Below are 115,343 nucleotides of genomic sequence, written 5' to 3'. Positions count from 1 at the left end.
CTCGATCTGCTGAAAAAATTCTTCGTGCAGCACGGCTACAGCGTCGAGGTCGCCACCGACGGCGCGTCGCTGTGGGCAGCCATCGAGCGCCAGCCGCCGGACCTGATCATTCTTGACGTGATGTTGCCGGGGGACAGCGGATTGATCCTGTGTCAGCAACTGCGGATTCGCTATGCCATGCCGGTGATCATGCTGACCGCCATGGGCGAACTCAGCGACCGGGTCGTCGGCCTCGAACTCGGCGCCGATGATTACCTGACCAAACCCTTCGACGCCCGCGAGCTGCTGGCCCGGGTGCGCGCCGTGCTGCGGCGCGTGGACGAACGCCGCCCGGTCGTGCAGGAGCGCCCACGGCCGCTGATCGACTTCGCCGACTGGCACCTCGACGTCACCCGCCGTGAACTGCGCTCGCCGGACAACGTGATGATCCCGCTTTCGGCTGGCGAATTCGATTTGCTGCTGGTCTTCGTCGAACATCCCCAGCGGATCCTCACCCGCGAACAGTTGCTGGACCTGGCGCGCGGGCATTGCCATGACGCGTTTGATCGCAGCATCGATGTGCAAGTCAGCCGCCTGCGACGCAAACTCGAATCCGACACCAAACGCCCAGCGATGATTCGCACGGTGCGCAATGGCGGTTATCTATTCACCCCCAGCGTGACCCGGCGATGAGCTGGTTGAAGCGGATTCGCCGTGACACGGTGGCGCGCTGGATCGCCTTGACCATCATCCTGGCCATGCTTATTTCACTGGCGCTCAACGGACTGTTTATCCAACTGGCCGGGGTGTGGGCGCGCCCGCCGCTGACGGAAACCGGGCTGCTGGACAAAATGGCCGCCATCACTCGCATCATCCAGGCCGCCCCGGCGCCACTGCGCAGCCAACTGGCGCACGCCGTCAGCGATGAGGGCTTCATCGTCAGTTGGCACCTTGATCGACGTGAGCTCAATCTGCCAACGGTGGAGGACCTGGATTCCGAAATCGGCTCGACCATCCTGCATCCGTTGCTTAAGTTCGCCGGTCGTATTCAGGTCTATGAGCCGGCTGACTGGACGGAAAACTCGGCGGACGCGCATTACGCGCTGCTGATCGAGCTTCCGGACGCCTCTTGGCTGATGTTCGCCGCACACTCGCGCAATTGGGGCCTCGACGACACGCCACGCTACCTGATCGTCATCTTGCTGGTACTCATCTCAACCACCCTCGTCACACTGATCGCCACCCGTCGCCTCGCCACACCCTTGCAACACTTCGCCGAAGGCGCCCGACGCTTCGGCGTGGACTTCCGCGCCCCGCCTATCGAGCCACTAGGCCCTCAAGAAATCCGCCAGGCCATCCTCGCCTTCAACGCCATGCAGGCCCAGCTGCAACACTTCATCCGCGACCGCACGCAAATGCTCGCGGCCATTTCCCACGACCTGCGCGCGCCCCTGACGCGGATGCGTTTGCGCGGGGAATTCATCGAAGACAGCGAGCAACAGCAGCGGCTGTTTCGTGATGTGGATGAAATGCAGGCGATGATCAACTCGGCGCTGGAGTTCTTCCGGGATGATGCGCGGCTTGAACCGGCGACCCAGTTTGATCTGGCTGAACTGCTGCAAACCTTGCTGGATGATTATCGGGATCAGGGGGTTGAGATGGCCTACGTCGGGCCGACGCGGTGGGTGTATTTCGGGCGACCGTTGGGGCTTAAGCGGGTGATGACCAACCTGCTGGATAACGCGATCAAGTACGGCAGTGAGCCAGCGATTGAGCTGATTGCCGATGCTGGGGAAGTGCGGATCAAAGTACTGGACCGTGGGCCGGGTATTCCTGAGGCCAGCCTTGAACAAGTGTTTGTGCCGTTCTTTCGCATGGAAGGATCGCGCAACAAAAGCACCGGCGGTGTGGGGTTGGGATTATCGGCGGCGCGGGCGATAGTGTTGGAGCATGGCGGGGAATTGAAACTGCGTAATCGGTCGAAGGGCGGGCTGGAGGCGTTGGTGGTGTTGCCCGTGCATCCGGCCTAGACGTTCATTTGAAAAACAGGGAATGACAGATGATTGATTTCAACAACAAAGGCTTCTTCAAACTCAAGCAAAACGACGAATACGCCGAACGCGTCACTGCGTTGCTGCTGGAAGGGGAGCAGGTCATCGACGCCTATAAATCCATGCGCGACGGGGTGGTGTTTACCAACAAGCGAATCATCGCGGTCAACGTCCAGGGCCTCACCGGCAGCAAGAAAGACTTCACCTCGTTGCCGTATAAAAACATCGTGGCGTACTCGGTGGAAACGTCCGGGACGTTTGACCTGGATTCCGAGTTGGAGATTTATTTTTCATCGCTGGGAAAGGTGAAGTTTGAATTCACCGGGAAGACATCGATGGTGGAAATTTCGAAACTGATTTCCAAGCATCTACTCTGAACACACACATCCCATGTGGGAGCGAGCCTGCTCGCGATAGCGTCAGTTCAGTCAATATTGATGCTGAATGTACTGGCCTCATCGCGAGCAGGCTCGCTCCCACAGGTTTTTAGCTAGTCTCAAGTTCGTGTGAGCTTAGGCCTCCCAACCTGCGCCACTGACCGCCGCTTGCGCCAGCGGATGCAAGTCCGCCCCATGATGCTCTGTTTGCCAGGCCAGCAATTCCTTGCGCATGCTTGGCGTCCAGTACATCTGCAGATGATTACGCACACCGAGCACGGCCTGTTGCGGGTCGGGGTCGGTGGCGAAGTACAGGGCGATCTGATTGACCATCTTGATCAGGTTCTGCGTACTCATCGGCGCACCTCCGCTTTAGCGCCACGGGCATGCCGGCGTTCCTTGAGCAGACGGTCCTGTTCATCACTGAAGGCCTGATAGCGTTTTTGCCACTCGGAAGGGTGGTAGACGCGGCTGACTTCCACGGCGGTGACCTTGTACTCCGGACAGTTGGTGGCCCAGTCGGAGTTGTCGGTGGTGATCACGTTGGCCCCCGATTCCGGGAAGTGGAAGGTGGTGTACACCACGCCCGGCGCGACCCGTTCAGTGACCCGCGCACGCAGCACGGTCTGGCCGGCGCGGCTGCCGATACCGACCCAGTCGCCTTCGTTGATGCCACGGCTCTCGGCATCGGTCGGGTGGATTTCCAGGCGGTCCTCGTCGTGCCAGGCGACGTTTTCGGTTCGCCGGGTCTGAGCACCGACGTTGTACTGACTGAGGATGCGCCCGGTGGTCAGCAGCAGCGGGTAACGATTGTTGACCTTCTCCTCGGTGGGCACGTACCCGGTGAGCATGAAGCGCCCTTTGCCGCGCACGAATTCCTCGATGTGCATGGTCGGCGTGCCGTCCGGCGCCGCGGCGTTGCACGGCCATTGCAGGCTGCCGTGGCTGTCCAGTGCGGCGTAGCTGACGTTGGTGAAGGTCGGCGTCAGGCTGGCGATTTCGTCCATGATTTCTGACGGATGTTTGTAGTTCATCGGGTAGCCCAAGGCGTTGGCCAAGGCCACCGTGCCTTCCCAGTCAGCCTTGCCGCCCAGCGGCTCCATGACCTTGCGCACCCGTGAGATGCGCCGCTCGGCGTTGGTGAAGGTGCCGTCTTTTTCCAAGAACGAACTGCCCGGCAGGAACACGTGGGCGAACCGGGCGGTTTCGTTGAGGAAAATGTCCTGCACCACCACGCACTCCATGGCCGACAGCGCCGCGGTGACGTGCTGGGTATTCGGGTCGCTCTGGGCGATGTCTTCGCCCTGGCAATACAAACCCTTGAAACTGCCAGCCAGGGCCGACTCGAACATATTCGGGATACGCAGGCCCGGATCAGGTTGCAAGGTGACATTCCAGGCCTGTTCGAACTGCGCCCGTACCACTTCGTTGGAGATGTGCCGGTAGCCGGGCAGCTCGTGGGGGAACGAACCCATGTCGCAGGAGCCCTGGACGTTGTTCTGCCCACGCAGCGGGTTCACGCCCACGCCTTCGCGGCCGATGTTGCCGGTGGCCATGGCGAGGTTGGCGATGCCCATGACCGCGGTGCTGCCCTGGCTGTGCTCGGTGATGCCAAGGCCGTAGTAGATCGCCGCATTGCCGGCGCCCGCGTACAGACGGGAGGCGGCACGGATGTCGGCAGCGTCTACGCCGCAAATGTCGCCGAGCACTTCCGGCGAGTGTTCCGCACGGCTGACGAACTCGCTCCAGCGGGCGAAATCGCTGCCCTCGCAACGGGCGTCGATAAAGGCCTGGTCGAGCAAGCCTTCGGTGACGATAACGTGGGCCAACGCATTGAGCATGGCGACGTTGGTGCCCGGGCGCAGGGCCAGGTGCAGTTCGGCGCGGGCATGCACCGAGTCCACCAGATCAATACGGCGTGGGTCGATGACGATCAGTCGCGCACCTTCACGCAGGCGGCGTTTGAGTTGGGAGGCGAACACCGGGTGGGCGTCGCTGGGGTTGGCGCCCATCACCAGGATCACGTCGGCCTGCATCACCGAGTCGAAACTCTGGGTGCCGGCAGATTCGCCCAGTGTCTGTTTCAGGCCATAACCAGTCGGCGAGTGGCAGACCCGCGCACAGGTGTCGACGTTGTTGTTGCCGAACGCGGCGCGCACCAGTTTTTGGACGAGGTAGGTTTCTTCGTTGGTGCAGCGACTGGAGGTGATGCCACCGATGGAGTCGCGGCCATATTTTTGCTGCAGCCGGCGGAATTCGCTGGCGGCGTAAGTCACCGCTTCATCCCAGCTGACTTCCTGCCACGGGTCGTTGATGTGCTGGCGGATCATCGGTTTGGTGATGCGATCCGGGTGGGTCGCGTAGCCCCAGGCAAAGCGCCCTTTGACGCAGGAGTGGCCGTGGTTGGCCTGGCCGTTCTTGTCGGGAACCATGCGCACCAGTTGGTCGCCTTTCATCTCGGCGCGGAACGAGCAGCCCACACCGCAGTAAGCGCAAGTGGTGATCACGCTGCGCTCAGGCTGACCCAGTTCGACCACGCTTTTTTCCATCAGGGTCGCGGTAGGGCAGGCCTGCACACAGGCACCGCAGGACACGCATTCCGAGTCGAGGAAGTTATCGCCACCGGCCGCCGCGACCCGGGATTCAAACCCGCGCCCGGTGATGGTCAGGGCAAACGTGCCCTGGGTTTCTTCGCAGGCGCGCACGCAGCGGTTGCAGACGATGCACTTGCTCGGGTCGTAGTCGAAGTAGGGGTTGGAGGTGTCCTTCACGTCAGCCAGATGGTTCTCGCCTTCATAGCCGTAACGCACTTCACGCAGGCCGACCTGGCCGGCGACGGTTTGCAGTTCGCAGTTGCCGTTGGCCGAGCAAGTCAGGCAGTCCAGTGGGTGATCGGAGATGTACAACTCCATGACATTGCGCCGCAGCGTCGCGAGTTTTGGCGTCTGGGTGTGCACGCTCATGCCTTCAGTGACTGGCGTGGTGCAAGACGCCGGGTAACCGCGCATGCCGTCGATCTCCACCAGGCACATGCGGCACGAGCCGAAGGCTTCGAGGCTGTCGGTGGCACACAGTTTCGGAATGGTGGTGCCGAGCAGCGCGGCGGCGCGCATCACCGAAGTGCCTTCGGGCACGCTGATGCTGCGGCCGTCGATGTTCAGCGTGACCTGTACGTCGCTGTCCCGGGCCGGCGTTCCAAGATCGATATCGGTGTTCGGGTCGAAGAGAGTGATCATTGGTCGGCCTCCGAAGATTGCAGACCGAAGTCGGCGGGGAAGTACTTGAGGGCGCTGACCACCGGAAAGGGGGCCATGCCGCCCAAGGCGCACAGCGAACCGTATTGCATCGTGTCGCACAGGTCCTTGAGGATGATCAACTGCTCATCGCGACCGCTCTGGTCCGGCGCGGCCAACAGACGGTCAATCACCTCAACGCCCCGGGTCGAGCCGATACGGCAAGGCGTGCATTTGCCACAGGATTCCTCGGCACAGAACTGCAGGGCGAAACGCGCCATTTGCGCCATGTCCAGGCTGTCGTCCGCGACCACCACGCCACCGTGACCCAGCATCGCGCCAATGCCGGCGAAGGCCTCGTAATCCAGCGGCGTGTCAAATTGCGACGGCGGCACCCAAGCGCCGAGCGGACCGCCGACCTGCGCGGCTTTCAGCGGCCGGCCACTGGCGGTGCCACCGCCGTAGTCTTCCACCAGTTCGCGCAGGGTCAGGCCAAAGGCCCGTTCCACCAGACCGCCGTGACGAATATTGCCCGCCAATTGGAAAGGCATCGTGCCGAGGGAACGGCCCATACCGTAATCGCGATAGAACTGCGCACCCTTGGCCAGAATCAGCGGCACCGAGGCCAGAGTCAGCACGTTGTGCACCAGCGTCGGTTGGCCGAACAGCCCCTTCAATGCGGGGATCGGCGGCTTGGCGCGGACGATCCCGCGCTTGCCTTCCAGAGAGTCCAGCAAGGCGGTTTCTTCACCGCAGATGTAAGCGCCGGCTCCGACGCGCACTTCCATGTCGAAGGCCTGACCGCTGCCGCCGACGTTGGCGCCGAGGTAACCGTTGGACCGGGCAATCTCAAGCGCCTCGTTCAGCGTGGCGACGGCCTGTGGATATTCCGAGCGCACATAGATGTAGCCGTAACTGGCGCCGACGGTGATGCCGGCAATGGCCATGCCTTCGATCAGCAGGAAGGGGTCGCCTTCCATCAACATGCGATCGGCGAAGGTGCCGGAGTCGCCTTCATCGGCGTTGCACACAATGTATTTCTGCGCCGCCTGGGTGGCGCGAACCGTGCGCCATTTGATCCCGGCGGGGAACGCCGCGCCGCCACGGCCACGCAGGCCTGAATCGAACACCTCCGTCGCGGTTTGCTCACCGCCAACGGCCACGGCCCTCGTTAAACCCTCGAAACCGCCATGGGCCCGGTAATCGTCCAGCGACAGCGGCCGGGTGATGCCGGCGCGGGCGAACAGCAGGCGTTGTTGGGTCTTCAGATAAGGCAATTCTTCCACCAGGCCCAAGGCCAGTGGGTGCGAGGACGGATCACCATGCAGCGCATCAAGCACGGACGGCACATCGGCAGTGGTCAACGGCCCAAAGCCGATCCGACCTTGCGGGGTGTCCACTTCCAGCAAGGGTTCCAGCCAATACAGGCCACGAGAACTGGTGCGTTGCAGGTCCTGGCTGGCAAGGGCAGACGCCACCGCATCGGCACCCACGGCACGGGCCAGCGAATCACAGGATAGATAGAGGCTCATACGTCCTCCCGGCAAGCGTCGAGCAACGCATCGAGACGTTCGGCACTGAGCCGCGCATGCACCTGACCATCCAGCTCCAGAGCCGGCGAGCAAGCACAAGCCCCGAGGCAATACACCGGACGCAAACTGATGCTGCCGTCGGCACTGCTGCCGTGATCGTCCAATTGCAGGCGATCACGCAATTGCGCGGCCAACTGCTCGGCGCCGCGACTCTTGCACGACTCCGCCCGACACAGACGCAGGATATGCCGGGCCGGCGGCGCGGTGCGGAAGTCATGGTAAAAGCTGATCACCCCGCGAACTTCGGCCTGACTCTGATTGAGCGCGTGGGCAATCTCGGGGATGGCGGCATCGGGGATGTAACCGATGCCCGCCTGAATCTCATGAAGGATGGGCAACAGTGCACCCGCAGAGGCCTTATGGCGCTCCAGCACGCTGTTGACCATGGGCAGGTGCAACATCTCATCAGGCATTCAGCAATCCTCACGGTCACGGACAAACCAGATGGTTGTCGGTCGTCCGAAAGTGTCGGCTGCGGCACTCACACCACGTCACGGTATCGTGGCAATTTCAGGCCGTTGGCCAGGGCACCCTTGGCGGGCATCTTGTTGTGCCCAGTGCGGTCTTTGCCGCACCTCTATAAGGGCATAAAAGTCAGCTTGCCACGCTGCCTTTGATTCATCTGCACAAAAGCGACGTGTTTGGTTCTTTCTACGACTCTATATTGAGTCTAGAAGAGCGCAGCCGAAGGCGTTCGCCAGGTGAATATCTTTCAGAAAATCCTTGAGCGCGATGAGCGGAGCATCGAGTTCGCTTGTGCCAAGCTGATGGGGTGTATATACGCCGTGCATTCAATTGCCGGTCAAGCTAACCCCCAAAGGGGCCAAGACATGAACACCACTCATGCAGCGCACGTTCGTCGAGAGTTCTACAAAGCAGTGCGGTTCTACCTTCACGTTGTCTGGCCGATTTTTTCCATCCTGCTGTTTGTTATCGTGCTGTTCGGCCTGATCATCAGCTATCTGGAAGGCTGGAATCCATTTGACGGTATCTACTTCGCATTCGTGACCGGCCTGACCATCGGTTATGGAGAACTCGTTCCCAAACTGGCCGTCTCGCGGATTCTGGCGATTTTGCTGGGGTTTAACGGGGTGCTGATGACCGCGATATTTGCGGCGATCAGTATTCGAGCGATTGAGATTGCAGTGCGGGCGAGCGATCAGGTGGAGTAGGGGGCGCGGCGGCGCAGTGGGAAATGCGGCAGGAAGCCATGCTCGCGATGTTCATTTAAAAACCAGGGAAAGACAGATGATTGATTTCAACAACAAAGGATTCTTCAAACTCAAGCAAAACGACGAATACGCCGAACGCGTTTCCGACCTTTTGATCGACGGCGAACACGTCATCGACTCTTATAAATCCATGCGCGACGGCGTGGTGTTTACCAACAAACGCATCATCGCGGTCAACGTCCAAGGCATCACCGGCAGCAAAAAAGACTTCACCTCATTGCCCTACAAAAACATCGTGGCGTACTCGGTGGAAACCTCTGGCACGTTCGACCTGGACTCCGAACTGGAGATTTACTTCTCGTCGTTGGGAAAAGTGAAATTCGAATTCACCGGCAGGACGTCGATGGTTGAAATATCAAAGCTGATATCCCAGCACTTGCTGTGACCTAAACACGAAAAAGCCCCGAAAAACTCGGGGCTCCATCTGGCTAAATACACATCCAATGTGGGAGCGGGCTTGCCCGCGAAAGCGCCAGACCAGCCAACATCAATGCCAATGCCCGGCGACCCTCCCAAGCAGCTCACTCCCCCAAGCGTCATACCAAACAACGACAGGCATCAAAACCATCCCGCCATCGTTCAACCGCTACGCTTCAGACTTCTCCGACGTCTGCTGCTTAGCCGTCGATGCAGAAGCCCGATCCCGAGTCAGCACCTTCACTGCGTCATCAACCACCGCCTTACTCATCGCCGTCAAATAATGCGCGGCCCAAGAGTGGCGGTCGGTGTCTGTGGCATAGGCGGCATCTTCGTTCAGCTTCTTGGCGAGGAAGAGAAAGTCAGAAGCCATGGATAGGGCATCGCCGAGGGGGACGCCACGAGTGACGTGGAAGAGTGGTTGGTCGGAGCAGTAGATGGCTGGGGTTAGGCCGATGGTTTTGAGTTCGGATTGATCGGTCATTTGCCACTTCCGGTGAGGGAGAGGCGGTGGGAGAGGGTGGATCGTGGGGCGTCACGCAACCGGGAGTCGCGTTGAGGGAAAAGCCAGATTTTGTACGGATTGATGCTGCGCATTATCAGACTCCTTGATATGTGAAGCTGCCGCATTCGTTTCCACACGAATGGGTGACAGCTGTGCGCAGGGTGGAAAACCGGGAATCAAGGAAACCGGCACGCCCGAAGACGTCCCACGCACAGCCGCCATAACTCACGCCGCAGGCATAAAAAAAGCGCCGGCAGACGTGATGGGGGCGCTGTTGCGCCTTGAATTACACGGGTTTCCACACCCGGTCGCTGAATTGGCAGCGACGGTGGGAGGTTATCGTGTGTACTCTTCAGTTGCAACTTTCAAATGTCTCTCTCCAAACTGACCGACAAGATGCGCTGGTGAGACCACATTCCATTAGTTACCTAACGAGAAAATATAGTTTGTGTCGGTATGGGTCTATTGGTAATGCGGGCAAGCAAGCAGAGGCCTTGACATCGACTGAAGGATGGATAGTTACAAATGGGGCCAATTGAGGCTCTGCAAATTCATGATGAAAAAAACGTGATCTTTTCCCATGTCGTGACTTGGTTGACGTTAAATAGGATTTAACCTTATTCAAGCGTGAATTATTATTGCTATTCATCAATAGAAAAGTTTTTAAACTGAGCGAATCAGCAGAATTGGTGTGGGGTGTCAGTTTGACATTATGGTTCGGTATGTCGTAACGTCACGTACTTGAATGTCCGGAATCCACGCGGAAGTTATAGGGAATGGAAGAAAAAGGAAGTAAGTCTACGCTACACGACGCAACACCTTCGTGGAATGGCTTTAATTATCAAGGAAAAGTTGGTCTATATGTCGCGTTAAATTTGATTTATGAAAAGTTAAGCGAGGGTCTAGATCTCGCTGACTTTGACGATTTTGTGAGTTCGTACTCCCTAGAGTATGAGTGGATAGAAGATTTTTCTATAAAAAATAACGAAAAATATGTTTCGCTTCATCAGGTGAAACATTATAAGGGGTCCCAGTTTAATTCTTATAAGGATGCGATAGACACAATTCTTACAAGGCGGCTAGGTGCAATAGCTAAGTCGGACATCCAAAACTATTTGGGTGTTTTTCAAGTTGAAAATCTTGAAAAAAATACAAGCAAAGCTATCGGTGAATTGAAAGCGTGTGGGTTGCTAACGAATGAACTGTTTTTAACGCCGGATTGGCAGAGTAAAATCATCAAGCTCTCCCTGCCCTTTCAGGCTCCAATCAGTAAATGCCTTAATGAACATGCTCTGCTTCACAAGAATGCATATAAAAGTGCAGTTCCTACCTATCTTCACACATGCGAAAAAATATCACCTCCAACTCTTTCTTTGGAAGATTACGTATGGTCGTCATCCGACGTAAAGGCCGCTCTCACTGATAAAAGTCTAGAAGATCATAATATAATTATAATGCAACGCCCCTCAATGGGTTTTAAGATTGCTTTTAAAGATGAAGAGTTGAATTGTGAAATTAAAGCTCTGATAGAGCATATAAAGAAAATTATTTCGCCTGGCGATTGTGCGCTTTTGTCGAGTGCCAGCTATGATTGTTATAAAAGTGCTTTGCTGTCTGAGGTGGAATTGCATATTCAGCACCGCCATAAACAAATTAATGATGCTGAAGTAATTGATGGGAAATACGCAAAAATAGTTTTACCCCTGTCATTTTGTACACTCGTGGCTGTTTTGAAACGCGATATGCGTATTCAGGATAATACCTACTTTGAGTTGCTTTCTAAGCTGTTTCTTGAAAATGCCCTAGATTTGTACGAGAGTAAGATTTTAGATGCGCTTTCTGATTATATTGAGGAAGAGGAATCGCTCTTGTTCGAAGAGTGGTCTGGTTATTTGACCGCGCTTAGGCACTATCGAGATACAGTTTTATCCAAGCTTTCCAAGGCCGAATTGCATACAAAGCTGCAACAGTGCTTACCTAATTACAAGAGAGTGGCACCCCTTGATATGTACTATCAGAAGGTGTTTTCTCAAACTGACTTTGAAAATGTATTTCTAAAGTTTATATTGAGTGTCAAGTCGCCATTAAAGTATTTCCACCCTGTTTGTAGTAAAAGTCTTCGTTACGCCCCAAGCTTTATAAATATTGAATCACTACCGGGTACACCTGAAAGAATTTACAATCGACTATCACTCGCCATTACGAATGCATGTGCAACTGATGCATTTACTGATTCACTAATTTACGATTACCATTTCATAACTATAAAGTCCAAGGACGACGGCCAAATAAGTCGAGCGATTCAGCCGCCTATGATTGGGGAGGACTTTGTAAAAGATTCGCCATATCCGATATTTACAGAAAAATTAACGACGAAGCTAATTTCGATTGAGAACGCTCTAAAGAAAATAAATGAGTGAAGTATGATCAATTTAATGGGCTGTATTTTCAACGCTTACGGTTATGTACGATCCGATGTATTTGTTAATGATGGCGCAGTACTATATGCGAAAGAGTGCGATACGCCGGATGAATTCTTTGTTGTTATGGACATTACGCGTCGAACAACTGCTGAAATCGACCCGCTTCAAGCTGAACTGCATGCATTATTAAGCTATTTTTTTAGTATCACCGACGGTGCTGAAAAAAATACAAACTTGGTCTTGCTAAAAAATTACGAGTATAAAGTAGATACGAGATCGCAGAGTGTTATAAATCGAAAAATATCCGAAGTGGAAGAGAATCCATATTTTTTTAAGAAAAGTCTTATAATTTTTAACGCGGAAGAATTGTCGACTATAAAACGAGAGCTGGTATCACTCGAGTCTGGGCAAGTCAAGGATGCATTGGCTTTAGTGATGCATGACTATACAAGATTTATGCGTTTTCGTGATCAAGATAATGATGTGTTATTTCGTATAGTATCGAAGTTGTACACAAAACTACCATTTCTAACTTATAGTTTGAGTGCAGAGAAGCAGATTGATCTTTCTTTAGAGATTGAAAAAGAGCTCGAAGCACGTCAGCTTGGGGAGAAATGCGCGGAATTGTTAAGTGTCTTAGATGATAGTCAGGCCTCTGTTGAAGAGTGGATAACTTCCATTGAAGGGGTGGAAGATGTTTAAGTTGGCAAAGTTGCAAATTGATAACTTTAAATCAATAAGTAAAGAGATAATATTAGATTTTCGTAATCTAGATATGGTTGTGTTCGATGGCCCGAATGGGTTTGGAAAAACCACCTTGTTTGACGCCGTTGAAATAAGTTTCACTGGCGGCATTAGTCGTATCGATGCAGCGGGCGGTGCGACTGATTCTAAGGCCAAAAATAACCATCTACTAAAGAATGTCACTGATCGTAAAACAGAAATACTTTTGGAACTAAGTGATACGATCTCAAGTGAGGTCTATACGATACGCTCAGTTATCGAAGCCAATATTAAAGGCACAAAAGCTTCTGTTCGTGATTATAAGTCGAGTATCATTAGGCATTATAAGTGCTCAAATCATGTAGGTGATGAGTGGTTTGATCTGGAACAGGGTTTCATTGAAAACCTCATAGGTCTTAAATCGCTAGCCAGTTTGTTTCATATACAACATTATATACAGCAAGAAGAAACTAGCGGTTTTTTAAAGAAGAATAATGAAGGTAATCGACACAAGCAGTTAAGCCATTTGTTTGGGACGAGTCTTCAGACGAATGATTTGCTGAAGTTGGAAAGGCTAAAAAAAGCTCTTGAGGCGAAGATAAAATCTCACAAAGAGTCTGTTTTTTCAATTGATGCGCAGCTTCAAACGATTAAGCCATCTGAGGTTGATCAAAGGGAAAACAACTTGAGTCCCTCGGGTGTGTTAGTGCTTCCGGAGTCTCTGGCAGCTAATAATCTGACGCCTGAGGGTTATTCTTCCTTAGTAGATAGTATTAATGTTTTGTTGTTTTTTGTTAAAAATCCTTACGTTTATGAGGCTCTAAAATTTAATCATATAGTGGATTTGTTGCTTGATGGAAGAGATCAGCAACTTAATGACCTTCTTTGTTTGGGTATGGCTACCGATTATTCTGATATTGAGCGCCTACATCGAAGTAGAGCAAAGCACCAAAAGCTTCGGACAAGGCTAGATCTGTTACAAGATATATGTGATGCGGCAGAAAACGACAATCAAAGTCTATCTATTGACTTTCTCGATTTGATTTCTAAAGAGTTTCCACCTGGAAGTCTAATAATTGGTCAGTTAGCGGAGCTTCAGAATGAGCGAGCGCATAGTCAAGGGCTTAATGCGATTTTGGTGAGGATGACATCAAGTAGAAAAAGTCTGCTTGAGGCTTATGAGAAATTCCAATCAGAAAACTTGGAGTCACCCGTTAATTGCCCTCTTTGTGGCGCTGTAAAAGAAAGCGGGATTGTCCAATTAATACAAGAAATAGAGCTGCACCAAAAGATCTTGATGGAGCAAGCTTCCACCGGTACGCTGACCATTACCGCGTTAAAAAATAATATTGCTAAGTATTATATCGAGCCTGCGATTGAGCGTTGTAATTTTATTCTGGGTAAATATAAAAAATACTGTAATGAAAGTGTTTTGGCGTTTTTTGATAAGAAAGCTATTGATCCAGATCGCTTTTCTAATTTCAGGAAAGTACAGGTGTGGCTCGATAATGCTCAGGTTAATTACAAATTTCTTGTGGACGATAAAATCACCGATTTTTCATCGAACTATTCAGAGCGATGTGTCATGTTGAGGGCTGCTATCAACCACCTCAAAAAACCAATTGATAGCGACACTCCCTCTCTGAAGTCTGTACGCGAATCATTAAGATATTTTGATCTGGGCGAAGAGGCAATTGGCTCTATTAAAGAAGCTGACTTGTTAACAGATTTGCGGTACGTCTTGGCGATCGAGAGAAATCATACCAACTCTATTTATTCTAATAGTACTCAAAAAAAGCTTTTGCTTTCTCGAAAGATAGATAATCTTACAGCAGAAAAAGAACGTTTAGTGGTGATCTCTGCTGTGTACAAGCAACAGATACAAAAGCACGAGTCTAATATTGCCGCACAAATAGCTATTCCGTTTTATATATATAGCTCTAAGGTGCTTCAGACTCGTCCTGAAGGCACTGGTATATTTTTAAGGACTCCAGATATTAGTCGAAACGAAACTGTGCCATATATTCGGTTTTGTTCTAATAGAGGCGATGAGCATGATGCTTGGTATACTATGAGTTCAGGGCAGCTTTCCGGTTTGGTTATATCGTTCGCTCTTTCCATGAATAAAATTTACCCGTCAAAACTCAAAACTATTCTAATCGATGACCCTGTACAGTCTATGGATGAAGTGAACATGGCCTCGTTGATTCAGTTGCTAAAATACGAATTTCAAGATCATCAGTTGATACTTTCTACTCACGATACTCGTATTTCCAGCTATATAAATTATAAGTTGCATCGTACTGGAAAGACTGTTGAGCGCATGAACATGAAAAACCTATCCAAAGATTTTAACTAGATTGTAGTGGTATGCATGAGCAGGATGATTGTTTTACTACTCTATTGAAAGTTAAGCGGGATGGCCCATTTTCTTATATAGAAACAGGAGAAATTTTTCATTCGTCGATGTAAGTCGGCAAAAGTCGGTGCGCCACTAGGCGTACCCGTATTTTGGGCTGTTGGCTTCTTCATTGGATAATTTTCAAGTAGTCCTTGAGCGCAATGGCCGGTGCTTCAAGCTGCTCCATCGTCCGCGCATTGCCAAAATCAGCTGACAACCGATGCAGCTCACGCCCAAGCGGCGTATCAACACCTCCGATAGCCTCCAGCGCCAAACCGACACAGTGCGCCACTCGAAACTGAATCCCCTCGACATCACCTCTACGCACCAACAACCCAAACACCTCCCGCTCATAATCACTCATGATCGGATCATCCCGAAGAATCGGACTCGAATCCTCAGTCTCATAAGCCAGCTTGAGGGCGAAAAGGGCAACGGTTTCCAGTGGCAATTCCATTGTGTGAATCCTTGATTCGTTGGCAGGGCGGGTTTGGGTCGTGGTGCCTTGAAAGCAAGATCAAAAGATCGCAGCCTTCGGTAGCTCCTACAGGTCGGTGGGGTGACGGTCACTTTTCTGTAGGCGAAAAAAAAGGCCTTGCTAAGCAAGACCTTTCTTAATTTTGGTGCCCCGAGGGAGACTCGAACTCCCACTTCTTGCGAAAACGGATTTTGAATCCGCCGCGTCTACCAATTCCGCCATCAGGGCTCAATGGCGGCGAAGTATAGAGATGAGATTACCGTCGGTCAATCAGGTACATAGAGAATTTTCACTATTTCGGCTAGACTTCCGGCCCCTGCTAGACGAACCCCATCATGCGCGTTGCTGACTTTACTTTCGAACTCCCTGATTCGCTGATCGCTCGCCACCCTTTGGCCGAGCGTCGCAACAGTCGCCTGTTGACCCTGGATGGGGTCAGCGGCGCCCTGGCGCACCGTCAATTCACTGATTTGCTCGAGCATTTGCGCCCGGGCGATTTGATGGTGTTCAACAATACCCGGGTGATTCCGGCGCGGCTGTTTGGCCAGAAGGCTTCCGGCGGCAAGCTGGAGATTCTGGTGGAGCGGGTGCTCGACAGTCATCGCGTGCTGGCCCATGTGCGGTCCAGCAAGTCGCCGAAACCGGGTTCGAAGATCCTGATCGACGGCGGTGGCGAGGCTGAAATGCTGGCGCGTCATGATGCGTTGTTCGAGCTGGGGTTTGCCGAAGAGGTGTTGCCGCTGCTCGACCGCGTCGGGCACATGCCGTTGCCTCCTTATATAGATCGTCCGGATGAAGGCTCGGACCGCGAGCGTTATCAGACGGTGTACGCCGAGCGCCTGGGCGCGGTGGCGGCGCCGACGGCGGGGCTGCATTTCGATCAGCCGCTGATGGAGGCGATTGCCGCCAAGGGCGTCGAGACGGCGTTCGTGACCTTGCACGTGGGGGCGGGTACGTTCCAGCCGGTGCGGGTCGAGAAGATCGAAGATCACCACATGCACAGCGAATGGCTGGAAGTCGGCCAGGACGTGGTCGATGCCGTCGCGGCTTGCCGGGCTCGCGGTGGTCGGGTGATTGCCGTGGGGACCACCAGCGTGCGTTCCCTGGAAAGCGCCGCGCGCGATGGCGTGCTCAAGCCGTTCAGCGGCGATACAGACATCTTTATCTATCCTGGGCGGCCGTTTCATGTGGTCGATGCCCTGGTCACCAACTTTCATTTGCCCGAATCCACGCTGTTGATGCTGGTTTCGGCGTTCGCCGGTTATCCCGAAGCCATGGCCGCTTATAAAGCCGCCGTGGAGCATGAATACCGCTTTTTCAGCTACGGTGATGCGATGTTTATCACCCGTAACCCCGCACCACGTGGCCCTGAGGACAAAGAATGAGTCGCCAAAGTCGTATGTCGTTTGAGTTGCTTGCTACTGACGGCAAGGCTCGTCGCGGTCGTTTGACCTTCCCGCGCGGTACCGTCGAGACCCCGGCGTTCATGCCGGTGGGCACCTACGGCACCGTCAAGGGCATGCTGCCGCGGGATATCGTCGCGATCGGCGCGGAAATCATTCTGGGCAACACCTTCCACTTGTGGCTGCGTCCTGGCACTGAAGTGATCAAGAAACACGGCGACCTGCACGATTTCATGCAGTGGAAAGGCCCGATTCTGACTGACTCCGGCGGTTTTCAAGTGTTCAGCCTCGGCGCGATGCGCAAGATCAAGGAGGAGGGCGTGACCTTCGCTTCTCCGGTCGACGGCGCCAAAGTGTTCATGGGTCCGGAAGAGTCGATGCAGGTCCAGCGTGACCTGGGCTCGGACATCGTGATGATTTTCGACGAATGCACGCCGTACCCGGCCGACGAAGACGTCGCGCGGATTTCCATGGAGCTGTCGTTGCGTTGGGCCAAGCGTTCCAAAGAAGCCCATGGCGACAACACGGCGGCGCTGTTCGGCATCGTTCAGGGCGGCATGCACCAGGATTTGCGCATGCGCTCCCTGGAAGGCCTCGACCAGATCGGCTTCGATGGCCTGGCCATCGGCGGCCTGTCGGTGGGCGAGCCCAAGCACGAAATGATCAAGGTGCTGGATTACCTGCCGGGCCAGATGCCGGCTGACAAACCTCGTTACCTTATGGGCGTTGGCAAACCGGAAGATCTGGTTGAGGGTGTGCGCCGCGGTGTGGACATGTTCGATTGCGTGATGCCAACCCGTAATGCCCGCAATGGGCATCTGTTCATTGATACCGGCGTGCTGAAGATCCGAAACGCGTTCCATCGCCATGATGATTCGCCGCTCGATCCGACCTGCGATTGCTATACCTGCCAGAACTTCTCCCGCGCTTATCTGCATCACCTGGACAAGTGCGGCGAAATGCTGGGGAGCATGCTCAATACCATCCATAACTTGCGTCATTATCAAGTGCTTATGGCTGGTTTGCGCGAGGCTATTCAACAGGGTACATTGGCCGCCTTTGTCGATGCCTTCTACGCCAAACGCGGGTTACCTGTTCCGCCTTTGGACTGAGTTTTCTGACCCCAAGATTCAACATTTGCAACTGGAGTGCTAAATGAGCTTTTTTATCTCTAATGCCATGGCTGACGCTGCTGCACCGGCAGCTGCCGGCCCTATGGGTGGCGGTTTTGAGTGGATTTTCCTGGTCGGTTTCCTGGTCATCTTCTACCTGATGATCTGGCGTCCACAGGCCAAGCGCGCCAAAGAGCAGAAGAACCTGCTGAGCAGCCTGCAGAAAGGCGACGAAGTTGTGACCACCGGCGGCATCGCCGGCAAGATCACTAAAGTGGCTGATGATTTCGTGGTTCTGGAAGTTTCCGACACTGTCGAAATGAAATTCCAGAAAGGCGCCATTGCCGCCACGCTGCCAAAAGGCACGCTGAAAGCGATCTAAGTTTCAACTTCATATTCAATCGACGGGGCGCGCAAGGCGCCCCGCGTCATAAACGGGCGGCGTGATGCTGAACAAATACCCTCTGTGGAAATACATTCTGATCCTGGCGGTGCTGGCGGTCGGTCTGATTTATTCCGCTCCCAATTTATATCCTGATGACCCGGCCATTCAGGTCAGCGGTGCAAGCACTGCGCTGCAAGTCAATCAGGCTGATCTGGACCGTGTGAGCGTTGCGCTCAAGGAATCCGGGATCAACGTCAAGGCAGCCACGCTGGCTGCGAACGGCAAGGGCGGTCTGATTCGTCTGACCAAGGCTGAAGATCAGCTGCCGGCCAAAGACGTCGTGCGCAAGGCGTTGGGTGATGACTACGTCGTTGCACTGAACCTGGCACAAACCACCCCGCAATGGCTGCGCAGCCTGGGCGCGCACCCGATGAAGCTGGGTCTGGACTTGTCCGGTGGTGTGCACTTCCTGCTCGAAGTGGACATGGACAAAGCCCTCGACGCACGCTTGAAAGTGTACGAAGGCGATGTGAAGAGCCTGTTGCGTAAAGAGAAACTGCGTTATCGCAGCCTGCCGCAACTCAACGGCGCCATTCAGCTGGGTTTCAGTGATGAAGCTTCCCGCGAACAGGCCCGTGCACTGATCCGCAAGAACTTCAACGATTTCGACATTGTTCCGGCCGACCTCAATGGTCAGGCGGTGCTTCGTCTGGCGATGACCCCGGCCAAGCTGGCGGAAATCCGTGAATACTCCATCAAGCAGAACTTGACCACGGTACGTAACCGCGTCAACGAGCTGGGTGTTGCCGAGCCGATCGTTCAACGTCAGGGCGCCAACCGCATCGTGGTTGAGCTGCCAGGCGTGCAGGACACCGCAGAAGCCAAGCGTATCCTCGGCAAGACGGCCAACCTTGAGTTCCGTCTGGCTGCTGAGCCGGGCGCTTCGAAAGCCACTTCCGAGACTTTTGAGTTCCGTGAAGGTAATCGTCCATCGGCACAGATCGAGCGTGGCCTGATCATCACCGGTGACCAGGTGACTGACGCCAAGGCTGGCTTCGGCGAGCAAGGTACGCCAGAAGTGAACATCCGTCTGGATGGTCACGGTGGCGAGCTGATGAGTCGTGCGACTCGCAGCAACGTTGGTCGCAGCATGGCGGTGATCTTCATCGAGCAGCGTCCAGTCACCACGTACACCAAGCAAATGGTGAACGGCGTTGAGAAAGACGTAGCGGTTCAAACCTTCAAGGAAGAGAAGAAGATCATCAGCCTGGCGACCATCCAGTCGCCGCTGGGTGCTCAATTCCGCATCACTGGCCTGAACGGTCAGGGTGAGTCGTCCGAACTGGCGCTGCTGTTGCGTGCCGGTGGTCTGGCTGCACCGATGTACTTCGCTGAAGAGCGCACCATTGGCCCGAGCCTGGGTGCCGACAACATCACCAAGGGTGTCGATGCGTCGCTGTGGGGCATGCTGTTTGTCTCGCTGTTCATCATCGCCATCTACCGCTTCTTCGGCATCATCGCCACCGTCGCTCTGACGGTGAACATGGTGTTGCTGCTGGCCCTGATGTCGCTGTTGGGTGCAACGCTGACCCTGCCGGGTATCGCCGGTATCGTATTGACCATGGGTATGGCGGTCGATGCCAACGTACTGATCTTCTCGCGGATTCGTGAAGAGATCGCGGCGGGCATGACCGTACAGCGGGCAATCAGCGAAGGCTTCAGCCGGGCATTTACCGCGATCCTCGACTCCAACCTGACAACGTTGCTGGTCGGCGGGATTCTCTTTGCGATGGGCACCGGCCCGGTCAAAGGTTTCGCAGTGACCATGTCCCTCGGGATCTTTACCTCGATGTTCACGGCCATTATGGTGACCCGCGCGATGGTCAACCTGATCTTCGGCGGTCGTGACTTCAAGAAGTTGTGGATTTAAGGGGCTGCCATGTTACGTACAATCAACTTCATGGGCGTTCGCAACGTTGCGTTCGGCGTCACATTGTTCCTTACCGTACTGGCTTTGTTCAGTGTCGCCACCAAGGGCATGAACTGGGGTCTGGACTTCACCGGTGGTACGCTCATCGAGCTGACCTACGATCGTCCGGCCGATGTCACCAAGGTGCGTGAGCAACTGGTCACCTCGGGTTATAACGAGGCGATCGTGCAGAGCTTCGGTGCGACTACCGATTTGCTGGTACGCATGCCGGGTGAAGACCCGCAGCTGGGCCATCAAGTGGCAGAAGCGCTGCTGAAGGTTGGCGGCGACAACCCGGCGACGGTCAAGCGCGTCGAGTTTGTCGGTCCTCAGGTCGGTGAAGAACTGCGCGACCAGGGCGGCCTCGGCATGCTGATGGCGCTGGGCGGTGTCCTGATCTACCTGGCTTTCCGCTTTCAGTGGAAGTTTGCGGTCGGTGCCATCGTTTCGCTGATCCACGACGTGATCGTGACCGTCGGTATCCTGTCGTTCTTCCAGATTACCTTCGACCTGACGGTGCTGGCGGCGGTATTGGCGATCATTGGTTACTCGCTCAACGACACCATCGTGGTATTCGACAGGGTTCGTGAGAACTTCCGGGTACTGCGCAAGGCCAGCCTCATCGAGAACATCAACATCTCGACCACGCAAACCCTGCTGCGGACCATGGCGACGTCGATCTCCTCCTTGCTGGCGATCGCGGCCCTGTTGTTCTTCGGTGGCGACAACCTGTTCGGCTTCTCCATTGCCCTGTTTATCGGTGTTCTGGCGGGTACTTACTCGTCGATCTACATCGCGAACGTGGTGCTGATCTGGCTGAACCTGAACAGCGAGGATTTGATTCCTCCTGCGGCGAGCGAGAAGGAAATCGACGACCGTCCATAACGGCCATCGCTTTTCCAGCTGTCAGCCCAAAAAGGCGCGAGTTGAACTCGCGCCTTTTTTTATGCTCCAAGGCTGGGAGAAGCGCGGGCTTTGCCCGCATGTGATGGTCAGGAGGTTCATGTGAACAAGTCGTTGCTGGTTGGTGCGGTATTGGGTGCTGTCGGTGTAACTGCCGGGGGTGCTGTTGCCACCTACAGCCTGGTTAAAAGCGGCCCTGAGTATGCGCAAGTGCTAGCCGTTGAACCGGTCAAGACACAAATCAAGACGCCACGTGAAGTGTGCAAGGATGTAGCAGTGACCCGGCAAGCGCCGGTGAAAGATCAACACCAAATTGCCGGTACGGTGGTCGGCGCCTTGGCTGGTGGCCTGTTGGGCAATCAGATCGGTGGTGGTACGGGCAAGAAAATCGCTACAGTGGCCGGTGCGGTCGGTGGCGGTTATGCGGGCAACAAGGTGCAGGAAGGCATGCAGGAGCGTGATACCTACACCACGACTCAAACCCGTTGTAACACGGTGAATGACATCAGCGACAAAGTGGTGGGTTACGACGTTCGTTACTCGCTGGATGGCAAGGAAGGCAAAGTGCGGATGGATCGTGATCCGGGCAACCAGATTCCGGTCGACAAGGAAGGCAAACTGGTCCTGTCGCAGAATGAAGAGAACCGCTAAATAGTGGGGTTTCAGATTCAAAAAGAAGCATCCTGCGGGGTGCTTTTTTTGTGTCCACGATTTAAGCGACACCGCTAACCCTTGTAGGGGTGAGCCTGCTCGCGATAGCAATCTATCATTCGAAACAGGTGGTGACTGATGCATCGCTATCGCGAGCAGGCTCACTCCTACATTGGGTCTGTGGTGTGGCAGGGGTGGATTCCAGGCATAAAAAAAGCACCCCGAAGGGTGCTTTTTTTTGGGGGCAGTGGCTTAGCGCTTCAGCGAAGCCGGCAGGTGCGGCTGGATCGCCGTCAATACTGCCTTGAAGCACTTGGTGTTACCGGCAACGATATGGCCTTTTTCAAGGAAGTCGTGGCCGCCGGTGAAGTCGCTCACCAAGCCGCCGGCTTCCTGGATCAGCAGGGCGCCTGCCGCCATGTCCCACTCGGACAGGCCCGACTCCCAGAAGGCGTCGAAACGGCCGGCAGCCACGTAGGCCAGGTCCAGGCTCGCCGAACCTGCACGGCGGATGCCGGCGGTCTGGCCCACCAGGGCGCGGAACATGCCCAGGTAGTTGTCGAGGTTGTCCATCTGGTCGTCGCGGAACGGGAAGCCGGTACCAAGTAGGGCGCCGTCCAGACTGGTGCGGCCGCTGACGCGCAGGCGACGACCGTTCAGTTGAGCGCCGCGACCACGGCTGGCGGTGAATTCTTCCTGGCGAACCGGGTCCAGAACAACAGCGTGCTCCAGGCGGCCGCGGTATTTGCAGGCGATACTGACGGCGAAGTGAGGAATGCCGCGCAGGAAGTTGGTGGTGCCGTCCAGCGGATCGATGATCCACAGGTATTCTTCGCCTTCGATCCCGGTGCCGGCGTGCATGCCGGTTTCTTCACCCCGGATCGAGTGATTCGGGTAGGCCTTGCGCAGCGCGTCGATGATTTTCTGTTCGGCGGCGCGATCCACCTCGGATACGTAATCCTTGGCGTCTTTTTCGTCGACCTTGATGGTATCCAGGCGCTCGATGGAGCGGAAGATCAATTCACTGGCGCTGCGGGCGGCGCGCAGCGCGATATTCAGCATGGGCTGCATGGATGTGTCACCTAAGGTTGTTAAAGAAAGCCGGGCATTCTATCAGAACTTTTCTACAGGTGAAGGTTGGTGTTCGCTTTCATAGCTTAACGGTAGGTTGAGCTGTAAGATTCTGCTCCCCAATTCTGTGTGCGAGATTGCCTCCCGTGCTGCATAACATTCGTGTCGTCCTGGTCAATACCAGCCACCCCGGCAACATCGGCGGGGCTGCGCGTGCCATGAAGAACATGGGCCTGTCGCGGCTGGTGCTGGTCGAACCGCGGTTGTTCCCGCACCACGAGGCCGATGCCCGTGCTTCCGGCGCCGGGGACATCCTTGAAAACGCGCAAGTCGTCGCCACCTTGGAAGATGCCCTGGTCGGCTGCAATCTGGTTCTTGGCACCAGCGCCCGTGACCGTCGCATTCCCTGGCCGTTGCTCGATCCCCGCGAATGCGGTGTGAAAGTGGTCGAGGAAGCCGCGTCGGGCGCCGAGATTGCCTTGGTCTTTGGCCGTGAAGATTCCGGCCTGACCAACGAAGAGCTGCAGCGATGTCATTATCACGTGCACATCCCATCTGACCCTGAGTTCAGTTCGTTGAACCTTGGGGCAGCGGTGCAAGTGTTGAGTTATGAAGTGCGCATGTCCTGGCTCGCGGCCCAAGGCCAGCCGAGCAAGGTCGAGAAGGATGAGGTGGCGTCCACTAAAAGTGGTGAGCTGGCGACCATGGATGAGCTGGAGCGATTCTATGAGCATCTGGAGCAGACCCTGGTGGCCATCGAATTCCTCGATCCGGAAAAACCACGGCACTTAATGGCGCGCCTGCGCCGGTTGTACGGTCGCAGCTCGGTGAGCCGGGCGGAAATGAATATATTGCGTGGCATCCTCACGGAAACCCAGAAAGCGGCCCGTGGCGAGCTTCTAAAGCGGAAGGATTAAAAATGTTCGAGCGTTTGCGTGAAGATATCCAGAGTGTTTTCCATCGTGACCCGGCAGCGCGCAACGCCTTTGAAGTCCTGACCTGCTACCCCGGCATGCATGCCATCTGGATCCATCGCCTGTCATCGGCCTTGTGGGGTATGGGCTGGAAGTGGCTGGCGCGGCTGGTGTCGAACTTCGGTCGCTGGCTGACCGGGATCGAGATCCATCCGGGCGCCAAGGTCGGGCGTCGCTTCTTTATTGACCATGGCATGGGCATCGTCATCGGTGAGACCGCCGAGATCGGCAACGATGTGACCCTTTATCAGGGTGTAACCCTCGGCGGCACCAGCTGGAACAAGGGCAAGCGTCATCCGACGCTGGAAGATGGCGTGGTGGTCGGGGCGGGCGCCAAGGTGCTCGGTCCTTTCACGGTGGGCGCGGGCGCAAAGGTCGGCTCCAACGCCGTCGTTACCAAGGCGGTTCCGGCCGGGGCGACGGTGGTCGGGATTCCGGGGCGGATCATCGTCAAGTCCGATGAAGAGCAGGACGCCAAGCGCAAGGCCATGGCCGAGAAGATCGGTTTCGATGCCTACGGTGTTGGCGAAGACATGCCGGACCCGGTGGCGCGGGCTATTAACCAATTGCTCGATCACCTGCAGGCGGTCGATGGTCGTCTGGAGGGGATGTGCGGGGCGTTGAAGGATCTGGGCAGCAATTACTGTGCGAAAGATCTGCCTGAGCTTCGCGAGGAAGACTTTGCCTGTGTGAAGGACAAGGATCAGAGCCAGGCCAGTTAAACCGCGCCGACCCCTTCGCGGGCAAGCCTCGCTCCTACACAGTTGCGCCGATCCTGTAGGAGCGAGGCTTGCCCGCGAAGAACGATAACGCGCAATTGCTGGCTGTACGCCGCCAGCCTTTGCTATGATGCGCGCGCTCTTTTGCGGGTAATCCTGACTAAAGTACTAGGTCTTATAGTTGACTTAAATACTCGGGAATTGCATACTCGCCCCATTCCGAACTCCGTGGTAATTGTCCATGCGACTGACTACAAAAGGCCGATACGCCGTAACCGCCATGCTCGACCTGGCGTTGCACGCGCAGCACGGGCCGGTGTCTCTGGCCGATATCTCCGAGCGCCAAGGCATCTCCCTGTCCTACCTCGAACAGCTTTTCGCCAAATTGCGCCGCAGCAATCTGGTCTCCAGCGTTCGTGGCCCGGGCGGCGGCTACCAGCTGTCCCGCGACATGCAGGGCATCCAGGTCGCCCAGGTGATCGATGCGGTGAACGAATCGGTCGATGCGACCAAATGCCAAGGCCAGGGTGATTGCCATCAAGGCGACACCTGCCTGACCCACCACTTGTGGTGCGATCTGAGCCTGCAGATTCACGAATTTCTGAGCGGTATCAGCTTGGCTGACCTTGTAACTCGCCGTGAGGTGCAAGAAGTAGCCCAGCGTCAGGACCAGCGCCGTTGCAACAGCAAGGCGCCACGCCTGGACAAGATTGAAGCGTCCGCCGTCGAATGACAGCCAGAGAGCAAAGCGGTACGCCAGCCAGCCTGATTAGGAGATAGTCCATGAAATTGCCGATTTACCTTGATTACTCTGCGACCACCCCGGTTGATCCGCGTGTTGCGCAAAAGATGAGTGAATGCCTGCTGGTCGACGGAAACTTCGGTAACCCGGCGTCCCGTTCCCACGTGTTCGGCTGGAAAGCTGAAGAGTCCGTCGAAAACGCTCGTCGTCAAGTCGCCGACCTGGTCAACGCCGATCCGCGTGAAATCGTCTGGACCTCCGGTGCCACCGAGTCCGATAACCTGGCAATCAAGGGTGCGGCGCATTTCTATGCGACCAAAGGCAAACACCTGATCACCACCAAGATTGAGCACAAGGCTGTCCTCGACACCATGCGCCAACTGGAGCGTGAAGGCTTCGAAGTCACCTACCTCGAGCCTCGCACCGACGGCCTGGTCACACCAGAGATGATCGAAGCCGCCTTGCGCGACGACACCATCCTGGTTTCGGTCATGCACGTGAACAACGAAATCGGCACCATCAACGACATCGCAGCCATCGGCGAACTGACCCGCTCCAAGGGCATCCTGTTCCACGTCGACGCTGCTCAGTCCACCGGCAAGGTCGAGATCGACCTGTCGAAGCTGAAAGTCGACCTGATGTCGTTCTCTGCCCACAAAACCTACGGCCCTAAAGGCATCGGCGCGCTGTACGTCAGCCGCAAGCCGCGTGTTCGCATCGAAGCGACCATGCACGGCGGCGGTCACGAGCGTGGCATGCGTTCCGGCACCCTGGCGACCCACCAGATCGTCGGCATGGGTGAAGCGTTCCGCGTAGCCAAGGAAGACATGGCAGCCGAGAACATCCGTATCAAAGCCCTGAGCGACCGTTTCTTCAAGCAGGTCGAAGGCCTGGAAGAGCTGTACATCAACGGCAGCATGACCGCCCGCGTACCGCATAACCTGAACCTGAGCTTCAACTATGTTGAAGGCGAGTCGCTGATCATGGCGCTCAAGGATCTGGCGGTTTCGTCCGGTTCGGCCTGCACCTCGGCATCGCTCGAGCCTTCGTATGTACTGCGCGCCCTGGGCCGCAACGACGAACTGGCACACAGCTCGATCCGCTTCACCTTCGGCCGTTTCACCACCGAAGAAGAAATCGACTACGCCGCGCAGAAAGTCTGCGAGGCCGTTACCAAGCTGCGCACCTTGTCGCCGCTGTGGGACATGTACAAAGACGGTGTCGACATTTCGAAAATCGAGTGGGCGGCACACTGATTTCAAGTCGCCGCAAACCGGCCCTGCAAAACCAAGGTTTTCAGGGCTCAAGAGCGACTCTCTGATGAGTGAGGATTAAGAATCATGGCTTACAGCGAAAAGGTCATCGACCACTACGAAAACCCGCGCAACGTCGGCAAGATGGACGCGGAAGACCCTGATGTCGGCACCGGCATGGTCGGCGCTCCGGCGTGCGGCGACGTGATGCGCCTGCAGATCAAGGTCAACGAACAAGGCATCATCGAAGACGCCAAGTTCAAGACCTACGGTTGCGGTTCGGCGATCGCCTCCAGCTCCCTGGCGACCGAGTGGATGAAAGGCAAGACTCTGGATGAGGCAGAGACCATCAAGAACACTCAACTGGCCGAAGAGCTGGCCCTGCCGCCAGTCAAAATTCACTGCTCCGTACTTGCTGAAGACGCTATCAAAGCGGCCGTTCGCGACTACAAGCAGAAGAAAGGCTTGATCTAAGCATTAAGCGACGAGTAAGGAGTCACCGATGGCTATCAGCATGACAGAAGCGGCTGCTCAACACGTGCGACGCTCCCTCAATGGGCGCGGCAAAGGTGAGGGGATTCGCCTGGGTGTTCGCACCACAGGCTGTTCCGGCCTTGCCTACGTGCTGGAGTTTGTCGACGAGGTGGTTGCAGAGGATCAGGTGTTCGAAAGTCACGGCGAGAAAGTTATCATCGACCCGAAAAGCCTGGCCTACCTGGACGGCACCGAACTCGATTTCGTCAAGGAAGGGTTGAACGAAGGTTTCAAGTTCAACAACCCCAACGTGCGCGGTGAATGTGGCTGCGGCGAAAGCTTCAACATCTGAGGCTGCTCGTGGGTACTCCTTGTCATTTCGCTTTATTTGAACTGCAGCCGAGCTTCCGCCTGGATCTCGATCAGTTGGCCACGCGCTATCGTGAGTTGGCGCGCGGTGTTCATCCGGACCGTTTTGCAGATGCTTCCGAGCGCGAGCAGCGGCTGGCGCTAGAGCAATCCGCGAGCCTCAACGAGGCCTATCAGACGCTCAAAAGTCCCCCAAAGCGCGCGCGATATCTGCTCGCCATGGGCGGGCGCGAGCTGCCGCTGGAGGTCACGGTGCATGATCCGGAGTTCCTTCTGCAGCAGATGGAGTTGCGTGAAGAGCTCGAAGACCTGCAAGACAGCGCCGATTTGGCGGGTGTTGCAGTGTTCAAGCGTCGCCTTAAGACGGCTCAGGATGAACTGAACGAAAGCTTCGCAGCCTGTTGGGATGATGCAGCAAAGCGTGAGCAGGCCGAACGCCTGATGCGGCGCATGCAGTTCCTCGACAAGCTCACCTACGAAGTGCGCCAGTTAGAAGAGCGCCTCGACGATTAACCCAGTGCCGCTCCGGTCGCACGCCTGATATACAGATAAGTCCTGATTACGATGGCCCTACTGCAGATCGCCGAACCCGGCCAAAGTCCTCAACCGCACCAGCGTCGTCTGGCTGTGGGGATCGACTTGGGCACTACCAATTCGCTGGTCGCTGCGTTGCGCAGTGGTCTTTCCGAGCCCCTGGCCGACGCCGAAGGGCAGGTCATCCTGCCGTCCGCCGTGCGCTACCACGCCGATCGCGTCGAAGTCGGCGAGTCCGCCAAGCTGGCGGCCGCTACCGATCCTTTGAACACCGTGCTGTCGGTCAAGCGCTTGATGGGTCGTGGTCTGTCCGACGTCAAGCAATTGGGCGACCAACTGCCGTACCGCTTTGTCGGTGGCGAGTCGCACATGCCGTTCATCGACACCATTCAGGGCCCGAAAAGCCCGGTCGAAGTCTCCGCCGACATCCTGAAAGTGCTGCGTCAGCGCGCCGAAGAGGCATTGGGTGGCGAACTGGTGGGCGCGGTGATCACCGTTCCGGCCTATTTCGATGACGCTCAGCGTCAAGCCACCAAGGACGCGGCCAAGCTGGCCGGTCTGAACGTGCTGCGTTTGCTCAATGAGCCGACTGCCGCCGCAGTGGCTTACGGTTTGGATCAGCATGCCGAAGGCCTGGTCGCGATTTACGACCTGGGTGGCGGTACATTTGATATTTCGATCCTGCGCCTGACCGGCGGTGTGTTTGAGGTTTTGGCTACCGGTGGCGACAGCGCCCTGGGTGGCGATGACTTTGACCACGCCATCGCTGGCTGGATCATCGAGAGCGCCGGTTTGTCGGCAGACCTCGACCCGGGTGCGCAGCGTCATCTGCTGCAAGCCGCCTGCGCGGCCAAAGAAGCCTTGACCACCGTCGCAAGCGTTGAAGTGGCTTATAGCGACTGGAAGGCCCAATTGACCCGTGAAGCCTTCGATGCGCTGATCGAGCCAATGGTCGCCCGCAGCCTGAAAGCCTGCCGCCGCGCGGTGCGTGATTCCGGCATCGAGCTGGAGGAAGTGCACGCCGTGGTCATGGTCGGCGGCTCGACGCGGGTGCCTCGCGTTCGTGAAGCCGTCGCTGAAGCCTTTGGTCGTGAGCCGCTAACTGAAATCGATCCGGATCAAGTGGTGGCCATTGGTGCTGCGATCCAGGCCGATACGTTGGCCGGCAACAAGCGCGATGGCGGTGAGTTGCTCTTGCTCGACGTCATCCCGTTGTCCCTGGGGCTGGAAACCATGGGCGGCCTGATGGAGAAGGTGATTCCGCGCAACACCACCATCCCTGTCGCTCGCGCCCAGGACTTCACGACTTACAAAGACGGCCAGTCGGCCATGGCGATTCACGTGTTGCAGGGTGAGCGTGAGCTGATCAGCGACTGCCGTTCCCTGGCGCGCTTCGAATTGCGCGGCATTCCGGCCATGGTCGCCGGTGCCGCGAAAATCCGCGTGACGTTCCAGGTCGATGCCGACGGTCTGCTCAGTGTTTCGGCCCGCGAACTGGGTTCGGGCGTCGAGGCCAGCATTCAGGTCAAGCCGTCCTACGGCCTGACCGATGGCGAGATCGCCAAGATGCTCAAGGAATCGTTCCAGCACGCCAACGACGACAAAGTCGCCCGGGTTTTGCGTGAGCAGCAGGTCGATGCCCAGCGCCTGATCGAGGCGGTTCAGGCCGCCCTTGATGTCGACGGTGAGCGCCTGCTCGACGCCGAAGAGCGCATGGTCATCGAGCTGCAGATGCAGGAACTGACCGAACTGATGAAAGGCACCGATGGTTTCGCCATCGAGCAGCAGACCAAGCGTCTGTCGCAAGTGACCGACGCTTTTGCTGCCCGCCGCCTGGACTCGACGGTGAAAGCCGCGCTGGCGGGGCGCAACCTGAATGAGATTGAGGAATAACGATGCCGCAGGTCATTTTTCTGCCACACGAAAAGTTTTGCCCGGACGGCATGGTCGTGGAGGCTGAGCCTGGTACGTCCATCCTCGAACTGGCGCATGAGCACCATATCGAGATGGAAAGTGCCTGTGGCGGCGTCTGCGCCTGCACCACCTGCCATTGCCTGATTCGCGAGGGCTTTGACTCGCTGGAAGAGGCTGATGAGCTGGAAGAAGACTATCTTGATAAGGCTTGGGGGCTGGAAGCCCAGTCACGCCTGGCCTGTCAGGCAAAAGTCGGGACTGAAGACCTGACTGTCGAAATTCCGAAATACTCGCTCAACCATGCGGCCGAAGCGCCGCACTGATTCAAGGAAACGTCATGAGTCTGAAATGGGTTGATGTGCTGGAAATCGCGATCCAACTGGCTGAATCCAAGCCGGATACGGACCCGCGTTACGTGAACTTCGTCGATCTGCACAAATGGGTGCTGGCATTGCCGGAGTTCAGTGATGATCCGACCCGCGGTGGCGAGAAGGTGCTTGAAGCCATTCAGGCCGCCTGGATCGAAGAAGCAGACTGAGTCTGCGCCGTATGCAGTTAGGCAATACCAAAGAACCCGCGTATAATTCGCGGGTTTAATTTTTCGCAAATTACCGTTTCTGGAGTTACACCATGGCTGTTCAACGTACTTTCTCCATCATCAAGCCTGACGCTGTTGCAAAAAACGTTATCGGCGAGATCACCACTCGTTTCGAAAAAGCTGGCCTGCGCGTTGTAGCTTCGAAACTGAAGCAACTGTCCAAAGCTGAAGCTGAAGGCTTCTACGCTGAGCACAGCGCTCGCGGTTTCTTCGGCGACCTGGTTGCTTTCATGATCTCCGGTCCGGTTGTCGTTCAGGTTCTGGAAGGCGAAAACGCTATCGCTCTGAACCGTGAGCTGATGGGCGCTACCAACCCTAAAGAAGCTGCTGCCGGCACCATCCGTGCTGACTTCGCTGACTCCATCGATGCCAACGCTGTACACGGTTCGGACTCCGAAGCCGCTGCTGCTCGCGAAATCTCGTACTTCTTCGCAGCTACTGAAGTAACCACTCGCTAAGCATTGGCTTATGAGTGAAGGTGAATCCATGACTACATCGACTGTAAAAACCAATCTGCTGGGTCTGACTCAGCTGGAAATGGAAAAATTCTTCGACTCGATCGGGGAGAAGCGTTTCCGTGCCGGTCAGGTAATGAAATGGATTCACCACCTTGGCGTCGATGATTTCGACGCCATGACGAACGTCAGCAAGGCCTTGCGCGACAAGCTCAAGGCTATTGCCGAAGTTCGCGGTCCTGAAGTCGTCAGCGAGGACATTTCCACCGACGGTACCCGTAAATGGGTAGTGCGCGTGGCGTCCGGCAGCTGCGTCGAGACCGTCTACATTCCCCAGGGCAAACGCGGCACTCTGTGCGTTTCGTCCCAGGCAGGCTGTGCCCTGGATTGCAGTTTCTGCTCCACCGGCAAGCAAGGTTTCAACAGCAACCTCACCGCCGCCGAAGTCATCGGCCAGGTGTGGATTGCCAATAAATCGTTCGGCAGCATCCCGGCGACCGCCGACCGTGCCATCACCAACGTGGTGATGATGGGCATGGGTGAGCCGCTGCTGAACTTCGACAACGTCGTGGCCGCCATGCATCTGATGATGGATGACCTGGGCTACGGCATTTCCAAGCGCCGCGTGACCCTGTCCACGTCGGGCGTGGTGCCGATGATCGATGAGCTGTCCAAGCACATCGACGTCTCCCTGGCGTTGTCGCTGCACGCACCAAACGACGCATTGCGTAACCAATTGGTGCCGATCAACAAGAAATATCCGCTTAAGATGCTGCTCGAGTCGTGCCAGCGCTACATGTCGTCCTTGGGCGAAAAGCGCGTGCTGACCATCGAGTACACCTTGCTCAAGGACATCAACGACAAGGTTGAACATGCCGTTGAAATGATCGAGTTGCTCAAGAACATCCCGTGCAAGATCAACCTGATTCCGTTCAACCCGTTCCCGCATTCCGGTTACGAGCGCCCGAGCAACAACGCGATTCGCCGTTTCCAGGATCAGCTTCACCATGCCGGCTTCAATGTCACTGTTCGCACCACCCGCGGTGAAGACATCGATGCCGCGTGTGGCCAATTGGTAGGGCAGGTGCTGGATCGCACCCGTCGCAGCGAACGTTATATCGCCGTGCGTGAGTTGAACGCCGAAAACGATATCGCGCAAAACGCTGCGGAATAAATCAAGAGAGGATCTCTATGTCCCTGCGCTTCGCGCTGCTTTTGCTCTTGGCCAGTCTTTGTGCTGGTTGCGTCCTGTCGGGCGATTTCAACCCGATGAAAACCAGCAAAGGTCGCGACGAAGCGCGTACTGCCTACGTGCAACTGGGCTTGGGATACTTGCAGCAAGGCATGACCGAACGAGCGAAAGTGCCGTTGAAGAAAGCCTTGGACCTGGATGACTCGGATCCCGATGCCAATGCGGCGCTTGGATTGGTGTTTCAGGCTGAAATGGAACCTGAACTGGCAGACCAGCACTTTCGCAAGGCGCTGTCTTCCCGTCCCGACGATGCTCGAATCCTCAATAACTACGGCAGCTTTCTTTTCGAAGAAAAACGTTACAAAGAGGCTTACGAGCGCTTTGAACAGGCCGCCGCCGATACCCTGTATCCTGAGCGTTCGCGGGTGTTCGAGAACCTGGGCATGACCGCTTCGAAGCTGGGGCAGCGTGATCTGGCCCAGCAGCAACTGGAAAAAGCCCTGCGTTTGAACCGCCAACAACCGCGTGCATTGCTGGAAATGGCTGAGTTGTCCTTCGAAGACAGGCATTATGTGCCCGCGCGTGACTACTACGATCGTTTTAGCCTGCTCACCGAGCAAAATGCACGTAGTCTATTGCTCGGCGTTCGGCTGGCAAAAGTGTTTGAAGATCGCGACAAGGCCGCCAGTTTTGGCCTGCAACTAAAACGACTCTATCCCGGTACGCCGGAATATCAGCAATACCTGTCGGAGCAATGATGAAAGCGGCGCATCCCGAAGTTGTAGCAGCGAATCGCGTTAACCCCGGTGACACTTTGCGCCAGGCCCGCGAAAGCAATGGCTGGTCGCTGGCCGAAGTGGCCCTCAAGCTCAACCTCACCGTTAATTCCTTGAGTAATCTGGAAGCCGGCGCTTTCGACAAGCTACCGGGGCACACCTTTGCTCGCGGTTATATTCGCGCGTATGCCAAATTGTTGGGCATGGACCAGACCGTTCTGGTGCAGCAGTTCGACCAATCCACCGGTACCGATTCCCAGGGCAGCAACGTCCACAGCCTTGGGCGTATCGAAGAACCAGTTCGGGTTTCCCACACTATTTTGCGCATTGTCAGCCTGCTGTTGCTGATCGCAGTGATTGGCGGTGGTTTTGTCTGGTGGCAGGATCAAACCTCGCTGCGCACCAAGGACCTGATCACCCCGAGCCCGGAGCACGTCGAAGTCGAAGGCGCTGACGGCACCACCCAGATCCACCCGCTGGACGAGCCGGAAGATCAGGCCGTCGCGCAAGGCCAGGCTGAAGGTGCAACCGCGCTTGCGTTGCCGCAATCCGAGAATTCCACTGAAGCACCGGCCGAGGCTGAAGCCACTGTACCTGCCGCCGCGCCGACTGCACCTGCCGCCGCGCCGACTGCACCTGCTGCCCCTGCCCCTGCCGCACCGGCGCACAGCACCGTTCCGGTTGTCGCGACTCCCGTAGCGCAGGCTCCGACGGCTCCTGTTGTATCGACCCCGCCTGCAAGTGCTTCGGTGACGCCGACCATTCCCGCTCCAGCACCGGCAGCTCCGGTTGCCGGCCAGGGTCAGGTTCAATTGCAGTTCACCGCGGATTGCTGGACGCAAGTGACCGATGGCACCGGCAAAGTGCTGTTGAGCGGCCTCAAGCGCAAAGGCGAAAGTGTTTCCGTCAGCGGCAAGCCGCCGTTTGCCGTGCGTCTGGGCTTCGCCCGTGGCGCGCAGGTCAGCTACAACGGGCAGGCGGTTGATGTCGCTCCGTTCACCAGTGGCGAGACTGCTCGCCTGAAGTTGGGTCAATAAGTCATGCACGGCGAATCTCCAATCAAACGTCGCGAATCCCGCAAGATCTGGGTCGGTAACGTGCCCGTTGGCGGCGATGCGCCTATCGCTGTTCAGAGCATGACCAACAGCGACACCAATGACGTGGCCGCCACCGTGGCCCAGATCAATCGCCTGGAAGCGGCTGGCGTCGATATCGTGCGGATTTCCGTGCCAGACATGGACGCCGCCGAAGCCTTTGGCAAGATCAAGCAACTGGTCAAGGTGCCGCTGGTTGCCGACATCCACTTCGACTACAAGATTGCGCTGCGCGTAGCCGAACTGGGTGTTGACTGCCTGCGGATCAACCCGGGCAACATCGGTCGTGAAGACCGCGTGCGCGCGGTGGTCGATGCCGCCCGTGATCGCGGGATTCCGATCCGCATCGGCGTCAATGCCGGTTCCCTGGAAAAAGACCTGCAAAAGAAATACGGCGAGCCGACCCCGGCGGCGCTGGTCGAGTCAGCCCTGCGTCACGTCGAACACCTTGAACGCCTGAATTTCAAGGATTTCAAGGTCAGCGTGAAGGCCTCCGACGTGTTCATGGCCGTCGCCGCCTACCGCCTGCTGGCCAAGGAAATCGTCCAGCCGCTTCACTTGGGCATCACCGAAGCCGGTGGTTTGCGCTCAGGCACAGTGAAATCCGCCGTGGGCCTCGGTATGCTGCTCGCCGAAGGGATTGGCGATACTATTCGCATCTCGTTGGCGGCCGACCCGGTCGAGGAAGTGAAAGTCGGCTACGACATTCTCAAATCCCTGCACCTGCGTTCCCGTGGCATCAACTTCATCGCCTGCCCGAGCTGCTCGCGGCAGAACTTCGATGTGGTCAAAACCATGAACGAGCTGGAAGGGCGCCTCGAAGATCTGCTGGTACCGCTGGATGTCGCGGTCATCGGTTGCGTGGTCAACGGGCCGGGCGAAGCCAAGGAAGCCCATATCGGCTTGACCGGCGGTACGCCAAACCTGATTTACATCGACGGCAAGCCGGCGCAGAAACTGACGAATGACAATCTGGTGGATGAGCTTGAACGCTTGATCCGCCAGAAAGCGGCCGAAAAGGTCGAGGCCGACGCGGCAGTTATCGCCCGCGGCTGAGCCCGACTGAAGAGCCGAACGAATTTAAGGATTTATAGTGAGCAAGTCTCTGCAAGCCATACGTGGCATGAACGACATCCTGCCCGAACAGACCCCCCTGTGGCGTCATTTCGAGGGCACCGTCTCGCGTCTGCTGGATAACTACGGTTACAAGCAGATCCGCATGCCGATCGTCGAGTTCACCGAGCTGTTCAAGCGCTCCATCGGTGAAGTGACCGACATCGTCGAAAAAGAGATGTACACCTTCGACGACCGCAACGGCGACTCCCTGACCCTGCGCCCCGAAGGCACGGCGGCCTGCGTGCGTGCGGTGCTCGAGCACGGCATCACCGGCGGCGGCCAAGTGCAGAAACTCTGGTACATCGGCCCGATGTTCCGTCACGAACGTCCGCAAAAGGGCCGTTACCGCCAGTTCCACCAGATCGGTTGCGAAGTCTTCAACCTCGACGGTCCGGACATCGACGCCGAGCTGATCGTGCTGACCTGGCGACTGTGGGGCGAGCTGGGCATCCGTGATGCGGTCAAGCTCGAGCTCAACAGCCTGGGCACCGCCGAGTCCCGTGGTCGTTATCGCGAAGCGCTGGTCGAGTTCCTGTCGGCCCGCCTGGACAAGCTGGACGAAGACAGCCAACGCCGTATGAAGACCAACCCTTTGCGGGTGCTCGATACCAAGAACGCCGACACTCAAGCGGTTCTGGTCGACGCGCCGAAAATGGCCGACTACCTGGATGAAGAATCCCGCGTGCACTTCGAGGGCCTGAAGGCTCGTCTGGACGCGGCGGGCATTCCTTACGTGATCAACCCGAAGCTGGTTCGCGGGCTGGATTACTACAGCAAGACCGTTTTCGAATGGGTCACCGACAAGTTGGGCGCCCAAGGCACCGTGTGTGCCGGTGGTCGTTACGACGGTCTGGTGGAGCAGATGGGCGGTAAGCCGACCCCGGGCGTTGGTTTCGCCATGGGTATCGAGCGCCTGGTTCTGTTGCTTGAAACCCTGGAGCAGATCCCGCAAGAGATTTCCCGTCAGGTCGACGTTTACCTCTGCGCCTTCGGCGAAGCCGCCGAGCTGGCCGGTCTGGCCCTGAGTGAACGTGTGCGTGATCAATTGCCCAACCTGCGCCTGCAAGTCAATGCCGGCGCCGGAAGCTTCAAAAGCCAGTTCAAGAAGGCCGACAAGAGCGGTGCGCTGTATGCGCTGATCCTCGGTGACGACGAAATGGCCCAGCAAGTGGTAGGTTTCAAACCCCTGCGTGGCCAGGGCGAACAACAAAGCATTGCCTGGGATGCGCTTGCTGCACACCTGGCCACCTGCGTCGTGCAGGGTTGAAGCTGTCATAAACAGCCGATTTAGCGATTAAGGAGTATTGGGGTGTCGAGTACCGAAGACGAAAACCTGGCAGATTTGAAGGACTGGTGGACACGCAACGGCAAGCCCCTGGTCACTGGCGGCCTGTTGGCGCTGGTCATCGTGTTCGGCTGGCAGGCTTTTCAGAAGTATCAGAGCAATCAGTCGCAAGGCGCCTCGATTCTCTATCAGCAATTGCTCGAAACCACGCTGACGCCTGATGGCAAGCCTGATGCCGCCCGTGTTTCGGACCTGGCCGGCAAGCTCAACAGCGAGTTCGGCGGTAGCGCCTATGCACAGTACGGCAGCCTGTTCGTGGCGAAAGTCGCGGTCGACAGCGGGAAGCTGGACGACGCGGCCACCGAGCTGAAAGCCATCGTTGCCAAACCGGCCAACCCGGCGCTGGGCGAAATCGCCCGTCAGCGTCTGGCGCAGGTGCTGGCCGCGCAGAACAAGGTCGATGAAGCCCTGAAGCTGCTCGAAGGTGATGCGGACAAGGCGTTTCTGGCCACTCGCGAAGAACTCAAAGGCGACCTGCTGGTGCAGTTGGGTCGTACCGACGAAGCAAACGCGGCGTATCAAAAAGCCAAGGCGGCACTGTCGGATGAAGCGGCGGTCGGTGGCCTACAAATCAAGCTGGACGACCTGGCCAAAGGGGATGCGTGACGTGATCCGTTGGAAACATGCAGCATTGCTGGCTCTGGCCGTTTTGGCCGCGGGTTGCAGCAGCAACAGCAAAAAAGAACTGCCACCGGCCGAGTTGACCGACTTCAAAGAAGAAGTGGTTCTGCAAAAGCAGTGGAGTCGTTCGATCGGTGACGGTCAGGGCGAAACCTACAACATGCTGGTGCCGGCGATCGATGGCGATACCATCTATGCCGCCGACGTCACGGGTGAAGTCGTGGCGATGGATCGCAGCAATGGCGACGTCAAATGGAAGAAGGACCTTGATCTGCCTGTTTCCGGCGCCGTTGGCGTAGGTTACGGTCTGCTCACGATCGGTACGATCAAGGGTGAAATCGTTGCCCTGGACGCGATCAACGGTGAAGAGAAATGGCGCGCTCGCGTGTCCAGTGAAGTCCTCGCACCGCCGGCCAACAACGGTGACGTGGTTGTGGTTCAGACTCAGGACGACCGTCTGATCGGCCTGGATGCCGCCACCGGCACCCAGCGCTGGTTGTATGACAGCACGCCTGCGGTCCTGACCTTGCGCGGCACCAGCGCACCGATCGTCACCAACCGCTTCGCGGTGGCTGGCCTGTCGACCGGTAAAGTGGTCGCTCTCGATATTTCCAACGGCGTGCCGGTGTGGGAACAACGGGTCGCGATTCCACAAGGTCGTTCGGAACTGGAGCGTGTGGTCGATATCGACGGCGGCTTGCTGCTGTCCGGCGGTACGCTGTATGTCGCCAGCTACCAGGGTCGCGTTGCGGCACTGGATCTGGAAAGCGGTCGTCAGCTCTGGCAGCGTGATGCTTCCAGCTATGCCGGCGTCGCCCAGGGTTTCGGCAGCGTTTACGTGAGCCTGTCCTCGGGCACCGTTGAAGGCGTCGACGAACGTTCCACCACAGCGTTGTGGAGTAACGATTCGCTGGCCCGTCGTCAACTGTCGGCTCCGGAAGTGTTCTCCAGCTATGTTGCAGTCGGTGATATGGAAGGCTACCTGCATCTGCTGAGTCAGGTGGACGGTCGTTTCGTCGGCCGCGAGCGCATCGACAGCGACGGCCTGCGCGCACGTCCGCTGGTGGTGGGTGATACGATTTATGTGTATGGCAACAGTGGCAAACTGGAAGCCCTGACCATCAAGTAAAGATTTGACTATGCTTGGGGTTAACCCCCAGGCAGCCCCGTAACCATGGGGTTCGCAGCGCCCTCAAGCGCTGCCCCGAGCACCAGCCGCTGCCTCGCAGCGGCTTTTGTATTTTCTGAAATAACGAAGTGGAGAGCCGCATGGTTCCCGTAATCGCCCTGGTGGGCCGACCGAACGTCGGCAAGTCCACCTTGTTCAACCGCCTGACCAGGACTCGTGACGCCATCGTCGGCGACTTGTCCGGTCTGACCCGTGATCGCCAATACGGTGAGGCCAAGTGGCAAGGGCGTTCCTACATTCTGGTCGACACCGGCGGTATCTCCGGTGACGAGCACGGTATGGACGAAAAAATGGCCGAGCAGTCACTGCTGGCCATTGAAGAAGCGGATGTCGTTCTGTTCCTGGTAGATGCCAAGGCCGGTTTCACCGCCGCCGACCAGATGATCGCCGAGCATTTGCGCAAACGTAACAAGCGTTCTTACGTGGTTGCCAACAAGGTCGACAACATCGACCCTGAAATGGCCCGCGCCGAATTCGCCCCGTTGGGCATGGGCCACGCGATCCCGATCGCCGGTGCTCATGGTCGTGGCATCACCCAGATGCTGGAAATCGCCCTCAGCGACTTCCCGAAAGACGATGACGAGCTGGAAGAAGGCGAGGAAGAGATCGTTGCCGAAGGCGAGGAAGCCAAGCGCATTCCTGGTCCTAGCGAAAAAGACGGGATCAAGATCGCGATCATCGGCCGCCCGAACGTCGGCAAGTCGACTCTGGTCAATCGCATGCTCGGTGAAGACCGGGTAATCGTCTATGACGAGCCCGGCACCACCCGCGACAGTATCTACATCCCGTTCGAGCGTAACGACGAGAAGTACACGCTGATCGACACCGCCGGTGTGCGCAAGCGCGGCAAGATCCACGAAGAAGTCGAAAAATTCTCTGTGGTCAAAACCCTGCAGGCGATCAAAGACGCCAACGTGGTGATCTTTGTGATGGACGCCCGCGAAGGCGTGGTCGATCACGATCTCAACCTGCTGGGCTTCGCCATTGAGTCGGGTCGTGCGCTGGTGATCGCGATCAACAAGTGGGACGGCATGACGCCGAGCGAGCGCGACTTCGTGAAGGTCGAGCTGCAACGTCGACTGTTCTTCGTTGACTACGCCGACATTCACTTCATCTCGGCCCTGCACGGCACGGGCGTGGGCAACCTCTACGCCTCCGTACAGAACTCGTTCAAGTCTGCGGTCACCCGCTGGCCAACCAACCGCCTGACCACGATTCTGGAAGATGCGGTCGGTGAGCACGCGCCGCCGATGGTTAACAACCGCCGGATCAAGCTGCGTTATGCCCACTTGGGCGGTGCTAACCCGCCGATTATCGTGATTCACGGTAACCAGATCGAGAAAGTGCCGAAGTCTTACGTCCGTTATCTGGAAAACACTTACCGTCGTGTCTTGAAGCTGGTCGGTACGCCGATCCGCATCGAGTTCAAGGGCGGCGAGAACCCGTACGAAGGTAACAAGACCTCGCTCACCGACCGTCAGGTCAACAAGAAGCGCCGCATGATGTCGCACCACAAAAAGGCCGACAAAAAGCGCCGCGACAAGCGCTGATTCACAATTGCCTGCACATTGGTGCGGGCATCTTGTGGTCAGCGAGCTTGGTGTGGCGAGGGAGCTTGCTCCCGCTCGGTTGCGCAGCAGCCGCAATGCAGCCCACGCGGTTTAGCTGGACGAACGCGGTTGCAGGTAATGGGACCGCTTCGCGGTCCAGCGGGAGCAAGCTCCCTCGCCACAGGTTCTGTGGTGAATGGTAAGAAGAGGGGCGCCCACCAGGCGCCCTTTTTTTATGGGCGCCGGATGGGCTATCCTCGGGCTCTCCCGCGCCGCCGTTAGAGCCGGGTGTAGAGCAGGGAATCACCGATGATCACCAGTAAGCTGCCGAATGTCGGCATCACTATCTTCACTCAGATGTCTCAGCTCGCGGCGCAAACCGGGGCGATCAACCTGTCCCAGGGCTTTCCCGATTTCGATGCCCCGCAAGCCCTATGCGATGCGGTCGGTCGGCACATTGCCAATGGCCACAACCAATATTCACCGATGACCGGCCTGCCGGCGCTGCGTCAGCAGATTTCGTCGAAGATCGCCCGCACCTACGGCGTCAGCGTGGATGCCGACCATGAAGTGACGGTCACTCCCGGTGCAACTCAAGCGATCTTCTGTGCGATTCAAGCGGTTATCCACAGCGGCGATGAAGTGATCGTGTTCGATCCGTGCTACGACAGCTACGAGCCTTCGGTGGAGCTGGCCGGTGGTCGTTGCGTGCATGTGCAACTCGGTCTGAATGATTTCTCCATCGACTTTGAGAAACTCGCCGAAGCGATTACACCGCGCACCCGGATGATCGTGCTCAACGCTCCGCATAACCCAAGTGGTGCGCTGATCAGCCGTGCCGAGCTGGACCAATTGGCAGCGTTGATTCGGGATCGCGACATCTACATCGTCAGCGACGAAGTCTACGAACACCTGGTCTTCGACGGCGTGCCTCACGTCAGCGTGCTGAATCACGAAGAGCTGTATCAGCGCGCCTTCGTGGTCAGCTCCTTTGGCAAGACCTATCACGTCACTGGCTGGAAAACCGGCTACGTGGTCGCCCCGCCGGCGCTCACCACCGAGCTGCGCAAGGTGCACCAGTACGTCAGTTTCTGCGGCGTGACCCCGCTGCAATACGCCTTGGCCGACTTCATGGCCGAACATCCTGAACACGTCGAAGAACTGCCGGGTTTCTACCAGGCCAAGCGCGATCTGTTCTGCGATCTGCTGGCGCCGTCGCGTTTCAGCTTCAAGCGCGTGACCGGCACGTATTTCCAGTTGGTCGATTATTCGCAGATTCGCCCAGACCTCAATGACGTCGAGATGGCGCTGTGGATGACCCGTGAGCATGGCGTGGCGAGCATCCCGATTTCTGTGTTCTACCAGACACCACCTGAAGGCCAGCGCCTGGTGCGCTTGTGTTTCGCCAAACGCGAGGAGACGTTGCGTGAAGCAGCGGCAAAACTATGCGTGATCTGAGTGCGCTGCCCAATCTGAACGTCGCGCTGATCCAGACCACCCTGGCCTGGCACGACCGTCAGGCCAACCTGGAGCATTTCGAGCAATTGCTTGAGCAGGCTCGCGGGGCGGATCTGATCATTCTGCCGGAGATGTTCACCACCGGTTTTTCCATGGAATCGCAGACCCTCGCCGAAGCGGAAAACGGTCCGACCAGCAAATGGCTGCGCGTCCAGGCGGCGAAACTCGATGCGGTGATTACCGGCAGCGTCATCGTCCAGGCCGCCGATGGCAGCCACCGCAATCGACTGTTGTGGGCGCGGCCGGAAGGGGAAGTCTGGCACTACGACAAGCGTCACCTGTTTCGCATGGCCGGCGAGCACAACCATTACACACCGGGCGAGCGCCAGGTGCAGTTCGAGCTCAAGGGCTGGCGAGTGCGACCGCTGATTTGCTATGACTTGCGTTTCCCGGTCTGGAGCCGCGATGCACAGGACACCGACTTGCTGCTTTACACCGCCAACTGGCCCGGAGCGCGCCGTCAGCACTGGAACCGTTTGCTGCCAGCGCGGGCGATTGAAAACCTCTGCTACGTGGCGGCGGTGAATCGTATCGGTACCGACGGCAAAGGCTTTGCCTACACCGGTGATAGCCAGGTACTGGATTTCCAGGGTGAAACATTGCTCAGTGCCGGTGAAGCCGATGGCGTGTTTCAGGTGGTATTGAATGCTGCGGACCTTCAGGCCTACCGCACGCGCTTCCCAGCCAATCTGGATGCCGACACGTTCGAGTTCACCTGATATCTCGGCAGCCTGAGCCGGCCTCATCGCGAGCAGGCTCACTCCCACAGTGGATCGCGTGAATAGAGATTTTGTGTGCACCCGAAGCCTCCTGTGGGAGTGAGCCTGCTCGCGATGAGGCCATGACAGGCACCATAAAAATGCCAGGCAAACAAAAGGCCCCGAGGTTCTCACCCCGGGGCCTTTTGCATTGCATCGCAGACTTACGCCGCTTTTGCTTCCGGCTGGCTCAGGGAGCGGTTCAGCGCGCTGAACAGGGCCTTGAAGCTCGCGGTAGTGATGTTTTCATCGATACCGACACCATGCACCGCACGCTCACCGTTCACACGAAGTTCAATGTAGGCCGCCGCCTTGGCATTGGTGCCCGCGCCGATCGCGTGTTCGTTGTAGTCCATGATTTCCACCGGAATCGGCAGGCCGGCCACCAGGGCTTCCAGCGCGCCGTTGCCCTTGCCGCGCCAGTGCAGGTTGGTTTCGCCCTGGCCTTTGCCCGAGACTTCCACTTCCACGGCACTGTGACCGTTTTCTTCCTGCAGGCGATGGCTGACCAGCGCATACGGGGTGTTGGCCTGCAAATACTCGCTGTGCAGCAAGGCGTGGATCTGTTGGGCGGTCATCTCCAGACCGAGGCGATCGGTTTCACGCTGTACAACCTGGCTGAACTCGATCTGCATGCGACGCGGCAAGCTGATGCCGTATTCCTGTTCCAGCAAGTAGGCGATACCACCCTTGCCCGATTGGCTGTTGACGCGGATCACCGCCTCGTAGCTGCGGCCGATGTCGGCCGGGTCGATCGGCAAGTACGGCACTTCCCACAGGGCGTCCGGTTTTTGCTGGGCGAAGCCCTTGCGGATCGCATCCTGGTGGGAGCCGGAGAACGCGGTGTGAACCAGGTCGCCGACGTACGGGTGACGCGGATGCACCTGAATCTGGTTGCACTCTTCAACGACCTTGCGCACGCCGTCGATGTCGGAGAAGTCCAGCTCAGGGTGAATGCCCTGGGTGTAGAGGTTCAACGCCACGGTCACGAGATCGACGTTACCGGTACGCTCGCCGTTGCCGAACAGGCAGCCTTCGACACGGTCGGCGCCGGCCATCAGGCCCAGTTCGGTGGCCGCAACGCCCGTGCCTCGGTCGTTGTGGGTGTGCAGGCTGATGATCACGCTGTCACGACGGTTGATGTGACGGCCGAACCATTCGATCTGGTCGGCATAGATGTTCGGGGTCGCGCATTCGACGGTGGCTGGCAGGTTGAGAATCACCTTGTGCTCAGGCGTCGGGTTCCAGACTTCGATGACCGCGTCGCAGACTTCCTTGGCGAATTCCAGTTCGGTCGCGCTGAAGGTTTCCGGCGAGTATTCGAAGGTCCACTGGGTGTTCGGCTGCTGGGCGGCGTATTTGACGAACAGCTTGGCCGCGTTCACGGCAATGGCCTTGACCCCTTCCTTGTCCTGGTTGAAGACAATGCGGCGGAAGGACGGGGAGGTCGCGTTGTACAAGTGAACGATGGCTTTCTTCGCCCCGCGCAGGGATTCGAAGGTTCGCTCGATCAAGTCTTCACGGCCCTGGGTCAACACCTGAATGGTGGTGTCGTCCGGGATGTGGTTGCCTTCGATCAGGGTGCGCACGAAGTCGAAGTCGGTCTGCGAAGCGGCCGGGAACGACGCTTCGATCTCTTTCACACCGACCTGCACCAGGGTCTTCCAGAAACGCAGTTTCTTGACCGCGTCCATTGGCTCGATCAGCGACTGGTTGCCGTCACGAAGGTCGGAGCTGCACCAGATCGGCGCTGCGGTGATGGTCTTCGATGGCCAGGTGCGGTCCGGGATATCGATGGTCGGGAACGCGCGGTATTTCGAAGACGGGTCTTTGAGCATGCTCATCGGGAAATCCTTATTGTGTGGGCCGAAAAAAGGCGGCCTGCCGGTGGATCAAATGTTCTTGGGGAAAAGCGTGGGGCGAGGCACCGCGATTCAGCCTGGCAGTCGTGCACTGACGAGGCACAGGCTGCGGTGCTGGCGAAGCTGAATGAGGGTGTGAGAGGTTTTCATGCCTTCAACCCTAACCGCCGTGGTTGAGGATGGCAAGCAGTCGAAAAAAATTGAGAGGAATACCCGAAAAAGCGAAATTGTCGCGATTTTATTGTTCTAAATGACGATGTTTGTCTGGATGCTTGCCCTAGGTTCCAGCGATGCGCAATCGAAGACTTTAGCTGATGGGCCGTATCAGCGCAGCTATTCTTAAAGCCTCAACAGGTCGACCGGCACGCAGGAGTCAGCCATGAACGAGTCGGATTGGAAGCTTTATAGTGCGTTGCGCCCGAAGGCGCATGAACGGATGTGTGTTCGGATCATGGAGGAGGTCGAGCGTACGGTTCTGGACAGAAGCCAAGCGCCTTATGATCGGATCGAAGCCAGCGAAGAACTGCTGAAGGCCGGGCAAAAGGAGCTGTATTGGGCGTTTGGCGTTTTCCGGTTTTCACGCCATGAGGCCCAATCTCACTTACTGGGATTGTGCGCCCGCGAGTTGATCACGGCTGAAGAATTGGCTGGCTTCTCGCAAGACACTCAAACATGGATCAACCATTGTCTGGCGGACCGGGAGGTCCATGGGATTGAGGACCTGGATGCTGAATAAGCGGCGGCAGTAATGGCCTCTTCGCGAGCAGGCCAGTCGCCTCAAAGAAGATTCAGGGTTGGAAAGCACCGATAAAAATCGCCGGATCCACCCGCGCATCATTCAGGCTGACGTTCCAGTGCATATGCGGCCCGGTCGCCCGCCCGGTGGCGCCGACTTTCCCGACCACACCGCCGCGAGCCAGTTGCTGCCCGACCTTCACATCAATCTTCGACATATGGCAGAACATGCTGATAAAGCCCTGCCCATGATCGACAAACACCGTATTGCCATTGAAGAAGTAGTTGCCGATCAGGATCACCTTGCCCGCCGCCGGGGTCTTGATCGGTGTGCCGGCGCCCACGGCGAAATCCAGGCCTGAGTGGGGGTTGCGCTCTTCGCCATTAAAGAACCGGCGCACACCGAACTTGCTCGACAGCGGCCCGTTGACCGGTTTGTCCAGCAGCAGGTTGCTCGGGGTGTTCGGACTGAACGTGCGGTAGGCGGCGATTTGCTCGGCCAGTTCGCGCTCGATGCGCTTGAGATTGTCCGGGTCTGGATTGACCTGTTGGGTGTTTTTCAAGGTGATGCGCTGTTCCGGGTATTTCTTGTTGCCGACCGTGAAATTCAAATTACGACCGCCGCTGCTGATCGACTGGGCGCCCGGCTTGACGGTCAATGGCACGCCGACAATCGCCAGCCAGTTGCTCTGTTCCTTGACCACCAGCACCGGCTTGCCTTGGTAACTGGCTTTTGGCGCCTGGGCCGAAGCCCCCAGATCTACGACGGCAACGCCACCCGGCACCGGTTTGTTCAGCAGGCGGGTGATGTAACTGTCGGCGTGGGCGTTGAAGGTCAGGCACAGCAACAACAGCGGAGCTAAAAAACGCGGCATGGATCAATCCAGTAAAGAAAGGGTGACAGGCGTCAGGTGATTGTCTTCGACCCGAACGTGCAGCTCGCCGTCGCCCAGTTTAGCTTTCAGGCGCTGACCGGTGTGGGTTTGCTCGGCGCTGCGGATCGCGTTGCCGCGCTCATCCAGCAGAATGCTGTAGCCACGGGCGAGGGTTGCCAGCGGGCTGACCACTTGCAGCGTCTGCACCTGACTTTGCAGTTGCAGGCGACGGGATTTGAGCCCTTCGCGCATGGCCCGCGGCAGGCGCTCGGCGAAGCTGTCCAGGCGCTGACGGAGCATTGCCAGTTGCCGTCCCGGATGTTGCCCGGCGAGGCGGGTTTCCAGGCGGATCAGTCGTTCGCGGCGGGTGTTGAGGCTGCGTTCGAAAGCGCGGCGCATGCGCATGTCCAGGTCGTCCAGGCGTTGCGCTTGCTGCCGCAGACGTTCGCCGGGGTGGCGCAGGCGACGGGACATGCCTTCCAGGCGCAGCCGGTCGCGCATCAAGCGGTCGCGGATGCGCATCACCAGGCGCCGGTGCAGGCTTTCGACCCGGCGCACCAGGTCGCTGGAATCCGGTGCGAGCAATTCAGCGGCGGCGGAGGGCGTCGGGGCGCGGACGTCGGCGACGAAGTCACTGATCGAGACGTCGGTTTCATGGCCGACGGCGCTGACAATCGGTGTCACGCAGGCATCCACGGCGCGGGCTACGGCTTCTTCGTTGAAACACCAGAGGTCTTCCAGCGAGCCGCCGCCACGGGCGAGGATCAGCGCATCGAAACCGCGACCGTCCGCCAGTTTCAGCGCGCGGACGATCTGCTCGGTCGCCTCGCGGCCCTGTACGGCGGTCGGGATCAGCGTCAGCTGGACCTGCGGTGCGCGGCGGCGAAAGACACTGATGATGTCGCGAATCACCGCGCCAGTCGGCGAACTGATAATGCCGATACGCTGCGGATGCGCCGGCAACGGCACTTTGCGCTCGGCGCTGAACAGGCCTTCGGCGCTGAGTTTTTCCTTCAGTGCATCGAAAGCCAGACGCAGCGCGCCGTCACCGGCCGGCTCCACGGTGTCGAGAATCAGCTGATAGTCGCCACGTCCCTCGAACAGCGAAACCTTGCCGCGCACCTTGACCGCCAAGCCGTCCTTCAGCGCTTGGCGAACCCGCGCCGCGTTCTGCCGAAACAGCGCGCAACGCACCTGGGCGCCGCTGTCCTTGAGGGTGAAATACACATGGCCGGACGCCGGTCGGGCGAGGTTGGAGATTTCGCCTTCGACCCAGATGTTGCTGAACACGTCTTCGAGCAACACCCGCGCGCGGCCGTTGAGCTGGCTGACAGTCAGGACTTCACGGTCCAGACCGAGTCTTGCAAAGGGATCTTTAATCATGGGGCGCAGTTTAAAGGCATTCGCATGCGAATCTCCATCAGCCAACGCAAATCCCTAGTGGGAGCGGGCTTGCTCGCGAAGGCGGATTAACATTCAACATTGATGTCGACTGACACACCGCCTTCGCGAGCAAGCCCGCTCCCACAGGGATCTGTGCTGGTTTTGATGAAGTGTTGGACCAGCGTCGTGGGATTCTGCCGGCAGGCCAGGGCGACGGTGCTGTGGCAATCCGGGTCGGCCAGGGGCAGAAAGTGGATGTCGGGCGGCGCGATGTCCTGCATCGATTCCGGTAGCAGAGCAATGCCGAACCCGGCCTGAATCAGTTGAAGTTGCGTGGTTTTGCGCGACACCACCCGCGCCGCTTTCGGGAAAAATCCTTGGCGCATGCACAACTCGGCGGACAGGTAACTCAACCCGCCACGCTGCGGATGAGGAATAGAGATAAACGCTTCATCCTTTAACTGCGCCAGATCGATGCCTTGCCCTGAGTTATCCACAGCCAGTCGATGATTCGGCGGCACCGCCAGCAACAAACGCTCGCTATATAAAGGAACAATCTGCACGCCTTCACGCTGGCGCAGCACCGGCAAACGCAGCAGTCCGACGTCCAGCCGATTGTCAGCCAGCGCTTCAAGTTGCGCTTCGGAAGACAGCTTGGAGATTTCCATGGACACACCGACATGTTGGTCCAGATAGTCGCTGATGCCTCGCAGCAGGCGTCCGCTCATGGGCACGGTGCTGGAATGGCTGAGGCGCAAGGTGCCGAGCTCTCCATTGCCGACCTGAGTGGCCATGTCGCTGGCCTTGGCCAGTTCGTTCAGCAGGTTTCTGGCCCGGGGCAAGAAGGCTTCACCGGCCGCTGTCAGTCGGGGCTGGCGTGCGGTGCGTTCGAACAATAACGTTTGCAACCGGGTTTCCATGTCCTTGATTTGCCGGCTCAGGGCCGACTGAGCAATGAACAGTCGTTCGGCCGCGGCGCTGAAACTCCCGCAGTCGGCGATTTCCACGAAGTAACGCAATTGGCGGGTTGAAAGCACCAGACATGCCTTTTTGAGATGGGTGGGTGGCTTTGAAGATATTAGTCGCAAGACTCGGCGCTGGCTAAAGTCGTCACAGGTATTCAAGGGAGCCGTGCAGATGAATGTGCTTGAGTTGTTGACCCAATGGCCATTCGGCGCCACGGATTGGCTGGTGATCGGATTGGGCATCGCGCTGGCCTATATCGTGTTTGGTATCGCCGGATTTGGCACCGCGTTGGTGGCGGGGCCGATTCTGATTCTGTTCATGCCGCTGTCGAAGATCGTGCCGTTGCTGGTGCTGCTGGATTTCGTCGCAGCCTTTGGCAATCTGCTGCCGTCGCGGCGGGATGTGGCAAAACCCGAGCTGCTGCGTCTGCTGCCCTGCATGGCCGTGGGCTGCACGTTGGGGGTGATCTTTCTGCTGAACCTTAAATCCGATGTGTTGTTGCTGTTGATGGGGCTGTTCATCAGCGCCTACGCGATTTACAGCCTGTGGGTCAAAACCCGCCCTACGCAATTGTCCGCCGGTTGGGCCGTGCCGATGGGCACGGTGGGCGGGCTGTTCGGAGCGTTGTTTGGCAGTGGCGGCTTTTTATATGCGATCTACTTGAACAGTCGCCTGCCCAAAGAGACGGCCCGGGCGACCCAGAGTGCGCTGATCAGTTGCAGCACCGTGGTGCGTTTGAGCCTGTTTGCCGTCGCGGGTGTCTATGCCGAGCTACCCTTATTGATATTGGCCGTGTGTTTGTTGCCGGCCATGGCATTGGGGCTGTGGATCGGCCGGTGGTTGACCATGAAATTGTCCCGCGAGGCGTTCGTGCGGCTGGTGACCTGGTTGGTGCTGGCGAGCGGGATTGCCTTGATCGGGCGTTATTTGAGCACTTGACCGGATTTCGTCAGGGATTAAGCTGCGGGCCGTTCCGACGCCTTCGCGGGCAAGCCTCGCTCCTACAGGATTTATGTCGTTCGCAACTTTTCCTGTAGGAGCGAGGCTTGCCCGCCAAGGCGTCAGTAAGAACACCGCAGAAACATCCAATTGACGCAGTAGGCTTGCACCATGAATTCGCAAAGCATCATCGTCCCGAAAATCTCCACGCTACCGGTGCACGAACCCCGGGCCCGGGCGGTTGTGCGCTGGCTGGTGCGCAAGAACATCATCAAGGAAGAGCTGACCACTTGCGGCCGCACCGGTAATCGCATGGCTCACGCTATTGGCGACGGTGCCCGCGCCGTGGTGTTGCATCCCGAAGCGCTGCCGTTCGGCGAGCCGATCAATGGCCTGGAGATCATCACCAAGCGCTGCATTTATACGCCGGCCAAGGGTTTTCTCGAGGAGGCGGGCTGCGCCGAGTGCCGCAAGGAAGTCGGCGAAGCACTGTTCGAAAGCCTGGAAGAGTGGATGCCGGGTCGCACCGATAACTTCACTTGCCCGGAATGCGGGCATGAAGACGACATCAACGGGTTTCTTTTCCTGCAGGAGTGCGGCTTCTCGAACCTGGGGTTCATCTTCAACAACTGGGCCGAGGCCGGGTTCAAGCAGAGCTTTATCGATGAGTTTGCCGATTGGCTGGATCAGCCCGTCAGTTGGGTGAAAGTCGAGTTGTAGGAAGCGACAATCCCCGTATATCAGTAATGCTAATAATAGACAGAGTTTTACATTGAACCCGAGGGGGTGTCTGACTATAATGGCGCGCTTCCATTTTCCCGCTCGGGAGCCCCCGCGATGCTGCGTATCAGCCAAGAAGCTCTGACATTCGACGACATTCTCCTAGTGCCTGGTTATTCCGAGGTGCTTCCTAACGAAGTCAGTCTCAAGACCCGCCTAACCCGTGGCATCGAGCTGAATATTCCCCTGGTTTCTGCCGCCATGGACACCGTCACTGAAGCCCGTCTGGCAATCGCCATGGCTCAGGAAGGTGGAATCGGCATCATCCACAAGAACATGACCATCGAGCAGCAAGCTGCCGAAGTTCGCAAGGTCAAGCGTTACGAAGCCGGCGTGGTCAAGGACCCGATCACCATCGAGGCTGAAGCCACGGTTCGTGAACTGTTCGAACTGACCCGCATGCACAACATCTCCGGCGTTCCGGTTTTGCACAATGGCGACCTGGTCGGCATCGTCACTTCCCGTGACGTGCGTTTCGAAAATCGTCTGGAAGCCACTGTCCGCGAAGTGATGACGCCGAAAGAGCGCCTGGTCACGGTCAAGGAAGGCGCCGACAAGAACGACGTTCGCGAGCTGTTGCACAAACACCGCATCGAACGCGTGCTGATCGTCGACGACAAATTTGCCCTCAAAGGCATGATGACCGTCAACGATATCGAAAAAGCCAAGGCTTACCCGCTGGCCAGCAAGGACGATCAAGGTCGTCTGCGCGTTGGCGCTGCCGTCGGTACTGGTAAAGACACCGGTGACCGCGTCGCCGCCCTGGTCAATGCTGGCGTTGACGTGGTGGTGGTCGACACCGCACACGGTCACTCCAAAGGCGTGATCGACCGCGTTCGCTGGGTCAAACAGAATTTCCCTGAAGTGCAGGTCATCGGCGGCAACATCGCCACCGGCGCTGCCGCCAAGGCCCTGGCCGAAGCCGGCGCTGATGCGGTCAAGGTCGGTATCGGCCCTGGCTCGATCTGCACCACCCGTATCGTCGCCGGTGTCGGCGTCCCGCAAATCAGTGCCATCGCCAACGTCGCCGCTGCCCTTGAAGGCACTGGCGTTCCGTTGATCGCCGACGGCGGCATCCGTTTCTCCGGTGACCTGTCCAAGGCCATCGTTGCCGGTGCTTCCTGCGTGATGATGGGCTCGATGTTCGCCGGTACTGAAGAAGCGCCGGGCGAGATCGAACTGTTCCAGGGTCGTTCGTACAAGGCTTACCGCGGCATGGGTTCGCTGGGCGCCATGTCCCAGGCCCAGGGTTCCTCCGACCGTTACTTCCAGGACTCGTCCGCGGGTGCCGAGAAGCTGGTTCCGGAAGGCATCGAAGGGCGTGTTCCGTACAAGGGCAGCCTGAGCGCCATCATCCATCAACTGATGGGCGGCCTGCGTTCCTCGATGGGCTACACCGGCAGCGCCGACATCGAAGAAATGCGCACCAAGCCTGAGTTCGTGCGGATCACCGGCGCCGGCATGGCCGAGTCCCACGTTCACGACGTACAGATCACCAAAGAAGCGCCAAACTACCGCGTAGGTTGAGGCTTCAAGCAAACGTTAAGTAACCGGGGCTGTTTTATTCAGCCCCGAGTTGTTTCTGAATCACGACTGTTTCTGAATTACTAGACGAGACTGAATCATGGCCCTCGACATTCACGCTCACCGCATCCTGATCCTCGATTTCGGTTCCCAGTACACCCAGCTGATTGCCCGCCGCGTGCGTGAAATCGGCGTGTATTGCGAACTGCATCCGTTCGATATGGATGAAGACGCGATTCGCGAATTCGCTCCAAAAGGCGTCATTCTCGCCGGCGGCCCCGAGTCCGTGCACGAAGCCAACAGCCCTCGCTGCCCGCAAGCGGTGTTCGACCTGGGCGTACCGGTCTTCGGTATCTGCTACGGCATGCAGACCATGGCTGAACAGCTGGGTGGCAAGGTCGAAGGTTCCGAGCTGCGTGAGTTCGGTTATGCCCGCGTTGACGTGGTCGGCAAAAGCCGCCTGCTCGACGGCATCGAAGACCACATTGACGCTGACGGCCTGTTCGGCCTCGACGTGTGGATGAGCCACGGTGACAAAGTCACCAAGATGCCACAGGAATTCCACATCCTGGCCAGCACCCCGAGCTGCCCGATTGCCGGCATGTTCGACGATGCTCGCGGCTACTACGGCGTGCAATTCCACCCGGAAGTGACCCACACCAAGCAGGGCGGTCGCATCCTGTCGCGCTTCATCCTCGACATCTGCGGCTGCGAAGCGTTGTGGACGCCGTCGAAGATTGCTGAAGACGCCATCGCCAACATTCGCGCCCAGGTTGGCACCGATAACGTACTGCTCGGCCTGTCCGGCGGCGTTGACTCCTCGGTGGTTGCCGCGCTCCTGCACAAAGCCATCGGCGACCAGCTGACTTGCGTCTTCGTCGACAACGGTCTGCTGCGTCTGCACGAAGGCGAGCAAGTGATGGCCATGTTCGCCGAGAACATGGGCGTCAAGGTGATCCGCGCCAACGCTGAAGACCAGTTCCTGAACAACCTGGCCGGCGAGTCCGACCCAGAGAAAAAACGCAAGATCATCGGCCGTACCTTCATCGACGTCTTCGATGCCCAGTCCAACAAACTGGACAACATCAAGTACCTCGCCCAAGGCACCATCTACCCGGACGTGATCGAGTCGGCTGGCGCCAAAAGCGGCAAGGCTCACGTGATCAAGTCGCACCACAACGTGGGTGGCCTGCCGGAAGAAATGAACCTCAAGCTGGTTGAACCCCTGCGCGAGCTGTTCAAGGACGAAGTCCGTCGTCTGGGCCTGGAACTCGGCCTGCCGTACGACATGGTCTACCGTCACCCGTTCCCGGGCCCGGGCCTGGGCGTGCGCATCCTCGGTGAAGTGAAGAAGGAATACGCCGACCTGCTGCGTCGCGCCGACCACATCTTCATCGAAGAACTGCGCAAAGCCGACTGGTACCACAAAGTCAGCCAGGCCTTCGTGGTGTTCCAGCCAGTGAAATCGGTTGGCGTTGTGGGCGATGGTCGTCGTTACGCTTGGGTCGTGGCCCTGCGTGCGGTGGAAACCATCGACTTCATGACCGCGCGTTGGGCACACCTGCCTTACGAACTGCTGGAAACCGTCAGCGGCCGGATCATCAACGAAATCGAAGGCATCTCCCGCGTCACCTACGACGTGTCGAGCAAGCCGCCAGCGACGATTGAGTGGGAATGATCCCGGTTTCAACTGATCGTCCGTAACACCTGAAAGGCCCCGTGAGCGCAAGTTCACGGGGCCTTTTTGCGATCAGGCCACTGCAGCGGGCAGGCGCCCTTCAAGGGTGAGGCCCATGCGGTTGAGTGCGTGGACAAGGTTGATCAGATTCGCGTAGGTGATCTGATGCACGGCAGTCCAGGCAGGACGGTTAATCAGAAAGCCGCCATCCATCGTTCGCTCAATCATCGTTCGCGCAATCTGGTTGGTCCGGCTGCGATGGATCAGCGTCAACGTGTCCTCCGAATTTTCAATGGTGAACATGCCTTGGCGGAACAGCAGCTGATTGATTTGCTCGGGCGATCGCTGAATGACCTGAGTCGGCATCTGCAGGCTGATGTCGGCATACAGAGTGTCGACATTGCCACTCATCTGGGGCGCGGCCTCTGTAACTTCACGGCCGACTTCGATGCCATGGTCGATGTCGAGGTGCAGACTCTGTTCAGGGCCCACTTCTTCGATGCGTAGACCGATACCTCCCTCGGTTTCGCTGATGCCGGCCATTCCCCTGAACGTGTTTGTACTCTCCTGGTCGGTGAGCACCACCCATTTGCCGCCGCCATTGCGGGCTTGAGTGGCCTGCATGATGGTATGGGTGAAGTAGGTCCTGACAGATTGCCGTGAGATGGCGCGGAAGTTCGGGTCTGTGTAGCGATAGCTGGCCAGGCAATCGGTAGCCTGGATTCGAATGCCGTTCTGTTGGGCCGTCTTGACGACTTCAAGGGGGGTGAACTGTCCCGCAGGATCGCCTGGCAGTTTTTGCAGGTACTTCTCCAGCATGCCATGCATGTCGCCGGTTTCGGCGAAGTCGTTCAGGTCGACTTGATTGAAGTCGTTGAGCAGGCGATGCATGTAGATCGTCTTGACGCCTTGTTTCGCCAGCGTCGGCATGTTTTCGATCAGGAACCGCATGCTGGCAATGCGATCCTGACTTTCACCGACTACAAGGCCGGGCGCCGAGTTGAATATGTCCTCGATGAGTTCTGTAACGGTGGTGGAGGGTGTGATGACGGGCTGAACCGGCCGAGCGGGCAACGAGGCAAAAAAGTCCTTCGGGATCTGGAATCCGATTGCATCCCTGATCAGGACCGCTCGACGCCCGGCGACATACTCTTCATAGGGGGTGATCCCTGTGATGCCCCTGCCGGGCGTGGCGACGACTTTTATATGGGTTTCGGGCTTTCCCAGGGCCAGAAAGTTCAGCGAACGTCCATTCGGAGCGTCGTATCTCGTCAAATGCCTGAAAAAATCAGACCTTGGCCGGGCATGAGTCGTCGGCCTGGAAGGACCGGGAACGGGAGCGGGCTTGCTGAGGCCTTTGCCGCCGCCTTTCAATCCGGCTTTCGGCGCCAGCTCCCATTCGCCCTCGCCATTCAGGCGCACGGGAATTGATCCCGTGGAGGCATGCGGGTTGGCCGGGTCAATGATCGCCCACGTACCGCTACCATTGAGGTCGGCTTCGTAGCGAACGTAGTAAGCCTGATCGTTCATCATGATGGCGGTGGAAGGGTTTGAGTCCAGCGAGTAGATACCCCAAAATTTTCCGCTCGTGGCCACAGGGTAGTTTTCGAGGATTTCATTGCATTGCCAGTGCTCTGGCACTTCAAAAGCTTCCGCGGTTTCATCTGGCAGGGTAGGCAACACACCCGGCTGCAGGGGGCCTTCCTCTGATTCTGCGGACGCCTGATGGTCTTGCGTGGCGACGGTTTCTTCCGGATCGATCGTCTTGTACAAATCCGCCATCTCGGCTGCTTCAGCCGCCTCAGCAGCGGCCCCGGCTTCATCCAATACGTTGACCTCCTTGAGCAGCGGAATATTGAACAGGGCATTGATGCCATCGAGCACCGCACCGATGACGCCGGCCTTGCGCTGCGCCGCCGTTTTGCCATTGACCGCCTTGTCGATGTTCAAGCCCATCGCGGCGATGCTGGCGCCGATCACCGGCAACGCGATTGGCCAACCCAGAACCGCCAAGGGGCCAAAAACATGCAGGCCGGCAGACAGGTAACCCAGCCAAAGTTGTTTGCGCATTTCTCCGTGGGTCACCAGCGTCAGATCCGCCTCTTCCAGCATCGTGCTCTGGACCGCCCGGCTTTGCCAGGTGAAGGCATCGCCGCTGATTGTGATGTTTTTCTGGTTGATCAAGTGGTGGTCGTATTTTCCCCAGGTGCCGACCAGCTGGTTCATCAGCGGGGTGATGTTGTCGTGGACTTCCTTGCGTACCGACAGCGGGAAATGAGTCATGAACTCGGTGCGTGGCTGCTCTTCATTCATTTGCAGCAACATCCACCAGTGCATGTCCGTCAGTGTCGGATGCACGTGGAAGGCCTTTGCGGCGCCGGGAACGTAAGTGATCTGCCGACCGTTGCGGTCAACGATGCGCAGAATATCGGTGGCGACATGCCCTGCAACATCCAGCGCGCAGACACGAAGATCCTCAGGCGAAGTGGTTTGGGTCCGCAGCGTCGCCAGGGAGATTGGCCAGGCCGCGCCACCGGCGACGGCCCTTACGACCGTCTGGAAATCCGCCTCTTCCAGTTGACCGTTTTGCCGCGCCTCGACGGCTTTGCTGAGGTAGTTGGATTTGGCCAGGGTCCGGAAGTCATCGAAATGAGTTGCCCAGAACGTGTTCAGTTTATTCAGGTAGCGTTCACTGAGGTTCATGTCCCACAGGTCCGTGAGGACCTTGCTGGGGTACATCCGCACTTCGTTGGTTTCATTGAAGATGCTGGCGCTTGCATCTGCCGTGTAAAACCCGCCGTTACTGTTTAGTTCGAGGGCGTCGTCTTGGTCGGTGACGCGGTATCCCTGGATGACCAGTTGCGTCAGGGTCAATGATTCACAGGGTTTGGGGGCATGCTCCCAACTCAGAAAGGCCTTGGTACTGCTGGCCGAGACGTTATCGAACCGGTGCCACCAGACCTGATCCGGGTCCATGCCGGTGATGCCGTGTTTTTGCAGGATTTCGCTGGCGACCGCGTGGGCTTCTTCCTTCAAGCCCGGGCAGGCTGTCACAACGACGGGGGCAATCGTTTTCAGCTGCTCCTTGTCGGCAGCATTGGGTAACGCTTCGGTACTCTGATCAACAGGCATGCTCTCGCTCCTTGAGAAATGGGCCATGACGATGACCTGTTTGCTCAAGGCAAGTGCACTACATAGTTATGCCCACATGCCTTTCGTGACCGTGTAGGGTCAGCGCCGTGCCACATCCGAAAAGTAGAACTTGTCGAGGGTATGCCTTGATTCGGTGTACTCGAACTGCCGACCGTCCTGCAGGAAAGTCTGGTTGCTGACCACGATCACATGGCTCTGGCCGTCGAGGTCCAGGTGATGTTGGTCGTCCTTGCTGCGGGGGACCGCTTCGATGGTGCGCTGGGCGTAGGCGATTTGCAGTTGCAGGGTCTGTTCGATGAAGGCGTAGATCGACTGCTCGGCGATGTCGCGGGACAAACCGGGAATCACGTCGCTGACGAAATGGTTGATGTCGAGGATCACGCGTTTGCCGTCGATCCGCCGCACGCGCTTGATCCGCGTGATCAGGCTGCCTTCTTCAGCCTTGATGTGCTCGAGCAAATGGCCCTCGAGGGGAATTTGTGTGAATTCGACCACCTCAGTGCTGACATCGTTACCCAGGCGCGGATAGGTCTCCTGGAAGCTGACGATGCCGCCCAACTGGAATTCGATCGGGTTGGTGGAGAGCACGAAAGTGCCTTTACCGTGGACTTTCTGGGCGAATCCGCGCTCCTGCAATTGCTCGATGGCCCTGCGCACGGTGCCGCGGCTGGCCTGATAGCTGTCCATCAATTCGGTTTCGGAAGGCAACCGTGCGCCGCGTTCCAGACGTTCGGTCGTGATGCTGGCAAGCAGATCGCTGTAGATCTGGTTGTATTTACTCATGGGGATGGCTCTGTGCCGCGAGGTACTCAAGGTTTCGAACCTTAAGGGCAGGGTAGGGGTTTGTCCATGCGGCTTTGGGTTTCATCGTTTCGTGAGGTAGGAAAAATCGCCAACTACACAGTTCGGAATAAACAAAATCAAACTCGTCTGTACGAGTTGTTGCTTTAACTCGTACAGACGAGTACTTTTCGCTTCGGCGTGCTGCCAAAAACAAAAAACTACAGCGGAAGAAAAGCATGAGCCACGACTATCCGAACATCGCCAGCGAGCTGCTGCAAAGCCTCGGTGGCAGCGATAATCTCGAGCAGGCTGCGCACTGCGTCACACGCCTGCGCCTGGCCCTCAAGGACCCAAGCCTGGTCGACAGCGCCACGCTGAATCAGGTTGATCTTGTGAAAGGCTCATTCTTCACCGGTGGCCTGTTCCAGGTGGTCATCGGCCCCGGCGAGGTTGAAAAGGTGTACGCCGAACTGCGCCGTCAAACGGGTCTCGCCGCTTCAACCATCGCCGACGTTAAACAAAAAAGTGCCGACAAGATAAACGCCATGCAGCGTCTGGTGCGGGTGTTTTCCGACGTGTTCATGCCGATCCTGCCGGCGTTGATCATTGCGGGGTTGTTGATGGGCATCAACAACCTGATCGGTGCGAAAGGCATGTTCATCGAAGGCCAGACCCTGCTGGACGCCTACCCGAAACTCGACGGGCTCTGGAGCCTGATCAACCTGATGGCCAACACGTCTTTCGTGTTTCTCCCGGCGCTGGTGGGCTGGTCGGCGGCCAAGCGGTTCGGTGGCAGCGAAATCCTCGGCATCGTGCTCGGCCTGATGCTGGTTCACCCGGACCTGCTCAACGCCTGGAACTACGGCAAAGCGGTTGCCGGGCTGGACGGTCAGAGCCTGCCGTACTTCGACATTCTCGGGCTGTTCCAGATCGAGAAGGTGGGTTACCAGGGACAAATCCTGCCGATCCTGCTGGCGGCCTATGTGATGAGCGTCATCGAGAAGTGGCTGCGGGCGCGGGTGCCGAACGCCGTGCAGTTGCTGGTGGTGCCGATTACCACCATCGTTGTCACTGGCGTGTTGGCGTTGGCCGTGATCGGCCCGGTGACCCGGCATCTGGGGATTCTCATCACCGAAGGCGTGGTCATGCTGTTTGACCTCGCGCCGATGGTAGGCGGGGCGATTTTCGGGCTGCTCTACGCGCCGCTGGTGATCACCGGCATGCACCACATGTTCCTCGCGGTCGACTTGCAGCTGATTTCCACCCAGGGCGGCACGTTCATCTGGCCGATGATCGTCATGTCCAACCTCGCCCAGGGCAGCGCGGCACTGGCGGTGTTCTACATGACCCGCAATGTGCGAGACAAAAGCATGGCCTCGACCTCGGCGATTTCCGCCTATTTCGGCATCACCGAGCCGGCCATGTTCGGGGTCAACCTGCGCTACAAGTTTCCGTTCTATGCGGCCCTGTGTGGCTCTGCCCTGGGTTGCATCTTCCTGTCGCTGAACAAGGTCCAGGCCTCAGCCATCGGTGTCGGTGGCTTGCCCGGTTTCATCTCGATCATTCCGCAGTTCATCCCGGTGTTCGTGATCGGGATGGTCATTGCCATGGTCGTGCCGTTTGTTCTGACCTGCGGGTTGAGCATGAAGATTGTCCGGCCGGGGTATCGGGTCGCTTGATAGATCGCATTCGCGGGCAAGCCTCGCTCCTACAGGTTACGCATTCCAATGTAGGAGCGAGGCTTGCCCGCGAAGGGGCCATAACGGTCACCGCATCAATTAATGGAAGGAATAGCGCCATGCAAGACTGGCAACGTTCGGTGATCTACCAGATCTACCCGAAGAGTTTTCACAGCCACGCCGGCAATCCCACGGGTGATTTGCTGGGTGTCGTGGCCAAGCTCGATTACCTGCAATGGCTGGGTGTCGATTGCCTGTGGATCACGCCGTTCCTGCGTTCACCCCAGCGCGACAACGGTTACGACATCAGCGATTACTACGCCATCGACCCGAGCTACGGGACCATGGCCGATTGCGAGTTGCTGATTGCCGAGGCGGGCAAGCGCGGGATCAAGCTGATGCTCGATATCGTGGTCAACCACACCTCGATCGAACACAGCTGGTTCCAGCAGGCCCGCAGCAGCCTCGACAACCCGTACCGCGACTTCTATATCTGGCGCGATCAGCCGAACAACTGGGAATCCAAGTTCGGTGGTTCCGCCTGGGAATACGAGGCGCAGACCGGTCAGTACTTCCTGCACCTGTTCGATCACACCCAGGCCGACCTGAACTGGGACAACCCGAAGGTGCGCGCCGAAGTCTTCAAAATGATGCGTTTCTGGCGCGATAAAGGCGTGGGTGGTTTCCGTCTGGATGTGATCAACCTGATCTCCAAACCGGCGGACTTCCCTGAAGACAATACCGACGGTCGACGCTTCTACACCGACGGCCCGAACGTGCATGAGTACTTGCAGCAAATGCACCGCGAAGTCTTCGAAGGTCACGACCTGATCAACGTCGGCGAGATGTCCTCCACCAGCCTGGAACATTGCATTCGCTACTCGAAACCGGAATCGAAAGAACTGTCGATGACCTTCAACTTCCATCACCTGAAGGTCGATTACCCGAACCTGCAGAAGTGGATTCGTGCCGACTTCGACTTCCTGGAACTCAAGCGCATCCTCTCGGACTGGCAGTCCGGCATGCAGGCTGGCGGTGGCTGGAACGCACTGTTCTGGTGTAACCACGACCAACCGCGAGTGGTCTCGCGTTTTGGCCATGACGGTGAGCATCGCGTGGTGTCGGCGAAGATGCTTGGTACCGCGCTGCACTTCCTTCAGGGCACACCGTTTGTGTATCAGGGCGAAGAGCTGGGCATGACCAATCCGGGGTTTGATCACATCGATCAGTACCGCGATGTCGAAACGCTGAACATCTTCCGCCTCAAGCGTGAAGCCGGTGCGACCGATGCCGACAACATGGCAGCAATCATGCAGAAATCCCGGGACAACGGCCGTACACCGATGCACTGGAACGCCGAGCCGAATGCAGGGTTCAGCGCCGCAGAACCCTGGATTGGCGTGCCGGCGAACGCGGCGCAGATCAACGTAGCCACCCAGCTCGACGACCCGGACTCAGTGCTGCATCACTACCGTCAGTTGATTGCCCTGCGTCGCAGCGAAGCGCTGATGTCCGATGGCGTCTATCGGCAATTGCTGCCGGAGCACCCGCAAATCTGGGCGTATGTGCGTGAAGGCCATGGCGAACGTTTGCTGGTACTGAACAACTTCTATGTCACGCCGTGCGACATCGAGCTGACGGATGACGTGTTCAGCGCAGCAGTGACTCAACGCTTGGTCATCAGCAATTACCCGGACTGTCCGCCGCCAAACCGGCAGATTTCTTTAAGGCCCTATGAGTCGTTCGTTTTGCACCTGACCGACTGACCGACCACTAAAAACACCGACGTTAAACAACACGCAGAACGCTGCGCGGGGGAGTTTTGCGCGCCGATTTTGTGGAACGACACAATAAAAATAATGGGGTGGTTCTTGAAAACAACACTAAATCGCAGCCTTGCCGCCGCGAGCGTATGCCTGGCGTTGCCTTTGTCGGCGCAGGCCCTGGAGTTCGGCGGTTACCTGCGTAGCGGCGTCGGGACATCGGTCAACAGTGGTAAGCAGCAGTGTTTTCAACTGCCCGGAGCGCAGACCAAATACCGCTTGGGCAACGAATGCGAGCAGTACGCCGAACTCGAACTGCGCCAGGACCTCTACACCCTGGACGACGGTTCGGTGCTGAGTGTCGACGGCATGGCGTCGCTGTATAACCAGTACGACAAGGACCTGACGTTCAACGGCGATAATGGCTCGGTGCGCATGCCGCAGATGTACGCGCAGTGGTCGAACATGCCCAATCTCAACGGCGGCTCGCTGTGGGCCGGTCGGCGTTATTACAAGCGGAATGACATCCACATCTCCGACTTCTACTACTGGAACCAGAGCGCCACGGGCGGTGGTATCGAGGACGTGCTGATTGGCGATTTGAAGTACAGCTATGCTTTTTCGCGCAAAGACAACCTGTATCAGAAGGACTACATCAACCGTCACGATTTCAACGTCGCCGGTTTCCACACCAACCCCGGTGGTGAGCTGGAACTCGGGCTGAGCTACATCGACAAACCCGACAGCCGCGACGCACACCGGGGCTGGGCAATCACCGCACAGCATGTGCAAAAAGGTTTTCTGGGTGGCAAGAACAAACTGGCCTTCCAGTACGGCGAAGGCCCGGGCACTGGATTGGGGTATACCGGTAACGTAAAGCTGGACGACAGCAACAAAAGCTACCGGGTGGTGGAGTTCTTCGACTGGCAAGTGACGCCACGGTTTGGCGGGCAAGTCGAGGCGGTTTACCAGAAAGACATTCGCCCGGACGGGGCTGATCAGAACTGGATTTCCTTGGGGATTCGCCCGACTTACGCGCTCACCGAGCAGTTCAAATTGGTGACCGAACTGGGGCACGATCAGGTCGAAGCCTCGGGCGGCACGCGCAAGCTGAGCAAGTTCACCTTCGCCCCGACATGGTCGCCCAAAGGCCCGGAATTCTGGGCACGGCCCGAGGTGCGTCTGTATTACACCTATGCCAGCTGGAACGAAGCGGCAAAGCGGGCGGCCAATGAGCTGGCGGCGGGTTCGGCGTTGTCCGATACCGGCGCCTTCGGCACGGCAAGGCACGGTGCGAATGTCGGATTGCAGGTCGAGTATTGGTGGAAATAAGCGATGCTGTCGGAGCCTCGCGCTCCATCGGCACTTCAAAGAACAAAACAGCAGGTGACGTCATGGCCACACCCCAACAATTGCAGCTGCACGCCCCCCTGTCCGGCGTATTGGTGCCACTGGACCTCGTGCCCGATCCGGTGTTTTCCAGCCGGGTCATCGGCGATGGCCTGTGCATCGATCCGTCTTCAACAACCTTGTGCGCGCCGCTGGCCGGAGTTGTCAGCAATGTGCAGGCCAGTGGGCATGCCGTCAGCATCACCGACGAAAAGGGCGTGCAGGTGTTGATGCACATCGGCCTCGACACGGTGAACCTGACGGGAAAGGGGTTTACGCGGCTGGTGGAGGAGGGCCAGCAGGTTGACGTTGGGCAGGCGCTGATCGAGTTCGATGCCGATTTTGTTGCATTGAATGCCCGCAGCCTGCTGACGTTGATGCTGGTGGTCAGTGGAGAACCGTTCACCTGGCTGACGCCGGAAACGGGCCTGGTAGAAAGTGGCCAGCCGCTACTGAGCCTGAACCTTGTCAAGCAGACAACCGATACGCCGCTAACGGAAGCGGACGAAGCGCTGTTTTCCAAACCGGTGACACTGGCCAACCCTAACGGCTTGCACGCCCGCCCGGCCGCGGTGTTTGCTCAGGCGGCCAAAGCTTTTTCGGCGAGCATTTCCCTGCATAAAAAGCAGGAGACTGCGAACGCGAAATCCCTGGTGGCGATCATGGCGTTGCAGACGGCGCACGGTGACGTCATGCAGGTCAGTGCGGCCGGCCCGGACGCAGACGCGGCGATCAAGACGCTGACCGAACTGCTACTGACTGGATGCGGTGAAGTGGTCGGGGGCCCGGTGCTAATTGAGGTGAATGCGCTCGAGGCTTCATCGCTGACGGTGCTGCGCGGAGTTTGTGCATCGCCCGGGTCGGCGTTTGGCCAAGTAGTGCAGATAGCCGAGCAAAAACTGGAAGTGAATGAACTCGGCGCTACACCGCAGGTGGAACGCGATCATCTGTCTCGCGCCCTGGCCGAGGGGCTGGAGGCTCTGCAACAGTTGCGAGACAACGCCACGGGCGACGCGCAGGCCGACATCTTCAAGGCGCATCAGGAGCTGCTCGAAGACCCGGGTTTGCTGGAAGTGGCTCACGTGCTGATCGATGAAGGCAAAAGCGCCGGGTTCGCCTGGCGCGCGGCCACCGAGTCGGCAGCCTCCTTGTTCAAAAGCCTGGGCAACGCCCTGCTCGCGGAGCGGGCGGCGGACCTCGCCGATGTTAGCCAGCGGGTGCTCAAATTGATCCTCGGTGTACGGGATCAGGCGATGGAGCTGCCTGAAGGGGCGATCCTGATCGCCGAACAACTGACGCCGTCGCAGACTGCCGGGCTCGATACCCGCAAGGTACTGGGTTTCGCCACGGTCGGCGGCGGCGCCACCAGCCATGTCGCGATCCTCGCCCGGGCGTTCGGTTTGCCGGCGATCTGCGGGCTGCCGGTTCAAGTGCTGGCGCTGGTCAACGGAACCCAGGTGTTGCTCGATGCTGACAAGGGCGAATTGCAGCTGGATCCGGATCTGCAGGCCATCGAACAGCTGCAAGCCAGGCGCCAGCTTCAACAGCAACGCCGGCAGCATGAGTTGGCGCACGCAACGTTGGCCGCCTGCACCCGCGACGGTCACCATGTTGAAGTGACGGCCAACATCGCTTCGCTGGCAGAAGCCGAGCAAGCCATGGCACTGGGAGGCGAGGGCGTCGGTTTGCTTCGTTCGGAGTTTCTCTATCTGGATCGCAACCATGCGCCGAGCCATGACGAGCAGGCGTCCACCTACAGCGCCATCGCCAAGGCACTCGGGCCGACGCGCAATCTAGTGGTGCGCACCCTGGACGTCGGCGGCGACAAACCCCTGGCCTACGTGCCGATGGACAGCGAAACCAACCCCTTCCTCGGCATGCGCGGGATTCGTTTGTGCCTGGAGCGCCCGCAGCTGTTGCGCGATCAGTTCAAGGCGATCCTTGGCAGTGCCGGGCGGGCTCGCCTGCACATCATGCTGCCGATGGTTACGCAGCTGTCGGAGTTGCGTCTGGCCCGCCAGCTGCTCGAAGAAGAGGCGCTGGTTTTGGGCCTCACGGAACTGCCCAAGCTGGGCATCATGATCGAAGTCCCGGCGGCGGCACTGATGGCGGACCTGTTTGCGCCCGAGGTGGACTTCTTCTCTATCGGCACCAACGATCTCACGCAATACACCCTGGCCATGGACCGCGATCACCCGCGTCTGGCCAGTCAGGCCGACAGCTTTCATCCGGCGGTGCTGCGCCTGATTGCCAGCACCGTAAAGGCCGCGCACGCCCACGGCAAATGGGTCGGTGTGTGCGGCGCCATGGCCTCCGAGACACTGGCCGTGCCGCTGTTGCTGGGGCTTGGGGTGGATGAACTGTCGGTGAGCGTGCCGTTGATTCCGGCGATCAAGGCAGCGGTTCGTGAGCTGGACCTGGTGGACTGCCAGGCCATCGCCGAGCAAGTGCTGGGCCTGGAAAGTGCCGGACAGGTGCGCGAGGCGTTGCGGCTGTATCACGAGGCGACGGTTGATACTTCACTGGTTCTGGAGAACTGAACATGTTCGAGAAAATGCAGCGAGCGTTCTGGAAAGCGTTGACGCCGGATCTGGTGGTGGATGAGCCGAAGGCAGTAGCTCAGCCTGTTTCTGGGCTGGCGCCGGATATCGTCGCCGCGCTGGGTGGCATGGATAACCTCAAGTCGCAGGGGCCTGTGGCGCTGACTCGGGTCAGGGTGGAGCTGCGGGATGTGACGCAGATGAATCGGCAGGCATTGAATGTCGCAGGTGTGCCGGGCGTGATGGTGCTGGATGACGGGGTGGTTCATCTGATCACCGGCCTCCAGCCATAACCGATCCCCTGTGGCGAGGGAGCTTGCTCCCGCTCGGCTGCGAAGCAGTCGTAAAACCAGCCAACGCAATATCCCTGGTGCGATGCGATTGTTGGATACAGGGCCGCTTCGCAACCCAGCGGGAGCAAGCTCCCTCGCCACAGATGCTTTGCCAGCCTTGCTGTCCCTGTGTCCCATTGCCGCCCCACCCTTACTGTTTCTCAACCGCAGGTGTATCGTATTCGCCTTTTACAGGCCTTCGGGCCTGTCGCTGATACGTGAGGTAGTTGAGTTCATGTCCTTTACCCGTCGCCAAATCCTCGGTGGCCTGGCCGGTCTTGTTGTCGTTGGTGTCGGAGCGGGGGGCGCGTCGCGGTACTGGCTGGGCAAGATGGCCGACGCTGACGCCGGCCATGACTATGAGCTGATCGCGGCACCGCTGGACGTCGAACTGGTTGCCGGGCACACGACCGAGGCCTGGGCGTTCGGCCCATCGGCGCCGGGCACTGAACTGCGGGTTCGTCAGGGTGAATGGCTACGGGTACGCTTCATCAACCACCTGCCGGTAGCGACCACCACTCACTGGCATGGCATTCGCCTGCCACTGGAAATGGACGGTGTCCCCTACGTTTCGCAATTGCCGGTGCTACCGGGCGAGTACTTTGACTACAAATTCCGCGTGCCGGACGCCGGTAGTTACTGGTATCACCCGCACGTGAACAGCAGCGAAGAACTCGGCCGCGGCCTTGTCGGTCCACTGATCGTCGAAGAGCGTGAGCCCACCGGTTTCAAATACGAGAAAACCCTGAGCCTCAAGAGCTGGCACGTCGATGAAGAGGGGGCTTTCGTGGCCTTCAGCATTCCTCGCGAAGCCGCCCGTGGTGGCACGGCGGGACGCCTGTCGACCATCAACGGTGTCTCGCAAGCGGTTATCGACTTGCCCGCCGGGCAAATCACCCGCGTGCGCGTGCTCAACCTTGATAACACGCTGACCTATCGCCTCAACATTCCCGGCGTCGAAGCGCAGATCTACGCGCTGGACGGCAATCCCGTGGAGCCGCGCCCAATGGGCAAGGAATACTGGCTCGGCCCGGGCATGCGCATCTGCCTGGCGATCAAGGCGCCGCCCGCCGGTGAAGAATTGTCCCTGCGCAACGGCCCGGTTCGCCTGGGCACGTTGCGCTCGGTGGCGAATACTGAGGCCCCCACCGAATGGCCGCCCGCCCTGCCGGCCAACCCGGTGGCCGAGCCCGACCTGGCCAATGCCGAGAAACTCAACTTCAATTTCGAATGGGTGGGCTCGGTGTCGGTCAACGTCGACAACGGCAAACCGCCTAGCCTGTGGCAGATTAACGGCAAGGCTTGGGACATCACGGACAAGACCTGCGCCGACCGCCCGATTGCCAAGCTCGAAAAGGGCAAGAGCTACATTTTCGAATTGAAGAACATGACTCAGTATCAGCACCCGATCCACCTGCACGGCATGAGTTTCAAAGTCATCGCCTCGAACCGGCACAAGGTCATTCCGTACTTCACCGACACCTACCTGTTGGGCAAGAACGAGCGCGCGCGAGTGGCGCTGGTAGCGGATAATCCCGGCGTGTGGATGTTCCATTGCCATGTGATCGACCACATGGAAACCGGCCTGATGGCCGCCATCGAGGTGGCCTGATGCGTCAGATACGTCCCGCCGCGATCATCGACCGCAGCCGTGATCGCGACTACATGCGCGAAGCACTGGCCCTGGCCGCACAAGGCGCGGCGCTGGGTGAAGTGCCGGTGGGCGCGGTGCTGGTGCAAGACGGCGAGATCATCGGTCGCGGCTTCAATTGCCCGATCAGCGGCAACGACCCGAGTGCCCACGCCGAAATGGTGGCGATCCGCGCCGCAGCATTGGCCGCCAGCAACTATCGTCTGCCGGGCAGCACGCTGTACGTAACCCTTGAGCCATGCAGCATGTGCGCGGGGCTGATCGTGCATTCGCGGATTGCGCGGGTGGTGTATGGCGCTCTGGAGCCGAAAGCGGGGATTGTGCAGAGTCAGGGGCAGTTTTTTACCCAGGGCTTCTTGAATCACCGGGTGCTGTATGAAGGTGGGGTGTTGGCGGATGAGTGTGGGGCTGTACTCAGCGAGTTCTTCAAGGCCCGCCGCGCCAAACCCGCAGACTAAACACTGAACCCTGTGGGAGCGGGCTTGCTCGCGAATGCGGATTAACATTCAACAGATTTGTTGACTGATCTACCGCTTTCGCGAGCAAGCCCGCTCCCACAGGGGGATCTTTTTTGGGAGGGAGATCGGGTGTTTACTTGCGGGCCACGATGACCGCCCGCATCGGTGCCGGCAGCCCTTCAATCGTCTTGCTGTGATCCTGCGGATCCAGAAAATCACTCAACGACTGGTACTTCATCCATTCCGTCCCGCGCTGTTCCTCGACCGTGGTCACGCTCACGTCGACACAGCGAACATCCGTAAACCCGGCACGCCGCAACCACAATTCCAACGCCGGCACCGACGGCAGGAACCATACGTTGCGCATCTGCGCATAACGGTCTTCCGGCACCAGCACCTGTTGCTGATCACCTTCGATCACCAACGTCTCCAGCACCAGTTCGCCGCCCTTGACCAGGCAATCCTTCAGCGCCAGCAAATGCTCGATCGGCGAGCGACGGTGGTAGAACACGCCCATGGAAAACACCGTGTCGAAGCCTTCCATGTTCGGCGGCAGGTCTTCGAAAGGGAACGGCAGGTGCCAGGCATTGGGTTCTGACAGGTAACGCTGCACCGCCTGGAACTGGCAGAAAAACAGCCAGTTCGGGTCGACACCGATCACGCTGTCGGCGCCAGCACCGAGCATACGCCACATGTAGTAACCATTGCCGCACCCCACATCGAGGATGCGTTTGCCCTTCAGGTCCAGGTGCGGCGCGACCCGCGACCACTTCCAGTCCGAACGCCATTCCGTGTCGACGTGTACACCAAACAGATCAAACGGCCCTTTGCGCCAAGGCGACAACCCCATCAACGCGGTACGCATTTGCGCACGGGTCTCAACGTCGCAATCGGTGTCCAGTGTCAGGCCATTGAGCAAATCAACTTCACTCGGCTGAATCTTCGGCAACGCATCCAGCGCACTTTGCCAGCGCTCCAGGTCGCCATGGCCCTTTTCCATTTTCTTGTCGAGTTGCGCTTGCAGGGTGTTGGCCCATTCGGCCAGCGGCGTGCCAGCCAGACGGCGGGCGAGGGGGGACAGATCAATCATGGCAAGGCAATCAACGAGGCAAAGTTAAGACACTGGAACCACGGCACGACTTTCGAGAACCCGGCCGCCAACAGGCGCTCGCGGTGTTCTTCGAGGCTGTCGGGCTTCATGACGTTTTCGATGGCGCTGCGCTTCTGTGCGATTTCCAGTTCGCTGTAGCCGTTGGCGCGTTTGAACGCGACGTGCAGGTCAGTGAGCAGCGCGTGTTCTTCGAGGTCGTTGAAGCGCAGTTTCTCCGAGAGGATCAACGCGCCGCCGGGCAGCAGCGACTGGCGGATGCGCGCGAGCAACGCGGTGCGCTGGTCCGGGGCGATGAATTGCAGGGTGAAGTTCAACGCCACCACCGAGGCGGGCTGGAAGTCGAGGGCGAGGATGTCGCCTTCGATCACTTCCACGGACAGCAACTCCTGGAACATCGAGTCCTGACCGTTGAGGTATTCGCGGCAACGTTCGACCATTGCCGCAGAGTTATCCACAGCGATGACGCGGCAACCGTCGGTGCGCACGTGACGGCGTAACGCCTGAGTCACGGCGCCCAGGGACGAGCCGAGGTCGTAGAGCACGCTGTTGGGCTGGGCGAATTGCGCGGCGAGCACGCCGAGGTTCTCGACGATGGTCGGATAACCCGGCACCGAGCGCTTGATCATGTCCGGGAACACCCGCACCACGTCCTCGTTAAAGGCGAAGTCGGGCACCTGGGCCAAAGGCTGGGCGAAAAGGCGATCGGGTTCTTTGCTCACGGCGGTTCCAGCGGCGTAGGTGGAAAAGGCCGGCATTTTAGCCAAATTGACGGGGGGATGCGCGGGTTGTCTGATAAACCGCTGGGCTGATTGGGTTTGCGGGATTGAAAGGCTGTTGTGGCGAGGGAGCTTGCTCCCGCTCGGCTGCGAAGCAGTCGTAATGTCTGTGAGCACGGTGAACCTGAAGTAATACACAGGAGCGCTGCGCACTCCAGCGGGAGCAAGCTCCCTCGCCACAGGGCTCAGCGCGATTTCGGGCCAAACGCCGACGCCGCAATCCCCCATTGCCCCAGCCAGTAACTGAGGATGATCACATAGGGTGCCGCTTCGAACGGCAGCACGAATCGATTGATGCCAATCACGCTGTCGGAAAACACAAACGCCACCGCACCGGCCGCCGCCAACAGCGCCGAGCGTTTGGGTACTTCGGTCCCGAGCCGGGCCAGCGCCCGCCAGAGCATTGCGCTGATGGCCAAGCCGTAGACAATCACCGGAATCAACAACGGGCCCAGTCCGTGGGAAATCAAAATCCCCAACAGCACCGCGCCAACCCCCAAGGCAATCACCAGTGGCAACAACGCCAGCCGCCGGCAATCACTCAAGTAAGCCTTCAGATAGGCCAGGTGGGCGACCAAAAATGCCCCAAGGCCAAACACAAACAAATCCCCGGGCCACGCCAGCAACACATCGCCGAGCAGGGAGAAAATCAATCCGAGGCTGATCCAGCGCCGATACTCACTGGGCGGCGCATCGTGCAACCAGCCGAGCAGGGCCAGTACCGGCAACGGTTTGACCAGCAGGCAAAGCAGCGCGGCATGCACGCTCAAACCATACAGAAAGGTCACTGCGCCCATCAGCGCCAGAATCAGCCAGCCCACGATCAGTTGACCACGATCGAGCAATCAAAGGTTTTCACTGCCGGCACCTCCGGTGCCCATGGCTGTGAATAGGTCAAACGCAACCGGCCTGTACCGGTGGCAAACGCCTGAAAGCGCCAGGTCGAAATGCCCGCACTGCCGACGATTCCGGCGTCTTCCGGGTTGCTGTACACCTCGGGGCTGAGCGCATGCAACACGCCACCGGCCGAATCCTGGATCGACCAGCGATAGCCCGTGGTCGGGTTGCTCGGCAGGGTCAGGATCAGGTTCTGTCCGTTGCGCATCTGCAGCGGGCATTCGCCTTGTTTTTCCACGGTCACGTTCTGTTTCGGTTGCGTGGCGCAGGCAGCCAGCAGGGAAAGGGCGAGGGGGACAAACAGGCGAGTGGGGGACATAAGGTCAGCGGCTCCGGCGTTCACGACGAACGGCGAGCATAACTGAAGATGAGACAAATTGTGACAACGACGGGGGAGTCGGCGGTGTGAGTGCCGACGTCTTCGCGAGCAAGCCCGCTCCCACAGAGTGTGCGATCCGTAGGAGCGAGGCTGCCCGCGAGGGCGATGGTGAAGGCACTACATGACTATCAGAACAGGATTTTCGCCACATCCGCAAAGCGCTTGGCAAAGTGCACGGTTATCCCTTCCTTCAGATAGTCCGGCAACTCGTCAAAGCTCCCACGGTTAGGCTCCGGCAGGATCAATTCAAAGATCTTCTGCCGCCGCGCCGCGATCACCTTCTCGCGCACCCCGCCAATCGGCAGGACATGCCCGGTCAGCGTCAGCTCTCCTGTCATGGCCACGCCTTTTTTCGGCGCCTGGTTGCGGGCGAGCGAGAGCAGGGCGCTGGCCATGGTCACGCCGGCGCTCGGACCGTCTTTCGGGGTAGCGCCTTCCGGGACGTGCAGGTGGACGAAGGCTTCGTCGAAGAACTTCGGATCACCGCCAAACGACTTCAGGTTGGAGCTGACGTAGCTGTAGGCGATTTCCGCCGACTCCTTCATCACGTCGCCCAGTTGCCCGGTGAGTTTGAAGCCACGGTTGAGCGTGTGAATGCGGGTCGCTTCGATCGGCAGCGTCGCGCCGCCCATGCTGGTCCAGGCCAGCCCGGTGATGACGCCGGTGCCGGACAGCACTTGCTCGTTACGGAACACCGGATGGCCGAGCGAGGCTTCGAGGTCTTTCGGACCGATTTTGATCACCGCTTTCGGCTCGTCGATCAATTTCACCACGGCTTTGCGCACCAGTTTGCCCAGTTCCTTTTCCAAGTGGCGCACGCCGGCTTCACGGGCATAACCGTCGATCAAGGCTTTCAACGCGCTGTCGCTGATGCTCAGACTGCCTTTGGACACGCCGGCCTTTTCCAGCTGCTTGGGCCACAGGTGGCGCTTGGCGATGGCGATTTTTTCTTCGGTGATGTAACCCGACAGGCGAATTACTTCCATCCGGTCCAGCAATGGGCCGGGAATCGAGTCCAGGGTGTTGGCGGTGCAGACGAACAGCACTTTCGACAGGTCCAGACGCAGGTCCAGGTAGTGGTCGAGGAATTCGACGTTCTGTTCCGGGTCCAGCGTTTCCAGCAGCGCCGAGGCTGGGTCGCCCTGGTAGCTTTGGCCCATCTTGTCGATTTCGTCGAGCATGATCACCGGGTTCATCACTTCGACGTCTTTCAACGCCTGCACGAGTTTGCCCGGCTGCGCGCCGATGTAGGTGCGGCGGTGGCCCTTGATCTCGGCTTCGTCGCGCATGCCGCCGAGGCTGAAGCGGTAGAACGGCCGGCCGAGTGATTCGGCGATGGACTTGCCAACGCTGGTTTTACCCACGCCCGGCGGGCCGACCAGCAGGACGATGGAGCCGCTGATCTCGCCTTTATAGGCACCGACCGCGAGGAACTCGAGGATGCGGTCCTTGATGTCGTCGAGGCCAGCGTGGTGTTTGTCGAGCACCTTGCGCGCGTGCTTGAGGTCGAGTTTGTCCTCGCCGTACACGCCCCACGGCACCGAGGTCGCCCAGTCGAGGTAATTGCGGGTGACCGCGTACTCCGGCGAACCGGTCTCGAGGATCGACAGCTTGTTCATTTCCTCTTCGATGCGTTTTTGCGCCTGGGCCGACAGGACTTTGCCTTTCAGGCGCTGCTCGAACTGTTCGATGTCGGCGCTGCGGTCGTCTTTGGTCAGGCCCAGCTCTTGCTGGATGACCTTGAGTTGTTCTTTGAGGAAGAACTCGCGCTGATGCTCGCCGATCTTGCGGTTAACTTCAGCGGAAATCTCTTTCTGCAATCGCGCGACTTCGACTTCCTTGCGCAGCATCGGCAGGACTTTTTCCATGCGCTTGAGCATCGGCACGCAGTCGAGCACTTCTTGCAGTTCGCTGCCGGTGGCCGAGGTCAATGCGGCGGCGAAGTCGGTCAGCGGCGACGGATCATTGGGGCTGAAGCGGTTGAGGTAGTTTTTCAGCTCTTCGCTGTACAGCGGGTTGAGCGGCAGCAGTTCCTTGATCGCGTTGATCAGCGCCATGCCGTAGGCCTTGACCTCGTCGGTCGGCTCGGTGGGCTGGTGCGGGTATTCGACTTCCACCAGGTACGGCGGGCGATGGTGCTTGAGCCAGGTTTTGATGCGCACCCGGGTCAGGCCTTGGGCGACGAATTGCAGTTTGCCGTTTTCGCGACTGGCGTGGTGCACTTTGACCAGGGTGCCGTACAGCGGCAGGGCCGAGGTGTCGAAATGGCGCGGGTCTTCCTGGGGCGTGTCCATGTAGAACAGGGCCAGGGAGTGGTGGTCGGATTTGCTGACCAGATCCAGGGTTTCAGCCCACGGTTCTTCATTGACGATGACCGGCAGCACTTGGGCCGGGAAGAACGGGCGGTTGTGGATCGGGATGATGTAGACCTTGTCCGGCAGGTTCTGGCCGGGCAGGGCGAGGCCTTTGCCGGTGGAGTGGTGTTCGGCGTTCTCTGGGTCGGCGTATTCGCTCGGGTCTTCGGGGAATTCTTGCTGGTCGCTCATGGGGCACCTGCGCAATGGGGTATGGGTCTTAGATGGGGCAGGTGGGGGGTGGTTTCAATGGCGGGGGATATTTCTGGGTGTGTGTTCAGGGTTTGGACAGGTGCTTTTGACTTGGCGGCCTTTGGGCCGACCATGTTCTTGGTGGTTGTGTGCATATCCGTTTCTGCGGTAACGGCGGCTGGTGGTTTCGCCCTTACGGCGACTCACTTTTTTTACAAACGCCTAAAAAAAGTAAGCAAAAAAACGCTCGCCCCAAGCGTCCGGCCCCTCGCTTGGGCTCGGCGTACCTTCGCTCCGGTATCCATCCGGGGACACTGCCCTCCGGTCTGCTTCGCGACGACCTACATGCAGCGTGTTCGACTGCGTCGAACGGCGCTACGCGCCACTCCCCGGATGAACACCTCCACTCTGCCTCCCGAAAGGGGCGGGTGGATCAAGATCAAGAGCTGCAGGCGAGCTAACGCTCGGCCTGTTGAGTGGTGAGAAGCGGATGTACGCCGGGCCCTTGTAGGAGCGAGGCTTGCCCGCGAAGGCGGCCTGACAGCCGACCATTATCTTGCTGATCCACCCAATTCAATTGTGGGAGTGAGCCTGCTCGCGATGGCGGAGAGTCAGACGACATTGATGTTGAATGACACACCGCCTTCGCGGGCAAGCCTCGCTCCTACAGGGGATCAGCTGTGCGGTTGAGGTTTTGGTAGGGCGACGTTATCCAACATCCGATTCACCGCCAGTTCGGCCAGCATGACGATCTGCTGAATCGCCATCGCCTTGTGCCGGTGTAGGCCTTCCAGATAGTCCGCGAAATCACTCGCCATCACACTGGCCTGGGCCAACGATTCGCAGGTGTGGGCCAGCAGGTCTTCGTCTTTGATATCCGGCGCAACCAAAAACATCGTGCTGGGTTTGCGGGTAGCGGGGGATTTGAGGGCGGCGGGATTGAGGTAGTGATCCAGCGCGCGTTCGGCGGCTTCGTTGAGTTTTTTGGAATCGAGGGATTCGTAGGGGGAAACGTCGTCGGTTTGCGGGGGATTCGGGGTTTCTTTGAACATGGTGAAGCTCCATTCGGGGACAGGGAGTCCGCAACGACTGCGACCAAGCAGTTGGGTGGCGAACCGTACGCAGGTTGGTCGACCAGGGAATGGAACCCGGCAGGGCCGAAGCCCTCCCACGCACAGCTCGCCATGAAGCAAGCACGAAAAGTGCGCCATTCTAAACCTGGGCGACCAAACCCGGCCGCTGAATTTGCAGCGACCACAAAAGCCTATCCCTCCGGCTTCTGACACGACAACCGATAGAACTTGTCGGAATCCTCCTCCAGAACAGCAACGGCTGTAGGACGTACGCACAGTTTCTTCAGGCCAACCGAGGTCAAATGTGGGAGCGGGCTTGCTCGCGAAGGCTGTTTAACATTCAACATAGAAGTTGTTTGAAACACCGCTTTCGCGAGCAAGCCCGCTCCCACATTGGATCTGCAGTGTGGCGAAAATGGCGGCCACAAAAAAGGCGACTCCCTCGCAGGAGTCGCCTTTCCTTCAACCGCCGCTACAACTTATTCCGACAGTTTGTACGCAATCACATAGTCACCTTGCTTGGTGCCCAGCGACCCGTGACCGCCAGCAACGACGAGCACGTATTGCTTGCCGTCCTTGCCGGTGTAGGTCATCGGCGTGGTTTGCGCGCCGGCGGGCAGGCGGCCTTCCCACAGTTGCTTGCCGTTTTTCACGTCATAGGCGCGCAGGTACTGGTCGAGGGTGCCGCTCAGGAAGCCAACGCCGCCAGCAGTGACGAAGGTACCGCCCAGGCTAGGCACTCCCATGCTCAGCGGGATCGGAACTGGCGAGCTGTCGCGCACGGTGCCGTTTTTGTGTTTCCAGATGATTTTGCTGGTGGTCAGGTCGACCGCAGCCACATAACCCCAGGCGGGCGCCTGGCATGGCAGGCCCACAGGCGAGAGCAGGGGTTCGAGGATGACGCCGTAGGGCGCACCTTTGTTTGGCTGCACGCCTTCGGTTTCGCTTTTACGCGGGCCTTGGGCGGCGATTTCGGCGGCCGGGATCATTTTCGATTTGAACGCCATGTAGTCCGGGTTCATGAAAGCAATCTGACGCACCGGGTCAACCGAGATGCCGCCCCAGTCGAACACGCCGAAGTTGCCTGGATACACGATCGAACCTTGCAGCGATGGCGGCGTGAACGGGCCTTCGTAGCGCATGGATTTGAAGTCGATCCGGCAGATCAGTTGGTCGAACGGGGTCACGCCCCACATGTCGCGCTCTTGCAGCGGCGGCGGCATCAGGTTGAGGTCGGATTTCGGTTGGGTCGGCGAGGTGTGATCGCCTTCGACAGCACCCTGGGGAACGGGCACTTCGTTGATCGGCACGATCGCCTTGCCGGTGCTGCGGTCCAGCACGTAGATGCTGCCTTGCTTGGTGGAGACGAGTACCGCTGGCTTTACGCCGTCAGCGGTTTTCAGGTCCATCAGGGTTGGCTGGCCGCCGACGTCCATGTCCCAGAGGTCATGGTGGGTGAGCTGCATGTGCCAGCGCACCTGGCCGGTTGCGATGTCGAGGGCGGTCAGGCCGGCGGCGTGCAGTTCCGATTCAGGGGTGCGATCGCCACCGAACTGATCCGGGGTCTGGTTGCCCATCGGCAGGTAAAGCATGCCGAGTTTTTCGTCGACGGCGAACATGGACCACATGTTCGGCGAGTTACGGGTGTAGACCTGGCCTTCGGCGATCGGCGTGGTGTCGTCCGGGTTGCCGCTGTCCCAGTTCCACACCAGTTTGCCGGTGTGCACGTCGAACGCGCGGATCACGCCGCTAGGCTCGTCGGTGGAGACGTTGTCGGTGACGTGGCCGCCTATCACCACCAGGTCTTTAGTGACCGCTGGAGGCGAGGTGGAGTAGTAACCGCCGGCGTTGAAGCCGCCGATGTTGGCGCGCAGGTCGACCTGGCCTTTGTCGCCGAAGTCTTCGCACATCTTGCCGGTGTCGGCGTCGAGGGCGATCAGGCGGGTGTCGGCAGTCGGCAGGAAAATCCGGCGTGGGCAAACGGTGCTGATCGGTGCGGGGCTGGCGCTGCCGGTCGGGCTTTGCTCAGACGCGTAGGCGGCATCATCGTGATAGGTCACACCACGGCAGGTCATGTGCGCCCAACCCTTGAAGTTCGCCGCGTTTTGCGTGGAGAGCTTCGGATCGAACCGCCAGATTTCCTTGCCGGTGTCCGGGTCCAGCGCGATCACCTGGCTGTGCGGCGTGCACACGTAGAGCATGCCGTTGACTTTCAGCGGGGTGTTTTCGGCGGTGGTTTCACCTGGGTCGTTCGGCCCTGGCAGGTCACCGGTGCGGTAGGTCCAGGCTGGAACCAGCTTGTTTACGTTTTGCGGAGTGATCTGCGTCAGTGGCGAATAACGATCGCCGTGAGCGCTGCGACCGTAGGAATTCCAGTCACCGTCGGGCATGGCCGGGGCGGTGTTGGTCATGCCGGGGACGTTGTCGCGGTCCAGTTCGCCTTTGATTTCACCGGGGTTGGTGAACTGGCTGGCCAGTGCTGTAACGCCCGCAAGTACCACAGCAACGCTCAACGCGCCGGTGCCCATCGGCGCAGCGCCTTCACGCAGCAACGGACGGCGGAACCACGGCAGCAACATGACGATGCCCAGCGCAAACAGCATCGCCAGACGCGGCACCAGTTGCCACCAATCGAGCCCGACTTCCCACAAGGCCCACACGGTACTGGCGAACAGCACCAGTGCGTAAAGGCCCAGTGCAGCGCGGCGCGCCAACATCAGCAGCACGCCGGTCAGCGTCAGGCCGATACCGGCCAGCAGGTAATACAGCGAGCCGCCGAGCATGCTCAGCTTGATCCCGCCGGCCAGCATGGCCAGGCCCATTAGCAGAAGCAGAATGCCGAGCAGGGTCGGCAGTAGACGGCTTCGACTCAAAGCACCATCAGTGCTCATAGTGTGGTTCTCCGTGACGTTTCAAGTTGTCCCGCGCAAGTTCACTGTAGATGACGATCCTGTGCGGGCATGGTTCAGATAAAAATGGTTCGGCTGACGCGATCCCTGTAGGAGCGAGCCTGCTCGCGAAAGCGGTGGGACAGTCGGCATTGATGCTGAGGCTGACGGCCCCTTCGCGAGCGGGCTCGCTCCTACAGGGGATTTTCGGTGTTGGTTAGAAGGATGACTGGATTTTTATCCCGCCTATCAGCGCGTCATCGACCTTGTCCACGCCACCGGGATGGCGGATGTATTGCAGGTTCGGGCGCACGGTCAGCCAGTTCGTGACGTGCACGCCGTAATAGAGTTCGGCGCTGTATTCGGTGTCCTGGGGCGGCAGGAACGAGGGGTCGTCGTAGTCATACACGGCGCGGGCCTGATTGGTCGCTTCGGCGTTCTTGCGATAGGCCGGGTTGACGTGCACCCGGGCGAGGGCAAAGCCGATGTCGTCTTTGGCGCGAGCATCGAACAAGCCTTTGTAGACGACGCCGGCCTGGACATAGTTGTCGATGGCGTTGGTCTTTTTGTCGTGCATCGTGCCGTTGGCGAACACGCTCAGGCCGCGCGAGTTGTCGCTGGCACGGCTGGTGATTTGCTGCTGCACACCCAGCCACACGCCGTGCTTGCTCGACGCGCTGCGGTAAGCCTCGCCGCTCAGGGCGGCGGGCTGACCATTGCTGTCCTTGTAGGCATCCGTGGCCTTGGCGTTGCTGTAGTAATAACCGGCGCGGTATTCGCCCGGCAGGCCGTTGAGCTTGGGTGACCACACCAGTTCGACCGGCAAAATCGCGCCCTGGGTGCCGCTGCCGCTGAGCTTGAAGCCGTTGTCGCGATCAAGGTTCGACGGGTTCTGTTCATACGCGCCGATTTGCGCGTAGAGCTCCGGCGTCAGGTGGTATTTCACGCGCATCGCCCACTGGCTGACGGGCCAGTTGTACCAGATGCCGCCGACCCAGTTACCGACCTGCGAGCCGCAAAACGCCAGGTTCTGGAAGTCGCACGGGAAACTGTTGAAGTCTTCGCCTTCGCCGAAACGGCCGACCTTGATGTCGAGCTTCTGGTCGAAGAATTTCTGCTGATACCACATCTGCGTCAGGCGCCAGGTCTGCCCACGGCCCCAGACTTCCTGAGCCGAGGTGAAGCCGCCGACGCGCGGGTCGTTGATCCGGTCGTTGCTGATGTTGCTGCCATTGCGCTCGGTGATGGTCAGCTGAAATTCAGCGTCATTCCAGCCGAGGATTTTCTGCAAATCCAGGTGCGTGCCGAAACCAAACTGGTCGCTGTAGCGCGCGGTGCGATCGTGGTCGTAGCCGCCGTGCAGATTGCTGCCCATTTCGCCGGTGTAATCGACTTTGAAGTCGTAGCCTTTTTCCGAAAGTTCGGTGCGCGTGCCGTTCCAGTCGCCGAGCATCCAGGGCGATTCACTATCGAAGGCGGGAGCGGCCTGGGTGCACGTGGCCAGGCTCAACACGGTGAACCCACCGATCAGGTTCAGAGTTTTTCGACCGGCAATAGCGGTGCAGACAGCGCTGTCTCGCGGAGTTGGGAAATCAGGCATAGAGAAGGAATTCTTGATCTTTTTCTGGGGGATGAACGGAAAGCGGCACTATGTCGCGGGAAGATGAAGCGTTTCAGCTTGACGGGCGCAAGGATAGTGTTCTGTTACAAATAGAGAAAGCGCTTTTAGTGACATGAATTATTTCGTATTTGGTAACAGTGCCGGGCAGCGATCTGTTCAAGGTCACCTACATTTACCAGAGAGCGCACAGAGCGCTTCCACCCGGCCACACCCTCGGCTAAGGTGCGCGGCTTCCAATCCTTTCATCGCTCAAAGGCCCGGCATGACCGAACAGAACAACAACCCGCTGCACGGCGTGACGCTGGAGCAAATCCTCAACGCCCTGGTGGAACATTACGAATGGTCAGGCCTGGCCGAGCGCATTGATATCCGCTGTTTCAAGAGTGACCCGAGCATCAAGTCGAGCCTGACCTTCCTGCGCAAAACCCCGTGGGCGCGGGAGAAGGTCGAACGCCTGTACGTGAAGCTGATGCGCACCAAGCGCCCGCTCTGAACATGGGCACCCTGTCTACGCCAGGTTCTGCCGCGAGGCGTCGTTTTGTGGCGGTGGCCGCCGTGCTGGGCTGGGCCGGGCTGGCCATTCAGTTGTACTTGATTCTGTACTCACGCTGGACGCTGCAAGCCAGTTTGCTGGGTGGGCTGCTGAGCTTTTTCAGCTACTTCACCGTGCTGACCAATACGCTGGTGGCGGTGGTGCTGACCTGTGAGTGGACCCCTCGCGAGTCGGCGGCGCGCCGCTGGTTTTTGCAGCCGTGGGTCAGCAGCGCCATTGCCGTGAGCATCGTGGTCGTCGGTCTGGCGTACAGCCTGTTGTTGCGCCACTTGTGGCATCCCGAAGGCTGGCAGTTTCTGGCCGATGAGCTGATGCATGACGTCATGCCGCTGCTGTTTCTGGCGTATTGGTGGTGGTGCGTGCCCAAAGGCACCTTGCGCCTGCGGCATATCGGCCTGTGGGTCATTTATCCGCTGGTGTACTTCGCCTATTCATTGCTGCGCGGGCACGAGTTGGCGGTTTATCCCTATCCGTTCATTGATGTCGGCGTGCTGGGTTATCCACAGGTGTTTTTGAATGCCGCGGGATTGTTGGCGGGGTTTGTGGTGATCGCCTTAATTATTATCGCGTTGGACAGGTGGCGTGGTCGGTGAATACTGAGGGTGATGTGAAGGGCTTTTGTGGCGAGGGAGCTTGCTCCCGCTCGGCTGCGAAGCAGTCGTAAAATCAACATACACGGTGTTTCAGTAAAATTCGGTTGCTGGTTTTAGCACTGCTGCGCAGCGCAACGGGAGCAAGCTCCCTCGCCACACTATCGAGCTGCGATCACTCTTCGTCGCTGTCATCCAGGCGCCAGTAACCCACCGCCTTGACGAATTGCTCGTTCAAACCATGCTCATCGAGCAGCAGCCGGCGAATCTGCCGTGACACCTTGGTCTCGGTCGCCACCCACGCATACAGATTGCCGCTCGGCACTTGCAACTGTTTCACGGTGGTCAGCAGATTGTCTTTGCCTCCCTCGCGCAAGACCCAGATCACATTGACCTGCGCGGCGCTTTCGAGGCGTTGCTGTTCAGCGCCGTTCTCCACTTCCACAATCACCAGGGCACGACGATTGGCCGCCAGACCTTCGAGCCGGCGGGCGATGGCGGGCAGGGCGGTTTCGTCGCCGATCAGCAAATAGCTGTCGAACATGTCCGGTACTATCATCGAGCCGCGCGGCCCGCCGATGTGCAGGAACTGGCCGGGTGTGGCCTGCTCGGCCCAGGTCGAGGCGGGGCCGTCGCCGTGCAGGACGAAATCGATGTCCAGTTCCAGAGTGTCGAGGTCGTAGCGACGCGGCGTGTAGTCACGCATTGCCGGCATCGGCCCGTTGTCTTTGCCGGCACCGAGCACCAGGGTTTCCAGTGCGGCGTGTTCGGCCGCGTTTTGCGGGAACAGCAGCTTGACGTGGTCGTCCGTGCCCAGGCTGACAAAACCCGCCAGCTCCGGGCCGCCCAAGGTAATCCGGCGCATCCGCGGCGTCAGGTCAACCACCCGCAGCACTTGCAGACGACGGCGTTTGATTTCATGCATGACACGGTGAATGGTGTGCACAACGTCAGTCATTCGGCTTTCTCCTGAACGGGTTGAACGACAGGGCCATCGACGATGGCTTTGGCGGTGTTATTGAGCAGGTCGCGAACCCGCAGGATTTCTTCGGGACTCCAGCGGCCGTGATGCATCTGCAAGGCGTGACGCAAGTTGTGCACCGCCTCGTGGATCTCGGCCGGACGATCATGGCCGCGCAACGAGCGCTTGCTGACCTCGATGCGCATCCGCACGCCGTCCAGCGCAATCGCCTGTTCGGTTAATGACAGACGTCCGGCGTCGGTGATGGTGTAGCGCTTTTTGCCGCCTTCGGCGTCGCCCAGGATCATTTCGCTTTCTTCGAGAAAGGTCAGGGTCGGGTAGATCACGCCGGGGCTGGGGCAGTAGGCGCCGTCGAACATGCTTTCGATCTGGCGGATCAGGTCATAGCCGTGGCAGGGCTGCTCGGCAATCAATGCCAACAGCAGCAGTTTCAGATCGCCGGGGGCGAACACCCGGGGGCCGCGGCCACCGCGTTCCCGCCCGGGGCCGGGGCGTTTCTCGAAGCCGTCGCGGCTATCGTTGTGGTCTCGGTGGGAATGATGGTCTCTCATTTTTGCGTCTTCTCTCGTCGTGTTTAGATACAACTTAAGATATATCGCAAGGCTTGCGCAAGGGTTCTTGACCAACGGTTCGCCTCGGTCGCCGCTTCGGAGCCAGACGCAATCAGCACGAGGAGTGATGCATGGGTTGCTCTTTTAGAGTAATTAAACTAATCATGGAAGTTCATCGATTTATAATTATTCCACTATCATGAGATAAGTAGGCCCGGTCTTACGGAAGTTTTATTAGTTTATATCTGTGTGCTTTTTCAGTTAGATCTGTGTGTAGTATTTTTCTGAGGGTAAAACAATCAAGTTGGCGTTTTTTTAACTTTTTTCCTATTGTTCGAAAGCCATTGTTACTACATGTTCTTCGGAAGTTACGTACTTACTTTTTCAAGAGATTGGACGATCATTTTCTGGCGTCGAAAGTTAAGCGAAATCGCCATCAGTGCGAGGGGTTAAGTTCGCTTGTTTAGACTTTTCTCGGCCCAATCCTTTGAAAAAGACAGGTACTCAATAATGTTCAAGAAGTTTGCAATCGCCGTTCCGATGACCCTCCTGGCCCTGAGCGCTTCGATGGCGTTCGCTGCTGAAGAATCGCGCACCTCCATCAACATTACAGCGGATATCCCAAGCAAGGTCTTCCATGCCCAGCCTGTGAACCCGGATTTTGGTAAAGACGAGAAAATGCAATACCTCATTGGGGTCGGCGACCTGACAGAGGTCCGTGGCACCTACAATATTCAACACACCAATGGCTCGGTTGGCGCTTATATCGTCGGCGGTCCTACCCCGCTGTTCAACGGTAATCCAACCTTGAACATTCCTCTGACGTACACCTTCAATGGCAAGGAGCTGACTGCCGATTCCCAGGAAGTGGTAGGTGACGTCGAGTCCAACGGTGGCATGCGCGCCGACCTGGTCATCAAGGCCGCGAAGCCGACCAACGCCCAGGTGGGTCTCTACACCGCCAACCCGGTCGTCATCTTTGATGCCATTCCGCGCATCTAAACCACGGCGCGTTCTGTAAGTAAGTTCCGTCTTACTTGGCAACGTTCACCGATCGATAGGGTTGCGTCCTTGTCGATCGGGTTTCAACGAATTTATCTTCAGAGTATTTCGTTCATGTTCCCGATGACTCCCATCGCGACGGCGCTTGCCCTATGTTTTTGTGCAACTGCCCTGGCCGCGCCAGCGGACAACGGCCACACACCCCGAAGTTTGCTTGCGCAAGCCAAGGGGCTACCGAGCGAGTTCGAAGAGCACTTCTTTGATGTGCCGCTGGCGGTGCGAGTGGAACTTGACCAACAGTTTCTCGGTGAGGCGATGGTCGTGTTGACTCGCGATGATCGCATCACCCTCGTTGACTTCGCCGATGTCAGCGACAGCACGATCAAACCCAGCGAGCGTGACATCTGGGCCAACTACCTGAAACAAGGTGTGGTACTAGGCGCCTGCCAGGCCAATTGCCCCGAACAATTGCTGGCCGTGCACTACAGCCTGGAAAACTCGCTGGTGTCGATCCTCACCGAAAACGCCGAGCGCGATGATCAGGTGCAGCTCTATTACAACCAGCCTGAAGGCGGCAGCACCGGGTTGATCGTGCGCAACCAGCTGAACCTCAACGGCGGCCAGAACCAGAACCTCGGTGGTCGCTACGGTCTGGAAGCGAGCAGCAGCCTGGGCAACTGGACCCAGGCGGTGAACATGCAGTTGTCCCGCCTGGGTGGTGTGGACAACCAGACGTATCACGCTGTGCACGAGCTCTTCACCCAGCGCGAACTGGAAGGCAGTTTCCTGCGCCTGGGCTTGTTCACACCCACCTCGGAAGGCTTGACCCGCCAGCCACGCTCCTTTGGCGCCAGCCCCGACACCGCGCTGGGCGTTATGTACGGCAGCTCCGACAGCCTGGCCATCAACAACCCGAAACCGGCGGTGTACCCGATCTATGTCACGGCCAATCGCCAAGGCTCGGTGGAGATCTATCGCGACGGCTTGCTGATCAACACTCAAGCAATGCCGGCCGGTTTGCAGACGCTTGATACGCGACCCTTGCCCGGCGGCATCTATGAAGTCGAAGTGCGGCTGATCGAAGACGGCCAGATCACTTCCAGCACTCAGGAACTGGTCTACAAACCCAACAACTGGAGCAATCATGACGAGCGCTGGCGCTACAACCTGTTCGCCGGGCGTGAATCGAAGATGCTCAGCAACTGGGATGAGCAGGCCGACGGCGACATGACCGCTGGCGCCGCGTTCAACTTCCTGCTGCACCCACGGGTGATCCTCGGCCTGTCGGGTCGGCAAGTGAAAGACACCCTGCAGTACGGCACGTCGGTCGACTGGGCCATCGTCAACAACGCCAGCGTCTTTGCCAACGTCTACAAGACTCAGGACTACGGCACCGGTTTTGACGTGCAGGGGCTTTACTCCTACGGCAGCGGCAGCATCGTCGCCAGCCATAACCGCAGTTGGCTCGACACCACGCGGCTCTACGACACCCTGCCCGACGGCACGCGCGTGCGGCAGCGCAACGTATGTATCGGCCAGACCAGCAACTCGTCGTTATCGGTGAATCATCGACTCACCAGCAAAAGTTCGGTCAATGCCCGGGTGTCCCACAGTGAAGGCAACACCGAAGGCGTCGGCGTGGATCTGGGCTGGAGCCAGCGCGCGCAACTGTTCGGCAGCGATGCCAATTGGCGCCTGTCACTGTTCGACAGACCGGGCAGTTTCAGCTCGGGGAATGATCGAAATCGCGGGCTTGATCTGAGCGTGAGCATCGCGCTGGGTGGTCCGGGAGAACAGCTGTCCGGCAGCATCGGCACCCGTACCGATCGTGACGGCGGGCGCGACAACAATGCCTCGATCACTTACCGCAAAGACTTGCAGGACCACCTGCTGCAAAGCGTTTCCGCCACGGCCATCACCGACACCTATGGCATCGGTTTGAATGCGCTGGCGACGATGCAATCGGACCTGGCCAACGCTGACGGTTTTATCCAGCGCTCCTCTTACAACAACGACCTCACCGGCGGCCTCAACCTCGACAGCACCGTGGCGGTCGGTGGGCAGAAAATGATCGTGACCAGCCAATACCACCGCAACGGCGCGGGCATGATCATCGATGTCGAGTCCGACATCGACGACATCACGTTGCGCGCCGACGATTTGAGCGGCGGCAGCGCGGTCCTCAAGCCCGGACGCAATTTCGTGCCGATCACGGCTTACAAAAGCAGCTCCGTCAGTTTCGATTTCGAAGGCAGCCACGTGCCTGCCGCGACCATCCAGCCGGCCCGTTCCAGCTATCACCTGAACAAGGGCGGCGTGGATTATCGCCAGATCCGTGTGATGCGAACCCTTACCGTCCTTGGCCGCCTGATCGACCCCCAGGGCAAGCCGCTCAAGGGCCATCACATCATCAACCACGCCAGCCGTGGAGTGAGTGAAGTGGACGGCTTCTTCTCCATGGAAATGAACGCCGGCTCTCCGACCCTGGAAGTGCGCCACGGCAACCAGTTGCTATGCCAGTTCCGTCTGGACCCGAGCAATGGCCGCACGGAAAACAATGTGCTGATGATCGGCGATCTGCGTTGCACGCCGGATACGTTGGCGGACCTGACGCTCGAGACGCCGACGGCAGGTTGATGCCCGGCACCACGCACTTTTTTATGAGGTAAATGACGATGAAACGTCGGTTGGCACTGATTGGTTTTTGTTTGTTCACCCAGACGGCGCACGCCGTGCCGAGCATCAATATCGGCACGGTTTACGACTACCTGGACGGCGACAAAAGTACCTTTTTGAAACGCGTCTACAACGGCGGCGACAGCACCGCCTTCGTCAAGGTCAACATCCTTGAAATCCTCTACGACGCCGATGGCAAATCCCGGGAAGTGCCGCTCCAGTCCAATGCCGACGGCAAATCCCGGGATGGCTTGATGGCCAGCCCGGCGCGGCTGATCGTGCCCGCCAGTGGCATGCAAGGCACGCGATTGCTGTACATGGGGGAGCGCGACAAGGAGCGCTATTTCCGCGTGCGTTTCGTGCCGGTGGTGCCCGAGAAGGAAGACGAATTTGCGGTCTCCGGCGAGGAACGTGAGGAATACAAGAAAGCCCTGTCCGCCGGGGTCACGGTGCTGGCCGGTTATGGCGCGGTGTTTTTCGTTCGCCCCAAGGACCCGCGCTACGCCAGCGTGATCGAAAACGAGGCGGCCAGGTACCGGATCCGCAATACCGGCAACACCGTGGTGGTGATCGACGAGTTCAAGGATTGCGCGGTCAAGAACGACCAGGACTGCCAGCCGACCACCAAGCATCACATTCTGGCCGGCCGCAACTTCGAGTTCGAGAAACAGGCAGGCCGCGAGTACCGCTTCACGTTGATTGAAGGCGAGAGCCGCAAGAAACTCGATGTGAAAGGCTGATGACTATGTTCAGAAAACTGACGGTCCTGATGATGTCGGCAATGGCCTGCCATTCAGCGTATGCCGCCCGCGAAGTGCAGCACTTCGAAGTGTTCGTAACGATCCCAAGTCAGGCGTTTTATGTCATTCCCGCAGACCCCGGCTGGATTCACCGCGAACAGCAGTTGCCGTGGAACCTGACGACCTCGACCCTGGGCGGCTTGCGCAAGTATTTCGACGTGAAGAATGAAGCCGGGTCCATCGAAGCTCGCCTTGAGGGCAGGCCGTACTTGTCCAACGGGACGGATGCCCATGACATTGGTTTACGCGTGCTGTTCAACGGCCATGTGCTCAATGAGCTGGACAGTCGCGAGGTGGTGTCGATGAGTGATGCCGCGCCGGGTAAACGGGTGTTGCTGGAGATCGTGCCAATGCCGCCTGTCGATGGGGTTTATAAACCGGGCAGCTATTTTGGCAGCGTGAATATGGTCTTCAATGCGGTACTGCCCAAATGAAGCGTTTATTGAAGAAGCGATCAGTCCGGGCTCGGAATGGGTTTGTATTGACCAGTCTGTTGTGCGCTGTGTTTTCGATGCCTGCAGAGGCGGTGGTGGCAGAGATCACGGCGGAGTTTGTGCCGGATTCGGCCAAACCGCAGAACAATAAATTCGTCAACAAGACGCCCTCTGAGGGGTTCTGTCGTCAAGTTCCAGAGACCTGTGCGCGCTATCAACTTTTCAGTCTTGTCGCGCCTATATTGTTCACGGCCAATGCGCCGATTCTTGCCAATCACGCGGACCCGCGCCAGGGCGGCATGGCCCGGGTACCCTCTGAATGGAGAGAGGTGCGTGTTACACATGAGTCGGGCGATTCAAAAGTGCTTTCCATACGGATCGGGGGTATTGGTCACGAAGCGTCCATTCCCCGTCCAATCACCGACATTACGGGAGGCGGTTGGTGGGATCAGATGTGGCAGGGAGGGGGCTGGGTGTATGCGCCTGCGCCGTGTCTGGGGGTCGGTAACGCGACTGCGGGACCCGTTGGTTACAACAGTTTCTGGAGAGTCCCGGTGGGTGCGGGCGTATGCAGCAAAAAGGCGCTTTTCGACATCCCGATGTCCTTTAAGTATCTGTATTTTGTGTACGCCTATGAATTGCGCACGCCCGATCCACTGAACATGGCCGCGGGTAAATACACAGGCTCCATTACCTACATGGTCGGTCCTCGTCAGGATTTCGACATGGGCGATGTCATGATTCCCAATGACAACCAACTGACCCTCAACTTCTCCCTGGATGTTCGGCACACCCTCAAGGTCGAGATTCCCCTCGGTGGCAATCGCGTCGAACTGGTTCCGCAGGGCGGCTGGCAAGCCTGGCTGACGCAGGGGCGCAAGCCGACGCGGTTGTTTCGCGATCAGACGTTCAATCTCTCTTCGTCGAGCCGCTTCAAGATGAGCCTGGACTGCCAGTACAGCGAAGATGGCAATCGCTGCTCGGTACGCGACGCGGTTTCCGGTCATGTCGTGCCGCTCGACGTCAGCCTGACCCTGCCCAATGGCTTGGTGGATGCCGCCGATCAGCCGGTCAGTCGCCGGCCATTGCGGCGCGACGGCAGTGGTACTGAGTTGTTCCAACCACGCTTTTATGTCGATCGCAAACCGGGAACGTTGCACTTCGAGATTGCGCAGGATCAGGTCGGCGAAATGCTCAAGCCGAATGTGGCCAGGACCTACTCGGGCCTTGTCACGGTCATCTGGGATTCGGAAGTTTAGCGGGCGCCAGAAGGATTAATTCAGCAAGGCTGAGCATCGACATGGACTTTGAAGGAAAGACAATGCGGTTTCTACGTGGACAATCAATTCGACTTTTGAGATGCCTGGCGTTTGCTGTGTTTGCGCTGCCCGTACAGGCCGCCGTTATGGAGATCGAAGCGGTATTCGAGCCGGATTCATCGAAGCCCAATAAAAACGTGTTCGTCAACATGACGCCGTCCGAGGGTTTTTGCCGACAGATACCGCAAGCCTGTGCGCCCTATAACTTGTTCAGCCTTGTTGCGCCTATTCCATTCACGGCGAATGCGCCCATCCTGGCCAACCATGCGGACCCGCGGCAAGGGGGCATGGCCCGTGTTCCCTCAGACTGGAGAGAAGTGGTGGTCACCCACGAGTCGGGTGATAAGCAAGTGCTTTCCATTCGTATAGGCGGGATCGGGCACGAAGCCGCCATTCCCCGCCCTGTCACTGAACTGACTGGAGGAGGTTGGTGGGATGACTTATGGGTAGGTGGCGGTTGGTCATATGCGCCACCACCCTGTTCAAGTGTGGGTTGGCACTCGGCGGGTCCCTCTGGCTACAACAGTTTCTGGCGAGTCGCCAGAGGGGCGGGCGTGTGCAGCAAGACGGCGAAGTTCGATATTCCGCTTTCTTTTCGCTACCTGTACTTCGTGTTCGCTTATGAGCTGAAAACGCCTGACCCCCTGGCCATGAAATCGGGCAAATACACCGGCACCATGCCGTACACGGTCGGTCCTCGTCAGGACTTCGACATGGGCGATGTCATGATTCCCAATGACAACCAACTGACCCTCAATTTCTCCCTGGATGTTCGGCACACCCTCAAGGTCGAGATTCCCCCTGGTGGCAATCGCGTCGAACTGGGATCGTGTCCCTGGACGTGGTGTAACTCCCGTGTTCTTGGCTGTTGAGTTTGATGCCTCAGTTAATTATGGCTGATAGTTTAGCCGTGGGGTTGTCACTCACCGCCTGGAAGCCTTCCAGCTGCATGTAGCGCTTCTGCAGGCTCCATTCGTCGTTCTGCTCCAGTAGCATGGCGCCGACCAGGCGCACGATGGCGGCGTCGTTGGGGAAGATGCCCACCACGTCGGTTCGCCGCTTGACCTCGGCGTTTAAGCGTTCCAGTGGATTGGTGCTGTGGATCTGTTGCCGGTGGGCCTTGGGAAATGTCATGTGCGCCAGGACTTCGTCCTCGCTGGCATCCATCAGCTGGCTGATTTTCGGGTACTTTTCGCGTAATTGATCCGCCACGACACGCCATTGCCGGCGTGATTCGGCCTCATTGTCCTGGGCAAAGACCGTGCGCAGCAGGGCCGCCACCATGGTGCGCTGGCCTTTGCCCACATGGGCCATGGCATTGCGCATGAAATGGACCCGGCAACGTTGCCAGGTCGCGTTGAGTACCTTAAAGATCGCGGCCTTCAGGCCTTCATGAGCGTCGGAGATCACCAGCTTTACGCCCCGCAGTCCTCGCCGCATCAGGCTGCGCAAAAAATCCGTCCAGAACGGTTCAGCCTCCGAGGGGCCTACGCGCATGCCCAGCACTTCACGACCTCCGTCAGTGTTGACGGCCACGGCGATTATGACGGCGACCGAGACGATCCGTCCGGCCTCCCGCACTTTGACGTACGTCGCATCGATCCACAGATAAGGCCAATCTCCTTCGATGGGGCGATCCAGGAAGGCGTGCACACGCTCATCGATTTCGCCCGCGAGTCGTGAAACCTGGCTTTTGGAAATCCCGGTCATGCCCATGGCCTTGACCAACTCGTCGACCGATCGCGTTGAGACGCCTTGGATGTAGGCCTCCTGAATGACCGCGGCCAAGGCCTTTTCAGCGGTGCGGCGCGGCTCCAGGAAGCCAGGGAAGTAGCTGCCACTGCGCAGCTTGGGGATGCGCAGATCCACGTCACCGGTGCGCGTCTGCCACAAACGGTCCCGATAGCCGTTGCGGCTGTTGGTGCGCTCCATGCTCTTGATGTCGTAGCCGGCGCCGCACAGGCCTTCAACATCGAGTTCCATCATGCGCTGGGCGACAAATTGAATCATTTGCCTGAGCAAATCGACGTCAGCCCCTTTCTCCAGCAGCTCGTTCAGTGAGACAGTAGGTTTGGTCATCGTGGTTCTCCCGGTTCAGGTTAGGTCTTTGCAAACTCAACCTTAGCCAAGAACCACGGTGACCCACTTCTTTCGCCGCAAGGCGCCTTCAGCTGGTTTCAGTTACACCACTTCCAGGGACACGATCCGAACTGGTCCCGCAGGGCGGCTGGCAAGCCTGGCTGACGCAGGGGCGCAAGCCGACGCGGTTGTTTCGCGATCAGACGTTCAATCTCTCTTCGTCGAGCCGCTTCAAGATGAGCCTGGACTGCCAGTACAGCGAAGATGGCAATCGCTGCTCGGTGCGCGACCCGGTTTCAGGTCATGTCGTACCGCTCGACGTCAGTCTGACCTTGCCCAATGGCCTGGTGGATGCCGCCGATCAGCCGGTCAGCCGCCGGCCGTTGCGGCGCGACGGTAGTGGTACCGAGTTGTTCCAGCCACGCTTTTATGTCGATCGCAAGCCGGGAACGTTGCACTTCGAGATTGCGCAGGATCAAGTCGGCGAAATGCTCAAGCCCGGTGTCACCCGAACGTACTCGGGCACTGTCACGGTGATCTGGGATTCGCAAGTGGGTTAAGGGTTGAGCCCTGATGCATCACCCGATGCATCAGGGTTTGCCGATTACGGCTGTGCGTCTTTTTGCAGCGCTGCGCGGGTGAGTTTTCGGCTCAGCTCTTTTTCTTCGTAACCCATGTCGTGCAGCAATAGGCCATAGACTTCATCGGTCATGTCTTGATCCGTCAACACTAAGCTGTCATCGATATTCAGTCGTCGGGCGAGGTCTTGCAGGCGCTGTTTGAGTGCTCGTCGTTGTGCAATTTGCTGGCCTTTGGAGCTGGTCCAGGCGTGTTGAACTTCGCGTAACTCATCCAGCAATTCGCTCTTGGTTTCGTAAAACAGGGCATTGCGCCGGAACTCGTTCGGGTAAGTGTCCTGCAGGTATTTCTGCCAGAACGGCTGTTCGATCATGTCGTTGATCAAGCCATCGCCGGCCTCCATGGACATCACCGTATCGAAGGCGGTGTCGAGGGTTTTGGCGTTCACGCTGGCCAAGGGGCGATACAGCATCGACTCCGATTGCCAAGGTAAACCGAGGCGTTGAGCCAGGCCGGTTTCGTAGGCGAGGTACACCTCGACCTCATCCGGATTGCCCGGCCGACTGCCGAAATCGGCACGGGCAATGTCATCCACGCGGGCGAGGCGAGCGGCACCTCTGGCCAGGTTCACCAGTTTGCTTTCAAGGACGGCGTTGGACGTCGATAAGGCATAGGCTTCGGAGGCGAGCACCTTGATGCCCATGTGGTTGAACACCTGGGCCCCGGCATCGGCGCAGGTGGTGGGCGCCTTGGCCATTGCGAACAGATCCTTGCGCAACTCGGTGTCCAGGTCGATGGCTTCGATCATGCGCCATACCCGGCTGCTGAGTTGTTGACGCAAATCACCACCGGCCATGTAATCGGCCGAGCGGGTCTGTTTCTGGATCAAGGCAAAAAAATCCTCATGGCCAGGCTCGGTCATCAAGTCGTGCCAGGCTTCCTCTCGAAAAGTACCCAGCCCTGAGACTTGGTTACTCCACCATACCGAGTCGTCATTCATGGGCCACAGGTACATCGCGTCTCGTGCCGCATCGGTGTAGACCTGCTTGGGCGAGATGCCGACTGACCGTCGATACGCTTTGAAAGTGACCAGGTTGGCGTCCGAGAGTTGCTTTTCGTACAAGCGGGTCCGCGCCAGGATGAAGGCGTCTTCCGAGCCAGGCACGACTTTCGGAATGACGCTGATCGGGTTCTCCTGCAAGTCCAGAAAGAAGCCGCGCGGTCGACGTTTGTTGGCAGGCCCGAACAGGCCATCGGGCCAGGTGGTGGCCCCGGTGTTGCTCAAACTCAGGATTCTCAGTCTGGGCATGCGTCCAACGTCCGGGAGCAGGCCCAACCGCTTGTTGTCATCGAGCCTGAGGGTTTCCATGCGGGTCAGGTTTCGCAATTGCTCGACAGCCGATGGCGTCAATGTGATGTCGTTGTTCATCAACCGCAAAGTGCGCAGGTGGTGCATCTTGCCGATGGTGTCGGGAAGTCGCGTCAAGCCGCAGCTGCGGGCGCTCAGTTGCCGCAGATGAGGGAAGTCCCCTAACAGGCCGGTGGCGGATTCGGAAAGGGTCGTGCGGTCCAGATTCAAGGTGCTGATCTGATCGAGGTAGTGCTTGATATCCGGCAGGTCCTTCCACCAACGTTCGAGGTCGAGCACCCCGAACTCTGTGGACAGGTCCAGCGCGTAACCGCCGTCGGCCGTGATACTGCGTTCACCAAAGACCGTGGGCTTGCGTTTGAAACAGTCGATGAACCGCTCGGCAAGGTGCAAGCCGCCACTGTTGACGAACCCGCGTTGATCCGGGCCCCAGCTATCCGGCTGCTGGTATCGCCAGCGATTGAACAGCACACGCAAGTCATCCAGTTCCCGGTCCAGTCGGGTCAGTGTCTGCTGACCTTGCTCCTGCGAACCCAGGGATCGAACGAAGGTATCGACCTCGCGTTCGTTGAAGTGGGGGTATATATCCTGCACCCGTTCGGTGAGCGTGGGGGAGATCGTGGAGAAACCGGGACCGCGCAACAGCATCATGTCTTCATGGTCAGCCAGCGGACGGATCGGCGGTGCAGCGAGCGCGGTGCGGCGCTGCGCCGGTGTCTCGGTCTTCGCCATCACCCATTGTTTGAAAAAGGCGCCCTGGCCCGGCCGATAACCCAGCTGCGCCTGTTTGTTTTTCGGCAAGGCGTTGAGGACGGCGTCGTAAAAATCAGCGGTGTCGTGCAGTTTGTGGTTGTCGCCGTCCCAGACTTCGAACCGGTTGACATCATCCTTGACCAGCACCCGGACCATGGACGCGTCCTCGGCCCCCACACGGCTGCGCAAGGGGCCGGCATCGTTGCCTTCGCGAACCTCGATGCGCAATTGCGCGAAGGTGTCGGTATGAATCCTCAAGGCGTTCAACACCAGGCTTTCGGTTTCCGCCACCCACTGCGCGCCGTCGTGGAAGCCTTCATAGGCATGGTTGGTCCGGGCTTCGAAGGCGGCTTCCCGCGCTCGGCTTTTCAGGCTGAGTGGCAGACGTTGCTCCTGGGTCATGCGCTTGAGGTCGGTCGCGTCGGCACTGTTCAGCAACGTCGCTGCCGCACGGGACGGCAGTTCGGGAAATGAGTGGCGTATGAGTCGCAACTGCGGATCGTCAGACGCTTGGGCTCCTTGGTAAAGCTGATTGACGATGTCAGCGTCCATTCGACTGGCTTCATCCGCCAGTCGATTACGCAACGCTTGCACCCGGTCACTTTTGGCGGTGGAGCGACCGAGCACGGCTTGCAGCTCTTCTTCGCTGAGAAACTCGACAAGGCCTGGCGCAAATTGCTCGCTCATGAGGTTGGACAAACTGGTGGACAGCGTCTGCTCGTCGCTCGCCTCGGCATTGCCGTACTGGCGGAACCGGCCGCTCATGTCGGCGTTTTCGTAGACCTTCAGGGCTTTATCCGCCGGCCAGCCCTCCAGGTAAGTCGCCAGCGGTTCAAACCAGTAGGAGGAAGGGTCCAGAGGCTGACCCGAGCGAATCCTTTCAATCGCCTGGCGGGTCTGGCGCTGGATGTTCAAGCGGGTGAGGCTGTCGTCCAGTAACGGTGGCGGGGCCGTGTTGTCGACGTACATCCGGCGCAGCGCACCGTCGTCGGTGCCGCTGGCGATGCGAGCGTCTTCGAGCTGCGCGTCACTGAAGCCCTCCACGGAGTGGCCGAGACGGCGCATCAACGTCGGGCGATCCCAGGTTCGCGGGGTCTCGGCTTCATGGGTCCAGGCGCCGAGGCCGTTGTGTTTCAGCTCGGGCAGATAAGCATTCTCGCGATGCGGGTGTTTGACGCGGTAGTTGCCGGTTTGCGGATCCTTTTGCACGGCGTAGTGCTTGTCATCCAGTGGCAGAACATCCTTGCCTTCGTGGACATGCAGCCCCAGCGCGTCGGATCTGGAGCCCGGCGGTAACTGCACATCGGGCAATTCATAGGGTTTGAGGTCGGGGTGCCACAGCCGGGGTTCGCCGTTGGGCAGGGTGACCGGTTTCATGCCTTCGATCAGCGGCGACAGTTTCAGGCGTGCCAGTGCACCGATCTGCACACCGGCGGCAAAGGCCGCGAGCTGAAGAAAATCCGTGGCCACGCCGATGATGTGTCCGGTGGCTTCGGTCCACAGACCCAGTGTCATGTCGACGATGCCTTCGATGGCGTCACTGGCCATCTGATAAGCCATGTAGCCCATCATCAGCTCACCCAGTCCGGGAACGAACGGCGTGACGACCATCAGGGCGATGTTGAAGATGTCCGAGACGATTTTCTTGAAGTTCTCCCACCAGGCCCATCGGGCGTTGGTATCGGCATCGGCGGTGGACACGGCGATGTGTCGGGCGTCATTCAGGACCTTGTTGAGCTTTTGCTCAAACAGGTACTGCCAGAGTTCGCCGGTGAGCGGTGCGGTGTTGAAGTGCAGATGAGGGTCAGTGACGGCCACTTCCCGCCAGCTCGGCCTCTGGTCCAGCGGCTCTTTGTGATGCCATTTCACTTGGAACAGACGTTGTTGCAGCCCGCCGAAAAAATGCCCTCGATCGGATTGATCGACGAACCGGCTGAAGTATTGCTGGTAGGTCATGCCGGTGGACGGTATGACGTCGTTGTTACGCAACTGACGCGTCAGTTCATTCACGAACGCGAGGGTCGAGGGGTACTCTTTCAGCGGGTGCTCAGGGTCTTGCGGGACGTATGCGAAGATCGGCACAACCTCACGGGTCCGGTCCAGATCCGGCGTAATCAATACGATTCCGGTCAGCAAGCTGTCGAGAATCGACAGGTTGGCGAATTGCATTATCCGGCCTTTGCGGGTGAGGTTGCGCTGGCCATCGAGCATCATCAGGATCAGGTCACAGCCATCGGCGTCGATGTCGCCCTTCAGCACGGCCAGTCTGGCGGCCGCTTTAAACGAGGTTTTCTCGCTCTCGACGATCTTGTGTTTCAAAACAGCCCGCACGAGGCCGTCTCTGGGCCGCAACTGCTCTTCGAGGTATTTCGTGTAGCGCGCGCCAATGTCCAGCTTGCGACACAGGGTCTGAAACTGGGCGATGGACATTTTGCGTTTGATCGGCAGGATGTCGAAATGCCCGCGGGCATCGGGCTGGCTGATGAAGTCCGAGTCTGGTTCGCAGGTTTCCTTGCTCGCGAAGTTGTGCAGCGCCGCGTCCAGCAGTGAAACGATTCGGGTCACGGCACCGCAGAAGTCGGCTGAATACCAGGGAAGCTTTTTGGGTAAATAAAGGTGCAAGTAAGTGGTCTTTACATCGACGTCGACACCGAACTGTTTCAGCAACGCCTCGGTCAGTAACGGTTCGGCGAATTCGTAAACGCTTTGTACCTTGTCCATGACCCGGTCGACGGTGTTTTGAGCGGACCAGCGTTCGAGGTTGGCTTCTTGTAACGGCGTGTGATCGAAATCCCTGGTGGCCTGTACCCAATACCCTGAAGCCGTTTGTGTGAGGCTCAGTTCCCGAATCCGTCGCAGTGAAGCGTCCTTGAACGCAGGATGGATACGGCTCTTGATAAACGCGAAGTGGCGACCTTTATTGTCATCGGCTCCCGGTGTCGGTAGCGCTGATATACGTCCGTGTAAGTCAGTCATGCTTTTAATAAACCTGAGCGTTAAGTGGAGTGACCAGCCTAACGCCCGAGGCTCAAAGTAAAAGCCTGAATTACCGCTGCTTAATCAGTGTTGGCCCCCCAAACGCATTGGAATTACCAATGCCGAAAATAATTAATTACCGCCTTTTTTCAGCGCCTCGCGACCTCCACCGGCAGGCATTGCGTATGCGCACCCGGTTGCAGATACGGCGTGAGAATCGGCGCCATGCCCTTGAGCACCTGCACTGGCAGCGCCGAGGTGAACTTGAAGGCTTCGGCGGTGCGCCCGGGCACGAAGGCGGTCAACGTACCGAAGTGGTTATCGCCGATGTAAAACACGAAGGTGGCCGTGCGGTTGATTGACTTCGAACTGAGAATCCGCCCGCCGGAACCAATGGCTTCGATGCGGTTATCCCCGGTCCCGGTCTTGCCGCCCATGGCCAAGGGTTTGCCATCGGGCGTGGTGAAACTGCCGGAAACACGTTTGGCCGTACCGGCATCCACCACTTGCGACAGCGCCTCGCGCATGGCCGTGGCCACTTCGGACGGCATCACCCGTTTGCCGGCGTCCGGGTCATTGATCAGTTTGGTTTCGTAGGGCGTATTCGCCGCGAAATGCAGGGTGTCGATGCGCAATGTCGGCATGCGCACACCGTCGTTGAGGATGGTGCCGATCAACTCGCCCAAGGCTGCGGGGCGGTCGCCGGAGCTGCCGATGGCGGTGGCCAGCGATGGCACCAGGTGATCGAACGGGTAACCGACTTTCTGCCAGCGCTGATGAATGTCGAGGAACGCTTCGATCTCCAGCATGGTGCGAATACGGCTGTCGCGGGCGCCCTTGTGACGACTCTTGAACAGCCAGCTGTAGACTTCCTGGCGCTCGAACTGGCTGGCTTTGACGATCTGGCTCCACTTGGCGTCCGGGTTGTTCAACAGGTAGCCCATGAGCCACAGGTCCAACGGGTGAACCTTGGCGATGAAGCCCTGATCCGGCAAGTCGTAGGCGCCGGGGCTGTAATTCTCGTAGAGCCGTTGCAGGCGTTCGTCGGTGAGTTTTTCGGTGAGCTTGGCGCCTTTGAGGTGCGCCCGCACAAAGGTATTGAAGCTTTCCTGGCTGGCCTGGGGCAGCAGATAACGGTGCACCGCCGCCATGCGGATCGGCGTCGGGCGCATGCTGTCGAGGAAGGTATCGAGCCGCGCCTGGGTGTCCTTGTTTTTGTATTTTTTCCAGAACTTCAGCAGGAAAGAAGTGCCTTCGCGGTCGGCGAAACTGGCCAGGTATTCCTGGCGCCGTGGGTCGCGATCATCCTTGAGCAACTCGGCGCTGTTGTTGGGGCCTGAATACGTGGTGTAGCGCACCAGGTCACGCATCAGCCGAATGAATGGCAGGTTGATCGATTCGCGCAAGGCATCGCGCATGGTCGGAATGCGACCGTTGTCTTCCTTGCGGAAGTTGACGAAGGTGTGCAGCCCGCCGCCGGTGAAAAAGGCTTCGCCGGGGCTGGCTGAATACTTACGATCCAGCGCGGCGGCGAGCATGGCCGGCAGGTTGCGGTCCTTGTTCTCAATCAGGTAATCGACGGCCCAGCGACTCAGGCGGTCCTGATCCGGGACGTCGACTTTCTTCAGTTCCGGCACAGTCATCGCTGCGTACTTGTCGTGCAGCTCGGCCATGATTTGCAGGTAGGTGGTGAGCACGCGCATTTTCGCGGTAGAGCCCAGTTCCAGCTTGCTGCCTTCGTTGATGTCGAACGGCTGGTCGGTGCTGTCGGTCTGGACCCGCACGCGCGCGCCGTCCGGTGTCAGCTCAAACAACGTAAAGCTGTAGCGCACCTGGGTGGTGCTGGTGGGGGTGAGCAAACGTTCGCCCATCAGGCCGATTTGGGTGGCAAACGCCGGGTCTGCCAGGTGCTTGAGGTATTCGGTGGTCTGGGTTTGCAAGTCGCCTTGCAGGGTGCTGGTAGCGGACAGGTCGAGGCGGTCGAGATCGTACAGCGGACGATTGAGCAGCCCGCCCAAGCGGCTGCGCGCCACGCTGATGCCTTTGTTGGTTTCAATCGGCTGAATGGTCGGCTGGGTCTGCCAGTCGCGGTAAGTCACCTTGCTGACCAGGGCGGCGGCGGCGAAGGGCGCATCGATCACGCCATTCGCCGCCAGCAGGCGGATGTGGCTGTCGGTGAGATCCGCCAGTTCATCATGGCCTTTGGTCAGGTAGTAAGAAGGGCGGCGCTGGGCGATCATCAGCGAGAGCATTTCACGTAGCGCCAGGCCTTTTTCGGCCATGCTCTTGGGATCTGTGTCGGTGCTGGCCAGCCGTTCATTGGCCTTGTTGAAGTCGGCGCCGTACCAGACGCGCAACCCTTCGGCCATGCCATGCACTTCACCGTGGCCCGGTACTGCCGACAGTGGCACGCTGTTGAGGTAGTCGCGCACCACGTTTTGCCGGGCCTGCAAGGTTTCCGGACCCGGTTGATAAGCGCGCACGGTGGCGGAAATCATCTGCCGGATCTTTTCTGCGCCCGAGACCGTCAGGCCATCGGGCGAGTGCCGGTATTTCTCCAGTTGCGTCGCCAATGTACTACCGCCCGCCGATTGGCCCGGCAGGTGCATCAGTTTGGCCACCTGCGACCAGATCGCCATGCCGAACCGTGGCCAGTCCACGGCGGGGTTGGCCAGGGGCTGACGCGGGTCGAGCAAAAAGCGGTTTTCAATAAACAGCAGGCTGTTGACCACCACCGGCGGAATCGACTCAAAGCTCGAATACAGTTGTTGTGGGTATTTGTACTGGTACAGCGGCGACGCACGGCAATCGGTGATCGACAATCCAGCCTGTATTTTTTCCGCGTAGGGCACGAAAAAGCCCTTGTCGGTGTAGTCCATCAGCTTTTCAGAGAAGCGGGTTTGTGACGCAATGACGTAGTCACGCTTGAGCAATCGCGGCAGAAACTCACCCAGCGAGCTGTAGCCCAGACGCAAGTCGAAAGGGCCAGCGCCTGGATAGCGAATCGCGTCGCTGGGGCCGGGTTTCATTTCGTAACTCAGGGCGGCGGCGAATTTGCTCACCTCACGGGCTTGAAACTTCGAGGTGCGCATTTCCTTGGCGGCGGCGAGCCCCAGGACAATCAGGATAATGACCAGCAACAACCAAAACGCCCCCCAGCCATGCTTCGTGCGACTGCGAGGGGGTTTTTCAGGAATAGGCGTTTCATCCACACGTTCAGTCGGAACCACAGTATTACTCGAATCGGTTTGCCATAACGCACCCATAGTCGACTGATCCATTCACGCAGATTGATCGGACTTGTCTGAAGCTTAGTCGGTGGTTGGCGATGGTGAAAAAATTGTGAATGCTCAGATCTCAAATATTCCCCATCTACTGTGGCGAGGGAGCTTGCTCCCGCTGGGCTGCGGAGCAGACCCGAATTTGCCACCTCGGTCTTTCAGTCGAACCGCGATCACAGGTTTTGCGACTGCTGCGCAGCCGAGCGGGAGCAAGCTCCCTCGCCACATTGAGATAGTTAGTTTCAATTCGGGGTTTCAGAGCCAGCAGGCGTCCCATAAAGGGTAGTCACCGATTTTATCCACAAGCCCTGCGCGCAAGGGGTTTGCGACGATGTAACGGGCGAATGGCAGGAGTTCTTCCCCGTCACGGATCGCTCGATCATGGAAGCCGCTTTGTCAGAATGCGCCTGCACTGTTCAAAGCCCGGTTGATAGTGAGCGTACTGCGGGATTTGATGGCTTGCATGAGCCGCATCAAAGAGCGTTGCTCCAGCTGCACTAGCCAGTGGAAATGGTCAGGCATGATCACCCAGGCAATAGAGTTGACCCATTCCTGATCATGAGCTCGTCTCAACTCGGCTACTAGCAGGCGTCCCAATTGCCAATCATCGAACAGAGGAAGTCGTTGATGCACAACGGCTGTGATGAGGTAGGCCCGACCCTGTTCTGAAAATCGTCCATGGCGTAGCCGGTGTGAGTTCGGGTGTGGATGCATTCCGTTGCTTCCTTGTGGAGTGGATCCCGCTAACCCTAGCCGCTTATCTGCCTACGCGACGCGGCTTTTGCTGACTGAAATTTCCGAAATTCCTGAAGGATTCACCCATAAACATTGCTTTTGTGGCGAGGGAGCTTGCTCCCGCTGGGCTGCGGAGCAGACCCGAATTTGCCATCTCGGTCTTTCAGTCGAACCGCGATCACAGGTTTTGCGACTGCTGCGCAGCCGAGCGGGAGCAAGCTCCCTCGCCACAGGGTAGTGCCTGCCTGAAATGCCTTTGCTAGACACGTCGAACGGTAAATAAGGCTCGGTCAGGGGCATGACGATGCACCAATGCTGTGCAATACTCGGCGGCGTTTCAGTTGGTGAATAATCCTACAAAAGCCAGGTAATGCCCCTCCGCTATCCGGGCTTTTCCCGAGAGTTCTGGCTGAATGTTGTGGTTTATAGAGTGAAAAGCCCTGTACGAAGCTTTTTATACTGCACGCCCCGCTGATCTTGCAGGTGTTGTCCTGCAAGACGGGTTTGCTCACGAAGCAGGCCCGGTTTCTCAGAAGCAATGGCTTACCGGTCAGCGCTTTGTTACTCGGTGGTCATATCCAATAACAAGACGAGGTTGTACCCCTATGCCAGTCGGCAATCATCTGCCCCATGGCGAGACCGCTCAGGGCGGCCCGCTTAAACGCGAACTCGGCGAACGGCATATTCGCTTGATGGCGCTCGGTGCCTGTATCGGCGTCGGTCTGTTCCTCGGTTCGGCCAAGGCCATCGAAATGGCCGGCCCCGCCATCATGCTGTCCTACATCATTGGCGGTCTGGCGATCCTGGTGATCATGCGCGCCCTCGGCGAAATGGCCGTGCACAACCCGGTCGCCGGCTCCTTCAGCCGTTACGCTCAGGATTACCTCGGCCCTTTGGCAGGCTTCCTGACGGGCTGGAATTACTGGTTCCTGTGGCTGGTGACCTGTGTCGCAGAAATCACTGCCGTGGCCGTGTACATGGGCGTCTGGTTTCCCGATGTACCGCGCTGGATCTGGGCCCTCGCCGCGCTGATCAGCATGGGTTCGATCAACCTGATTGCAGTGAAAGCCTTCGGTGAATTCGAGTTCTGGTTCGCCCTGATCAAGATCGTCACCATCATTGCGATGGTGGTCGGCGGTATCGGCGTGATCGCTTTCGGCTTCGGCAACGACGGCGTGGCGCTGGGTATTTCCAATCTCTGGGCCCACGGCGGCTTCATGCCCAACGGCGTGCAAGGCGTGTTGATGTCGCTGCAGATGGTGATGTTCGCCTACCTCGGCGTCGAGATGATCGGCCTGACGGCCGGTGAAGCGAAGAACCCGCAGAAGACCATCCCCAACGCGATCGGCTCGGTGTTCTGGCGGATTCTGCTGTTCTACGTCGGTGCGTTGTTCGTGATCCTGTCGATCTACCCGTGGAACGAAATCGGCACCCAAGGCAGTCCGTTCGTGATGACGTTCGAACGCCTGGGCATCAAGACCGCAGCCGGCATCATCAACTTCGTGGTGATCACCGCGGCGCTGTCGTCCTGCAACGGCGGCATCTTCAGCACCGGGCGCATGCTCTACAGCCTGGCGCAGAATGGCCAGGCCCCGGCCGGTTTTGCCAAGACCTCGAACAACGGCGTGCCACGTCGGGCGCTGCTGCTGTCGATCGGCGCGTTGTTGCTGGGCGTGCTGCTCAACTACCTGGTGCCTGAGAAAGTCTTCGTCTGGGTGACGGCGATTGCCACCTTTGGCGCGATCTGGACCTGGGTGATGATCCTGCTGGCCCAGCTCAAGTTCCGCGAAGGCCTGAGTGCCAGTGAACGGGCGGGCTTGAAATACAAGATGTGGCTGTACCCGGTCAGTTCGTACCTGGCGCTGGCGTTCCTGGTGCTGGTGGTCGGCCTGATGGCGTACTTCCCGGAAACTCGCGTGGCGCTCTATGTGGGCCCGGCGTTCCTGGTGCTGCTGACGGTGTTGTTCTACGTGTTCAAGCTGCAACCGACCAATGTGTCGCAAGGTGCGGTGCGCTCGGCTTCGTAAGTCGTCACGCCTGAAACGCAAAAGCCCCGGTCCATTGGCCGGGGCTTTTTATTGGCTGGTGTCTGCTCCCCAATGTCGTATTTGCGTGGGAGCAATTCTCAGAAAATGAAAATGCTCTGTGGTAGCGAGTAGGCTCGAGAATCATTTGCAGCGCCCGGTCAAAGTTTGTAACTCTTGATCGATTGCAAGTGAAAATGAGAATTTATAGCATCGGCGGCGAGGCAAGGTAGCCTCGCAAAGGATGTGTCATTGACACACTACGCGCTATCAGGAGATAGAAAAATGCATGTTAAATCGGTAACGTTCGTTGCAACCCTCCTTCTTTCCGCTCACGCAGCCGCGATGACAGAAAAGCCGGTGGTTGTAGACATGAGTCTCGCAAAGGAACATGCGCAGTTTTTGATTACTAAGCCCACTCCTTCAACTTCTCCCCTAGTCGTGCAGCCAGCCGAGTTGGTAGTTGCTGGGACCGCGTGCAAGCTTTTCATGAAGCCACACCCTCTGGCTTGCAACTAATCTGTGCCACACAAGACCAGCAGTAACATTGCTGGTCTGTCCCTCCGCAATACTGGGAATTTGGAATGGACTCTCTATTCGAATCTCTATCCGCCGGAGAAGAGCGGGTATCTGACTCTTTCGTCTACGCGCAAAACAAAGTTGTTGGCTTAATACGTCCAACCGTTGTTGAAGGGCTTGATGGCGCAAGGGGTGCCTACATTGCTGGGCCGGCAGGAATTGTACAATTACCGAACCCTGCCTCTCAGGAGAATTTATTTGAAGCTTTGGTTTCTTCTAACTCAATTCTTTTCGGTGAGGAGGATCAAGTCATTGCAGCGCGCAGGCTACTACGAGACGAGAGAACTAGCAGGACCGCGTCTTATTTTTGCTGCATATCCCGCAATTGCCAAGAGCTGATCAATGCGTTTGATCGTATTCAGAATGCACGAGTTTTAGTCATTGGATGTGGCGGAATTGGTTCCCTCGTTACTTTGCAACTTGCCGGAGCAGGGATTGAAGATCTGATCCTTGTGGACCCAGACACAATTGAGGCAAGTAATCTTAACCGTCAGTTTTTGTGGGAAAGGAGTGATATTGGTCGGCCCAAAGTCGAAGTACTTAAAGACGTTCTTGAGCGTAGATACTCTTTGAGAAATTGCCGCGCGCTGATGGAACGGGTGAATGACAATCACCTTGAAGAGCTAACACAAGGAGTGGATGTGGTTGTACTGTCGGCTGATGAACCGTTGGGGGTCGCACAAGAAAAACTTCAAGAGTTGTCGCAGAGAAATGGCTTTCTGACAATTTCTTGTGGGTATTTTCAGAATAAGGCTCTAGTTAAAATTTTTGGTCACTCAGAATCTCAGGTAGATGATGAATTCCGAGCAGTTAAGTGGACAAGAACTCCTGACTTTATTGGACCCAGCTTTGGGCCAATGAATGTAGAGATAGCGGGTGTAGTTTCATCCTCTGCGATTCACGCGCTTGGGTTCCCTGAAAGCATACCTTGGCGTAGGGATAGCAGTGAGCTCAGCCTGTCATGGGTTTCATTTGAGCGTCGCGGTACATTCTTGAACTGAGGTGCTTAAACGTGAAGATCGTAACGATTGGTGGCGGTGAGATTTCTGAATTGGAAACTCTGGATCTGGATTCGTTTATCTGTAACCAAACAGGAAAGAGCACCCCCAAAGCCCTCTTCATCCCTACGGCAAGTGGCGATGCGGAGGGATACTGCAAAACTTTTAAACATGTCTATGGCGAGCGCCTGGGCTGCAAAGTTGATTTCCTGCTGGCGACGCGTTCTAACTTTACGCAACAAGACGCCATGCAGAAGATCCTCTACTCCGATCTTGTCTATGTAGGGGGAGGGAATACACAACAGATGCTCGCCATATGGCGAGATTTCGGAATCGATACGGCTCTGCGCCAAGCGGGAGTGAATGGCACCATCCTTTCGGGGCTAAGCGCTGGAGCCATTTGCTGGTATGAAGCAGGACTGAGTGACTCGGACCGATTCTCCGCTAATTCGGGCTCAAGCTGGAGTCTGAAGCGGCTGGAAGCACTGGGTTTTCTGCCCGGTGCTTTCTGCCCTCACCTCGACAAAGAGCAGCGGCATGCCCCTCTGCAGGAGCTTGTGCGCTCGTCCGGTGGAAGGGCTATTGCCTGCGACAATGGGGCAGCAATCTATTGGGAAGGAGGTGTCGCTCAAGTCCTTGCCTCTCTTCCTGATGCATATGCCTATGTCTACATGGAGCACGCTGGCGAGGTAAAAATTGAGCGATTTACGTCGGGACAGAAACTACCGCTGTAAGCCTCTCGAACTTTCAATCTGGTGTAACTGGTTTTGTGCAGAGGGTCATGTGGCGGGAACGGGGGCCGACTGTTGGGGGACTGCTGCGCAGTCCAGCGGGAGCAAGCTCCCTCGCCACAATGGTTGCTTTGCCGATGTCACGCGGCGGCGACGTGAGCCGACCGGGTCAGGCGCTTGTTGAAATCCAGCCACACCCCCAACAACCCCATCAACCCCGCACCCACCAGCGCGGTGAAGATTTGCATGGCAAACGCGTCGTCGGTCAAGGCGTTGACCATGTCCGCCAAGGGTGCCAACAACACCCCGAGGCAGAACACTTCCAGCGAATAACGACCCATGCGACTGCATTGCTGGGCCAGCCAGTTCTGCGTCCAGCCAGCGTCCGGCAACAGTTTCGCCGTGACATACGCCAGCGCCAGAAAGTGCAGGAGTCGGACCGGCGACAGGTCGGTCTTGCTGATCGGGTACAACAGGTTGCTCAGGCTGGTCGGTACCATCGCATCATGCAGTTGCGGCCACCGCCACAATACGGTCAGTACACCGGCAACGCCTGCGCATAACGCCGCACTCACAAACAATGGCTGGCGCAGCAACGAGCGCCTGTCGGGCAAGCGTGGGCGCTGCGCGTGAATCGCAGCGGCACCGCCGAGTACGAACAACAGTTGCCAGGCGACGGGGTTGAAGTACCACACGCCATCCTTGATGGCGGCCAGATTCCAGCCGAACAACGGCACCGTCAGGTACACCGCAAATGACATCGCTACCACCACCCATGGTTTGCGCACGAATATCGGCAGCACCAGCGGCAAACCTGCCAGCAGCACGATGTAGAGCGGCAACGGGTCCATCAGGTTCGGTTTGAAGCGCAGCAGCAACTCATCGATCAAGGCTTGCTGCGGGTTGCTGATGAAGTGGTGCATGCCCATTTCCTCGACCAGGTCGCGGGTCTCCACATGGCTGTTGGCGAAGAACACGATGCCCATCAGCATCGCCAGCAGGAAAATATGCACCACGTACAACACCCAGGCGCGGCGCAGGATTTTCACGCAGGCAATCAGGTAACCGTCGCGGGCCAGGATCTTGCCGTAAGCCAGGATCGCCGCGTACCCGGCGAGAAACACGAAGACTTCGGCGGCATCACTGAAACCGACGTTACGCAGGGTGAGTTGACCCAGCGGGTTGTGGGGCACGTGATCCCAGAAAATGAAGATCAGCGCCAGGCCTCGGAAAAAGTCGATTCGGTGATCGCGTTCAGTCGTCATGGCTGCGGGCTCTTGAACGGGTTTTGAAGTAGGAGCGCCGGCGACACAAAGGTTGCGCGCTGCACATTGGCGGCGCGCAGGGTGCAGGGATTCGCCGGCAATTGCAAAGTGCGGATATTACGGAATGTCTCTGTGCTTCGGCGAGGTGGCAACCGCCGGTCTAAAAGCCGCGCAGGTCGGCGATCTCTGGCTACCGTCGGGGTTCAAGGCTTTATTGATTGAAGGCGGAATTCCCATGAGGCACCGGCATGAAGATCAGCGAATGGCTCGACAAAGAACTAACAGGCCGCCAAGTCTGGTTGTTGTTTCTGTTCGCGACGCTGATGTACATCCTGCCGCTGATCCTCGCGGATTATCCCTACATCGATGACAACTGGCGTGCCCTGGCCGCCGGCACCGGCTGGGCGGAGGAGGGCCGGTTGTTCGCGCAGTGGTTCTACAACCTGCTGACCTTCAGCGGCGCCGCGCCGAACATCTTCCCGATGCCGCTATTGATCGCCACGCTGGCGATGAGCTCGGCCCTGACACGGCTGACGTTCCACTACTTCCCCGAACCGACGTTCGCCCATTGTCTGGTGGTGCTGCCGCTTTGGTACAACCCGTTTTTCCTGCAAAACCTGTCGTACCAATACGACGGACCGACCATGGTGATGAGTATCGTGGCGGTGATCTACGCGATCACCTTTCAAAGCCCCTCGCGCGTCCAGCACCTGCTGATACCCGCCGCGCTGATAGCCTTGGCCATCGGGCTTTATCAGGTCAGCTTCAATGTGTTTCTCGGTCTATGTTGCCTGGAGTTGCTGCGGCGCACGGACGACCCATTGGCATGGCCTGAGTGGTGGCGATTGATCGGCAGCAAAGTTGTACAGGTGGGTCTGGCGGGGTTGATCTATTACGCCACCGCCTATTCCTACATGACTCAGAACCGAACCTCATTGTTGAACGGAGCAGCGGCGCCGTTGCAGCAAATTGAAACCAGCGCGGGCTGGGTGCTGGAAAAAATCGTGCTGCTGTTCCATGGCGGCTTTGCCTGGGTATTTGCCGCGCTGTTGCTGTGCGCCCTATTCGGTGCCGTGCGCGTGGGACAGCGCGTGCGGGAGCGTGCGGGCACTGGGCTGAACAAAACCGTGATCGGCCTGCTGTGCCTGTTGATCTTGCCCGTCCTGATGCTGCTGGTACCGGGCGTCTCATTATTTTTCCGCGATTTCAATGAAGGCGCCCGCACCTTGATGGGCTTTGCTGTCGTGCTGGTATTGCTGTTCTACCTGAGCCATCGGGCGCTGGCGTCGGTGCACGGGAAGCTGCCGTTGCTGTTGCTGGTTCCATTGTTGGCGATGCTCTCGCTTTCCTTTGCCTATGGACGGGTGCTGACGTTGCAAAAGACTTTCGCAACGAATGCGCTGTACGCCTTGAGTGCCGACATTGCTTCGCGCCCCGCGTTGCGCGAAGCCAAGCGCATTTATATGTCGGTGACGTACTCCGATCACTGGCTGGTGGGCGCCTCCGGGTCGTTCAAGCAGATGCCGGTGTTGCATTACTTGCTCAACACCGACTTCTTTATGCTCGCGGAAAATTTGCCGAAAACAGGCATTGCCAATGTGGTCAGGGAAAAGGAGCGGCGTAACGCGACGCGGGTGGGTTATCAGGGTTATCCACCGCTGGTGGACAGTCTGTTTTATCGGATTTATCTGCTGGGGGACTACGGCTTTATTGTCATGAAAGAACCCGCCAGGGTCCGCTCTCTCCAGTGGTGAACCCCGCGACCATTGGTCTGGAATGCCGCGCTACCTGTTAGTTCTTACAGTAGACGCGCACCTGTCCTCGACTTTAGGTTTGAAACACACCTGAAGCAGCGACAGTTCAAGGACCGAACATGAAAGCCTTATGGAAAGAGTTCTCCACGTATGCGGTTGTTGGCGTAGCCAATACGCTGATCCATTGGCAGATATTTTACGTACTCACCATCGCGGCCGAACTGAGTCAGGCTGCCAGTAACTTTTCGGCGTTTTGTGTGGCCGCGACGTTCTCATTCTATGTGCATGCGCTCTACACGTTTGAGGCCGGGGCGTCGGTACTTCGTTATCTGCTGTATGTGTTTTTCATGGGGGTAATGAGTTTCGTCGTCGGGCATTACGCCGATGTCTGGAAAATCCACGGGCTGGTGACCGTATGGTCGTTCTCGCTGTTGAGTCTGGTTTGCGGGTTTTTCTTCTCGAGATTTATCCTGTATGGCGAGCGCGAAGCGTGAACGTGTCGCGCCGGTTTGTCGATTGGGCGGGGCTGATTGCCGTAGTGGCGATCGCGATGGTCGTGAGGTTTCACTCTATTACCGTGCCGGCGGTCTGGTATGACGAGGCCTACAGCCTGCTGCTTGCCGACGGATCGCCTTCGTACATTTGGTCCACCACGGCTCGGGACGTTCATCCACCGCTTTACTATGTGTTGCTGCATTACTGGATGTTGTTGTTCGGTAATGGCGTCTTGTCTGCTCGATCCCTGAGCACCTTGGCCGACGTCGGCACATTGTTGCTGTGCATCAAATTGATGAGTGTTGTGGCGACGCGAAGGGCGACTTGGATTGCTGCTGTGTTGTTGGCATTGCTACCGATCTCGGTTCGCTATAGCCAGGAAATCCGCATGTATACCTTGCTCGGTTTCTGGCTCATGGGTGCGACCGTGGCGTTGGTGTGTTGGGTTAATTCACCGCAGCGAAAGCGCTTTGCGATCCTGTATGTGCTGCTGATGACGGCTGCTTTTTACACGCATTATTTCGCTGCGTTGTGTGTCTTGGTTCATTGGCTTTTTTGGTGGCAGGCGCGTGGATTGTCCGTTCGTGCATGGACAGCGGCAAACATCGTGATTGTCTTTTTGTACTTGCCTTGGGTTCCATATTTCCTCCATCAACTTTCAGGAATGGGGGGGCAAGCCTGGATAGAGCCTCTCACTGGGCACACTGTGCTGACAATAGTTTGGCTATTCACGGTGATGAATGACTCAGTGCCGGTTTCGTCAAGTTTGCGCGCGGTGCCGACATTCCTAATCCTGATTTGTTCTGTTTGGGCGTTGTCGAACGACCGGAGTGAGCCCCGTTATAGCGTGCTGTTGATCGGGTATTTTTTTGTACCTGCGATTGCGCTTTTACTGATAGCTCTATTCACCCCCGCATTTGTGCCTAGATATCTTTTATTTGCCGCGGTCGGATTGCCACTTATCGTTGCTGTTGCTGTGGATTCCTGGTCGCATCAGCAGCGCACGTTTGCTATAGCTACCTTGGCTATTTTTGTTGTTGTGGAAGTTCAGGGGCTGATTGGTGTTTATGAAAATAGGGAGGGCAAGACAGGTCGGCTGGACGAAATAGTCGCCCGCATTAGTCAGGAACTCAAACCAGATGATGAAATCCTGATCGACAGCCTGCTCTGGTACTTACCGTTCATGTACTACAACACGACGGGTGTTCAGCCGCGGGTTCATGCCAGATCATCGTCCGACCCAACCTGGGGCTACCCTGACCAAGGCGGGTGGGCTCTCATCTCCCCATCCCTGAAATGGATCTTCCTGGAGGATGTTGCGGTATCTAGAGTTCCCACCAGACGGGTCTGGTGGGTAACTCGCTCAGGGTTACCTGAAAGCACAACCAAGTTCCCAGCACGATGGCAACAAATGCTGACGATTAACGGAGGAGACGTTGAAGCTCGCTTGTTTACTCTCGATGGAACGGTAACGTCGTCTGAGGCTGGCGAGGGCGTTTTCCTCACGCAGCAACCACCTCATTAGGCTCAAAACTATCCGCCCGCGCCATCTGCCACATCCGCGAGTAAAACTCGCCGTTCACCTCACCCGTGAGCAATTCCCCCGGCTTCAAGAACACATGCAACTGCGAGAACAACTTGATCTCGGTGGCCGACATGCGCCGTACCAGATGCTTGGCCGACAGTTGTGACGGATGATCGAGGCCCGCGGCCGCGAGCATTTCCGCCAGGGCCTTGAGTGTGTTGCGGTGAAAGTTGAAGACGCGCTGGGCCTTGTCCGGGACCACCAGCGCACGCTGGCGCAGGGTGTCTTGAGTGGCGACGCCGGTCGGGCATTTGTTGGTGTGGCAGCTTTGCGACTGGATGCAGCCGATGGCAAACATGAAGCCGCGCGCCGAATTGGCCCAGTCGGCGCCGATGGCCAGGACGCTGGCGATGTCGAAGGCACTGACGATCTTGCCGCTGGCGCCAAGTTTGATTTTGTCCCGCAGGTTCAGGCCCACCAGCGTGTTGTGCACGAACAGCAAGCCTTCACGCATTGGCACGCCGATGTGGTCGGTGAACTCGACGGGCGCGGCGCCGGTGCCGCCTTCCTTGCCGTCGACCACGATGAAGTCCGGGAGAATGCCGGTTTCCAGCATGGCCTTGGCGATGCCCATGAATTCCCACGGGTGACCGAGGCAGAACTTGAAGCCCACCGGTTTGCCGCCGGACAGTTCACGCAACTGCTGGATGAAGTGCATCAGTTCGATTGGCGTGGAAAACGCGCTGTGCCTCGATGGCGAGATGCAATCTTCGCCCATCAGGATGCCGCGGGTTTCGGCGATTTCCTTAGTGACTTTGTGCTTGGGCAGGATGCCGCCGTGACCGGGTTTGGCCCCTTGCGACATCTTGATCTCAATCATCCGTACTTGCGGCGTTTGCGCTTGTGCGGCGAAGCGTTCCGGGTCGAAGCGTCCGTCTGCGGTGCGGCAACCGAAGTAGCCGCTGCCCAGTTCCCAGGTCAGGTCACCGCCGTTTTCCCGGTGATAGGCGCTGATGCTGCCTTCGCCCGTGTCATGGGCAAAGTTGCCGAGTTTGGCACCCTGGTTCAACGCGCGAATGGCGTTGGCGCTGAGCGAGCCGAAGCTCATGGCCGAGATGTTGAACACCGAGGCCGAGTACGGCTGGGTGCACTGCGGGCCGCCGACGATGACCCGGAAACTGCTCGGGTCGCTCAATGGCGCCGGGCGCATGGAGTGGCCGATGAATTCGAAACCCGATTGATACACATCGATCAAGGTGCCAAAGGGTTTGTCGGCGCTTTCATTCTTGGCCCGGGAATAGACCAGCGAACGCTGAGCCCGGGAGAAGGGCAGGGCGTCGCTGTCGGATTCGAGCAGGTATTGGCGGATCTCCGGGCGAATGCCCTCTACCAGATAGCGAATATTGCCGAGGATCGGGTAGTTGCGCCGCACCGCGTGAGGGCTTTGCAGCAGGTCGAACAGGCCCACCAGACTGAGGACGCCCGTCACGGCGGTGATTGGCCAGAGCCAGTCATGTTCCAGGAAGGGCAGGCTGGCGAGGGTGAAAATCACGCAAGCGGCAAAGAAGGCGTAGCGGCTCAGGAGTGACAGGCTCATACGGGTTCCTTGGTTCGGACTCGGTTAGCAGGTACACACGGACCCTGTAGGAGCGAAGCTTGCTCGCGAAAGCGGTGTATCAGCCAATATCAATGTTGAATGAAATGGCCACTTCGCGAGCAAGCTTCGCTCCTACAGAACCGTGCTGTGTCAGGCATTTTGTGCCTGCAGGAATATCGAAAACAGCTCGGACTGGGACTTGATCCCCAGCTTGCTGTACATGTGTTTCTTATGGACTTTCACGGTTTCGACGGAGATTTCCAGCTTACGGGCGATTTCTTTACTGGAGCAACCGCTGAGCATCAAGCGCCCGACATCCAGTTCACGGGCGGTCAATTGCGCGCCTTTGAGTTGTTGCACCGAGGCTTCCAGCTGCACGCGCCAATCGCCCTGGATCGGTGCTGGCGCGAGGGCCACGACTTCGTTGATTTCGTAGGGCAGGCGCTGGCGCAACAGGCCGAGCACCCAAGGCTGGATCAGCGACAGCAAGGCAATCTGCTGGCCGCTGAAACGCTGCTTGCTGCCCAGTGACAGACACAGCGTGCGGTCGCCTTCGAGCTGGCAATTGAACTGGATTTCATCGGCCACCACATTCAGACGAAAGTAGCGTTGGTAATACTCGGTCAGCTCAAAGTGCTCCGGCGCCACTTCCGACAGGCGATAGAGCCCGGTACGCGACTGTTCTCGGCAGGCGATGTAGAACGGATCAAGCAGATAGAGCCCGCGCAAGTAATCCTGAAACAACTGATCAGGGCTGCCGTCCTCGCCCGGGCATTCGGCGAACACCTGGGGGTGCTGGTCCGCGCTGAAAAGCAGCGCCACCCAGCTGTCGAAGGTCACGTACTGATCCAGCAGGCGCACCAACTGCGTCCAGAAGTTCGGCTTGTCGAGGGCGTCGATCAGTTGCCCGACCGAGCGGTGCCAAGCGATATCGTCTAATGAAAGTGTCATGCCTCTACCCCTATCGGGTTACCCCAGCGGCGTGATTCCCCGGCCGGTGGCTTGCTGCGCATACTGGCGCACAGACACAGACCGGGCAATCTTTCTGCCGCCCGGTCCATAACAAGGACTCCCCATGAAAGTCGAACTCGCCCAGCTGGCGGGCCGTGACAACGGCACAGCGTACAACCTCGAACGCGCCCTGGCGGCCATCGCTGCCTGCAACACGGATACGCAACTGATCGTCTTCCCGGAAACCCACCTGATGGGCTTTCCGTCTGCCGACACCGTGGCCCAAACCGCCGAACCGCTGGACGGGCCGACGGTCAGCGCCATCGTGGCAGCGGCCCGCGAGCACAACATCGCCGTGGTGATCGGCATGGCCGAGAATGACAACGGCCGCTTCTACAACACCACGCTGCTGATTACCCCGGAAGGCATCGCCCTGAAATACCGCAAGACGCACCTGTGGGCGTCGGATCGCGGCGTGTTCGAGGCGGGCGACCGTTATGCCACTTGCGAGTGGAACGGTGTGCGTGTCGGTCTGCTGATTTGCTACGACATCGAATTCCCGGAAACCGCCCGCGCCCTGGCGCAACTGGGTGCCGAATTGCTGATCGTCACCAACGGCAACATGGACCCTTATGGCCCGACTCACCGCACCGCGATCATGGCGCGTGCCCAGGAAAACCAGGCCTTTGCGCTGATGGTCAACCGGGTAAAAGAGAGCGATGACGGGTTGGTGTTCGCCGGTGGCAGTGCGCTGGTGGATCCGCTGGGCACCTTGTTGTTCGAGGCCGGGCGCGATGAAGGGCAGTTTGCGGTTGAGCTGGATTTCAGCCGGTTGGAGGCTGCACGCAAGGATTACCGGTATCTGGATGATCAGCGGTTGAAGTTGCCAGGTGAAATTGTCGAGCAGGCTTCTGGCGTGCGGGAGTTGCTGATTCCGTCGCGTTGATCCTGATTCTCTATTGCCTGGGATGACGCTTTCGCGAGCAAGCCCGCTCCCACATTTTGATCGCGTCCTCCTGAAGCAACTCGATCGAATGTGGGAGCGGGCTTGCTCGCGCAGGGGCCCTCCGAGACGAAACAGCTGGTTGATCGTTCACCCAAAACAACAACGAAACACCCGAAATTTAGCGCCGAACTCGGCTCTGCCATAAATCTAATAAATTCGGAGTAGTCGCTCATGGCTCGTTTGCAACGCACCCTGTCATTGGGTTCGGTGGTGCTGTTCGGCATCGCCTACATGACGCCGATCATTGTGCTCGGCACCTTTGGCATCCTCGCTCAATCCACCTCTGGCATGGTTCCGGCCGCGTATCTGGCGGCGCTGGTGGCGATGTTTTTCACCGCCATGAGCTACGGCCGAATGGCCTCGGCGTTCCCCGTTGCCGGCTCGGCCTACAGCTATGTACGCAAGGCCATCAGCCCGAAACTGGGCTTCATTGCCGGTTGGGCGGTGCTGCTCGATTACCTGTTCCTGCCCATGGCGATATGGCTGATCGGTGCCGCCTACCTCAACTCCGCGTTCCCGGCCGTGCCGCAGTGGATCTGGGTGCTGGCGTTCATCGGCATCACCAGTGCGATCAACATCGTCGGCCTGAAACTGGCCAACGGCATCAACGCCTTGCTGATGCTGGTGCAGTTCCTGGTGCTGATCGCCTTCGTCGCGTTGTGCATCCACTACGTCGGTGGGGATGCGAGCACGCCGTTGTGGTCGATCAAACCGTTCTTCAACGGCGACATGCAGATGCCGCTGATCATGAGCGGCGCGGCCATCGCCTGTTATTCGTTCCTTGGTTTTGACGCGGTCAGCACCTTGACTGAAGAAACCCGCGACCCTCGCCGTACCATTCCGAGGGCGATCATGCTGATTACCCTGATCGGCGGCCTGATCTTCGTCAGCGTCTCGTACTTCGTGCAAGTCGCCCATCCCTCGTTCCAGTTCGACAGTGTCGACTCGGCGGCCTATGAAATCGCCCGCAATATCGGTGGCGACCTGTTCGTGACGATTTTTCTGATCGGCCTGATCGTCGGCCAGTTCGCCTCGGGCCTGTCGGCTCAGGCCAGCGGTTCGCGTCTGTTGTTCGCCATGGGCCGCGATGGCGTGCTGCCCAAATCCTTTTTCGGCAGCTTGCACGAACGCTTTGGCACACCGGTCAACAGCATCCTGTTGTGCGCCGTGGTCGCGTTGCTGGCGCTGAAACTGGACGTCACCACCTCGACCTCGTTCATCAACTTCGGCGCGTTCCTGGCGTTCAGTCTGGTGAACCTGTCGGTGATCTTTCACTACTGGATCGGCGGAGAAAAGAAAGGGCTGCGCGAGTTCGTGCTGTTCCTGTTATTCCCGTTCATTGGCCTGGCGGCAGATTTGTGGCTGATGGTCAGCCTCGATCACCTGGCGATCTACCTGGGCCTGAGCTGGCTGGCGATTGGCGTGGTGTACCTGGCGGTGCTGACCGGTGGCTTCCGCCGCCAGCCACCGGAGATCGATTTCCAGGAGGCCACCTGACTCCCGGACACTGCAAAACCCCTGTAGGAGCGAGCCTGCTCGCGATAGGGCCATGTCAGTCAACATCAAGGGTGACTGACACACCGCCATCGCGAGCAGGCTCACTCCCACATTCATTTACGGTGTTCAGGCCGCTGAGTGGGTTTGGTGCACAGGCAACTCGACGCGAAACGTGCTGCCCACACCCACCTCACTGCGCACCGAAATATCCCCCCGATGCTTCTTCACGATGCCATAAGACAGGGACAACCCAAGCCCCGTCCCCTGGCCCACCGGTTTGGTGGTGAAGAACGGGTCGAAGATTTTCTGCAGGCTGTCCGGCGCAATGCCGCAGCCGGTGTCTGTGACTTCAATCCACACCCATTCACCCTCGAACCCGGTGCGCAAGGTGATGGTGCCGCGCTCTGGGCCGATCGCCTGGGACGCGTTGACGATCAGGTTCATGATCACCTGGTTGATTTGCGAGGGCAGGCATTCGATGTCGGGCAGTGGCTGGTACGCCTTCTGCACATCGGCCTTGTACTTGAGTTCATTGGCGACGATGTTCAAGGTCGATTCGATGCCCTGTTGCAGATTGGTCCACTGCCATTCCTGGTTGGAGTCCACCCGGGAGAAGTCCTTCAGGTCTTTGACGATCTGGCCCACGCGGTTGATGCCTTCCTTGGATTCCTTGATCAGCAACGGAATGTCCTCGCGCAGGAACTCCAGCTCGATCCGTTCCCGTAACTGCCCAAGCCGCTCGATCACCTCGTTCGAATCAATGGCCTCTTCGGCCTCGCGATAGGCGTCGAGCATTTCCTGTAGTTGCTTGAAGTAGCCCTCGAGGCTGCCGAGGTTGGAAGAAATGAAGCCAATCGGGTTGTTGATTTCATGGGCGACGCCGGCTGCCAATTGCCCCAGGGAAGCGAGTTTTTCCGATTGCACCAGTTGCGATTCAAGCTGCTTGCGCTCGTCGATTTCCCGCTGCAACGCCTCGCTGGCCTGTTTGAACTCCGTGGTGCGCTGGTCCACCAGATGCTCCAGGTGGCTCATCTGTAAAAAAGCGCGTTCGGTCATCTCCCATTTGGTCAGCAGGGTGTTGGCCATCTGCTGGACTTCGATGTTGTCGAACGGTTTTTTCAGGATCAGCAAACGATCATGGGCTTGCAGTCGGTCCAGCAGTTCATCCCAGGAATAGTCGGAGTACGCGGTACACACCACCACTTGCAGGCGCGGGTCTTCCTGCCACAGATGCTCGATGGTCTGCGCGCCGTCCCAGCCCTCAGGCATGCGCATGTCGACGAACGCGAGTGCGTAGGGGCGGTTTTCCTGCAGGGCCTGAGTGAGTTTGCCCAGGCCTTCCTGGCCGCCATACGCTGAATCCAGTTCGAACAGCGCAGTGGTGGCTTTGATTTCACTGCCAAACAGCGTGGCTTCCATCTCGTCCAGTTCGACGTGCTGCACCGAAACCGGTGTGAGGATCTTGCGAAAGTCGTCATGAATCGATGGCGTGTCGTCGATCAGCAGAATGCGCCGGTTCGAAAGCTCACTCATGCCTCCTCCGGGACGGTTTTGAGCGGGATCTGCAGGGTGAACTGCGCGCCCTTGCCGGGTCCGTCGCTGTGGGCGCTGAGATGGCCGTTCATCTCGATCGCCGCCAGCGCGCAGCTGTGCAGACCGAAGCCGTGGCCTTCCTTGCGGGTGGTAAAACCGTGGGCGAAGATGCGCGTCATGTTCTCCGGCGGGATGCCTTCGCCATCATCCTTGACGCTGATTTGCAGGGTGTCGTCTTCAACTATTTTCACCCCCAGGGTCATTTGTCGCGGACGATTGCTGAGGTCGGACATGGCGTATTTGGCATTGCTGATGAGGTTGATCAGGATCAGCAGCAACCGGTGTTTGTCGCCCATGACCTGTGGCACTTCGTTGTACTCCTTGACCACCGTGACGTGGTGCCGGGTCAGGGCACCGGAGTTCATGCGCAGGGCGTCTTCCAGCAGTTCGCTGATGTGCAGCGGTTCCATCAGGCTGTTGGCGCCGGCGTAGGATTGCTGGGTGGCGACAATGTCCTTGATGTGGTCGACGCTTTTGGTCAGTTGGGCGAGTTCTTCGGTCATGCTTTGTTGTTCGAGCGCAATGGCATCTACCAGTTGATTGAGGTAGCCGGGCAGCAACTTGCCTTTCTCATCCTGGGTCAGAAAAGTGCCCAGGTCGCCCTGATGTTCGTTGATCAGCTGCATCGCCTTGCCCAGCCCCTGAGCCTTGGTGCTGCGCAGTTTGCGGCTGACCAGGTCGGCGGAGATGTTCACGCTGTTGAGCACGTTGCCGACGTTGTGCAGCACATTGGTGGCGATTTCGGCCATGCCGGCCTGGCGCGCGGTGTCCA

General features: G+C 58.3%; 94 protein-coding genes, 1 tRNA gene and 2 pseudogenes (2 of these 97 cut by a window edge). 64 read left to right on the top strand and 33 right to left on the bottom strand.

Translation table 11 applies throughout. From position 1 onward, the window contains the following. The 3 genes in view from ACA068_RS24010 to ACA068_RS24000 are tightly spaced (at most 29 nt apart) and all read left to right on the top strand, a layout consistent with a single transcriptional unit that may run on beyond the window. Window positions 1-672, top strand: the 3' portion of a protein-coding gene (locus ACA068_RS24010; protein ID WP_094470782.1) for a response regulator. It extends 39 nt beyond the left edge of the window; the window shows 672 of its 711 coding nt (coding positions 40-711); the start codon falls outside the window, past its left edge; it ends in the stop codon at window positions 670-672. Next, complete coding sequence (locus ACA068_RS24005) at window positions 669-2,009, top strand: sensor histidine kinase (RefSeq protein ID WP_497305267.1); 1,341 nt, start codon at window positions 669-671, stop codon at window positions 2,007-2,009. The genes ACA068_RS24010 and ACA068_RS24005 overlap by 4 nt, the downstream gene beginning before the upstream one ends. Window positions 2,010-2,038: 29 nt before the next feature. Beyond that, complete coding sequence (locus ACA068_RS24000; protein ID WP_497305266.1) at window positions 2,039-2,407, top strand: PH domain-containing protein; 369 nt, start codon at window positions 2,039-2,041, stop codon at window positions 2,405-2,407. Between the two features lie 135 nt (window positions 2,408-2,542). Here the strand turns inward: ACA068_RS24000 and ACA068_RS23995 are convergent, their stop codons facing one another. From ACA068_RS23995 to ACA068_RS23980, 4 genes are read right to left on the bottom strand one after another with little or no spacing between them, the layout of a single operon-like run. Further along, complete coding sequence (locus ACA068_RS23995) at window positions 2,543-2,764, bottom strand: formate dehydrogenase subunit delta (RefSeq protein WP_497305264.1); 222 nt, start codon at window positions 2,762-2,764, stop codon at window positions 2,543-2,545. Continuing rightward, complete coding sequence (gene fdhF, locus ACA068_RS23990; protein ID WP_497305263.1) at window positions 2,761-5,643, bottom strand: formate dehydrogenase subunit alpha; 2,883 nt, start codon at window positions 5,641-5,643, stop codon at window positions 2,761-2,763. Before fdhF ends, ACA068_RS23995 begins: the two co-directional genes overlap by 4 nt. Continuing rightward, window positions 5,640-7,172 (bottom strand): formate dehydrogenase beta subunit, encoded by a 1,533-nt coding sequence (locus tag ACA068_RS23985; RefSeq protein WP_497305261.1) that lies wholly within the window; start codon window positions 7,170-7,172, stop codon window positions 5,640-5,642. The genes fdhF and ACA068_RS23985 overlap by 4 nt, the downstream gene beginning before the upstream one ends. Continuing rightward, on the bottom strand, window positions 7,169-7,645 hold the full coding sequence (locus ACA068_RS23980) for a formate dehydrogenase subunit gamma (protein ID WP_497305259.1): 477 nt from the start codon (window positions 7,643-7,645) through the stop codon (window positions 7,169-7,171). The genes ACA068_RS23985 and ACA068_RS23980 overlap by 4 nt, the downstream gene beginning before the upstream one ends. A 417-nt stretch (window positions 7,646-8,062) precedes the next feature. On the opposite strand from ACA068_RS23980, the gene ACA068_RS23975 reads away from it, so the two are divergent. Then, window positions 8,063-8,404 carry a potassium channel family protein gene (locus ACA068_RS23975; RefSeq protein ID WP_497310656.1) on the top strand — a complete coding sequence of 114 codons (342 nt, stop codon included), beginning with the start codon at window positions 8,063-8,065 and terminating at the stop codon, window positions 8,402-8,404. A gap of 76 nt (window positions 8,405-8,480) precedes the next feature. Next, complete coding sequence (locus tag ACA068_RS23970) at window positions 8,481-8,849, top strand: PH domain-containing protein (protein ID WP_090180398.1); 369 nt, start codon at window positions 8,481-8,483, stop codon at window positions 8,847-8,849. Window positions 8,850-9,050: 201 nt separating this feature from the next. Here ACA068_RS23970 and ACA068_RS23965 read toward each other — a convergent pair whose 3' ends face one another. Beyond that, window positions 9,051-9,365, bottom strand: coding sequence for a DUF3077 domain-containing protein (locus ACA068_RS23965; RefSeq protein ID WP_497305257.1), 315 nt, complete (start codon window positions 9,363-9,365; stop codon window positions 9,051-9,053). Between the two features lie 797 nt (window positions 9,366-10,162). On the opposite strand from ACA068_RS23965, the gene ACA068_RS23960 reads away from it, so the two are divergent. Genes ACA068_RS23960 through ACA068_RS23950 form a run of 3 tightly spaced genes read left to right on the top strand, consistent with a single transcriptional unit; the run spans window position 10,163 to window position 14,891 of the window. Beyond that, window positions 10,163-11,806, top strand: coding sequence for a hypothetical protein (locus tag ACA068_RS23960; RefSeq protein WP_497305255.1), 1,644 nt, complete (start codon window positions 10,163-10,165; stop codon window positions 11,804-11,806). 3 nt (window positions 11,807-11,809) lie between these two features. After that, window positions 11,810-12,511, top strand: a complete 702-nt coding sequence (locus ACA068_RS23955) for a hypothetical protein (protein ID WP_497305253.1) — start codon at window positions 11,810-11,812, stop codon at window positions 12,509-12,511. Next, window positions 12,504-14,891: an ATP-binding protein gene (locus ACA068_RS23950; RefSeq protein WP_497305251.1), complete on the top strand. Its 2,388-nt coding sequence runs from the start codon at window positions 12,504-12,506 to the stop codon at window positions 14,889-14,891. The genes ACA068_RS23955 and ACA068_RS23950 overlap by 8 nt, the downstream gene beginning before the upstream one ends. Before the next feature lie 169 nt (window positions 14,892-15,060). On the opposite strand, the gene ACA068_RS23945 is transcribed toward ACA068_RS23950, so the two are convergent. Then, the gene (locus ACA068_RS23945; RefSeq protein ID WP_497305249.1) at window positions 15,061-15,390 is read right to left on the bottom strand and encodes a hypothetical protein; all 330 of its coding nucleotides are present in this window, start codon (window positions 15,388-15,390) and stop codon (window positions 15,061-15,063) included. Window positions 15,391-15,554: 164 nt separating this feature from the next. Then, window positions 15,555-15,639, bottom strand: a tRNA-Leu gene (locus tag ACA068_RS23940). 107 nt (window positions 15,640-15,746) lie between these two features. Here ACA068_RS23940 and queA point away from each other — a divergent pair. The 6 genes from queA to ACA068_RS23910 all read left to right on the top strand — a co-directional run bounded on the left by queA (window position 15,747) and on the right by ACA068_RS23910 (window position 21,834). Then, window positions 15,747-16,796, top strand: coding sequence for a tRNA preQ1(34) S-adenosylmethionine ribosyltransferase-isomerase QueA (queA, locus tag ACA068_RS23935; RefSeq protein WP_221107292.1), 1,050 nt, complete (start codon window positions 15,747-15,749; stop codon window positions 16,794-16,796). 14 nt (window positions 16,797-16,810) lie between these two features. Beyond that, window positions 16,811-17,926 carry a tRNA guanosine(34) transglycosylase Tgt gene (tgt, locus tag ACA068_RS23930; protein WP_497310655.1) on the top strand — a complete coding sequence of 372 codons (1,116 nt, stop codon included), beginning with the start codon at window positions 16,811-16,813 and terminating at the stop codon, window positions 17,924-17,926. A 43-nt stretch (window positions 17,927-17,969) separates the two neighbouring features. Then, window positions 17,970-18,308 carry a preprotein translocase subunit YajC gene (gene yajC / locus ACA068_RS23925; RefSeq protein WP_007916913.1) on the top strand — a complete coding sequence of 113 codons (339 nt, stop codon included), beginning with the start codon at window positions 17,970-17,972 and terminating at the stop codon, window positions 18,306-18,308. Between the two features lie 64 nt (window positions 18,309-18,372). Beyond that, a complete protein-coding gene (gene secD / locus ACA068_RS23920; RefSeq protein ID WP_497305247.1) occupies window positions 18,373-20,241 on the top strand; it encodes a protein translocase subunit SecD in 1,869 nt (622 codons plus the stop codon). A gap of 9 nt (window positions 20,242-20,250) precedes the next feature. Further along, window positions 20,251-21,165, top strand: coding sequence for a protein translocase subunit SecF (gene secF / locus ACA068_RS23915; protein ID WP_497305245.1), 915 nt, complete (start codon window positions 20,251-20,253; stop codon window positions 21,163-21,165). A gap of 120 nt (window positions 21,166-21,285) precedes the next feature. Further along, window positions 21,286-21,834 carry a glycine zipper 2TM domain-containing protein gene (locus tag ACA068_RS23910; protein ID WP_027922743.1) on the top strand — a complete coding sequence of 183 codons (549 nt, stop codon included), beginning with the start codon at window positions 21,286-21,288 and terminating at the stop codon, window positions 21,832-21,834. Window positions 21,835-22,086: 252 nt separating this feature from the next. Here the strand turns inward: ACA068_RS23910 and suhB are convergent, their stop codons facing one another. Further along, a complete protein-coding gene (gene suhB, locus ACA068_RS23905) occupies window positions 22,087-22,905 on the bottom strand; it encodes a type III secretion system regulator SuhB (protein ID WP_137218382.1) in 819 nt (272 codons plus the stop codon). 146 nt (window positions 22,906-23,051) lie between these two features. Here suhB and trmJ point away from each other — a divergent pair, with 146 nt between their 5' ends. From trmJ to ACA068_RS23800, 21 genes are all read left to right on the top strand, one after another. Next, complete coding sequence (gene trmJ / locus ACA068_RS23900; RefSeq protein WP_010457884.1) at window positions 23,052-23,822, top strand: tRNA (cytosine(32)/uridine(32)-2'-O)-methyltransferase TrmJ; 771 nt, start codon at window positions 23,052-23,054, stop codon at window positions 23,820-23,822. A 2-nt stretch (window positions 23,823-23,824) separates the two neighbouring features. Beyond that, window positions 23,825-24,601, top strand: coding sequence for a serine O-acetyltransferase (gene cysE / locus ACA068_RS23895; RefSeq protein ID WP_033061461.1), 777 nt, complete (start codon window positions 23,825-23,827; stop codon window positions 24,599-24,601). A 238-nt stretch (window positions 24,602-24,839) separates the two neighbouring features. Then, window positions 24,840-25,331 (top strand): Fe-S cluster assembly transcriptional regulator IscR, encoded by a 492-nt coding sequence (iscR, locus tag ACA068_RS23890; RefSeq protein ID WP_007903581.1) that lies wholly within the window; start codon window positions 24,840-24,842, stop codon window positions 25,329-25,331. A gap of 50 nt (window positions 25,332-25,381) precedes the next feature. After that, window positions 25,382-26,596 carry an IscS subfamily cysteine desulfurase gene (locus ACA068_RS23885; RefSeq protein WP_497305242.1) on the top strand — a complete coding sequence of 405 codons (1,215 nt, stop codon included), beginning with the start codon at window positions 25,382-25,384 and terminating at the stop codon, window positions 26,594-26,596. 84 nt (window positions 26,597-26,680) lie between these two features. Continuing rightward, entirely contained in the window at window positions 26,681-27,067 is a 387-nt protein-coding gene (gene iscU / locus ACA068_RS23880) for a Fe-S cluster assembly scaffold IscU (RefSeq protein ID WP_003443374.1), read from the top strand. A gap of 28 nt (window positions 27,068-27,095) precedes the next feature. Beyond that, window positions 27,096-27,419: an iron-sulfur cluster assembly protein IscA gene (iscA, locus tag ACA068_RS23875; protein ID WP_007903589.1), complete on the top strand. Its 324-nt coding sequence runs from the start codon at window positions 27,096-27,098 to the stop codon at window positions 27,417-27,419. An 8-nt stretch (window positions 27,420-27,427) separates the two neighbouring features. After that, a complete protein-coding gene (gene hscB, locus ACA068_RS23870) occupies window positions 27,428-27,949 on the top strand; it encodes a co-chaperone HscB (protein ID WP_497310654.1) in 522 nt (173 codons plus the stop codon). A gap of 51 nt (window positions 27,950-28,000) precedes the next feature. Beyond that, window positions 28,001-29,863, top strand: a complete 1,863-nt coding sequence (gene hscA, locus ACA068_RS23865; RefSeq protein WP_497305240.1) for a Fe-S protein assembly chaperone HscA — start codon at window positions 28,001-28,003, stop codon at window positions 29,861-29,863. Between the two features lie 2 nt (window positions 29,864-29,865). Next, window positions 29,866-30,207 carry an ISC system 2Fe-2S type ferredoxin gene (gene fdx, locus ACA068_RS23860; RefSeq protein ID WP_219094529.1) on the top strand — a complete coding sequence of 114 codons (342 nt, stop codon included), beginning with the start codon at window positions 29,866-29,868 and terminating at the stop codon, window positions 30,205-30,207. A 14-nt stretch (window positions 30,208-30,221) separates the two neighbouring features. Further along, window positions 30,222-30,422 carry a Fe-S cluster assembly protein IscX gene (gene iscX / locus ACA068_RS23855; protein WP_282375258.1) on the top strand — a complete coding sequence of 67 codons (201 nt, stop codon included), beginning with the start codon at window positions 30,222-30,224 and terminating at the stop codon, window positions 30,420-30,422. Window positions 30,423-30,514: 92 nt separating this feature from the next. Then, window positions 30,515-30,940 (top strand): nucleoside-diphosphate kinase, encoded by a 426-nt coding sequence (gene ndk, locus ACA068_RS23850; RefSeq protein ID WP_007916882.1) that lies wholly within the window; start codon window positions 30,515-30,517, stop codon window positions 30,938-30,940. Between the two features lie 28 nt (window positions 30,941-30,968). Next, on the top strand, window positions 30,969-32,111 hold the full coding sequence (rlmN, locus tag ACA068_RS23845; RefSeq protein WP_497305237.1) for a dual-specificity RNA methyltransferase RlmN: 1,143 nt from the start codon (window positions 30,969-30,971) through the stop codon (window positions 32,109-32,111). Window positions 32,112-32,128: 17 nt separating this feature from the next. Next, entirely contained in the window at window positions 32,129-32,887 is a 759-nt protein-coding gene (pilW, locus tag ACA068_RS23840; RefSeq protein WP_497305235.1) for a type IV pilus biogenesis/stability protein PilW, read from the top strand. After that, on the top strand, window positions 32,887-33,942 hold the full coding sequence (locus tag ACA068_RS23835; RefSeq protein ID WP_497305233.1) for a RodZ domain-containing protein: 1,056 nt from the start codon (window positions 32,887-32,889) through the stop codon (window positions 33,940-33,942). Before pilW ends, ACA068_RS23835 begins: the two co-directional genes overlap by 1 nt. A 3-nt stretch (window positions 33,943-33,945) precedes the next feature. After that, window positions 33,946-35,055, top strand: a complete 1,110-nt coding sequence (gene ispG / locus ACA068_RS23830; protein WP_133840204.1) for a flavodoxin-dependent (E)-4-hydroxy-3-methylbut-2-enyl-diphosphate synthase — start codon at window positions 33,946-33,948, stop codon at window positions 35,053-35,055. A 37-nt stretch (window positions 35,056-35,092) separates the two neighbouring features. Continuing rightward, window positions 35,093-36,382: a histidine--tRNA ligase gene (gene hisS / locus ACA068_RS23825; protein WP_497305231.1), complete on the top strand. Its 1,290-nt coding sequence runs from the start codon at window positions 35,093-35,095 to the stop codon at window positions 36,380-36,382. 42 nt (window positions 36,383-36,424) lie between these two features. Continuing rightward, window positions 36,425-37,066, top strand: a complete 642-nt coding sequence (locus ACA068_RS23820) for a tetratricopeptide repeat protein (protein WP_109634605.1) — start codon at window positions 36,425-36,427, stop codon at window positions 37,064-37,066. Further along, a complete protein-coding gene (gene bamB / locus ACA068_RS23815) occupies window positions 37,059-38,210 on the top strand; it encodes an outer membrane protein assembly factor BamB (RefSeq protein ID WP_497305229.1) in 1,152 nt (383 codons plus the stop codon). The genes ACA068_RS23820 and bamB overlap by 8 nt, the downstream gene beginning before the upstream one ends. Window positions 38,211-38,350: 140 nt before the next feature. Beyond that, window positions 38,351-39,820: a ribosome biogenesis GTPase Der gene (der, locus tag ACA068_RS23810; RefSeq protein ID WP_008147761.1), complete on the top strand. Its 1,470-nt coding sequence runs from the start codon at window positions 38,351-38,353 to the stop codon at window positions 39,818-39,820. A gap of 309 nt (window positions 39,821-40,129) precedes the next feature. Further along, window positions 40,130-41,278, top strand: a complete 1,149-nt coding sequence (locus ACA068_RS23805; RefSeq protein ID WP_497305227.1) for a pyridoxal phosphate-dependent aminotransferase — start codon at window positions 40,130-40,132, stop codon at window positions 41,276-41,278. Next, window positions 41,266-42,057 (top strand): amidohydrolase, encoded by a 792-nt coding sequence (locus ACA068_RS23800; protein ID WP_497305225.1) that lies wholly within the window; start codon window positions 41,266-41,268, stop codon window positions 42,055-42,057. Before ACA068_RS23805 ends, ACA068_RS23800 begins: the two co-directional genes overlap by 13 nt. A gap of 203 nt (window positions 42,058-42,260) precedes the next feature. Here the strand turns inward: ACA068_RS23800 and leuA are convergent, their stop codons facing one another. Then, entirely contained in the window at window positions 42,261-43,940 is a 1,680-nt protein-coding gene (leuA, locus tag ACA068_RS23795; RefSeq protein ID WP_497305223.1) for a 2-isopropylmalate synthase, read from the bottom strand. A gap of 397 nt (window positions 43,941-44,337) precedes the next feature. Between leuA and ACA068_RS23790 the strand changes: the two genes are divergently transcribed. After that, complete coding sequence (locus tag ACA068_RS23790) at window positions 44,338-44,694, top strand: hypothetical protein (RefSeq protein ID WP_497305221.1); 357 nt, start codon at window positions 44,338-44,340, stop codon at window positions 44,692-44,694. Window positions 44,695-44,746: 52 nt separating this feature from the next. On the opposite strand, the gene ACA068_RS23785 is transcribed toward ACA068_RS23790, so the two are convergent. The 3 genes from ACA068_RS23785 to ACA068_RS23775 all read right to left on the bottom strand — a co-directional run bounded on the left by ACA068_RS23785 (window position 44,747) and on the right by ACA068_RS23775 (window position 47,988). Continuing rightward, window positions 44,747-45,568: a peptidoglycan DD-metalloendopeptidase family protein gene (locus ACA068_RS23785; protein WP_497305220.1), complete on the bottom strand. Its 822-nt coding sequence runs from the start codon at window positions 45,566-45,568 to the stop codon at window positions 44,747-44,749. A gap of 3 nt (window positions 45,569-45,571) precedes the next feature. After that, on the bottom strand, window positions 45,572-46,951 hold the full coding sequence (gene xseA / locus ACA068_RS23780; RefSeq protein WP_497305218.1) for an exodeoxyribonuclease VII large subunit: 1,380 nt from the start codon (window positions 46,949-46,951) through the stop codon (window positions 45,572-45,574). An 86-nt stretch (window positions 46,952-47,037) separates the two neighbouring features. Continuing rightward, complete coding sequence (locus tag ACA068_RS23775; protein ID WP_497305216.1) at window positions 47,038-47,988, bottom strand: LysR family transcriptional regulator; 951 nt, start codon at window positions 47,986-47,988, stop codon at window positions 47,038-47,040. Between the two features lie 100 nt (window positions 47,989-48,088). On the opposite strand from ACA068_RS23775, the gene ACA068_RS23770 reads away from it, so the two are divergent. From ACA068_RS23770 to guaA, 4 genes are all read left to right on the top strand, one after another. After that, complete coding sequence (locus ACA068_RS23770) at window positions 48,089-48,856, top strand: sulfite exporter TauE/SafE family protein (RefSeq protein WP_497305214.1); 768 nt, start codon at window positions 48,089-48,091, stop codon at window positions 48,854-48,856. Between the two features lie 171 nt (window positions 48,857-49,027). Then, complete coding sequence (locus ACA068_RS23765; protein ID WP_462046887.1) at window positions 49,028-49,576, top strand: sugar ABC transporter ATPase; 549 nt, start codon at window positions 49,028-49,030, stop codon at window positions 49,574-49,576. 117 nt (window positions 49,577-49,693) lie between these two features. After that, window positions 49,694-51,163: an IMP dehydrogenase gene (gene guaB, locus ACA068_RS23760; protein WP_150633824.1), complete on the top strand. Its 1,470-nt coding sequence runs from the start codon at window positions 49,694-49,696 to the stop codon at window positions 51,161-51,163. A 97-nt stretch (window positions 51,164-51,260) separates the two neighbouring features. Further along, window positions 51,261-52,838, top strand: coding sequence for a glutamine-hydrolyzing GMP synthase (gene guaA, locus ACA068_RS23755; RefSeq protein WP_046054681.1), 1,578 nt, complete (start codon window positions 51,261-51,263; stop codon window positions 52,836-52,838). Between the two features lie 72 nt (window positions 52,839-52,910). Here the strand turns inward: guaA and ACA068_RS23750 are convergent, their stop codons facing one another. Beyond that, window positions 52,911-55,970, bottom strand: a complete 3,060-nt coding sequence (locus tag ACA068_RS23750; protein WP_497310653.1) for a membrane-targeted effector domain-containing toxin — start codon at window positions 55,968-55,970, stop codon at window positions 52,911-52,913. 99 nt (window positions 55,971-56,069) lie between these two features. Next, the gene (gene treR, locus ACA068_RS23745; protein WP_497305213.1) at window positions 56,070-56,774 is read right to left on the bottom strand and encodes a trehalose operon repressor; all 705 of its coding nucleotides are present in this window, start codon (window positions 56,772-56,774) and stop codon (window positions 56,070-56,072) included. Window positions 56,775-57,010: 236 nt separating this feature from the next. On the opposite strand from treR, the gene treP reads away from it, so the two are divergent. The 7 genes from treP (at window position 57,011) to tadA (ending at window position 66,586) form a co-directional block, all read left to right on the top strand. Next, the gene (treP, locus tag ACA068_RS23740; RefSeq protein ID WP_497305211.1) at window positions 57,011-58,453 is read left to right on the top strand and encodes a PTS system trehalose-specific EIIBC component; all 1,443 of its coding nucleotides are present in this window, start codon (window positions 57,011-57,013) and stop codon (window positions 58,451-58,453) included. Between the two features lie 119 nt (window positions 58,454-58,572). Next, window positions 58,573-60,219 carry an alpha,alpha-phosphotrehalase gene (gene treC, locus ACA068_RS23735; protein ID WP_497305209.1) on the top strand — a complete coding sequence of 549 codons (1,647 nt, stop codon included), beginning with the start codon at window positions 58,573-58,575 and terminating at the stop codon, window positions 60,217-60,219. Window positions 60,220-60,324: 105 nt separating this feature from the next. Beyond that, complete coding sequence (locus ACA068_RS23730) at window positions 60,325-61,548, top strand: maltoporin (RefSeq protein WP_497305208.1); 1,224 nt, start codon at window positions 60,325-60,327, stop codon at window positions 61,546-61,548. 62 nt (window positions 61,549-61,610) lie between these two features. Next, window positions 61,611-64,145, top strand: a complete 2,535-nt coding sequence (ptsP, locus tag ACA068_RS23725; protein ID WP_497305206.1) for a phosphoenolpyruvate--protein phosphotransferase — start codon at window positions 61,611-61,613, stop codon at window positions 64,143-64,145. 2 nt (window positions 64,146-64,147) lie between these two features. Further along, window positions 64,148-64,438: a PTS sugar transporter subunit IIB gene (locus ACA068_RS23720; protein ID WP_497305204.1), complete on the top strand. Its 291-nt coding sequence runs from the start codon at window positions 64,148-64,150 to the stop codon at window positions 64,436-64,438. Window positions 64,439-64,712: 274 nt separating this feature from the next. After that, on the top strand, window positions 64,713-66,089 hold the full coding sequence (locus ACA068_RS23715) for a multicopper oxidase family protein (RefSeq protein WP_497305202.1): 1,377 nt from the start codon (window positions 64,713-64,715) through the stop codon (window positions 66,087-66,089). Then, the gene (gene tadA / locus ACA068_RS23710) at window positions 66,089-66,586 is read left to right on the top strand and encodes a tRNA adenosine(34) deaminase TadA (RefSeq protein ID WP_497305201.1); all 498 of its coding nucleotides are present in this window, start codon (window positions 66,089-66,091) and stop codon (window positions 66,584-66,586) included. The genes ACA068_RS23715 and tadA overlap by 1 nt, the downstream gene beginning before the upstream one ends. Window positions 66,587-66,719: 133 nt before the next feature. On the opposite strand, the gene cmoB is transcribed toward tadA, so the two are convergent. From cmoB to ACA068_RS23670, 8 genes are all read right to left on the bottom strand, one after another. Then, window positions 66,720-67,676: a tRNA 5-methoxyuridine(34)/uridine 5-oxyacetic acid(34) synthase CmoB gene (gene cmoB, locus ACA068_RS23705; RefSeq protein WP_497305199.1), complete on the bottom strand. Its 957-nt coding sequence runs from the start codon at window positions 67,674-67,676 to the stop codon at window positions 66,720-66,722. Next, window positions 67,673-68,452, bottom strand: coding sequence for a carboxy-S-adenosyl-L-methionine synthase CmoA (gene cmoA / locus ACA068_RS23700; RefSeq protein ID WP_497305197.1), 780 nt, complete (start codon window positions 68,450-68,452; stop codon window positions 67,673-67,675). The genes cmoB and cmoA overlap by 4 nt, the downstream gene beginning before the upstream one ends. 206 nt (window positions 68,453-68,658) lie before the next feature. Continuing rightward, window positions 68,659-69,294 carry a lysoplasmalogenase gene (locus ACA068_RS23695; protein WP_497310652.1) on the bottom strand — a complete coding sequence of 212 codons (636 nt, stop codon included), beginning with the start codon at window positions 69,292-69,294 and terminating at the stop codon, window positions 68,659-68,661. Between the two features lie 2 nt (window positions 69,295-69,296). Further along, window positions 69,297-69,689, bottom strand: coding sequence for a protease inhibitor I42 family protein (locus tag ACA068_RS23690; RefSeq protein ID WP_497305195.1), 393 nt, complete (start codon window positions 69,687-69,689; stop codon window positions 69,297-69,299). Window positions 69,690-69,877: 188 nt separating this feature from the next. Beyond that, on the bottom strand, window positions 69,878-72,295 hold the full coding sequence (lon, locus tag ACA068_RS23685) for an endopeptidase La (protein ID WP_497305193.1): 2,418 nt from the start codon (window positions 72,293-72,295) through the stop codon (window positions 69,878-69,880). A gap of 674 nt (window positions 72,296-72,969) precedes the next feature. Beyond that, a complete protein-coding gene (locus ACA068_RS23680) occupies window positions 72,970-73,347 on the bottom strand; it encodes a DUF6124 family protein (RefSeq protein WP_497305192.1) in 378 nt (125 codons plus the stop codon). Between the two features lie 500 nt (window positions 73,348-73,847). Beyond that, on the bottom strand, window positions 73,848-76,259 hold the full coding sequence (locus ACA068_RS23675; protein WP_497305190.1) for a glucose/quinate/shikimate family membrane-bound PQQ-dependent dehydrogenase: 2,412 nt from the start codon (window positions 76,257-76,259) through the stop codon (window positions 73,848-73,850). Between the two features lie 214 nt (window positions 76,260-76,473). Beyond that, window positions 76,474-77,856 carry a carbohydrate porin gene (locus tag ACA068_RS23670; RefSeq protein ID WP_497305189.1) on the bottom strand — a complete coding sequence of 461 codons (1,383 nt, stop codon included), beginning with the start codon at window positions 77,854-77,856 and terminating at the stop codon, window positions 76,474-76,476. A gap of 283 nt (window positions 77,857-78,139) precedes the next feature. Between ACA068_RS23670 and ACA068_RS23665 the strand changes: the two genes are divergently transcribed. Then, a complete protein-coding gene (locus tag ACA068_RS23665) occupies window positions 78,140-78,370 on the top strand; it encodes a VF530 family protein (RefSeq protein WP_007903672.1) in 231 nt (76 codons plus the stop codon). A gap of 2 nt (window positions 78,371-78,372) precedes the next feature. Beyond that, window positions 78,373-79,023, top strand: a complete 651-nt coding sequence (locus ACA068_RS23660) for a Pr6Pr family membrane protein (RefSeq protein WP_497305187.1) — start codon at window positions 78,373-78,375, stop codon at window positions 79,021-79,023. A gap of 172 nt (window positions 79,024-79,195) precedes the next feature. Here ACA068_RS23660 and ACA068_RS23655 read toward each other — a convergent pair whose 3' ends face one another. Together ACA068_RS23655 and ACA068_RS23650 are read right to left on the bottom strand one after the other, a co-directional pair. After that, the gene (locus ACA068_RS23655) at window positions 79,196-79,978 is read right to left on the bottom strand and encodes a siderophore-interacting protein (protein WP_497305186.1); all 783 of its coding nucleotides are present in this window, start codon (window positions 79,976-79,978) and stop codon (window positions 79,196-79,198) included. Next, entirely contained in the window at window positions 79,975-80,553 is a 579-nt protein-coding gene (locus ACA068_RS23650) for a PadR family transcriptional regulator (RefSeq protein WP_497305184.1), read from the bottom strand. The genes ACA068_RS23655 and ACA068_RS23650 overlap by 4 nt, the downstream gene beginning before the upstream one ends. Window positions 80,554-81,063: 510 nt before the next feature. Here ACA068_RS23650 and ACA068_RS23645 point away from each other — a divergent pair. The 6 genes from ACA068_RS23645 to ACA068_RS23620 all read left to right on the top strand — a co-directional run bounded on the left by ACA068_RS23645 (window position 81,064) and on the right by ACA068_RS23620 (window position 87,656). Beyond that, the gene (locus ACA068_RS23645; protein ID WP_497305183.1) at window positions 81,064-81,555 is read left to right on the top strand and encodes a CS1 type fimbrial major subunit; all 492 of its coding nucleotides are present in this window, start codon (window positions 81,064-81,066) and stop codon (window positions 81,553-81,555) included. 114 nt (window positions 81,556-81,669) lie between these two features. Beyond that, window positions 81,670-84,192 (top strand): TcfC E-set like domain-containing protein, encoded by a 2,523-nt coding sequence (locus ACA068_RS23640; protein WP_497305181.1) that lies wholly within the window; start codon window positions 81,670-81,672, stop codon window positions 84,190-84,192. A gap of 38 nt (window positions 84,193-84,230) precedes the next feature. Then, entirely contained in the window at window positions 84,231-84,971 is a 741-nt protein-coding gene (locus ACA068_RS23635; RefSeq protein ID WP_497305179.1) for a molecular chaperone, read from the top strand. A 5-nt stretch (window positions 84,972-84,976) separates the two neighbouring features. Next, on the top strand, window positions 84,977-85,465 hold the full coding sequence (locus ACA068_RS23630; RefSeq protein ID WP_497295855.1) for a CS1 type fimbrial major subunit: 489 nt from the start codon (window positions 84,977-84,979) through the stop codon (window positions 85,463-85,465). Beyond that, window positions 85,462-86,724, top strand: coding sequence for a hypothetical protein (locus tag ACA068_RS23625; RefSeq protein WP_497305178.1), 1,263 nt, complete (start codon window positions 85,462-85,464; stop codon window positions 86,722-86,724). The genes ACA068_RS23630 and ACA068_RS23625 overlap by 4 nt, the downstream gene beginning before the upstream one ends. 41 nt (window positions 86,725-86,765) lie before the next feature. Further along, window positions 86,766-87,656, top strand: coding sequence for a hypothetical protein (locus tag ACA068_RS23620; protein WP_497305176.1), 891 nt, complete (start codon window positions 86,766-86,768; stop codon window positions 87,654-87,656). Between the two features lie 10 nt (window positions 87,657-87,666). On the opposite strand, the gene ACA068_RS23615 is transcribed toward ACA068_RS23620, so the two are convergent. Then, window positions 87,667-88,863, bottom strand: a complete 1,197-nt coding sequence (locus ACA068_RS23615; RefSeq protein WP_497303600.1) for an IS256 family transposase — start codon at window positions 88,861-88,863, stop codon at window positions 87,667-87,669. A 107-nt stretch (window positions 88,864-88,970) separates the two neighbouring features. Between ACA068_RS23615 and ACA068_RS23610 the strand changes: the two are divergent. Continuing rightward, window positions 88,971-89,423, top strand: a pseudogene (locus ACA068_RS23610) (hypothetical protein); the annotation flags it as partial. Window positions 89,424-89,467: 44 nt separating this feature from the next. On the opposite strand, the gene ACA068_RS23605 reads toward ACA068_RS23610, so the two are convergent. The 3 genes and pseudogenes from ACA068_RS23605 to ACA068_RS23595 all read right to left on the bottom strand — a co-directional run bounded on the left by ACA068_RS23605 (window position 89,468) and on the right by ACA068_RS23595 (window position 98,535). Beyond that, on the bottom strand, window positions 89,468-94,540 hold the full coding sequence (locus ACA068_RS23605; protein ID WP_497305174.1) for an NEL-type E3 ubiquitin ligase domain-containing protein: 5,073 nt from the start codon (window positions 94,538-94,540) through the stop codon (window positions 89,468-89,470). A gap of 149 nt (window positions 94,541-94,689) precedes the next feature. Next, entirely contained in the window at window positions 94,690-97,806 is a 3,117-nt protein-coding gene (locus ACA068_RS23600) for a transglycosylase domain-containing protein (protein WP_497305172.1), read from the bottom strand. Window positions 97,807-98,076: 270 nt separating this feature from the next. Next, window positions 98,077-98,535: pseudogene (locus ACA068_RS23595) on the bottom strand (REP-associated tyrosine transposase). 626 nt (window positions 98,536-99,161) lie between these two features. On the opposite strand from ACA068_RS23595, the gene ACA068_RS23590 reads away from it, so the two are divergent. From ACA068_RS23590 to ACA068_RS23580, 3 genes are all read left to right on the top strand, one after another. After that, window positions 99,162-100,583: an amino acid permease gene (locus tag ACA068_RS23590; protein WP_497305170.1), complete on the top strand. Its 1,422-nt coding sequence runs from the start codon at window positions 99,162-99,164 to the stop codon at window positions 100,581-100,583. Window positions 100,584-101,164: 581 nt separating this feature from the next. Further along, a complete protein-coding gene (locus ACA068_RS23585) occupies window positions 101,165-102,160 on the top strand; it encodes a ThiF family adenylyltransferase (RefSeq protein WP_497305168.1) in 996 nt (331 codons plus the stop codon). Window positions 102,161-102,171: 11 nt separating this feature from the next. Beyond that, on the top strand, window positions 102,172-102,891 hold the full coding sequence (locus ACA068_RS23580; protein ID WP_497305166.1) for a Type 1 glutamine amidotransferase-like domain-containing protein: 720 nt from the start codon (window positions 102,172-102,174) through the stop codon (window positions 102,889-102,891). Between the two features lie 137 nt (window positions 102,892-103,028). Here ACA068_RS23580 and ACA068_RS23575 read toward each other — a convergent pair whose 3' ends face one another. Beyond that, on the bottom strand, window positions 103,029-104,153 hold the full coding sequence (locus ACA068_RS23575) for an OpgC family protein (protein WP_497305164.1): 1,125 nt from the start codon (window positions 104,151-104,153) through the stop codon (window positions 103,029-103,031). A gap of 248 nt (window positions 104,154-104,401) precedes the next feature. Between ACA068_RS23575 and ACA068_RS23570 the strand changes: the two genes are divergently transcribed. The 3 genes from ACA068_RS23570 (at window position 104,402) to ACA068_RS23560 (ending at window position 107,927) form a co-directional block, all read left to right on the top strand. Next, window positions 104,402-105,907 carry a glucosyltransferase domain-containing protein gene (locus ACA068_RS23570; protein WP_497305163.1) on the top strand — a complete coding sequence of 502 codons (1,506 nt, stop codon included), beginning with the start codon at window positions 104,402-104,404 and terminating at the stop codon, window positions 105,905-105,907. 119 nt (window positions 105,908-106,026) lie between these two features. Continuing rightward, the gene (locus ACA068_RS23565; RefSeq protein ID WP_497305161.1) at window positions 106,027-106,401 is read left to right on the top strand and encodes a GtrA family protein; all 375 of its coding nucleotides are present in this window, start codon (window positions 106,027-106,029) and stop codon (window positions 106,399-106,401) included. Next, entirely contained in the window at window positions 106,398-107,927 is a 1,530-nt protein-coding gene (locus tag ACA068_RS23560) for a glycosyltransferase family 39 protein (RefSeq protein ID WP_497305159.1), read from the top strand. Before ACA068_RS23565 ends, ACA068_RS23560 begins: the two co-directional genes overlap by 4 nt. Here ACA068_RS23560 and ACA068_RS23555 read toward each other — a convergent pair. Together ACA068_RS23555 and ACA068_RS23550 are read right to left on the bottom strand one after the other, a co-directional pair. Then, window positions 107,905-109,524 (bottom strand): FMN-binding glutamate synthase family protein, encoded by a 1,620-nt coding sequence (locus ACA068_RS23555; protein WP_109634525.1) that lies wholly within the window; start codon window positions 109,522-109,524, stop codon window positions 107,905-107,907. The genes ACA068_RS23560 and ACA068_RS23555 overlap by 23 nt on opposite strands. Before the next feature lie 150 nt (window positions 109,525-109,674). Next, on the bottom strand, window positions 109,675-110,475 hold the full coding sequence (locus ACA068_RS23550; RefSeq protein ID WP_059406091.1) for a helix-turn-helix transcriptional regulator: 801 nt from the start codon (window positions 110,473-110,475) through the stop codon (window positions 109,675-109,677). 124 nt (window positions 110,476-110,599) lie between these two features. Between ACA068_RS23550 and ACA068_RS23545 the strand changes: the two genes are divergently transcribed. Together ACA068_RS23545 and ACA068_RS23540 are read left to right on the top strand one after the other, a co-directional pair. Beyond that, window positions 110,600-111,421: a carbon-nitrogen hydrolase family protein gene (locus tag ACA068_RS23545; protein WP_497305157.1), complete on the top strand. Its 822-nt coding sequence runs from the start codon at window positions 110,600-110,602 to the stop codon at window positions 111,419-111,421. Between the two features lie 231 nt (window positions 111,422-111,652). After that, the gene (locus tag ACA068_RS23540; protein WP_497305155.1) at window positions 111,653-112,978 is read left to right on the top strand and encodes an APC family permease; all 1,326 of its coding nucleotides are present in this window, start codon (window positions 111,653-111,655) and stop codon (window positions 112,976-112,978) included. Window positions 112,979-113,104: 126 nt separating this feature from the next. On the opposite strand, the gene ACA068_RS23535 is transcribed toward ACA068_RS23540, so the two are convergent. Together ACA068_RS23535 and ACA068_RS23530 are read right to left on the bottom strand one after the other, a co-directional pair. Further along, complete coding sequence (locus tag ACA068_RS23535) at window positions 113,105-114,511, bottom strand: ATP-binding protein (RefSeq protein WP_497305153.1); 1,407 nt, start codon at window positions 114,509-114,511, stop codon at window positions 113,105-113,107. Next, a protein-coding gene (locus ACA068_RS23530; protein ID WP_497305151.1) for a DAHL domain-containing sensor histidine kinase crosses the window boundary here: on the bottom strand, window positions 114,508-115,343 show its final stretch. 976 nt of this gene lie beyond the right edge of the window; the window shows 836 of its 1,812 coding nt (coding positions 977-1,812); its start codon lies off the right edge, out of view — the gene reads right to left on this strand; the stop codon is at window positions 114,508-114,510. Before ACA068_RS23530 ends, ACA068_RS23535 begins: the two co-directional genes overlap by 4 nt.

The organism is Pseudomonas sp. LBUM1660 (genome assembly GCF_059695935.1).
The sequence above is the reverse complement of the archived record's forward strand: the minus strand, read 5'-3'. Positions and strand labels throughout refer to the sequence as shown.

Coding starts and splice junctions, on each gene's coding strand:
- ACA068_RS24005 (WP_497305267.1), top strand. CDS start 669: ATGAGCTGGTTGAAGCGGATTCGCCGTGACACGGTGGCGCGCTGGATC.
- ACA068_RS24000 (WP_497305266.1), top strand. CDS start 2,039: ATGATTGATTTCAACAACAAAGGCTTCTTCAAACTCAAGCAAAACGAC.
- ACA068_RS23995 (WP_497305264.1), bottom strand. CDS start 2,764: ATGAGTACGCAGAACCTGATCAAGATGGTCAATCAGATCGCCCTGTAC.
- fdhF (WP_497305263.1), bottom strand. CDS start 5,643: ATGATCACTCTCTTCGACCCGAACACCGATATCGATCTTGGAACGCCG.
- ACA068_RS23985 (WP_497305261.1), bottom strand. CDS start 7,172: ATGAGCCTCTATCTATCCTGTGATTCGCTGGCCCGTGCCGTGGGTGCC.
- ACA068_RS23980 (WP_497305259.1), bottom strand. CDS start 7,645: ATGCCTGATGAGATGTTGCACCTGCCCATGGTCAACAGCGTGCTGGAG.
- ACA068_RS23975 (WP_497310656.1), top strand. CDS start 8,063: ATGAACACCACTCATGCAGCGCACGTTCGTCGAGAGTTCTACAAAGCA.
- ACA068_RS23970 (WP_090180398.1), top strand. CDS start 8,481: ATGATTGATTTCAACAACAAAGGATTCTTCAAACTCAAGCAAAACGAC.
- ACA068_RS23965 (WP_497305257.1), bottom strand. CDS start 9,365: ATGACCGATCAATCCGAACTCAAAACCATCGGCCTAACCCCAGCCATC.
- ACA068_RS23960 (WP_497305255.1), top strand. CDS start 10,163: ATGGAAGAAAAAGGAAGTAAGTCTACGCTACACGACGCAACACCTTCG.
- ACA068_RS23955 (WP_497305253.1), top strand. CDS start 11,810: ATGATCAATTTAATGGGCTGTATTTTCAACGCTTACGGTTATGTACGA.
- ACA068_RS23950 (WP_497305251.1), top strand. CDS start 12,504: ATGTTTAAGTTGGCAAAGTTGCAAATTGATAACTTTAAATCAATAAGT.
- ACA068_RS23945 (WP_497305249.1), bottom strand. CDS start 15,390: ATGGAATTGCCACTGGAAACCGTTGCCCTTTTCGCCCTCAAGCTGGCT.
- queA (WP_221107292.1), top strand. CDS start 15,747: ATGCGCGTTGCTGACTTTACTTTCGAACTCCCTGATTCGCTGATCGCT.
- tgt (WP_497310655.1), top strand. CDS start 16,811: ATGTCGTTTGAGTTGCTTGCTACTGACGGCAAGGCTCGTCGCGGTCGT.
- yajC (WP_007916913.1), top strand. CDS start 17,970: ATGAGCTTTTTTATCTCTAATGCCATGGCTGACGCTGCTGCACCGGCA.
- secD (WP_497305247.1), top strand. CDS start 18,373: ATGCTGAACAAATACCCTCTGTGGAAATACATTCTGATCCTGGCGGTG.
- secF (WP_497305245.1), top strand. CDS start 20,251: ATGTTACGTACAATCAACTTCATGGGCGTTCGCAACGTTGCGTTCGGC.
- suhB (WP_137218382.1), bottom strand. CDS start 22,905: ATGCAGCCCATGCTGAATATCGCGCTGCGCGCCGCCCGCAGCGCCAGT.
- cysE (WP_033061461.1), top strand. CDS start 23,825: ATGTTCGAGCGTTTGCGTGAAGATATCCAGAGTGTTTTCCATCGTGAC.
- iscR (WP_007903581.1), top strand. CDS start 24,840: ATGCGACTGACTACAAAAGGCCGATACGCCGTAACCGCCATGCTCGAC.
- ACA068_RS23885 (WP_497305242.1), top strand. CDS start 25,382: ATGAAATTGCCGATTTACCTTGATTACTCTGCGACCACCCCGGTTGAT.
- iscU (WP_003443374.1), top strand. CDS start 26,681: ATGGCTTACAGCGAAAAGGTCATCGACCACTACGAAAACCCGCGCAAC.
- iscA (WP_007903589.1), top strand. CDS start 27,096: ATGGCTATCAGCATGACAGAAGCGGCTGCTCAACACGTGCGACGCTCC.
- hscA (WP_497305240.1), top strand. CDS start 28,001: ATGGCCCTACTGCAGATCGCCGAACCCGGCCAAAGTCCTCAACCGCAC.
- fdx (WP_219094529.1), top strand. CDS start 29,866: ATGCCGCAGGTCATTTTTCTGCCACACGAAAAGTTTTGCCCGGACGGC.
- iscX (WP_282375258.1), top strand. CDS start 30,222: ATGAGTCTGAAATGGGTTGATGTGCTGGAAATCGCGATCCAACTGGCT.
- ndk (WP_007916882.1), top strand. CDS start 30,515: ATGGCTGTTCAACGTACTTTCTCCATCATCAAGCCTGACGCTGTTGCA.
- rlmN (WP_497305237.1), top strand. CDS start 30,969: ATGACTACATCGACTGTAAAAACCAATCTGCTGGGTCTGACTCAGCTG.
- pilW (WP_497305235.1), top strand. CDS start 32,129: ATGTCCCTGCGCTTCGCGCTGCTTTTGCTCTTGGCCAGTCTTTGTGCT.
- ACA068_RS23835 (WP_497305233.1), top strand. CDS start 32,887: ATGAAAGCGGCGCATCCCGAAGTTGTAGCAGCGAATCGCGTTAACCCC.
- ispG (WP_133840204.1), top strand. CDS start 33,946: ATGCACGGCGAATCTCCAATCAAACGTCGCGAATCCCGCAAGATCTGG.
- bamB (WP_497305229.1), top strand. CDS start 37,059: ATGCGTGACGTGATCCGTTGGAAACATGCAGCATTGCTGGCTCTGGCC.
- der (WP_008147761.1), top strand. CDS start 38,351: ATGGTTCCCGTAATCGCCCTGGTGGGCCGACCGAACGTCGGCAAGTCC.
- ACA068_RS23805 (WP_497305227.1), top strand. CDS start 40,130: ATGATCACCAGTAAGCTGCCGAATGTCGGCATCACTATCTTCACTCAG.
- ACA068_RS23800 (WP_497305225.1), top strand. CDS start 41,266: ATGCGTGATCTGAGTGCGCTGCCCAATCTGAACGTCGCGCTGATCCAG.
- leuA (WP_497305223.1), bottom strand. CDS start 43,940: ATGAGCATGCTCAAAGACCCGTCTTCGAAATACCGCGCGTTCCCGACC.
- ACA068_RS23790 (WP_497305221.1), top strand. CDS start 44,338: ATGAACGAGTCGGATTGGAAGCTTTATAGTGCGTTGCGCCCGAAGGCG.
- ACA068_RS23785 (WP_497305220.1), bottom strand. CDS start 45,568: ATGCCGCGTTTTTTAGCTCCGCTGTTGTTGCTGTGCCTGACCTTCAAC.
- xseA (WP_497305218.1), bottom strand. CDS start 46,951: ATGATTAAAGATCCCTTTGCAAGACTCGGTCTGGACCGTGAAGTCCTG.
- ACA068_RS23770 (WP_497305214.1), top strand. CDS start 48,089: ATGAATGTGCTTGAGTTGTTGACCCAATGGCCATTCGGCGCCACGGAT.
- ACA068_RS23765 (WP_462046887.1), top strand. CDS start 49,028: ATGAATTCGCAAAGCATCATCGTCCCGAAAATCTCCACGCTACCGGTG.
- guaB (WP_150633824.1), top strand. CDS start 49,694: ATGCTGCGTATCAGCCAAGAAGCTCTGACATTCGACGACATTCTCCTA.
- guaA (WP_046054681.1), top strand. CDS start 51,261: ATGGCCCTCGACATTCACGCTCACCGCATCCTGATCCTCGATTTCGGT.
- ACA068_RS23750 (WP_497310653.1), bottom strand. CDS start 55,970: ATGCCTGTTGATCAGAGTACCGAAGCGTTACCCAATGCTGCCGACAAG.
- treR (WP_497305213.1), bottom strand. CDS start 56,774: ATGAGTAAATACAACCAGATCTACAGCGATCTGCTTGCCAGCATCACG.
- treP (WP_497305211.1), top strand. CDS start 57,011: ATGAGCCACGACTATCCGAACATCGCCAGCGAGCTGCTGCAAAGCCTC.
- treC (WP_497305209.1), top strand. CDS start 58,573: ATGCAAGACTGGCAACGTTCGGTGATCTACCAGATCTACCCGAAGAGT.
- ptsP (WP_497305206.1), top strand. CDS start 61,611: ATGGCCACACCCCAACAATTGCAGCTGCACGCCCCCCTGTCCGGCGTA.
- ACA068_RS23720 (WP_497305204.1), top strand. CDS start 64,148: ATGTTCGAGAAAATGCAGCGAGCGTTCTGGAAAGCGTTGACGCCGGAT.
- ACA068_RS23715 (WP_497305202.1), top strand. CDS start 64,713: ATGTCCTTTACCCGTCGCCAAATCCTCGGTGGCCTGGCCGGTCTTGTT.
- tadA (WP_497305201.1), top strand. CDS start 66,089: ATGCGTCAGATACGTCCCGCCGCGATCATCGACCGCAGCCGTGATCGC.
- cmoB (WP_497305199.1), bottom strand. CDS start 67,676: ATGATTGATCTGTCCCCCCTCGCCCGCCGTCTGGCTGGCACGCCGCTG.
- cmoA (WP_497305197.1), bottom strand. CDS start 68,452: ATGCCGGCCTTTTCCACCTACGCCGCTGGAACCGCCGTGAGCAAAGAA.
- ACA068_RS23690 (WP_497305195.1), bottom strand. CDS start 69,689: ATGTCCCCCACTCGCCTGTTTGTCCCCCTCGCCCTTTCCCTGCTGGCT.
- lon (WP_497305193.1), bottom strand. CDS start 72,295: ATGAGCGACCAGCAAGAATTCCCCGAAGACCCGAGCGAATACGCCGAC.
- ACA068_RS23680 (WP_497305192.1), bottom strand. CDS start 73,347: ATGTTCAAAGAAACCCCGAATCCCCCGCAAACCGACGACGTTTCCCCC.
- ACA068_RS23675 (WP_497305190.1), bottom strand. CDS start 76,259: ATGAGCACTGATGGTGCTTTGAGTCGAAGCCGTCTACTGCCGACCCTG.
- ACA068_RS23670 (WP_497305189.1), bottom strand. CDS start 77,856: ATGCCTGATTTCCCAACTCCGCGAGACAGCGCTGTCTGCACCGCTATT.
- ACA068_RS23665 (WP_007903672.1), top strand. CDS start 78,140: ATGACCGAACAGAACAACAACCCGCTGCACGGCGTGACGCTGGAGCAA.
- ACA068_RS23660 (WP_497305187.1), top strand. CDS start 78,373: ATGGGCACCCTGTCTACGCCAGGTTCTGCCGCGAGGCGTCGTTTTGTG.
- ACA068_RS23655 (WP_497305186.1), bottom strand. CDS start 79,978: ATGACTGACGTTGTGCACACCATTCACCGTGTCATGCATGAAATCAAA.
- ACA068_RS23650 (WP_497305184.1), bottom strand. CDS start 80,553: ATGAGAGACCATCATTCCCACCGAGACCACAACGATAGCCGCGACGGC.
- ACA068_RS23645 (WP_497305183.1), top strand. CDS start 81,064: ATGTTCAAGAAGTTTGCAATCGCCGTTCCGATGACCCTCCTGGCCCTG.
- ACA068_RS23640 (WP_497305181.1), top strand. CDS start 81,670: ATGTTCCCGATGACTCCCATCGCGACGGCGCTTGCCCTATGTTTTTGT.
- ACA068_RS23635 (WP_497305179.1), top strand. CDS start 84,231: ATGAAACGTCGGTTGGCACTGATTGGTTTTTGTTTGTTCACCCAGACG.
- ACA068_RS23630 (WP_497295855.1), top strand. CDS start 84,977: ATGTTCAGAAAACTGACGGTCCTGATGATGTCGGCAATGGCCTGCCAT.
- ACA068_RS23625 (WP_497305178.1), top strand. CDS start 85,462: ATGAAGCGTTTATTGAAGAAGCGATCAGTCCGGGCTCGGAATGGGTTT.
- ACA068_RS23620 (WP_497305176.1), top strand. CDS start 86,766: ATGGACTTTGAAGGAAAGACAATGCGGTTTCTACGTGGACAATCAATT.
- ACA068_RS23615 (WP_497303600.1), bottom strand. CDS start 88,863: ATGACCAAACCTACTGTCTCACTGAACGAGCTGCTGGAGAAAGGGGCT.
- ACA068_RS23605 (WP_497305174.1), bottom strand. CDS start 94,540: ATGACTGACTTACACGGACGTATATCAGCGCTACCGACACCGGGAGCC.
- ACA068_RS23600 (WP_497305172.1), bottom strand. CDS start 97,806: ATGGGTGCGTTATGGCAAACCGATTCGAGTAATACTGTGGTTCCGACT.
- ACA068_RS23590 (WP_497305170.1), top strand. CDS start 99,162: ATGCCAGTCGGCAATCATCTGCCCCATGGCGAGACCGCTCAGGGCGGC.
- ACA068_RS23585 (WP_497305168.1), top strand. CDS start 101,165: ATGGACTCTCTATTCGAATCTCTATCCGCCGGAGAAGAGCGGGTATCT.
- ACA068_RS23575 (WP_497305164.1), bottom strand. CDS start 104,153: ATGACGACTGAACGCGATCACCGAATCGACTTTTTCCGAGGCCTGGCG.
- ACA068_RS23570 (WP_497305163.1), top strand. CDS start 104,402: ATGAAGATCAGCGAATGGCTCGACAAAGAACTAACAGGCCGCCAAGTC.
- ACA068_RS23565 (WP_497305161.1), top strand. CDS start 106,027: ATGAAAGCCTTATGGAAAGAGTTCTCCACGTATGCGGTTGTTGGCGTA.
- ACA068_RS23555 (WP_109634525.1), bottom strand. CDS start 109,524: ATGAGCCTGTCACTCCTGAGCCGCTACGCCTTCTTTGCCGCTTGCGTG.
- ACA068_RS23550 (WP_059406091.1), bottom strand. CDS start 110,475: ATGACACTTTCATTAGACGATATCGCTTGGCACCGCTCGGTCGGGCAA.
- ACA068_RS23545 (WP_497305157.1), top strand. CDS start 110,600: ATGAAAGTCGAACTCGCCCAGCTGGCGGGCCGTGACAACGGCACAGCG.
- ACA068_RS23540 (WP_497305155.1), top strand. CDS start 111,653: ATGGCTCGTTTGCAACGCACCCTGTCATTGGGTTCGGTGGTGCTGTTC.
- ACA068_RS23535 (WP_497305153.1), bottom strand. CDS start 114,511: ATGAGTGAGCTTTCGAACCGGCGCATTCTGCTGATCGACGACACGCCA.